Origin of the sequence: Planococcus plakortidis (assembly GCF_001687605.2) — a bacterium.
Classification (GTDB): domain Bacteria; phylum Bacillota; class Bacilli; order Bacillales_A; family Planococcaceae; genus Planococcus; species Planococcus plakortidis.
The window spans coordinates 374710-489002 of sequence record NZ_CP016539.2; the positions used below are offsets into that span (position 1 = coordinate 374710).

115 protein-coding genes, 1 pseudogene, 2 riboswitches and 1 other annotated feature (2 of these 119 only partly in view) are annotated in these 114293 nt (G+C 50.9%); of the genes and pseudogenes, 91 read left to right on the forward strand and 25 right to left on the reverse strand.

Annotated elements, in window-relative coordinates:
• Positions 1–70 carry the 5' end (the start) of a 2-keto-4-pentenoate hydratase gene (locus BBI15_RS01990; protein ID WP_068871775.1) on the reverse strand. It extends 707 nt beyond the left edge of the window, so the window shows 70 of its 777 coding nt (coding positions 1–70); it begins with the start codon at positions 68–70; the stop codon falls past the left edge of the window.
• Positions 71–204: 134 nt separating this feature from the next.
• Between BBI15_RS01990 and BBI15_RS01995 the strand changes: the two genes are divergently transcribed.
• Positions 205–1041 carry an STAS domain-containing protein gene (locus BBI15_RS01995; protein WP_068871784.1) on the forward strand — a complete coding sequence of 279 codons (837 nt, stop codon included), beginning with the start codon at positions 205–207 and terminating at the stop codon, positions 1039–1041.
• Positions 1042–1077: 36 nt separating this feature from the next.
• Here the strand turns inward: BBI15_RS01995 and trhA are convergent, their stop codons facing one another.
• Positions 1078–1725 carry a PAQR family membrane homeostasis protein TrhA gene (gene trhA, locus BBI15_RS02000; protein ID WP_068871786.1) on the reverse strand — a complete coding sequence of 216 codons (648 nt, stop codon included), beginning with the start codon at positions 1723–1725 and terminating at the stop codon, positions 1078–1080.
• A gap of 129 nt (positions 1726–1854) precedes the next feature.
• Here trhA and BBI15_RS02005 point away from each other — a divergent pair, with 129 nt between their 5' ends.
• The 8 genes from BBI15_RS02005 to BBI15_RS02040 all read left to right on the forward strand — a co-directional run bounded on the left by BBI15_RS02005 (position 1855) and on the right by BBI15_RS02040 (position 7592).
• A complete protein-coding gene (locus BBI15_RS02005; RefSeq protein WP_068871788.1) occupies positions 1855–2436 on the forward strand; it encodes a DUF1836 domain-containing protein in 582 nt (193 codons plus the stop codon).
• Positions 2417–2851, forward strand: coding sequence for a YaiI/YqxD family protein (locus tag BBI15_RS02010; protein WP_068871790.1), 435 nt, complete (start codon positions 2417–2419; stop codon positions 2849–2851). Before BBI15_RS02005 ends, BBI15_RS02010 begins: the two co-directional genes overlap by 20 nt.
• Before the next feature lie 123 nt (positions 2852–2974).
• A complete protein-coding gene (locus BBI15_RS02015) occupies positions 2975–3706 on the forward strand; it encodes a type 1 glutamine amidotransferase domain-containing protein (RefSeq protein ID WP_068871792.1) in 732 nt (243 codons plus the stop codon).
• A 90-nt stretch (positions 3707–3796) separates the two neighbouring features.
• Positions 3797–4078: a hypothetical protein gene (locus tag BBI15_RS02020; RefSeq protein WP_068871794.1), complete on the forward strand. Its 282-nt coding sequence runs from the start codon at positions 3797–3799 to the stop codon at positions 4076–4078.
• A gap of 96 nt (positions 4079–4174) precedes the next feature.
• A complete protein-coding gene (locus tag BBI15_RS02025; RefSeq protein ID WP_068871796.1) occupies positions 4175–5254 on the forward strand; it encodes an AI-2E family transporter in 1080 nt (359 codons plus the stop codon).
• A 130-nt stretch (positions 5255–5384) separates the two neighbouring features.
• Complete coding sequence (locus tag BBI15_RS02030) at positions 5385–6167, forward strand: transporter substrate-binding domain-containing protein (RefSeq protein WP_068871798.1); 783 nt, start codon at positions 5385–5387, stop codon at positions 6165–6167.
• Positions 6168–6222: 55 nt separating this feature from the next.
• The gene (locus tag BBI15_RS02035) at positions 6223–6867 is read left to right on the forward strand and encodes an amino acid ABC transporter permease (RefSeq protein ID WP_068871799.1); all 645 of its coding nucleotides are present in this window, start codon (positions 6223–6225) and stop codon (positions 6865–6867) included.
• Entirely contained in the window at positions 6864–7592 is a 729-nt protein-coding gene (locus tag BBI15_RS02040) for an amino acid ABC transporter ATP-binding protein (RefSeq protein WP_068871801.1), read from the forward strand. Before BBI15_RS02035 ends, BBI15_RS02040 begins: the two co-directional genes overlap by 4 nt.
• 706 nt (positions 7593–8298) lie before the next feature.
• Here the strand turns inward: BBI15_RS02040 and BBI15_RS02050 are convergent.
• Both BBI15_RS02050 and BBI15_RS02055 read right to left on the reverse strand, forming a co-directional pair.
• Entirely contained in the window at positions 8299–8739 is a 441-nt protein-coding gene (locus tag BBI15_RS02050) for a peptidylprolyl isomerase (protein WP_068871805.1), read from the reverse strand.
• A gap of 76 nt (positions 8740–8815) precedes the next feature.
• Positions 8816–9607, reverse strand: coding sequence for an SDR family oxidoreductase (locus tag BBI15_RS02055; protein ID WP_068871807.1), 792 nt, complete (start codon positions 9605–9607; stop codon positions 8816–8818).
• Between the two features lie 155 nt (positions 9608–9762).
• On the opposite strand from BBI15_RS02055, the gene BBI15_RS02060 reads away from it, so the two are divergent.
• Positions 9763–10749 (forward strand): NAD(P)/FAD-dependent oxidoreductase, encoded by a 987-nt coding sequence (locus BBI15_RS02060; RefSeq protein WP_068871809.1) that lies wholly within the window; start codon positions 9763–9765, stop codon positions 10747–10749.
• 55 nt (positions 10750–10804) lie between these two features.
• On the opposite strand, the pseudogene BBI15_RS02065 reads toward BBI15_RS02060, so the two are convergent.
• Positions 10805–12309: pseudogene (locus BBI15_RS02065) on the reverse strand (BCCT family transporter).
• 297 nt (positions 12310–12606) lie between these two features.
• On the opposite strand from BBI15_RS02065, the gene BBI15_RS02070 reads away from it, so the two are divergent.
• From BBI15_RS02070 to BBI15_RS02110, 10 genes are all read left to right on the forward strand, one after another.
• Positions 12607–13413: a LysM peptidoglycan-binding domain-containing protein gene (locus BBI15_RS02070; protein ID WP_068871811.1), complete on the forward strand. Its 807-nt coding sequence runs from the start codon at positions 12607–12609 to the stop codon at positions 13411–13413.
• A 207-nt stretch (positions 13414–13620) separates the two neighbouring features.
• Entirely contained in the window at positions 13621–14376 is a 756-nt protein-coding gene (locus BBI15_RS02075) for a gluconate 2-dehydrogenase subunit 3 family protein (protein WP_068871812.1), read from the forward strand.
• 19 nt (positions 14377–14395) lie between these two features.
• Positions 14396–16108, forward strand: coding sequence for a GMC family oxidoreductase (locus tag BBI15_RS02080; protein WP_068871814.1), 1713 nt, complete (start codon positions 14396–14398; stop codon positions 16106–16108).
• A gap of 19 nt (positions 16109–16127) precedes the next feature.
• The gene (tatA, locus tag BBI15_RS02085) at positions 16128–16355 is read left to right on the forward strand and encodes a twin-arginine translocase TatA/TatE family subunit (RefSeq protein ID WP_068871820.1); all 228 of its coding nucleotides are present in this window, start codon (positions 16128–16130) and stop codon (positions 16353–16355) included.
• A 10-nt stretch (positions 16356–16365) separates the two neighbouring features.
• Positions 16366–17253: a twin-arginine translocase subunit TatC gene (gene tatC, locus BBI15_RS02090; RefSeq protein WP_068871822.1), complete on the forward strand. Its 888-nt coding sequence runs from the start codon at positions 16366–16368 to the stop codon at positions 17251–17253.
• A 96-nt stretch (positions 17254–17349) separates the two neighbouring features.
• Entirely contained in the window at positions 17350–17817 is a 468-nt protein-coding gene (locus BBI15_RS02095; protein WP_068871824.1) for a GNAT family N-acetyltransferase, read from the forward strand.
• A gap of 154 nt (positions 17818–17971) precedes the next feature.
• Entirely contained in the window at positions 17972–18478 is a 507-nt protein-coding gene (locus tag BBI15_RS02100; RefSeq protein ID WP_068871825.1) for a GrpB family protein, read from the forward strand.
• Positions 18478–18891 carry an NUDIX hydrolase gene (locus BBI15_RS02105; RefSeq protein ID WP_335645697.1) on the forward strand — a complete coding sequence of 138 codons (414 nt, stop codon included), beginning with the start codon at positions 18478–18480 and terminating at the stop codon, positions 18889–18891. Before BBI15_RS02100 ends, BBI15_RS02105 begins: the two co-directional genes overlap by 1 nt.
• A 69-nt stretch (positions 18892–18960) precedes the next feature.
• Positions 18961–19137, forward strand: coding sequence for a hypothetical protein (locus BBI15_RS16495; protein WP_167358018.1), 177 nt, complete (start codon positions 18961–18963; stop codon positions 19135–19137).
• Between the two features lie 93 nt (positions 19138–19230).
• Positions 19231–20181 (forward strand): magnesium transporter CorA family protein, encoded by a 951-nt coding sequence (locus BBI15_RS02110; protein ID WP_068871827.1) that lies wholly within the window; start codon positions 19231–19233, stop codon positions 20179–20181.
• A 17-nt stretch (positions 20182–20198) separates the two neighbouring features.
• Here the strand turns inward: BBI15_RS02110 and BBI15_RS02115 are convergent, their stop codons facing one another.
• Positions 20199–20510 carry a hypothetical protein gene (locus BBI15_RS02115; protein ID WP_058381919.1) on the reverse strand — a complete coding sequence of 104 codons (312 nt, stop codon included), beginning with the start codon at positions 20508–20510 and terminating at the stop codon, positions 20199–20201.
• Positions 20511–20609: 99 nt separating this feature from the next.
• Positions 20610–20942: a winged helix-turn-helix transcriptional regulator gene (locus tag BBI15_RS02120; RefSeq protein WP_068871829.1), complete on the reverse strand. Its 333-nt coding sequence runs from the start codon at positions 20940–20942 to the stop codon at positions 20610–20612.
• Positions 20943–21065: 123 nt separating this feature from the next.
• Here BBI15_RS02120 and BBI15_RS02125 point away from each other — a divergent pair, with 123 nt between their 5' ends.
• Complete coding sequence (locus BBI15_RS02125; RefSeq protein ID WP_068871831.1) at positions 21066–21914, forward strand: VOC family protein; 849 nt, start codon at positions 21066–21068, stop codon at positions 21912–21914.
• A 40-nt stretch (positions 21915–21954) separates the two neighbouring features.
• On the opposite strand, the gene BBI15_RS02130 is transcribed toward BBI15_RS02125, so the two are convergent.
• On the reverse strand, positions 21955–22200 hold the full coding sequence (locus BBI15_RS02130; protein ID WP_068871838.1) for a hypothetical protein: 246 nt from the start codon (positions 22198–22200) through the stop codon (positions 21955–21957).
• A gap of 126 nt (positions 22201–22326) precedes the next feature.
• Between BBI15_RS02130 and BBI15_RS02135 the strand changes: the two genes are divergently transcribed.
• The 3 genes from BBI15_RS02135 (at position 22327) to BBI15_RS02145 (ending at position 25591) form a co-directional block, all read left to right on the forward strand.
• Complete coding sequence (locus tag BBI15_RS02135; RefSeq protein ID WP_068871840.1) at positions 22327–23397, forward strand: NAD(P)H-dependent flavin oxidoreductase; 1071 nt, start codon at positions 22327–22329, stop codon at positions 23395–23397.
• A gap of 70 nt (positions 23398–23467) precedes the next feature.
• Complete coding sequence (locus BBI15_RS02140) at positions 23468–24313, forward strand: DUF368 domain-containing protein (protein ID WP_068871842.1); 846 nt, start codon at positions 23468–23470, stop codon at positions 24311–24313.
• 144 nt (positions 24314–24457) lie between these two features.
• Entirely contained in the window at positions 24458–25591 is a 1134-nt protein-coding gene (locus BBI15_RS02145; RefSeq protein WP_237150899.1) for a CAP domain-containing protein, read from the forward strand.
• A 44-nt stretch (positions 25592–25635) separates the two neighbouring features.
• Here BBI15_RS02145 and BBI15_RS02150 read toward each other — a convergent pair whose 3' ends face one another.
• Complete coding sequence (locus BBI15_RS02150) at positions 25636–26466, reverse strand: undecaprenyl-diphosphate phosphatase (RefSeq protein ID WP_068871843.1); 831 nt, start codon at positions 26464–26466, stop codon at positions 25636–25638.
• 148 nt (positions 26467–26614) lie between these two features.
• On the opposite strand from BBI15_RS02150, the gene BBI15_RS02155 reads away from it, so the two are divergent.
• The 6 genes from BBI15_RS02155 to BBI15_RS16360 all read left to right on the forward strand — a co-directional run bounded on the left by BBI15_RS02155 (position 26615) and on the right by BBI15_RS16360 (position 33653).
• Positions 26615–27694 (forward strand): AI-2E family transporter, encoded by a 1080-nt coding sequence (locus BBI15_RS02155; protein WP_068871845.1) that lies wholly within the window; start codon positions 26615–26617, stop codon positions 27692–27694.
• A 105-nt stretch (positions 27695–27799) separates the two neighbouring features.
• Positions 27800–28243 (forward strand): MarR family winged helix-turn-helix transcriptional regulator, encoded by a 444-nt coding sequence (locus BBI15_RS02160; protein WP_068871847.1) that lies wholly within the window; start codon positions 27800–27802, stop codon positions 28241–28243.
• Between the two features lie 3 nt (positions 28244–28246).
• On the forward strand, positions 28247–30868 hold the full coding sequence (locus BBI15_RS02165) for an MMPL family transporter (RefSeq protein WP_068871848.1): 2622 nt from the start codon (positions 28247–28249) through the stop codon (positions 30866–30868).
• 112 nt (positions 30869–30980) lie between these two features.
• Entirely contained in the window at positions 30981–31433 is a 453-nt protein-coding gene (locus BBI15_RS02170) for a hypothetical protein (protein WP_068871850.1), read from the forward strand.
• A complete protein-coding gene (locus tag BBI15_RS02175; protein ID WP_068871852.1) occupies positions 31433–31888 on the forward strand; it encodes a GNAT family N-acetyltransferase in 456 nt (151 codons plus the stop codon). The genes BBI15_RS02170 and BBI15_RS02175 overlap by 1 nt, the downstream gene beginning before the upstream one ends.
• A 115-nt stretch (positions 31889–32003) precedes the next feature.
• Positions 32004–33653, forward strand: coding sequence for a serine hydrolase (locus BBI15_RS16360; RefSeq protein WP_157101610.1), 1650 nt, complete (start codon positions 32004–32006; stop codon positions 33651–33653).
• A 916-nt stretch (positions 33654–34569) separates the two neighbouring features.
• Here BBI15_RS16360 and BBI15_RS02185 read toward each other — a convergent pair.
• Positions 34570–34770, reverse strand: a complete 201-nt coding sequence (locus tag BBI15_RS02185; RefSeq protein ID WP_068872668.1) for a cold-shock protein — start codon at positions 34768–34770, stop codon at positions 34570–34572.
• A gap of 214 nt (positions 34771–34984) precedes the next feature.
• On the opposite strand from BBI15_RS02185, the gene BBI15_RS02190 reads away from it, so the two are divergent.
• The 9 genes from BBI15_RS02190 to BBI15_RS02230 all read left to right on the forward strand — a co-directional run bounded on the left by BBI15_RS02190 (position 34985) and on the right by BBI15_RS02230 (position 45129).
• Positions 34985–35506 (forward strand): P-loop NTPase family protein, encoded by a 522-nt coding sequence (locus tag BBI15_RS02190; RefSeq protein WP_068871853.1) that lies wholly within the window; start codon positions 34985–34987, stop codon positions 35504–35506.
• Between the two features lie 152 nt (positions 35507–35658).
• The gene (locus BBI15_RS02195) at positions 35659–36315 is read left to right on the forward strand and encodes a GNAT family protein (protein ID WP_068872669.1); all 657 of its coding nucleotides are present in this window, start codon (positions 35659–35661) and stop codon (positions 36313–36315) included.
• A gap of 103 nt (positions 36316–36418) precedes the next feature.
• On the forward strand, positions 36419–37918 hold the full coding sequence (locus BBI15_RS02200) for a UDP-N-acetylmuramoyl-L-alanyl-D-glutamate--2,6-diaminopimelate ligase (protein WP_068871855.1): 1500 nt from the start codon (positions 36419–36421) through the stop codon (positions 37916–37918).
• Between the two features lie 80 nt (positions 37919–37998).
• Positions 37999–39381, forward strand: coding sequence for a class II fumarate hydratase (gene fumC / locus BBI15_RS02205; protein ID WP_068871856.1), 1383 nt, complete (start codon positions 37999–38001; stop codon positions 39379–39381).
• Positions 39382–39718: 337 nt separating this feature from the next.
• Positions 39719–40381: a Dph6-related ATP pyrophosphatase gene (locus tag BBI15_RS02210; protein WP_068871857.1), complete on the forward strand. Its 663-nt coding sequence runs from the start codon at positions 39719–39721 to the stop codon at positions 40379–40381.
• Between the two features lie 6 nt (positions 40382–40387).
• Positions 40388–41383, forward strand: coding sequence for a GNAT family N-acetyltransferase (locus BBI15_RS02215; RefSeq protein ID WP_068871859.1), 996 nt, complete (start codon positions 40388–40390; stop codon positions 41381–41383).
• A 188-nt stretch (positions 41384–41571) separates the two neighbouring features.
• Complete coding sequence (locus BBI15_RS02220) at positions 41572–43149, forward strand: BCCT family transporter (protein ID WP_068871861.1); 1578 nt, start codon at positions 41572–41574, stop codon at positions 43147–43149.
• Positions 43150–43386: 237 nt separating this feature from the next.
• Complete coding sequence (locus BBI15_RS02225) at positions 43387–43806, forward strand: universal stress protein (protein WP_068871862.1); 420 nt, start codon at positions 43387–43389, stop codon at positions 43804–43806.
• Positions 43807–43863: 57 nt separating this feature from the next.
• Entirely contained in the window at positions 43864–45129 is a 1266-nt protein-coding gene (locus BBI15_RS02230) for an MFS transporter (RefSeq protein ID WP_068871864.1), read from the forward strand.
• Positions 45130–45154: 25 nt separating this feature from the next.
• Here the strand turns inward: BBI15_RS02230 and BBI15_RS02235 are convergent, their stop codons facing one another.
• Positions 45155–45697: a recombinase family protein gene (locus BBI15_RS02235; protein ID WP_068871866.1), complete on the reverse strand. Its 543-nt coding sequence runs from the start codon at positions 45695–45697 to the stop codon at positions 45155–45157.
• A gap of 180 nt (positions 45698–45877) precedes the next feature.
• Between BBI15_RS02235 and BBI15_RS02240 the strand changes: the two genes are divergently transcribed.
• The 4 genes from BBI15_RS02240 (at position 45878) to BBI15_RS02255 (ending at position 52212) form a co-directional block, all read left to right on the forward strand.
• Complete coding sequence (locus BBI15_RS02240) at positions 45878–47338, forward strand: SulP family inorganic anion transporter (RefSeq protein WP_068871868.1); 1461 nt, start codon at positions 45878–45880, stop codon at positions 47336–47338.
• Positions 47339–47522: 184 nt separating this feature from the next.
• On the forward strand, positions 47523–50687 hold the full coding sequence (locus BBI15_RS02245; protein ID WP_068871870.1) for a hypothetical protein: 3165 nt from the start codon (positions 47523–47525) through the stop codon (positions 50685–50687).
• Positions 50688–51002: 315 nt separating this feature from the next.
• A complete protein-coding gene (locus tag BBI15_RS02250) occupies positions 51003–51959 on the forward strand; it encodes a siderophore ABC transporter substrate-binding protein (protein WP_068871872.1) in 957 nt (318 codons plus the stop codon).
• Positions 51960–52014: 55 nt separating this feature from the next.
• On the forward strand, positions 52015–52212 hold the full coding sequence (locus BBI15_RS02255) for a hypothetical protein (protein ID WP_068871874.1): 198 nt from the start codon (positions 52015–52017) through the stop codon (positions 52210–52212).
• Between the two features lie 81 nt (positions 52213–52293).
• Here BBI15_RS02255 and BBI15_RS02260 read toward each other — a convergent pair whose 3' ends face one another.
• Positions 52294–53037, reverse strand: a complete 744-nt coding sequence (locus tag BBI15_RS02260; protein ID WP_068871875.1) for an alpha/beta hydrolase — start codon at positions 53035–53037, stop codon at positions 52294–52296.
• Between the two features lie 121 nt (positions 53038–53158).
• Between BBI15_RS02260 and BBI15_RS02265 the strand changes: the two genes are divergently transcribed.
• The 9 genes from BBI15_RS02265 to BBI15_RS02310 all read left to right on the forward strand — a co-directional run bounded on the left by BBI15_RS02265 (position 53159) and on the right by BBI15_RS02310 (position 61402).
• Positions 53159–53557, forward strand: a complete 399-nt coding sequence (locus tag BBI15_RS02265) for a PaaI family thioesterase (protein WP_084632714.1) — start codon at positions 53159–53161, stop codon at positions 53555–53557.
• 145 nt (positions 53558–53702) lie between these two features.
• On the forward strand, positions 53703–54182 hold the full coding sequence (locus BBI15_RS02270) for a MarR family winged helix-turn-helix transcriptional regulator (RefSeq protein ID WP_068871877.1): 480 nt from the start codon (positions 53703–53705) through the stop codon (positions 54180–54182).
• Positions 54179–55162 (forward strand): ring-cleaving dioxygenase, encoded by a 984-nt coding sequence (locus BBI15_RS02275; protein ID WP_068871879.1) that lies wholly within the window; start codon positions 54179–54181, stop codon positions 55160–55162. Before BBI15_RS02270 ends, BBI15_RS02275 begins: the two co-directional genes overlap by 4 nt.
• A 149-nt stretch (positions 55163–55311) precedes the next feature.
• Positions 55312–55614, forward strand: coding sequence for a TIGR04104 family putative zinc finger protein (locus BBI15_RS02280; protein WP_084632715.1), 303 nt, complete (start codon positions 55312–55314; stop codon positions 55612–55614).
• 113 nt (positions 55615–55727) lie between these two features.
• A riboswitch (FMN riboswitch) is annotated at positions 55728–55858 on the forward strand.
• 110 nt (positions 55859–55968) lie between these two features.
• A riboswitch (FMN riboswitch) is annotated at positions 55969–56099 on the forward strand.
• A gap of 401 nt (positions 56100–56500) precedes the next feature.
• A complete protein-coding gene (gene ribE / locus BBI15_RS02285; RefSeq protein WP_068871884.1) occupies positions 56501–57136 on the forward strand; it encodes a riboflavin synthase in 636 nt (211 codons plus the stop codon).
• Positions 57137–57148: 12 nt separating this feature from the next.
• Positions 57149–58339, forward strand: coding sequence for a bifunctional 3,4-dihydroxy-2-butanone-4-phosphate synthase/GTP cyclohydrolase II (locus BBI15_RS02290; protein WP_068871886.1), 1191 nt, complete (start codon positions 57149–57151; stop codon positions 58337–58339).
• Positions 58340–58351: 12 nt separating this feature from the next.
• Positions 58352–58819: a 6,7-dimethyl-8-ribityllumazine synthase gene (ribH, locus tag BBI15_RS02295; protein WP_068871888.1), complete on the forward strand. Its 468-nt coding sequence runs from the start codon at positions 58352–58354 to the stop codon at positions 58817–58819.
• A gap of 562 nt (positions 58820–59381) precedes the next feature.
• Entirely contained in the window at positions 59382–59660 is a 279-nt protein-coding gene (locus tag BBI15_RS02305) for a DUF4212 domain-containing protein (RefSeq protein ID WP_068871892.1), read from the forward strand.
• 62 nt (positions 59661–59722) lie between these two features.
• Entirely contained in the window at positions 59723–61402 is a 1680-nt protein-coding gene (locus tag BBI15_RS02310; protein WP_068871894.1) for a sodium:solute symporter family protein, read from the forward strand.
• Positions 61403–61464: 62 nt separating this feature from the next.
• Here BBI15_RS02310 and BBI15_RS02315 read toward each other — a convergent pair whose 3' ends face one another.
• Positions 61465–62511 carry a bifunctional glycosyltransferase family 2/GtrA family protein gene (locus BBI15_RS02315; protein WP_068871895.1) on the reverse strand — a complete coding sequence of 349 codons (1047 nt, stop codon included), beginning with the start codon at positions 62509–62511 and terminating at the stop codon, positions 61465–61467.
• A 159-nt stretch (positions 62512–62670) separates the two neighbouring features.
• Positions 62671–63228, reverse strand: a complete 558-nt coding sequence (locus BBI15_RS02320) for a M15 family metallopeptidase (protein ID WP_068871897.1) — start codon at positions 63226–63228, stop codon at positions 62671–62673.
• Between the two features lie 103 nt (positions 63229–63331).
• On the opposite strand from BBI15_RS02320, the gene BBI15_RS02325 reads away from it, so the two are divergent.
• Positions 63332–64063: an NADPH-dependent oxidoreductase gene (locus BBI15_RS02325; protein ID WP_068871899.1), complete on the forward strand. Its 732-nt coding sequence runs from the start codon at positions 63332–63334 to the stop codon at positions 64061–64063.
• A 47-nt stretch (positions 64064–64110) separates the two neighbouring features.
• A complete protein-coding gene (locus BBI15_RS02330) occupies positions 64111–64725 on the forward strand; it encodes an NAD(P)-dependent oxidoreductase (protein ID WP_068871900.1) in 615 nt (204 codons plus the stop codon).
• 49 nt (positions 64726–64774) lie between these two features.
• Here BBI15_RS02330 and BBI15_RS02335 read toward each other — a convergent pair whose 3' ends face one another.
• On the reverse strand, positions 64775–65716 hold the full coding sequence (locus tag BBI15_RS02335) for an ABC transporter permease (protein ID WP_068871901.1): 942 nt from the start codon (positions 65714–65716) through the stop codon (positions 64775–64777).
• A complete protein-coding gene (locus BBI15_RS02340; RefSeq protein WP_068871902.1) occupies positions 65694–66617 on the reverse strand; it encodes an ABC transporter ATP-binding protein in 924 nt (307 codons plus the stop codon). The genes BBI15_RS02335 and BBI15_RS02340 overlap by 23 nt, the downstream gene beginning before the upstream one ends.
• A gap of 146 nt (positions 66618–66763) precedes the next feature.
• On the opposite strand from BBI15_RS02340, the gene BBI15_RS02345 reads away from it, so the two are divergent.
• The gene (locus BBI15_RS02345; RefSeq protein ID WP_068871903.1) at positions 66764–67183 is read left to right on the forward strand and encodes a hypothetical protein; all 420 of its coding nucleotides are present in this window, start codon (positions 66764–66766) and stop codon (positions 67181–67183) included.
• Between the two features lie 841 nt (positions 67184–68024).
• Here BBI15_RS02345 and BBI15_RS02350 read toward each other — a convergent pair.
• Together BBI15_RS02350 and BBI15_RS02355 are read right to left on the reverse strand one after the other, a co-directional pair.
• On the reverse strand, positions 68025–68279 hold the full coding sequence (locus BBI15_RS02350) for a hypothetical protein (RefSeq protein WP_068871904.1): 255 nt from the start codon (positions 68277–68279) through the stop codon (positions 68025–68027).
• Positions 68276–69433, reverse strand: coding sequence for a class I SAM-dependent methyltransferase (locus tag BBI15_RS02355; protein ID WP_068871906.1), 1158 nt, complete (start codon positions 69431–69433; stop codon positions 68276–68278). The genes BBI15_RS02350 and BBI15_RS02355 overlap by 4 nt, the downstream gene beginning before the upstream one ends.
• A gap of 149 nt (positions 69434–69582) precedes the next feature.
• Between BBI15_RS02355 and BBI15_RS02360 the strand changes: the two genes are divergently transcribed.
• The 5 genes from BBI15_RS02360 to cydC all read left to right on the forward strand — a co-directional run bounded on the left by BBI15_RS02360 (position 69583) and on the right by cydC (position 76723).
• A complete protein-coding gene (locus tag BBI15_RS02360) occupies positions 69583–71223 on the forward strand; it encodes an AMP-binding protein (RefSeq protein WP_068871908.1) in 1641 nt (546 codons plus the stop codon).
• A gap of 203 nt (positions 71224–71426) precedes the next feature.
• Entirely contained in the window at positions 71427–72041 is a 615-nt protein-coding gene (gene wrbA / locus BBI15_RS02365) for an NAD(P)H:quinone oxidoreductase (RefSeq protein WP_068871910.1), read from the forward strand.
• A gap of 82 nt (positions 72042–72123) precedes the next feature.
• On the forward strand, positions 72124–72846 hold the full coding sequence (locus tag BBI15_RS02370; RefSeq protein WP_068871911.1) for a ZIP family transporter: 723 nt from the start codon (positions 72124–72126) through the stop codon (positions 72844–72846).
• A 455-nt stretch (positions 72847–73301) separates the two neighbouring features.
• Positions 73302–75032, forward strand: a complete 1731-nt coding sequence (gene cydD / locus BBI15_RS02375; protein ID WP_068871913.1) for a thiol reductant ABC exporter subunit CydD — start codon at positions 73302–73304, stop codon at positions 75030–75032.
• Positions 75020–76723: a thiol reductant ABC exporter subunit CydC gene (gene cydC / locus BBI15_RS02380; protein WP_068871916.1), complete on the forward strand. Its 1704-nt coding sequence runs from the start codon at positions 75020–75022 to the stop codon at positions 76721–76723. Before cydD ends, cydC begins: the two co-directional genes overlap by 13 nt.
• Positions 76724–76755: 32 nt before the next feature.
• Here the strand turns inward: cydC and BBI15_RS02385 are convergent, their stop codons facing one another.
• Entirely contained in the window at positions 76756–77007 is a 252-nt protein-coding gene (locus BBI15_RS02385) for a hypothetical protein (RefSeq protein WP_068871917.1), read from the reverse strand.
• Between the two features lie 208 nt (positions 77008–77215).
• On the opposite strand from BBI15_RS02385, the gene desA reads away from it, so the two are divergent.
• The 3 genes from desA (at position 77216) to BBI15_RS02400 (ending at position 80095) form a co-directional block, all read left to right on the forward strand.
• Positions 77216–78235, forward strand: a complete 1020-nt coding sequence (gene desA / locus BBI15_RS02390) for a Delta(5) desaturase DesA (RefSeq protein WP_068871920.1) — start codon at positions 77216–77218, stop codon at positions 78233–78235.
• A gap of 133 nt (positions 78236–78368) precedes the next feature.
• Entirely contained in the window at positions 78369–79508 is a 1140-nt protein-coding gene (locus tag BBI15_RS02395) for a sensor histidine kinase (protein WP_068871921.1), read from the forward strand.
• Positions 79505–80095 (forward strand): response regulator transcription factor, encoded by a 591-nt coding sequence (locus BBI15_RS02400; protein WP_068871923.1) that lies wholly within the window; start codon positions 79505–79507, stop codon positions 80093–80095. The genes BBI15_RS02395 and BBI15_RS02400 overlap by 4 nt, the downstream gene beginning before the upstream one ends.
• Positions 80096–80153: 58 nt before the next feature.
• On the opposite strand, the gene BBI15_RS02405 is transcribed toward BBI15_RS02400, so the two are convergent.
• Positions 80154–80516, reverse strand: coding sequence for a DUF2188 domain-containing protein (locus tag BBI15_RS02405; RefSeq protein ID WP_068871925.1), 363 nt, complete (start codon positions 80514–80516; stop codon positions 80154–80156).
• Between the two features lie 111 nt (positions 80517–80627).
• On the opposite strand from BBI15_RS02405, the gene putP reads away from it, so the two are divergent.
• Positions 80628–82151: a sodium/proline symporter PutP gene (gene putP, locus BBI15_RS02410; RefSeq protein ID WP_068871927.1), complete on the forward strand. Its 1524-nt coding sequence runs from the start codon at positions 80628–80630 to the stop codon at positions 82149–82151.
• Between the two features lie 82 nt (positions 82152–82233).
• Here the strand turns inward: putP and BBI15_RS02415 are convergent, their stop codons facing one another.
• Together BBI15_RS02415 and BBI15_RS02420 are read right to left on the reverse strand one after the other, a co-directional pair.
• On the reverse strand, positions 82234–82656 hold the full coding sequence (locus BBI15_RS02415; RefSeq protein ID WP_068871929.1) for a VOC family protein: 423 nt from the start codon (positions 82654–82656) through the stop codon (positions 82234–82236).
• 199 nt (positions 82657–82855) lie between these two features.
• Positions 82856–84406 carry a BCCT family transporter gene (locus BBI15_RS02420; protein WP_068871930.1) on the reverse strand — a complete coding sequence of 517 codons (1551 nt, stop codon included), beginning with the start codon at positions 84404–84406 and terminating at the stop codon, positions 82856–82858.
• A gap of 186 nt (positions 84407–84592) precedes the next feature.
• On the opposite strand from BBI15_RS02420, the gene BBI15_RS02425 reads away from it, so the two are divergent.
• The 7 genes from BBI15_RS02425 (at position 84593) to BBI15_RS02460 (ending at position 91789) form a co-directional block, all read left to right on the forward strand.
• Complete coding sequence (locus BBI15_RS02425; RefSeq protein WP_068871932.1) at positions 84593–85312, forward strand: VOC family protein; 720 nt, start codon at positions 84593–84595, stop codon at positions 85310–85312.
• Between the two features lie 103 nt (positions 85313–85415).
• Complete coding sequence (gene hflX / locus BBI15_RS02430) at positions 85416–86687, forward strand: GTPase HflX (protein WP_068871934.1); 1272 nt, start codon at positions 85416–85418, stop codon at positions 86685–86687.
• Positions 86688–86866: 179 nt separating this feature from the next.
• Positions 86867–87742: a DUF6612 family protein gene (locus BBI15_RS02435; protein WP_068871936.1), complete on the forward strand. Its 876-nt coding sequence runs from the start codon at positions 86867–86869 to the stop codon at positions 87740–87742.
• A gap of 617 nt (positions 87743–88359) precedes the next feature.
• Positions 88360–89310, forward strand: a complete 951-nt coding sequence (locus tag BBI15_RS02445; protein WP_068871939.1) for an ABC transporter permease — start codon at positions 88360–88362, stop codon at positions 89308–89310.
• Complete coding sequence (locus tag BBI15_RS02450) at positions 89303–90253, forward strand: iron chelate uptake ABC transporter family permease subunit (RefSeq protein ID WP_068871941.1); 951 nt, start codon at positions 89303–89305, stop codon at positions 90251–90253. Before BBI15_RS02445 ends, BBI15_RS02450 begins: the two co-directional genes overlap by 8 nt.
• Entirely contained in the window at positions 90250–91011 is a 762-nt protein-coding gene (locus tag BBI15_RS02455) for an iron ABC transporter ATP-binding protein (protein WP_068871943.1), read from the forward strand. The genes BBI15_RS02450 and BBI15_RS02455 overlap by 4 nt, the downstream gene beginning before the upstream one ends.
• 130 nt (positions 91012–91141) lie before the next feature.
• Positions 91142–91789 (forward strand): phosphatase PAP2 family protein, encoded by a 648-nt coding sequence (locus BBI15_RS02460; protein WP_068872671.1) that lies wholly within the window; start codon positions 91142–91144, stop codon positions 91787–91789.
• 422 nt (positions 91790–92211) lie between these two features.
• Here BBI15_RS02460 and BBI15_RS02465 read toward each other — a convergent pair whose 3' ends face one another.
• Positions 92212–93495, reverse strand: coding sequence for an ammonium transporter (locus tag BBI15_RS02465; RefSeq protein WP_068871945.1), 1284 nt, complete (start codon positions 93493–93495; stop codon positions 92212–92214).
• 12 nt (positions 93496–93507) lie between these two features.
• Entirely contained in the window at positions 93508–93849 is a 342-nt protein-coding gene (locus tag BBI15_RS02470; protein WP_068871947.1) for a P-II family nitrogen regulator, read from the reverse strand.
• Between the two features lie 192 nt (positions 93850–94041).
• Here BBI15_RS02470 and BBI15_RS02475 point away from each other — a divergent pair, with 192 nt between their 5' ends.
• From BBI15_RS02475 to BBI15_RS02570, 20 genes are all read left to right on the forward strand, one after another.
• Positions 94042–94692: a uracil-DNA glycosylase gene (locus BBI15_RS02475; RefSeq protein WP_068871949.1), complete on the forward strand. Its 651-nt coding sequence runs from the start codon at positions 94042–94044 to the stop codon at positions 94690–94692.
• Between the two features lie 92 nt (positions 94693–94784).
• On the forward strand, positions 94785–95594 hold the full coding sequence (gene zupT, locus BBI15_RS02480) for a zinc transporter ZupT (RefSeq protein ID WP_068871951.1): 810 nt from the start codon (positions 94785–94787) through the stop codon (positions 95592–95594).
• A gap of 53 nt (positions 95595–95647) precedes the next feature.
• Positions 95648–96592, forward strand: coding sequence for a DUF4003 family protein (locus BBI15_RS02485; protein WP_068871953.1), 945 nt, complete (start codon positions 95648–95650; stop codon positions 96590–96592).
• Between the two features lie 99 nt (positions 96593–96691).
• Positions 96692–97909: an MFS transporter gene (locus tag BBI15_RS02490; protein ID WP_068871955.1), complete on the forward strand. Its 1218-nt coding sequence runs from the start codon at positions 96692–96694 to the stop codon at positions 97907–97909.
• 119 nt (positions 97910–98028) lie between these two features.
• Positions 98029–98871, forward strand: coding sequence for a GNAT family N-acetyltransferase (locus BBI15_RS02495; protein WP_068871957.1), 843 nt, complete (start codon positions 98029–98031; stop codon positions 98869–98871).
• A 53-nt stretch (positions 98872–98924) separates the two neighbouring features.
• On the forward strand, positions 98925–99893 hold the full coding sequence (locus BBI15_RS02500) for an ABC transporter ATP-binding protein (RefSeq protein WP_068871959.1): 969 nt from the start codon (positions 98925–98927) through the stop codon (positions 99891–99893).
• The gene (locus tag BBI15_RS02505) at positions 99890–100528 is read left to right on the forward strand and encodes an ABC transporter permease (protein ID WP_068871960.1); all 639 of its coding nucleotides are present in this window, start codon (positions 99890–99892) and stop codon (positions 100526–100528) included. Before BBI15_RS02500 ends, BBI15_RS02505 begins: the two co-directional genes overlap by 4 nt.
• A gap of 77 nt (positions 100529–100605) precedes the next feature.
• A complete protein-coding gene (locus BBI15_RS02510) occupies positions 100606–101499 on the forward strand; it encodes a glycine betaine ABC transporter substrate-binding protein (protein ID WP_068871962.1) in 894 nt (297 codons plus the stop codon).
• A 171-nt stretch (positions 101500–101670) separates the two neighbouring features.
• On the forward strand, positions 101671–102822 hold the full coding sequence (locus BBI15_RS02515) for a thiolase family protein (protein WP_068871964.1): 1152 nt from the start codon (positions 101671–101673) through the stop codon (positions 102820–102822).
• Between the two features lie 34 nt (positions 102823–102856).
• Positions 102857–103627 (forward strand): 3-hydroxyacyl-CoA dehydrogenase, encoded by a 771-nt coding sequence (locus tag BBI15_RS02520; protein WP_068872672.1) that lies wholly within the window; start codon positions 102857–102859, stop codon positions 103625–103627.
• 20 nt (positions 103628–103647) lie between these two features.
• Positions 103648–104796, forward strand: coding sequence for an acyl-CoA dehydrogenase family protein (locus tag BBI15_RS02525; protein ID WP_068871966.1), 1149 nt, complete (start codon positions 103648–103650; stop codon positions 104794–104796).
• Positions 104797–105780 (forward strand): CaiB/BaiF CoA transferase family protein, encoded by a 984-nt coding sequence (locus tag BBI15_RS02530; protein ID WP_068871968.1) that lies wholly within the window; start codon positions 104797–104799, stop codon positions 105778–105780. It abuts the gene before it with no gap.
• Positions 105781–105923: 143 nt separating this feature from the next.
• Positions 105924–106153 (forward strand) — a binding site (T-box leader).
• Between the two features lie 62 nt (positions 106154–106215).
• A complete protein-coding gene (gene trpD / locus BBI15_RS02535) occupies positions 106216–107208 on the forward strand; it encodes an anthranilate phosphoribosyltransferase (RefSeq protein WP_068871970.1) in 993 nt (330 codons plus the stop codon).
• A complete protein-coding gene (gene trpC, locus BBI15_RS02540) occupies positions 107205–107978 on the forward strand; it encodes an indole-3-glycerol phosphate synthase TrpC (RefSeq protein ID WP_068871973.1) in 774 nt (257 codons plus the stop codon). The genes trpD and trpC overlap by 4 nt, the downstream gene beginning before the upstream one ends.
• Positions 107975–109783, forward strand: a complete 1809-nt coding sequence (gene trpB / locus BBI15_RS02545; protein ID WP_084632720.1) for a tryptophan synthase subunit beta — start codon at positions 107975–107977, stop codon at positions 109781–109783. The genes trpC and trpB overlap by 4 nt, the downstream gene beginning before the upstream one ends.
• A complete protein-coding gene (gene trpA, locus BBI15_RS02550) occupies positions 109780–110550 on the forward strand; it encodes a tryptophan synthase subunit alpha (RefSeq protein ID WP_068871975.1) in 771 nt (256 codons plus the stop codon). The genes trpB and trpA overlap by 4 nt, the downstream gene beginning before the upstream one ends.
• Positions 110551–110570: 20 nt before the next feature.
• On the forward strand, positions 110571–111164 hold the full coding sequence (locus tag BBI15_RS02555) for a DNA-3-methyladenine glycosylase (protein ID WP_068871977.1): 594 nt from the start codon (positions 110571–110573) through the stop codon (positions 111162–111164).
• Between the two features lie 70 nt (positions 111165–111234).
• Positions 111235–111753, forward strand: coding sequence for a type 1 glutamine amidotransferase domain-containing protein (locus tag BBI15_RS02560; RefSeq protein ID WP_068871979.1), 519 nt, complete (start codon positions 111235–111237; stop codon positions 111751–111753).
• 134 nt (positions 111754–111887) lie between these two features.
• Positions 111888–112217, forward strand: a complete 330-nt coding sequence (locus BBI15_RS02565) for an ArsR/SmtB family transcription factor (RefSeq protein WP_068871981.1) — start codon at positions 111888–111890, stop codon at positions 112215–112217.
• A gap of 15 nt (positions 112218–112232) precedes the next feature.
• The gene (locus BBI15_RS02570) at positions 112233–113528 is read left to right on the forward strand and encodes an arsenic transporter (protein ID WP_068871983.1); all 1296 of its coding nucleotides are present in this window, start codon (positions 112233–112235) and stop codon (positions 113526–113528) included.
• A gap of 61 nt (positions 113529–113589) precedes the next feature.
• Here the strand turns inward: BBI15_RS02570 and BBI15_RS02575 are convergent, their stop codons facing one another.
• Positions 113590–114293, reverse strand: the 3' portion of a protein-coding gene (locus BBI15_RS02575; RefSeq protein WP_068871984.1) for a GNAT family N-acetyltransferase. The gene runs 97 nt beyond the window's last position; the window shows 704 of its 801 coding nt (coding positions 98–801); its start codon lies off the right edge, out of view; the stop codon is at positions 113590–113592.

Here is a 114293-nt window from a genome sequence, read left to right on the forward strand (position 1 = left end):
CTTGCCGGTTATCATACGCCCTGTACAGGCGTTCTGCGTATTCCTGTTTTTCTGATTCAAATGATGCCATTATTCAGTCTCCTTTCCTTGCACCCATCTTATCATTTAAGGGTGGCCTTGGCACGTGGAGGATGGAAATTTGCTTTTCGATTGTCTTATCTTATAAGATGGGAGGGACAAGTTAGAAAAGGAGCGGCATACATTATGGGAGAAATTAGCAGAGAGCTACATGATTTCATTTTGAACAATAAAGACTCCATGGTTGACGAATGGCTCGCCACGCGCAGCACCCATTCGAATACCGTATACTCCGCAACTGCATCCGAAGAGACCATAGAGAAGCTGAGAAAGGAATCGATTGGCTTTATCGAGGCCGTGACTGCGATTTTTATCCACGACAAAGAAGAATCGCTTGCTTACGTGGAAGACTGGTCTTCGACAATCGCCAAGGAACGTGCCCAGCAATCCGTCCCGCTTTACGAAGTGATGGAGCATCTCGGGCAATTGCGCAGAATATACTGGAATTGCGTCCGCAAGTTTTTCGAGGAATTTGAAAAAGCGAACAGCCGGGATGCGCTGCGCTGGAGCGAAATGTTGAATGATGTGTTCGACTTCATTATCGAGAGCTTCGCTCGCCACCATCACGAGGCACACCAGCGTTTGCTGGCAAGCCAACAGGAAGTGATCGACGAATTGAGCAGCCCGGTCATCCCGATCCGTAAAGGTGTAGGGATTTTGCCTTTGGTCGGCGGAATCGATACATACCGCGCCAAAGTGATTTTGGAGACAGGCCTTGAAGAAAGCGCCAAACAGCAATTGACGACGCTTTACATCGACCTGTCGGCGGTGCCGATTGTCGATACGATGGTTGCCCATCAATTGTTCCAGTTGATGGATTCGTTGAGAATCATCGGCGTGGAATCCGTCCTCTCAGGCATACGCCCTGAAATTGCACAGACCGCGGTCACGCTCGGCATCGATTTCAAGAATATCAAAGTCTATGCCAACTTGATGCAGGCGCTCGATGCACTTGAACATTAAGAAAGAGCCGTTCTCTTTGGGAGCGGCTCTTTTGCGTTACAGCACGTATAAATAGACGGCCAGGAAATGGCTTGTGCTTCCGAGCAGGATGAAAATATGGAAAATCTCGTGAAATCCCAAATAGCGCGAAGAGAGGAAGTCAGGCTTGAGCCAATAGATGACGCCGCCGATCGTGTACAGAAGGCCGCCGGCAACGAGCAGCCATAATCCGGCAGTGGACAGGCTGGAGGCGAGCGGGCCCACTGCGAAGATGATGATCCAGCCCATCAGGATATAGATGGCGGTCGACAGCCAGCGCGGGGAATGGAACCAAATCATCTTGAAAAGGATGCCGCTGATGCCAAGAGCAGCCACTACGGCGAAAATGGACCAGCCGAGCGTACCTTCAAGCGCGATTAAGCAAAACGGCGCATAGGAACCGGCAATCAGCAAGAAAATCATGGAATGGTCCAGTTTACGGAAAAAGGCGATGACCCCCGGGCGCGCTTTTACGGAATGGTAAACCGTCGAAGCCGTGTACAGCAGGATCAAGCTGATGCCAAAAATGACCACCGCAGTGATGTGTGTGGCGGGAGCTTGGGAATAGGCAGCTTTGATGGCCATGGCCAGTAACGCGATGAAAGACAGGACAGCTCCGGTTAAATGCGATAAAGCGTTGAAAGGCTCTCGGATAAATGCGGTCATGGATCTGTACCTCCTGATACGTAGTTATCGAAACTACTTATAATGATATATATATTGATTTCACCGGTCAAGTTTGTCTGCTTTTCCATCATAGGGTAAAATGGAGAAACAGAAGTTGAGGTGAAGCGAATGGAAAGCATCGATCGGCTTATTGGCCAATTGGCTCTCGACAGCCAAATCCGCCCAAGCGATATCCCGAAAATCGATCTATACGTGGACCAAGTCATTCAATTATTCGATACGGCCTTCCACGATACAAAAAGGTATCCGGACGATAAAATTTTGACGAAAACGATGATCAATAATTATGCCAAAGGAAAACTATTCTATCCGGTGCAGCATAAAAAATACACGCCTGACCATATTATGCTCATCAGCTTGATTTACCAGATGAAAAGCACGTTATCCATCAACGACGTAAAAAAAGTGCTGGAGAAAGTGAACGAACAAGCACAGGCGCGGGATTTGGATCTATCCGAATTCTATGAAGCCTACCTGGGGCTCCAGCAGGACAATCACGCCGCGTTCAAAGAAGAGCTCGAACGGCAGGCGAAAGCCGTGGCACATGCGCAAAACGAAGAAAGCGGGGAACTTTCGAAAGTGCTGTTCATCGCATCGCTTGTCCACAAAAGCAATCTGTACAGAAGGGCCGCTGAAAAACTGGCGGATGAATTGGTGAGGGAGGAAGCCGATGGCAAAAATTCTTATTGATGCAGACGGTTGCCCGGTGGTTGATTTGACGATTGCGCTGGCCGAGCGGTTCAATTGGCCGGTGTTGCTCATTTGCGATACGTCCCATGAAATGTACCGTGAAGGGGCGGAGACGCTGACGGTATCGAAGGGAGCCGACGCAGTCGATTTTGTATTAGTGAACCGTGTGCAACCGGGAGATGTCGTCGTCACACAGGACTATGGGCTCGCAGCGATGGTGCTCGCGAAACGGGGCATCCCGATCGACCAGAACGGGCGGGTCTATAATGAGGAAAATATCGGGCAATTGCTCCACGGCCGCCACGTCGCCAAGAAAATCCGCCAAAGCGGCGGGCGCATGAAAGGGCCGAAAAAGCGTCAGCAAGCCGATAACGATAAGTTTCGCGACAGCCTGGCGCATATATTGGGAACTTGAAAGACCTGCAGTCAAGCAGGTCTTTTTTCTTTGGGCCAGGCACGTCATGCCCATCGCTGTGGCGAATAATTTTCAGGCGATAGGGAATATAAACGGATATGAATGGATAGGGAGGAATATGCCATGAAGAAAATAGCGGTTATCGTGACGAATCATAAAAAATTAGGGCATCGTGGCAAAAAGACTGGCTTATGGTTGCGGGAATTGACGGATTTCTATCACGAAGTAAAGGATGACTTCGAAATCGATATCATCAGCCCAAAAGCAGCAAAAGTGCCGATCGACCCGAGGAGCCTTCCGGCAGCAGTGATCAATGGCCGGACCCGCCATTATTACTTGGACAAAAAAATCCAGCGGCAATTGGACCGGCCGTTGACACCAGGCGAAGTGAAAGCTGATGAATATGCCGGCATTTACTTTACCGGCGGGCACGGAACCATGTGGGATTTTCCGGACAATCAGGAATTGCAGCGGATGACTGCAAATATCTACGAAAAAGGCGGCATCGTGGCAGCCGTCTGCCACGGGCCAAGCGGATTATTGAATGTCCGCCTGTCCGACGGGAGCCCTTTGTTATCGGGGCATTTGGCTACAGGGTTTTCGGACCTGGAAGAAAAATTGCTCGGCCTCTATAAAGATATCCCTTTTTCCTTGCAGCATGAAATGAAAGAACGGGGAGCACTTGTCCAAATCGCCCAGTTGCCGCTCGAAACTTGTGTCATTGAGTCGGGACGCCTGATCACCGGGCAAAATCCCGCCTCTGCTTCAGGTGTCGGGGAAAAGATGCGCGAGCAATTGAAAGACATGGACCGCTATGCGTACCAGGCGAGATTAAATGGGCCAAAAGAATCGTGAGTGAAAAAATCGCCTGTTTGCTTAAAATCCAGCATTCAGGGTATACAGAAAAGAAGTGACAGAAAGACGCATTATTTTGGAGGGATTCTGATGAAGAAATCAACGGTGAATACAGTAGTGGGCAGCGCGCTTGCAGCAGCTGCGGGAATTTTCGTCTACAAAGCATATCAAGAGAAAAATACAGTCCGCGTCCAAGAAGACATCGACATGCACAACAGCAAGGAAATCGATGAGCGCGAAAGTGTCTACGCCATCGAAGATTCAAGTGAACAGGGACTCTCGCAATTAGATTCCGCTTACCGGGAGGAATGGCAAGCGAACGCTTTCCCGCAAACCCAGAAGGAATTGCGCGAACTCGAAGAAGACAAATAAATCCCACGAGCGGGCGAAGGCAGAAAAACATCTGCCTTCGCTTTTTCTTCGTGTATCATTTGAATAGAGCGAAAAACTTGAAAGGAGTGTCCGCAAATGTGGATCCGGAAGCCATTTTTTGAATACACGGCAGGCGTATTATTGCTCGCCCTAACCTTATACGTACTCAGCAAGTTGGACTATATTTGGGAACCGATCCGTGTCATCATCGCCACGCTTTTTGCGCCGATTGTCATCGCAGGGATTTTATACTACCTGCTCCGGCCGTTGGTCCGGCTGCTCGCCCGCCGCATGCCGAAAATCGCCGGCATCGGGATTGTCTTTACGGTGATCGTCCTCGTATTTGCGAGCCTCGCCTATTTCTTCGGGCCGACCTTGATGGAGCAAGGGAAAAGCCTAGTGGATTTGGCCCCTGAGAAAATGGAGGAAATGAGTTCGGAATCGAATAACCTCTTGAAGGGATTTGAATTCGGCGGCATTTCCGGACAGGAGATCAGCGACCGCATCTACGGCTATGCCGAGAGCCTCTCGAGCAATTTGTTCGAAAATGTCATCGATATCCTGGGGATGCTGGTGAATGCGGCAATCGTCTTGATTGTCGTGCCGTTCATCTTGTTCTTCCTGTTGAAAGATGACGATAAATTCATCCCGTATTCGGTCAAGCGCCTCCCGGAAGACCATAAGCCGGAGGGGAAGAAGTTATTGAAGGATTTGGACGAAACTTTATCGACCTTTGTGGTCGGCCAGGCGATTGTTGCAGGGGTGATCGGGGTCTTGATGTATATCGGCTATTTGATCATCGGGCTGGAGTACGCATTGACGCTTGCGGTTTTTGCGATGTTCCTCGTGGTTGTGCCGTTTCTCGGGCCGATTATCGGGATCATCCCGGCAATTTTCGTCGCGCTTTTCAACGACGGCTTGTTCATGGCGGTTAAAGTCGTCCTTGTGTTATTGGTGGTCCAGCAGCTTGAAGGCAACCTCGTCACGCCGAACGTCATGGGCAACCGGCTCCATGTCCATCCCTTGACGATCATCTTGCTGTTGATGGTGGCGGGTTCTTTGTATGGCTTTATCGGAATTTTGATCGCCATCCCGACTTATGCAGTCTTGAAGACGCTTGCCCATAATTTCCGTTTGTTTTACAGGCTCCACAAAAAACGCGCCGTCAGCCATTAAGAGTAGTCATTTAGGCGCAAGCCTGCATCCTCTATCCTAGTTAATTTCATTCTAAAGGTTCTGAATTTGCAAATATTGTGATATATTAGTCAGTAGAATGACCATTACCGAATAGAGGGGGATGTATTAAATGAAGAAATGGACATTATTGGCATTATTGCTAGCAGTTCTTACAGTGCTTGCTGCATGTGGCGATTCGGAAGAAGAGTCGGGCGGCGGTGAATCCGGCGGAGGCGAGGGGGATGTCTACCGCGTCGGTATCGACACCACGTACCCACCATTTGAATTTGAAAAAGACGGCGAATACACGGGGATCGATATCGACTTGATCAATGCCATTGCAGAAAACCAAGGCTTTGAAATCGAGTTCAACCCGATGGACTTCGGGGGCATCATCCCAGCGCTTCAAGCGGGGCAATTGGACGTTGCGATTGCGGGGATGAGTATCACGGATGAGCGAAAAGAAATCGTGGATTTCTCGGATCCTTATTTCGATGCGGGCCTTTCCTTGGTTGTAGCGGAAGACAATAGCGACATCACATCACTTGAAGATTTGGAAGGCAAGACAGTTGCCGTGAAGAGCGGTACGACTGGCGCTCAATTCGCGCGCGACAACGAAGCTGAATACGGCTATGAAATTTCCCAGTTCGAAGACAGCCCATCGATGTTCCAGGAAGTATCGAACGGCAATGCCGATGTACTTCTTGAAGATTATCCTGTTATCGCTTACGCTATCGCAGAAAGTGACCTCGCCTTGAAAACTGTCGGCGATCGCTTGACTGGTGACCAATACGGCATCGCTGTATTGAAAGGCGAGAATGCGGAATTGCTTGAACAAATCAATGCAGGGCTGCAGGAATTGCGCGACAGCGGCGAATATGACGAAATCTTAAACAAATACATCGGAGAATAAGATCATGTAGCGCGCATTCGCGCGCTGCATTTTTTTATGCAAGGGGGAACGAAATGTGCAGACAATCATCAATGCTTTTCCGTATTTAATGGAAGGCTTACAAGTGACGCTCTACATTTTCAGCATTGCCATCGTCCTCGGCTTCTTGATCGGGCTGGTCGTCGCGTTGCTGCGCTTGGCGCCGTTCAAAATCCTGAACTGGATTGCCAAGATCTTTGTCGATGCCATCCGGGGGACGCCGTTTATCGTTCAGCTGTTCTTCATTTACTTTGGCTTGAACTCGCTTGGGTTCTTTTCGCTCGACAACACGACAGCCGGGATTGTAACGGTTGCGATCAATGCGGGAGCTTATTTCTCGGAAATCATCCGGGCAGGAATCCAGTCAATCGACAAAGGGCAAACGGAAGCAGCGCGTTCGCTTGGCCTTAATTCTACACAGAACATGCGCTATATCGTTTTGCCACAGGCGTTCCGCCGCATGCTTCCGACAATTACGAACCAGGCGATCATTTCATTGAAGGATACCTCGCTCCTGTCGGTTATCGGAGTGGCGGATTTGACGCAGGAAGGGCGCATCCAGGCCAGTGCCACATTCGATGCGTTTAACGTATACTTGATCCTCGGCATCATTTACTTTGTCGTCATTTACTTGCTCTCGATGCTCGCGAGCTTTGTGGAAAGGAAGTTTGTATTGCGATGAGTATGATCAGAGTGGAAAACCTCAAAAAATCATTCGGAGACCTGGAAGTCATCAAAGACATGAGTACCGTCGTCGAGCCGAAGGAAGTCATCTGCGTCATCGGCCCATCAGGATCGGGTAAAAGTACATTCCTCCGTTGCTTGAACCGGCTGGAAGATATCAGCGGAGGCCATGTATATATAGAAGGAACGGATATCACCGATCCAAAAGTCGATATCAATAAAGTGCGGCAAGATGTCGGGATGGTGTTCCAGCAGTTCAATTTATTCCCGCATAAAACCGTTCTGGAAAACGTCACGCTGGCGCCGGTGAAGTTGAAAAAAGCGGATCAGAAAGCGGCCGAAAAGAAAGCATACGAATTGCTGGATAAGGTCGGGCTTCGTGAAAAGGCGAAGGCGTACCCGGGTGAATTATCCGGTGGGCAGAAACAGCGCGTCGCGATTGCCCGTGCCCTTGCGATGGACCCGAAAATCATGCTGTTCGATGAGCCGACTTCAGCGCTTGACCCGGAAATGGTCGGGGACGTGCTGGATGTTATGAAACAACTTGCGAGAGAAGGGATGACGATGGTCGTCGTAACCCATGAAATGGGCTTTGCGGCGGAAATGGGCGACCGCGTGCTGTTCATCGACGGCGGCTACATCGTCGAAGAGAATGTGCCGAAGGAATTGTTCGGCAATCCGCAACATGAACGGACGAAAGCGTTCTTGAGTAAAGTGTTGTAAAGATGAGTGGAGAAGCGTGCCTATTGGGCGCGCTTTTTTTTGGCCGGAAGCGGGAATTAAATAGCGAAAGTCTGTGTATGGAAATGTTCTTGGGATTGGCTGGAGCATCGTCTTGGCAGTCGCCGCCGTGCTCTTCTTGGCCTCTTGCAATAAGCCAAGAAGAGCACTTGTCTTATTGCATCGGCTCACCCTTGGCGCTCGGCGGCTTGGAGATTTCGTTTCATGTTGCTTGTTTAAATTGATCTGCTTCTATACCTAGTTGCCGGCTAGCGGGGGAATCGCTTCCCGAGACGGGATATCTCATAGATTGATAGTGAAACAGGAAAACTTGTTGTTTTGCGAATGGAGACTCAGAACACTTCAGACCTTGACCTGTTTGAGGCAAGCAATAGAATATGATGCGTTTTAATCTTTTTTAACAAGAGGATTGAAGAAACAGTTTTCCACTCTAAAACTAGTAGACGTAGTGGAAGGGGCCGACTCCGGGAGGATCAGCGAGACAATTGAGACCCTGCAGGAGCGCAGCGACGAAGCGGCTCAATGCGAGCCCTCCGGAAAGCGTGCCCCTGCAACGCAGTCGAAAAGCGGAAGCTTTTCCAATCTCTTAATCATTAATCTCTTACTCATTTAATCTTTTATTGTCAGTCTCCCTAAATGCAACCAAAACAAAAAACGTGCCGCAGGGGGCACGTTTTTTTATAATGGATTATTCAGCGTCAAAGACGTGGACTTTCTCCATTTTGTCGCCGTTTTTCATGGCTTTTGCAGTTTCAAGGCCTTTTGTTACTTGGCCGAAGACTGTGTGCACGCCGTCAAGATGCGGCTGTGAATCGTGGACGATGAAGAATTGGCTAGACCCGGTGTCTTTGCCGGCATGTGCCATAGAAAGGCTGCCTGGCTGGTGCTTATGCGGGTTGCCTTCTGTTTCGCATTTGATCGTTTTGCCGCTGCCGCCCATGCCGGTTCCGGTTGGGTCGCCGCCTTGGGAAACGAAACCTGGGATAACGCGGTGGAATACAACGCCGTTATAGAATCCAGAGTTTGCAAGCTCCTCAAAGTTTGCAACTGTGTTCGGTGCTTCATTCGGGAAAAGATCGAATTCGATTACTTCGCCGTTTTCCATGTGGATGTGGCCTTTTTTCGCCATATATAGACATCTCCTTTTCAATTGGTTCATCCCTTAGTATATCGGCTTTTGGTGCTACTGCCTACTGATAAGGGGCTTATAGTGCTTTCAGGAACGCGCCGTCCACGACGATCGATTGCCCGGTAACATATGAATTGGCAGCAGAAGCCAAGAAGACGACGGTGCGGGCGAATTCGGCGGGGTCGCCTAGGCGGCCGGCTGGAATCTGCGCTTCTGTATTTTTCAATACTTCGTCCGCTGTAATGCCTTGCCGTTTGGCTGCGGCTTCGTTGAGTTCTGCGATGCGGCCGGTGGAAATCTTGCCAGGGCCGACCGTATTGACCATGATGTTGTCAGCGGCCACTTCCCGGGCCAGTGTTTTCGCGAAGCCGACCATGCCGGCGCGCATCGTGTTCGATAGGATCAAGCCATCGATCACTTCTTTTGTTGAAGAAGAGGAAACATTGATGATGCGGCCGAATTGCTGTTCTTTCATAAATGGAAGCACTTCACGGCAAGTACGGATATAGCTGAGTAAGTTTTGGTCGAACGCCGCGTACCAATCGTCATCACCCATGTTGTCGAAGCCGCCTGCTTTTGGCCCGCCGGTATTGTTGATGAGCACGTCGATACGCCCGAACCGCTCGGATACTTGGTGGAATAATTGCTTGATGTCTTCAGCTTTTGACATATCACACGTAAATGCATGGACATGTTCGTTTCCGCTTGTGCCGCGGATTTCTTCGGCAGCCGCGCTTGCTGATTCCTCATTGCGGCTTGAGACGATGACGGTTGCCCCTTCTTTGGCGAATTCCAAGGCGGAGGCTTTGCCGAGCCCTTTACTGGAGGCCATGACGACCACTACTTTTTCTTTTAATCCAAGATCCACATTTATCATCCTTTCCATTTGGTTCCTTGTTTCAGTTTACGATAGAATATAGGGGATGGAAATGCTTGTTTCGGATTTCCGCCATAAGTCCAATGGCGGAGACCCTGTATAGATGTGGTAGGATGGATATATTGATCAGATTAGGAGTGTTGGAAATGGAAGAACGTGAAATCTTCGATATTACAATCATCGGCGGCGGCCCGACCGGCTTGTTCGCTTCGTTTTATGGCGGCATGCGCAAAATGAAAGTGAAAGTGCTGGATAGCCTCCCGCAGCTTGGCGGGCAATTGATGGAATTGTACCCGGATAAATTCATCTATGATATCGGCGGCTTCCCGAAAGTGCTGGCGAAAGATTTGGTGGATAATTTGGTCGAGCAGGCCAAATACGGCGATCCCGAGATTTGCCTGGAAGAAACGGTGGCATCAGTCGAACGGGAAGATGAGCATTTTGTCATTACGACGGACAAAGGCGCCCATTACTCGAAAGCGATCCTGTTGACGGCTGGCGTCGGGGCTTTCCACCCGCGTAAATTGGCGGTTGACGGCGCTGAACAATTTGAAGGCAAGACTTTGCATTATGGCGTAAAAGATTTAACTTTGTTCAGCGATAAAAAAGTCGTGGTCCTCGGTGGGGGCGACTCTGCAGTGGACTGGGCGATGATGCTTGAGAACGTCGCTTCCCAAGTGACGCTGAGCCATCGCCGCGAAAAAATGACGGCTCACGAAGCGAATATCGACACGATGATGCAGTCGACGGTGGAAGTGAAGAAGCCGTTCAACGTCAAGGAACTGGTCGGCGAGAACGGCGAAATCCGCGAGCTCGTACTCGAAGACAAAGAAGGCAACGAAGAGCGCCTGGAAGTCGACCACGTCGTCGTCAACTACGGCAATATCACATCGCTCGGCCCGATCAAGGAATGGGGTCTTGAGATGGAGAAGAACTCGGTCATCGTCAATTCCAAGATGGAGACGAATATACCGGGCATCTATGCTGCGGGCGACATCGCCACATACGAAGGAAAAGTGAAATTGATCGCAGTCGGCTTCGGTGAAGCGCCGACCGCCATCAATAATGCGAAATCTTACTTGGATCCGAAATCCAGAGTACAGCCTTTGCATAGCACGAGCGTATTTAAATAAAGGACGAAAAATTCCCGGCAAGCTCAATGAGCTTGCCGGGAATTTTTATGTTCAATCATAAGGGAGGTTTTTTCTGCTTCACTGCGACGGGATCTTGGCTGGCCGCTTTCAAAAACGCGGCCCCCATCAGCAGGACGACGATCGAGAACGGCAAGGCAGCGATGATCAAGGAATTCTGCAAGCCTTGCGTTCCCCCGCTGTAGACGACGATGGCCGCAACAGCTGACTGGATCAAACCCCATGTGATTTTCACCAAGTTCGGCGGGTTCAGTAAACCGCCGGTCGTCTGCATGCCGAGCACGAATGTCGCGGAGTCGGCAGAAGTGATAAAGAAAATCGCGACCACGAACAAGGTGAGGATAGACATGACCGTGCCAAGCGGATAATGCTGGAGTACGCCGAACGTAGCGGTTTCCAGGCTGTACTCGGAGATCTTATCGATGCCTTTTTGTTCCAAATCCAAAGCCGAAACGCCGAATACAGAGAAGAAGATAAAGCACACGAGCGATGGGACGACGAGCACGCCGAGCATGAATTCACGGACAGTGCGGCCCCGTGAAATACGGGCGATGAAAATCCCGACGAATGGCGCCCAGGATATCCACCATGCCCAGTAAAAGACCGTCCAGCCATCGACCCAGGCGCGGCGATCGCTGTTCAATGGCTCCAGATTAAAGCTCATCGACAGGAAGTTCGCGAAATAGCCCCGAGTGAGTCGGCGAACATGTTCATGATGTAAAGTGTCGGGCCGACAATCAGCAGCAGGCCGAGCAGGACGAATGCCAATACCATATTGATGTTACTCAAATACTTGATGCCCCGCCCGATGCCGGACCAGGCGGAGACGATGAACAATAGCGTAGCGACGGCAAGGATCAATAATTGAAAGGCAAAGGTATTCGGTGTGCCGAACAGGAACGATAGCCCTTCATTGATTTGCGCAGATCCGAAACCAAGCGTAGAAGCGACACCGATGACCGTCGCGAAGACGGCGAGCGTATCGATCAGTTTACCCAGCCATCCGCTCATGCGCTTTTTGCCGAACAGCGGGATGAGTGTCGCACTGATGAGGCCTGGCGAGCCATTATGGAACTTCGCGTAAGCAAGCGATAAAGCGACAAGCCCGTAAATGGCCCAGGCATGGATGCCCCAGTGGAAAAATGAGAATTGCATGGCTTCCTTGACAGCTGCATCAGAACCGGGTTCAGATCGCGGTGCGCTAAGAAAAGCATGTGAAATCGGCTCGGCGGTCGTCCAGAACACGAGCCCCATTCCCATCCCGGCAGAGAACAGCATCGCGAACCAGGAAACCAAGCTGAATTCCGGTTCATCGCCGGCTTTCCCAAGCTTGATGTCGGAAAACCTGGAAAAAATCAAATAAAGGCAAAAGACGAGGATAACAAAAACGGAAGCTAGATAATACCAGCCGAACGTGGATGAAATCCAGGAAGTGAGCGCACCTGTCTGCGCTTGGAAGTTTTCGGGCACGAAAAATCCCCAGGCAACTGCAGCCAGGCAGATGGCAATCGAAATCCAAAAAACGATCGTGACATTTTTCAAATGGGTTCCTCCTAAACAGAAAGCTATGCTTTTTAGATGAATATGGCTGTAACTATTTATTCCCCAACAAAAGAAGGCTAATCCATCCTATCGTTATTAATGGAAGAAAAAAAGGGAGGCAGGCAGAAAAGTTCAATTTCCACAGAGAAGAAAGAATGTTCTGATTTATTACAGCCTGTCATATTTTAAAGATTGACGTAATGTAATTGTTAAGTTTAAACGGTCGTCCTGTCATGTTCTTGCAATGCGGAGATGTTAAGCTGTGTCTTGTGTTAGTGAAAAGGAGGAATTTCAATTATGAAAAAGCAAATCGTTACACTAACGGCAATCGCGGCATTAAGTGTAGGCGCAGCATCTACAGCAAGCGCTAATTCATCGTATACAGTTCAGTCAGGTGACACTCTTTGGGGAATCTCACAAGAAAAGAACGTTTCCGTTCAAAATCTTAAAAACTGGAACGACTTATCATCAGATCTGATTTTCCCGAATGACACGCTTTCTGTTGAAGGAAAAGAACAGGCATCCATGAAATCATCGAACTCATCATCTACCTATACAGTTAAAAGCGGCGACACTTTGTTCAAGATCGCTTCCGCACACGGAATCTCATTGGATCAATTGATGAGCTGGAACAACATCTCCGGCCACATGATCTATCCTGGACAAGAATTCGCAGTTAAAGGTGCAGCAGCGAAAGCGGCAGCGCCAGCAGCAAAAGCTCCAGCTAAAGAAGCGCCAAAATCAACTCAGGCAGCACCAACACCTGCAAGCGCGCCGGCAGCCGCTAAACCAGCAGCAGCTTCTAGCCAAGCAGGCAAAGAAATGACAGTATCCGCAACAGCTTACACAGCTTATTGCGCAGGCTGCTCAGGCATCACGCGTACTGGAATTGACTTGCGTTCGAACCCGAACCAAAAAGTCATCGCAGTTGACCCATCTGTCATCCCACTCGGTTCAAAAGTATGGGTTGAAGGATACGGAACAGCTATCGCTGGCGATACTGGCGGAGCGATCAAAGGAAACAAAATCGACGTTTTCATCCCGACTCAAAGCGAAGCTTTGAAATGGGGACGCAAAAACATCACAATCAAAGTACTAGACTAATATCTTTTAAGCTACAAAGCCGAGGTGACCATTCCCTCGGCCTTTTTTTATGTCTTCCCTTGCATATATGCAGGGGTTTTCTTTTTGTCTTTTGGATGTTTTTTCAAGAATGTCTAGAAAACTATTGAAATCAGCGTTAAGAGGCATATAATGTGGGGTATAGTTACTGAGTATTCATAATTTTCATAATAGAAGGAGGCGCATGAGATGGCAGAGAAGAAAAATGTTTCCAGACGCGATTTCCTGAAAACTTCAGGGATTGCGGCAGGCGCTCTCGTCGGTGGAGGAATTATTGGTGGGGTGATCGGCGCAAACACGGGTCAGAATGGAGCGGCTCCTAGCGGCGGCGAAGCTGGGCAAACCGGCGGCGGGGGGACAACCGAAGCGGTACGCGGCCTGCAATTTTTCAAGAACCAAACAGAGTTTGCGGTATTGCAGCAAGCGACCGAGCGGATCTTCCCGGAAGATGATCTCGGGCCGGGTGCAATCGGGCTGGGTGTTCCATTCTTTATCGATCACCAGCTGGCAGGAAGTTACGGGGAGAACTCACGTGAGTATATGCAGCCGCCATTTCAAGAAGGCGAAGCGACCCAAGGCTACCAAAGCCGCCTGAAGCGCAATGAATTGTTCAGGCAGGGCTTGCAGAAAATGCAGCAGGAAGCGCAAAGCCGATTCGAAGCGAACTTCGTCGACCTGGAAGGGGAGCAGATGGATGAAATCCTGACAGCTTTCCAGGATGGGGAAGTGGAGTTGCAAGGGGCAGATGCCCAATTCTTTTTCCGCCTTCTGCGGCAGGCGACATTGAATGGCGCATATGCCGACCCGATCTACGGGGGCAACCTGAACATGGAAGCTTGGCGCATGAAAGGATTCCCGGGGCACCGTCCTTCCTATATCAATGAAATCGAGAGCGAAGACTTTGTGGAAATGGATCCGCATTCAGTAGGAGACATGCTGAGCTAATTACGAAGGGGGAGTAAGTATGGCGACAACACTGGATAAAGTAGACGTAGTAACGGTAGGGGTCGGATGGACAGGCGGCATCATCGCGGCAGAATGTGCCAAAGAAGGGTTGAAAGTCATCGGCCTGGAGCGTGGCCAGGAACGTTCAACTGCGGATTATTCGATGGTTCACGATGAATACCGCTACGCCGTCCGTTACGAATTGATGCAGGATCTGTCGAAAGAAACGATTACATTCCGCAACTCGCGTAACCAGCGCGCCTTGCCGATGCGCCAGCTGGGCTCATTCCTTCTTGGTGAAGGGCTTGGGGGTGCGGGGACACACTGGAATGGCCAGACTTGGCGGTTTTTGCCATACGACTTTGAAATCAAGTCCATGACCGATGAAAAATACGGCGCAAACAAATTGCCTGCGGAATATACCTTGCAGGACTGGGGCATCACATATGACGAGCTCGAGCCATATTTCGATAAATTCGAGAAGACAGCGGGGATTTCAGGAGAGGATAAAAACCCGTTCTGGGGCACGCGTTCTGCGGAATATCCAACGCCGCCGATGAAAAAGACGCCTTTGCTGTCGAAGTTTGAAACTGCCACCAGCAATTTGGGGTACACGCCGTTCATGCTGCCTTCTGCAAACTTGTCGGAAGCGTATGAAAATCCAGATGGCCAGCAAATCAGCGCTTGCCAATATTGCGGTTTCTGCGAACGCTTCGGCTGTGAATACGGGGCTAAAACTTCGCCGGAAATTACGGTCGTCCCGACAGCGCGTGAAACCGGGAATTATGATATCCGCTTCAACGCCAACGTGGTTGAAGTACTGAAAGAAGGCGACCGCGTGACAGGCGTGCGTTATATCGATACCGTGACTTTTGAAGAATTCATCCAGCCAGCGGAAGTGGTCGTATTGACAAGTTATGTCTTGAACAATGCGAAACTGCTGATGGTGTCCGAAATCGGCCAAATGTATGATCCTGAAACGGGTCGCGGGTCGCTTGGCAAAAATTACGCATACCAAATACTTCCAGGGGCGTCAGGTTTCTTTGATGAACAAATGAACGTATTCATGGGAGCGGGAGCACTTGGCATGAGTATCGATGATTTCAATGGCGATGCTTTTGACCACGGAGACCTTGATTTCATTCACGGCGCGAGCCTTTCGATGACACAAACGGGGTCCCGGCCGATCGCAACCAACCCATTGCCTCCGGACACGCCGGCATGGGGAGCGGAATTCAAGAAAGCGTCTATTGAAAACTATACCCGTACGCTCTCGGTAGGGGGGCAAGGGGCTTCAATGCCGCATCGCGATAATTATATGACCCTCGATGGGACGTATAAAGATATCTATGGGTTGCCTTTGTTGCAGCTGACATACAACTTCACCGACCAGGACCGTGCATTGCATAAATACATCACGGAAAAAGCTGCTGAAATCATGCAGGAAATGGGTGCGAAAACGGTTGTCGGCAGATCGCCGATTTCCGATTACGACATCGTCCCTTACCAGACGACGCATAACACGGGCGGTACCATCATGGGGGCGGATCCTGAAACGAGCGTCGTCAATAATTACTTGCAGCATTGGGATATGGAAAACCTGTTTGTCGTCGGGGCAGGGAATTTTGCGCATAATGGCGGCTATAACCCGACTGGCACAGTCGGCGCGCTGGCATATCGCTGTGCGGAAGGTGTCATCAAGTATAGCCAGGATGGCGGTTCTCTAGTTTAATTCGTGAGGAGGAAAAAATATGGGTGGAATAGCTTCAATCGGCGTACCGGGTTTAATCATCATACTGGTCATCGTGCTGATCATTTTCGGGCCGAAAAAACTTCCGGAAATCGGCGGGGCAGTCGGCAAGACTTTTGCGGAATTCAAACGCTCAACCAAAGGGCTGATGGATGACGATGATGAAGATGAAAAAGACAAGAAAGATAAAAAGGACACAACAGAACCGAATAAAACCGAAAGTTTATGAAGGTGGTTAAATGGATCCGTACGGAGAAAACAAGCTGATCAGTCCCCTGCATAAGAAAAAGGCGAGCGAAGACCTGTCGGGACAGGAAAAGCAGAAGGCCGACTCCGGAACGGGGCACGAAACCGGAGGCGTGCCAAGGGAGCCGAATCCAGGAGGGAAGCAAAAGCCCCCTGAAGATCCTGAAGAAACGGTGGAAACTTTAGTCGATCATTTGGGGGATTTAAGGAAGCAATTGATCAAAAGCTCCATTGTGTTCCTGTTTTTCCTGTTGCTCGTCTTTTCCACGCTGAATTTCTGGTTTCCCTATGTGGTGAAAGGCAATGATTTGGTGATACTCGGGCCTCTGGAAGTCGTGAAATTCTATACATCGATTTCGGCTACGATGGCGCTTGGTTTGTCCCTGCCATTTTTGATCCATTTCATTTGGCAGTTCGTCAAACCTGGGCTTGAAGAAAGCGAAGCCAGGTTTCTCGGGTTGTACTCACCGGTCATGCTGCTATTGTTTCTGTTCGGTGTCGCTTTCGGTTATTTCATTGTCAATCCACTAAGCTATCAGTTCTTGATTGGACTTGGAGCAGCGAATTTCGATGTGATGATCTCGGCGAATGAATATGTCCATTTCTTGATCATGACCACCATCCCGCTCGGATTGTTGTTCGAAATGCCTGTCTTGGCATTATTTCTGTCATCGATCGGCGTCCTGACATCGGTTTCGATGAAAAAAGTGCGAAAGTGGTCGTACCTTGGCTTGGCGATTGTTTCGGCCCTTATCACGCCACCGGATTTTCTCAGCCAGCTGTTGGTTTTGGTGCCGATGGCCGGGCTTTACGAAGCCAGCATCTTTGTGGTGAAAAGAATGGAAGCGCGAAACGAGCGCATGGGAGATACCACTGTCTAATTGAAAGTGAAAGGAAAAAGGGCTGTCCCAAAAGTCGTGATCTGCATTGGGGCGGCCCTTTTCCTGTAATGCCTATTGTAAAAGGAGGATGTGTGTATGCCGATGGAAATCAGAGAAATCGAAGACTTGCGTGAAGTGGATGCCACAAGTCTTATAGAGGAAAGTGAATCGGAAGGATACCGCTTCTTAAGGAGGCTTGTCGATCAATACGAAGATGGAAGCAACCGCTTCGACCGCCAGGGAGAAGTATTGTATGGCGTGTTCGATCCGCATGGCAAATTGGTCGCAATCGGCGGATTGAACAGGGACCCTTATTCCACGAAGGAAGGAATAGGCAGGTTGCGGCGCCTTTATATCGCAGAAGCTGTAAGGAGGGAAGGGATCGGGACGAAACTGCTGCAAGCAATCATCGATTATGCAAAAGGGCAATTCAGTGAGCTTGTGGTACGGACGGATTCCGCATCGGCGGACGCCTTTTACCGTGCAAATGGTTTCTCGGGAGATGTCGGTTTGCCGGATGTCACGCATCGGCTCGTTTTGGAGCAGCACGCCGCAAATAAATAGAACGGATTTCTTGCTTGCTTTGTATTGAAATCATTTTCAAATTGAGTGATCGGCTAAAAACCCGTTCAATGCATCACCTTTTCTTGTACAATGGGAGTCGGAAGGCTGTCCTATCGGAAAAGGTGATTTTTGGGTTGTATTGGAGGGGGAAGGGATGCGCAAAGTGATTGTGGAGCCGTATAATTCGGGTTGGCCCGTTGCGTTCGATAACGCAGCAGCAGAAATCTGCGGCCTGCTTGAAGGCGTATGCCTGGATGTGAAGCATATTGGCAGTACCGCAGTCCCGGGGCTGGCAGCTAAGCCGATTCTCGATTTGCTCGTGATCGTTTCGGATATAGGGGCAGTAGACCGGTTTGAAGAGGCTTTCCTGAAGCTGGGCTATCGGGCGAAAGGCGAAAATGGGTTGCCGAGAAGGCGCTATTTTGAACGCGGCGGCAATGAGCGCACGCATCATGTCCATTGTTACGAACAGGGAGATCCTGAGATTGTGCGCCACCTTGCATTCCGGGACTTCTTGAGGGCGAATCCGCAAATTGCTGGAGCTTACGGCGAATTGAAGATAAGCCTAGCGGAACGGTACCCTTGGGACATCGAACAATACATAAAAGGAAAACAGGCGATGGTGCAGGAAATTGAGAAACGGGCGATGGGAGAGATTTGATGGAAATGGCGAATTGGAAAGGCGCTGCTGGCGTCTGTATAAATGAACGGAATGAAATTTTATTGGTACTGATGAAAGCACCGGAGGAAGACAGTAAATGGTCGGTTCCTGCAAGCGGCCTGGAAACGGGCGAAACGCTCGAACAATGCTGTGAGCGTGAGTTCGAGGAAGTGACGGGGCTGACGGTCAAGGCCGGAGAGATCTTGAAGAAGCGGGACGGCAGTTACGAAAATGCCGCCGTGTCATTCGATTTGCATTATTTTCGGGTGGAAGTGACAGGCGGCGAATTGATCATTCCGAAAGATGATTTTTTGATCGAGGATATCGCCTGGAAATCCATCGAAGAAATCGGAAATTTGGAGCTTGCGTATCCGGATGACTTGGAGCTTTTCAAATCACTTATTGCAGCTTGAGCCCAGCAGGATTCAAAAAATGCGGCTGGGGTAAAGAAGAACTAACAAAGTTTTCGGGAGGGCGATCGCATGGGCAAGGAACGGAAAAGCAAGGAAGGCGAGAAATTGCTGCCGGATATGGAACCGGGCCGCCATCAGCTGCCAGATAAGGAGGGGAATCCCATGCCGGATAGGGAATTGGAATACAAAGAAAACTCCAATGAAAAATACCGGGACCAGACACCGGATGACGACAAAAAGGACTAGATTGAATGGCCGCTTGCAATAAAGCGGCATTTTTCATGTGGTGGATGCAGGGGAGGCTTCGAAGCCTGTTCGACAACGAAAAGGGGGAGGCTTATGACGCGACATCAGTTTAAGAATGCCGTATGGCAAGAGGAAAATGCGATGGAGTCAGCGGATTTCCGGCAATTGCTCTCAGCGAATCCAAAGTTGCAGCAATGGATCGATCAATCGGAAAACCTGACCGTCAATATTCTCCACGCCGATACTTCCCGGATCGGCAAGGAGGTTTTGTGGGGTTCGCTGATTTATAAACAAAGCCGCCATGCCCGGGATGCGCAGGACGTCTTTCATTTTTATGTATCTCCGGAGTTGTTGGTGACGAGCACGCTTGATTTCGAGGAAGATATGGATATGCCAAGGCATTTGATGATCCAGCAGATGGAGGATGCGGAATCGCCGGTCGAGGTGATGATGATTCTACTCGGCGGGATGGTCGGTTCGGTGTTGCATAAAATCGATGGTTTTGAAGAACGTCTCCATCAATTGCTGTGGAATATTAAAGAACACAATAATCGCCAAACTTTGGAAAGCATCGAAGAAGTGCGCCATGAAATCCTGTTATGGAAACATTTGATCATGGGGTTTCGGGAAATCGCCATGGCAGTCGAAGAGACCTTCGGCGAAGCGGTCCGTGGGCAGAGGGAATACGAGCGGACGTCCAAGCGGATCGACCGGTGCGTCATGCTCGTTGAATCGTATGAAGATGAAATCAGGAATATGGTCGATATGGAAAATGTCGTGGCCAATTACCGGGGAAATGAAATCGTCAAGACACTGACCGTCTTGACGACCTTGTTTACGCCGGTCATGGCCTGGGGTGCTTTATGGGGGATGAATTTCCGCGTCATGCCAGAACTCGATTTAAGGTACGGTTATGTGATGTCGATTGCCGTCATCTTAGTTTCCACGTTCTTGCTGTATTTGTATTTCAGGCAAAAAGGCTGGACGGGCGATATTCTGCGGTCGATTGACAATAAGGGCAAGCCAAAGCAAAAGCAGGACTGAGCGCAGTCCTGCTTTTGTCATTTCGGCTTGTCTTTTTTCAGTTCCTCGAGCAGTTCGGTATAGCGATGCAGGTCACGGTCGTCGTATTTGCCGATATAATTGATCAGCATTTCCTCGACGTCCCGCCGTTGCCGTTCGGCAGCAATGAGCTTTTCCTTCATCGACTTCTGCTTCCACAAAATCGTGTCTTCCACATCTTCCATTTTGTTCAGCATATCGATTTCTGCGAGCAATACCAATGCTGCGTTCTTTTTCTCTTCATACTTTTTCAGCGCTTTGTCAATCTTCCGGGTATCGTTCTCATAGGTCATATTGGAATACATCGACATTTGCATGCCCCTCCTCCGCCATTTATATATTTACAGTAACAGATATTAGAATATTCTGTCTATAATAACGGGTAAAATATTAGCGGAAACCGACCTTCATCATGAAGTGCTTTCCGCCTTTGCAGGTTCTATCCAGTTTTGCGACCAGTGTTCGATTTCTTTCATGACCGGCTGAAGCGAAGCGCCTTTTTCGGTCAGCGAATATTCAATCCGAACCGGGGTTTCGGGATGGACGGTGCGTTCGACTAAACCGTCTCCTTCCAAAGCCTTCAGCCGTTCGGACAAGAGGCGGCCGCTGATCCCGATTTCTTCGGTCAATTGGCCGAAGCGTTTCGGCTCGTCCATTAATTGATGAATGATCAAGCCTGTCCAACGCTGGCCCAATAAAGAAATGGCGGCTTCGAACCGCGGGCAAATTTCAGGACTTTTCATATTCACCGCTCCTTTTTCTTCATAATAGCATATCTGTTTGTGAATTAAAAAACAGATGACTTGACGTAACTTGGTTATTAAAATAAAATTAGTTACAAATAGTAAGTAAGTGGAGGGATTAGTGTGAATTTTCATCAACAGCCTGTCAGTTATGTAGAAAGTTTGACATTGAAAGTATTGGATTTGCCTCGGATGAGTCGTTTTTATACGGATATATTGGGGTTTGAAACGATTGAGGAAAAGGAAAATGAAACAATCCTTGGGGCGGGAGGGAAAGAGATCCTGACCCTTCAGCATGCCCTGGAGCTTAAACCGAAAGCGGGCCGCTATGCCGGCTTGTATCATTTTGCGGTGCTGCTGCCGGACCGGAAAGAGCTCGGGAAAGTATTGCTGCATCTCCATGAGCAACGGATCCCGCTTGGTTCTTCGGATCATCAAGTGAGTGAAGCGCTGTACCTATCGGATCCGGAGGGCAACGGCATTGAAATCTATCGTGACCGTGAGCCCGGGGAATGGGAATGGCGCGGAGACCAGGTGCACATGACCGTTGACCCGTTGGACGTGCAGGAAGTCGCGCAAGCATCGGAGGGCGAGAAGTGGGGCGGTATGCCAGCGGGCACTGTACTGGGTCACATCCACCTCCATGTTTCGGATCTCCAGGCTGCGCGCAATTTCTATACCGATGCGATAGGTTTCGGGGCAGTTGCGAATCTGGGCAACCAGGCGCTATTCGTGTCGGATGCAAAGTATCATCATCACATCGGATTGAACATCTGGAACGGCACGGGCATTCCGGCATTGCCTGAAAATGAAGCCGGATTGGCTCATTATGTTATCCGTGTCGCGGATGGTCAAGCACAACAGGCCATGCGTGACCGCCTGCAGCAATACGGTGCTGAGATCCGGATGGACGGGACGGTATTGGAAACTGCTGATCCATCCGGCAATCGCATCCGCGTATTGCCAGCGTAAGGAAATCCCCGGGACTTCAAGGTCTCGGGGATTTTTTGCATTAAGGTGCCGGGCACGAAGCGGATGCATCCGCATATAGTAAGGTTTGTGTGGAGCGCCGAGTCGCTGTGGCTTGCTGGACATTGCCCGCTTGCTCAGGCATCAGGTTATCCCGTGTTTCTGTATAGGCTTGGAGCCGCTCCTGGTTTTGCCAGTCTTCAAAAGGTTCATTGTAAAAGCCTAAGAGGATCAATCCGCAAAATGCGGCAATCAAGGTGATGCCAAGTAACGAAAGGAAACCTTTCATGATTCAATCCCGCCTTCTCATAGATGCTGATATTAAGAACGCAGGGCGCTTGTGAAAGGTTCCCGGTTGAAGAAATCCGAAAGACTGGGATACTAATAAGTAAGCATACAAAGGGGAGGGCAAACCATGATCTCATTGAATACAGGCATTTGCCGCATGCTCGGCATCGAGTATCCGGTCATCCAGGCAGGAATGGCGGGCGGCCCGACGACCGCGGAACTCGTGGCGGAAGTTTCAGCGGCAGGAGGGTTAGGGACGCTCGGCGCTGCTTATTTGACGCCTGGAAAGTTGCGGGAGGATATTGTGGAAATACGGAAACGGACGGATAAGCCATTTGCCGTCAATTTGTTCGCGCCAGTGCCGAAAGATGACTTCTCGCGCCTCGATGAAGTGAAACGAGCGCTGCAGCCGATCTGCCAGGAACTTGCGATTGAAGGTCAAAGCGCTGAATACCGCTCGCCCGATCACGGAGAAGAGCTGTTCCGTGTCTGCCTGGAAATGGGGGTGCCGATCATCAGTACGGCATTCGGTTCACTTCCGCCAGAGCATATGCGGGAAGCGAAAGCGCAAAGCATTAAAATCATCGCCATGGCGACGACGGTCAATGAAGCAATGGAAGCGCAAGCGGCAGGGGCTGACGCCATCGTGGCACAAGGCAGCGAAGCCGGAGGGCACCGCGGCAGCTTTTCATTCGAGCGCCATCCGATGGGTGCCCAGGTCGGCTTGATGGCGCTGCTTCCCCAAGTCGCAGATGCGGTGGACGTGCCGGTGGTCGCAGCCGGTGGCATTATGGACGGGCGCGGGCTGGTAGCGGCGCTTGCACTCGGTGCGCAAGCCGTCCAAGTCGGGACGCGGTTTGTCGGAGCGAAGGAATCGGGAGCGCATCAGGCATACAAGCAAGCGATCTTTGACAGCGATGAAGAAAGCACCGTCGTGACGAGAAGTTTTTCAGGACGGCCAGCGCGCGGCATTAATAATTCTTTCATCGAACGATTCGAATCATCGGGAACCAAACCGTTGCCATTTCCGTCCCAGAATACAGTAACGAGAGAAATCAGGGCAGCTGCGGCTAAAGCCGGAAACCCCGAATTCATGTCGTTATGGGCAGGGCAGGCAACAAGAAACTTAAGGCAGGAAGAAGGCGCGGCGGAAATCGTCTCTTCCATGATGGAACAGGCTGGCGCGCTCTTGCGGTGATACGGCTCGAGTTTCCTGTTTCTGCATGCTATACTGTTTAAAGTGATTTTGAAACGAGGAGATTGAACGAATGGAATGGAAAAATATATATCGCGGTATTTTAATGGGCATCAGCGATTTGATCCCTGGGGTCAGTGGAGGGACGATTGCCTTCATCCTCGGCATCTATGACCGCTTGCTTGAATCGATCAGCGGCTTTTTCAGCCGGGATTGGAAAAAGCAGCTCGGCTTTCTTGTCCCTCTTGGCATGGGGATTGTTATCACCTTATTGTTGTTCAGCCGCTTCATTGAGTTTTTATTGGACAACCATTACGAAGCGACGCAATTTTTCTTCATGGGCCTGATACTCGGGGTCTTGCCTTATATCATGAAGCAGGCGGACGTGAAGAAGAATTTCACTGCTCGCCATTTGATCATCTTGCTGGTCATCGGGGCGGCGCTTGCTTCCATGGCGTTTATCCAGACCGATGAGAATGTCGCGCCGATTACGGAATTGAGTGTGCCGACTTTCTTCCTGCTGTTTTTCTCGGGATGGATCGCGAGCATGGCGATGCTGTTGCCTGGCATCAGCGGCTCGTTCATCCTGCTATTGATCGGGGTTTATTCGACAGCGATTAACGCTCTGTCGACCTTGAACTTGCCGGTCGTCATGGCCATCGGTGCCGGCGTCATTGTCGGTTTTATCGTCTCGAGCAAAGCCATCAGCTATTTGCTGGAACATTTCACCTACGTGACGTATGCGGCAATCATTGGCTTGATCCTGGGATCGCTATTTGTCGTATTCCCTGGCTTTTCGGCCGATCCGATGACATTGGCGACCAGCCTGGTGACGTTCATGGTGGGCCTATTGTTCACGCTATGGTTCAGTTCGCCGAAGAAAACCGATATTACAAGCGAACACAATGTTGAGGCTTAGGGAATACAAAATGCAAAGCGGACAGCGAAAAGGGCCCCCTTTTCCTGTCCGCTTTTGGTATTTATTTAAGGGGGAAAGTAAAAAAGGCTTTTTACTTCCCGGATTCCGGTTTTGCGATTACACTGAAATGAAGAGAAAGAGGTGATGCGTGTGCGGAAATTATTTGGCATCCTGTTGCTCATGGTCTTATTGTTTTTCACCCGCCCGATCTGGGAAGCGCCTGTCGAAAAATATGTCGACCTCAGTTTCTTGGACTCAGTGGATGAAGTGATCGGAAATGTAACGGCGGATACAGATGTGTCCAAAGCGCTCGATGAAGCCAAATACTTCACGACGCGCATCAGCCATCAATTGCAGGCGATGGTGAAGGAAAGCTCGGCTGCCTTGCCCGAAGCGGTCGCAAAACCAGAGCTCTCCGATACCGAGTCCATGGTGGCGGTCCACAATGTCACGCTGGGGATGAGCAAGGAAGAAGCCCAGCAAAAGCTCGGCTTGCCATTGCGTTTGATGGAGAATGAGTACGGAACCGAATGGCATAGCTATCATCAGGATTACCAGAACTATGTATTGCTGTCATACGATAAAAATGGCGAGGTCAATGGCATGTTCACCAATCAGGACCTCATTTCTTCCGCGAAAGGTCTCTCGATGGATTCCACAAAAGCCCAAGTCCGCGAATTGTTCGGGACACCGCTGAGCAACCTGCAAAAAGGGCGTGTGCAATACATCCTGGATTCACGCGATGAGTATGATTTGTTTGAAACGGCTGATTCCTACACAACGGTTTTTTACGATATTCATGAAGGGGACACAGTCACGGCGGTCCAGGTCATCGATAAGGGCTTGGAAGAGCAAAGGGGCGGGATTTATGCGGAGCCTGGCCCTGAAGTGAAGGAAGGCTATGAGTTTTTGTTGTTCGAACTGACCAATTCAGCGAGAATTCAACGGGAGCTGCCGCTCTTGAAATGGGATAGTGAAACGATGGAAACGGCTAGGGACCATAGCCAGGAAATGGCGGATGAGCGTTATTTCAGCCATACCAACCCCGATGGCCAATCGCCTTTTGACCGCATGAAAGAAGATGGCATCACATTCTTTATCGCCGGTGAAAACTTAGCCTATGGGCAGTACAGCGCTGTCTTCGCCCACGAGGGGCTGATGAACTCGATGGGCCATAGGGAAAACATCGTCAAGCCCGACTTCGGCTATCTCGGTGTTGGCGTTGCATTCAATTCAGACAAGCAGCCTTACTTTACGGCTAACTTCTTTAATCGCTAAGCAAAAATCCCTCTATTGCATTTGTGCAATAGAGGGATTTTTAATTAGTTCAACAAGAACCAGGCGAGCACGACGAGCGGGCCGACGACAAAGCAGTAGATCGCGAAATACTTCAGCTGGCCTTTTGCCATGATGTTCATGAACCATTTCAGAGAGAAGTACGACGCAACCAGTGAACCCACAAACGCCATGATGTACGGCAGGGCCATCGTCGAGAGATTATCATCATTGACGATGTCGGTGATGCTCAGTACAGCCCCGCCCAAGCTGATCGGGATGAACAACAGGAACGAGAAGCGCAATGCCGTCTCTTGGTTGATGCCCCGTGCCATGGCGGCAACGATCGTGGCGCCGCTTCGGCTGATGCCGGGGATCAATGCGACGGCTTGTGCGCCGCCGATGATCAAGGCGTCTTTCATTGTCATATTGCCGTCTTTACGCTGTCCGCGCATATTGCGGATCAGCCACAAAGCGAGGCCGGTGACAATCAGCGTAACCCCGACGGTGACGACCGTCGACAGGTAATCATCGATCGTATCTTGGAACAACACGCCGATGATGCCCGCCGGAATGGTCGCAACGACCAAATAAACGACAAACATGAAATCGCGCCGCGTTTCCGGCGTTTTTTCTTTGAAGAATTTCAAGCCGTTGATCACCAGCCGTTGGATGTCTTCGCGGTAAATGATCAAGACGGCGAGCAGGGACGCGCTATTGACGAGCAGCGCGAAAGTCGAAGTGCTTCCCTCGATTTCAACATCGAGAAAGTATTGTGCAATCAGCAAATGGCCGCTTGAAGAAATCGGGATCGGTTCGGTGAGCCCCTGGAATAGCCCGAGCAGCAAGAACTTGATTGTAAGCCATAATTGTTCCATCTGTATGTATCCTCCAAATTCTATTCATTCTCATATCCACAATCATAAGACGTGCATTGCTTGAAAAAGTTCACGCTATACAAAAACATATAATACCATATAATCATGATAAACTGGGTATACACATGGAAGAAAGGAAGTGTAAGAGGTGACAAATAAATTATGGTTCCAGGCGGGCGTCGGCATTATCCTCACCTTGGTCATCATTCGCCTATTCATCGAAGTCCAGGGGATATTCGACCCGCTGTTCATCATTGCGGGAACGATTTTCGTGCCGCTGCTGTTGGGAGGCGTCTTGTTCTATCTGACGCGGCCGTTGCTGTACTTTTTGGAGAAACGTAAATTCCCGAAATGGTCGGCCATCCTGATCATTGTCCTTATGATTATCCTGGTCTTTTATCTATTGTTCGCAATGGTTGGGCCAATGGTGACCAAGCAAGTCAATTCGCTTGTCGACAATGCGCCGGGCATTATCAATGACGTAGAGGAGTATACACAGTATTTGCTTGCCCAGCGTGAACGCTTGCCGGATTCGTTGGAAGAGCAAATTAACGATATGAGCGGGCAAATCGGTGACCGCATCGGCGATATCGGCGGATGGGTCGTGTCGTTCCTCACGAGCTTCATCTCAGGCGTCATCACGCTCGTGCTCGTGCCTTTCTTCTTGATTTACCTATTGATCGACCACCGGAAATTCGTGCCGTTCATCTCCGGCTTCTTCAGCGGGCAGCGCAAGCTATGGGTCATCAAGACCTTGAAAGATATTGACCATACCTTGCGCTCATACATCCAGGGCCAGCTTTTTGTCAGCTTCTTGGTCGGGGTGATGTTGTTGATCGGTTATTTGATCATCGACTTGGATTATGCGCTATTGTTGGCGTTGATCGGCATGGCGACGAATGTCATCCCGTTCCTCGGACCATATATCGCCGTCATCCCGGCAATGCTGATCGCATTAGTGCAGGATCCGATCATGGCGGTTTACGTCGCCATCATCATGCTGGTCGCCCAGCAGATCGAAAGCAATTTCATCACCCCGAACGTCATGGGCAATGCGCTCGACGTCCACCCGCTGACTGTCATCACACTGATCCTGGCAGCCGGGAATATTGCGGGCATCTGGGGCATCATCCTGGCGATTCCGTTCTATGCGGTCGTGAAGACCATCGTCAAGAATATTTACGCAAGGCGCCAGGAAATCCGCTCGACTGCTACACGCGATGTATAAAATGGAACCCGCAGCTTCGGTTGCGGGTTTTTTTCTTGCTAATTACTTGACGTAAAATGGTTGACCCCCTAAACTATTGGTATTAGTTGAGGGGGTCAACCATTTATGGATATGCGCATTAAAGAAGCGGTCGAATTATTTCAGGAAGTCCTGTTCTACGGGACGGAGCGGGTCATCCGTTCAGTGGACAACCCGTTATGGGAAGAGTTTTCCCCTGAACAGATCCAGGCGCTGAAACTGATCGGCAAGGAAGGGCGAATTACATCGGCGAGGCTCGCCGTACTGCAAGGCGTCCATAAGAGTGCGGTCTCGAACCGCACGAAAAAACTGATGCAAAAAGAATTGATCCGAGTGGTCCAGACAGCGGACCGGCGTGAAAAACTGCTTGAATTGACCGATGCCGGAAAAGCGGTCCTCGATGAGTCGGATAGGATACTCGCGGAGTATGTGGAAAAGCTGATGTCGGAACAAGTCAATGACCGGGAAATCGAACAATTCCTGGCGATTTTCAGGAAACTGAGCACAATCATGAAAACGGATGGGGTGTAAGGGATGCAGACAGTATTGAAATTAAGATGGCCAATCATGATCGGGATCATAGCACTGACCGCGGCCTTGTTTCTATTGGCGCCGAATTTAACGGAACAGGCCGAAGAAGCAGGGTCGTTCCAATTATCCGAACAAGCGGATTCGCAGCGTGCAGCGACGATCCTGGAATCGGCGGATGTTTCAGGGCAGACGATTTCACTGGTCATTGAACTGGAATCGGAACTGGATGAAGCGGGCAGACAACGGATCGCAGACTTAAGAACGGAAATCGAAGCGCTCGGCGATCCGGTAACTGCGGTATTGGATCCATTCGAAAGTGAAGAATTGGAAGAACAATTGGTTGCAGAAGACCGTCGGACGGTCTTGCTGCCGGTATCGGTCGAAGGCAATGATGAGGAAGTCGTGGCGCTCGCCGATGAAATCCGTGAAACGATCGTGCCGGATGATTTGACGGTGTACTTGACGGGAGAAGCCATCATCAACCAAGACGTCAACACGAGCGCGCAGGAAGGCCTGAAGAAAACCGAGATCATCACGGTAGTGTTGATTTTCGGCTTGCTGCTGGCGGTGTTCCGTTCGTTTATCACGCCGATCATCCCGCTCGTGGCGGTAGGGCTCAGCTATTTGCTCAGTCAATCGCTCGTGGCGTTTTTCATCGATTGGTTCGGCTTCCCGGTATCGAATTATACGCAGATTTTCCTGGTGGCGATTCTGTTCGGTCTCGGGACCGATTACTGCATCTTGCTGCTCAGCCGTTATAAAGAAGAACTGACAGAAGGAAAAGATGTGCAAGAAGCGATTCTGAATACGTACCGGACGGCAGGGAAGACTTTGTTCATCAGTGGATTCTCCGGTTTTATCGCATTTGCGGCTATCGGCTTTGCGGAATTCCCGATTTTCAAATCGGCCGTTGCTGTCGCAGTCGGCATCGCCGTCCTCCTTGTCGTGCTGTTTACCGTCATGCCGTTTTTTATGGCGGTGCTAAAAGACAAGCTGTTCTGGCCAAGCAAGGGCTCAGCTTCACATAAAGACAGCAAATTGTGGATTTGGATCGGCAAATTGTCCGTTAACCGTCCACTTTGGTCGATGCTGCTTGTGGCGGCTATCACCGTTCCTTTGTTGTTCTCCTATAATAATGACCTTTCATTTAATACAGTAGACGAAATCAGTTCGGATTATGAATCGGTGAAAGGCCTCGATGCCATTGAATCGGCATTCGGTGCAGGCAATACGATGCCGGTGCAAGTCGTCATCAAAGGCGAAGAAAACCTGACGGCAGAAGAAACGATCCCGTATCTGGATGCTTTGGCGCAGGATATGGAAAAAGTTGAAGGTGTCGACATGGTTCGTGCCATTACACGCCCTACCGGTTCGGTGATTGATGAATTTTTCGTCGATCATCAGCTGGGCCTTATTGCAGAAGGGCTTGAAGAAGCGAATGCCGGAATTGGCGAAGTCCAGTCCGGCCTTGGTGAAATTGAAACGAACCTGGAAACGATCAGTGGACAGGCAGGAGGCGCTGGCCTTCGCGAGGCAGCTGCAGGCTTGTCGCAAGTGAACGGGCAGCTTGAACAGATTTCAGGCGGCCTCCAGCAGACCGGCAATATTGAACAGACGGTCGGTGCGCTCGCGCAAGTGAATGCCGGGCTTTCAGAAATCGAACAAGGCTTGAACGGCGGCGCTGGCCAGTACGATGAATTAGCTGCTGGCCTCGGGGAACTTGCGCAAGGCGTCGGCGCTTCCGCGGAAGGCCTTACAGAAATCAGTGATGGCTTGACGGAAATTGCCGGGACGCTCACAGGCATCAGCGATAGCGAAGCTGTGCGCGGCACAGGCATTTATCTTCCTGAAGGCGCGTTGCAAGAAGAAGAGTTCGAACCGTTGCTTGAACAGTATGCGTTTGCGGATGGGGAAGGCATATTAATGGAAATCGTGCTCGAAGAAGACCCGTATTCCCCGGAAGCGATCGACATCGTCACGAACTTGAAAGAAGCGGCCGAAAGAAGCATCAACGGCACACCTCTTGAAGACGTGGACATCGCATACGGCGGCGTGCCGAGCATCAATAGCGACTTGAAGGATATTTCGGAAAGCGACTTTACACGTACGGTGAGCATCATGCTCGTCAGTTTGTTTATCGTCTTGGCGGTGCTGCTGCGTTCCTTCATTATGCCGCTCTATATGATTGCGTCACTTCTATTGACTTATTACAGCTCGATCGCCATCACCGAATTGATCTTCGTCGGATGGCTCGGCTATGATGGCATCACGTGGGCCGTGCCGTTCTTCGGCTTCGTCATGCTCGTCTCACTCGGCATCGATTACTCGATCTTCCTGCTTGACCGGTACCGGGAAGAAGCCTTGACGGCTGAAGACTTCTCGAAAGCGATGCACCGGTCGATGGCCAAGATGGGAACCGTCATCATTACGGCCGCCATCTTGCTCGCCGGGACATTCGGTGCGATGCTGCCATCGGGAGTCCTCAGCCTGATGCAGATCGCTGCCATCGTCATCACCGGGTTGCTGCTTTACGGCTTGATCGTCTTGCCGCTGCTTGTGCCGGCGGTTACCGTCTCGTTTGCGGGCGGCGCTTGGTGGCCATTCGGTTTGAAAAAGAAAAAATGAGTTTTGGGCTGCCTTAAGGGCGGCCCTTTTTCTATTATTTCGCAAACGGCGAAGCATGCCCTATGCGTGTTATACTGAAGCCAGAAATCCAAAGAAGAAATGGGGATGTCCAGTGCTGACATTTGAACAAAAACTAGAAGTGATCGAAGCGTTTCCGGAACTGACACGCAAGGAAGTATCGATGAAACGCGTCAATTTCCAATTTGAAGAAAGCCTCTACGATAAGAAGAACGTCGTCTATCATCTTCACCCGAACGGCAATGGCTTTGTCTTTGTCGGTGATTTGCCGCAATACGAAGCCGACAGCCGCGGCTTGGTCAATATCCGCGATTTTTCAGCGAGCCAGCTGCGCAGCATCATCGCCGACTCGATCGATTATTTGGGCCGGGAACCGGAACCGCCTTATGACAAGCGGTGGACCAATAGAGAAGGCGAGAAACTCGACCTTGTCTACGAGGAACCGTTCTGGAATATCTACACAGGAAAAAACCTTGAAGAAAGCTTCGGCACGTTCGACGATGCAGAAGATTATTTGCTCGATCAAGGATTCAAAGAGCGGAACTAATGAACATCCGGAAATTGGGAGCTCGTGAGGAATTGCCGATCGGCCTGTTGCTGGAAGCGGATCCGTCTGAGCAACTGGTCCGTGGCTATTGTGCGGATGGCCATTGCTTTATCGCAGAACGGCAAGGCGCTGTCATAGGGGTGTTTGTCCTGGTTGCGCTGGATCCGGATACCACTGAAATCAAAAACATTGCACTCGCTGAGCCAGAGCGCGGCAAAGGGCTTGGCAAGCGCTTGGTGTTTGCGGCGCTCGAAGAGGCGAAAAATCTCGGATTTTCGGTTGCTGAAATCGGCACCGGAAATTCAAGTTTGGCACAATTGGCGCTCTACCAGAAATGCGGGTTCCGCATGAAATCGATCGACCGGGATTTTTTTACCCGCCATTACGAAGAACCGATTTTCGAAAACGGGCTTCAATGCCGCGACATGGTCCGTCTCGATTGTCGATTGCGATAAGCGGATGCACTTGCTGCATTCGCTTTTTCCTTTTGGTCAAGAAGTCGCCTTTGGACGCGGTGAAAAAGAGGAAAATTCTGTGCATTTTCGGTATGCTGAATGTAGAGGTGAGGACATGTTCAAGAAAGTGACACTGTACACAAACCGTTTGGATGAAATGAAAGGCTTCTACGAGTATCAGCTAGGCTTCCGTATTGTCGAGGAAGACGAAACAAGCTTTGCGCTTTCGATCGGCACGTCTGTTTTGGAATTCCGCCAGTCGGATCGTTCGTCTTTTTATCATTATGCAATCAATATTCCGGGCAACCAGTTCAGTTTGGCAAAATTCTGGGCCCGTGCACGCGTCGAATTGAACCGCCAGGAAGGCATGGACGAAATTTATTACGCGAATTTCAATTCCGATGCGTTCTATTTCCAGGATCCTGCCGGCAACATCGTCGAGTTCATCGGGCGCCGGCACGTCGACATCATGGATGACTTCACGATCGATTCGCTGCTTGATATCAGCGAAGTCGGCATCGTCACGCCACACGTCAAGGAAATTGGGGAAGCGCTGGAATCGATGGAGATCCCGGTGCGCGGCAATAAAGGCATCGACCCGGCAACACTGAATTTCCTCGGGAAAGATCCTCATTTTTTTGTGCTGGTGCCGCCGAAGCGGACATGGTTCTTCTCCAAACTGAAAAGCGAAACCCATCCGATCGCAATTGAACTTATGGACGGGCGGATGATCCAAATCGATGGGGAAGGGCATATGGTCCAGAAACAAGCAGACAATCCGGTTTCCGATTCAATGGAATCCACTGCCTTTTCAGGCACTGCCCATATGGCCGGCAATGAAAACTGGGCACTTGCCAAAGGGTTTGCGAATCGGGCAGACGAACGGCCGATTGCCGTCGACAGCCGCTTCGGCATCGCGTCCGGCAGCAAGATCTTTACGGCCGTAGCGGTGTTGCAATTGGTGGCGCAAGGCAAGCTCGAGCTATCCGCCAAGCTGTCAGAGCTTTTGCCGAAGACTTTCCCGAATTTCAACGCCACGGTTCATCAATTGCTTTGCCATACGTCGGGCCTTCCTGATTACTTCGATGAGGAAACGATGGGGGATTACGAACAATTGTGGCAGGAAATCCCGATGTACCGAATGCAGACGCCGGCAGACTTTGTGCCGTTGTTCCGCGATTTGCCGCCTGTCGAGGAACCGGGTGTGCGTTTCCGCTACAATAATGCAGGCTATATTGCACTCGGCCTGGTCATCGAGCAAGTGACAGGTGAAGAGTTCGCCGATTACGTCGAGCGGGAAGTGCTGGCGAAAGCGGATATGTCGGACTCCGGTTATTTCCGCCTGGACCGTCTGCCGAAAAACACGGCTTATGGATATATCGATGAAGGGAATTCATGGCGCACGAATCAATACTCGATTCCTGTTCGCGGGGGAGCGGACGGCGGGGCATTCGTCACGGCAGGGGATATGGCGAAGTTCTGGAACCGGCTGATGGACGGGGCTTTATTGCCTGAAGACATGAAAAACCGCCTGCTGACGGTCCATGCGGAAGAAGGGGAAGATGCGTACGGTTATGGTGTATGGATTGACCGGGAAGGCGGGAACGTGGTGAAGTATCACGTAATGGGATACGATCCCGGTGTCAGTTTCCACTCCGGTTATTACCCGCAGCAAAAAACGATCGCAACTGTATTGTCAAATACCGGTGAAGGCGCGTATGATATAGTGAAAGCCATTGAACGCGAGAAAAAACTGAGAGGGTGAGTCGATGGACGGAAAAAAACTGGCCATGAGCGTAGTGGTCGGAACGCTCCTTCTGGTCGCGATCATTTTCCTAGTCTTCCAATTGTATTTCATCATGAATTAAAAAAAGCTGCCATTGGGCAGCTTTTTTCTTTGTAACTGATAAAATACGGAAGGGAAGTGAGTGGAGAAAGCTTGTACTATTCGACTGCGTTGCAGGGGCACGCTTTCCGGAGGGCTAAACCCTTGTGCTCCCACATCTGCATGCAGATGCGTCGCAAATGAATGGACTCGGTCCACCTCGCTCATTCATTCATTGAGCCGCTTCGTCGCTTCGCAAAAACCCGCCTGCTCAACTCTCACGATGTTCGAGCTTCGCAAACGAATATGCTCAATACCTTTGGCAGATTCGCTTGCAGGGTCTCAATTGTCTCGCTGATCCTCCCGGAGTCGGCCCCTTCCACTCCGTCTCTAATTTTAGAGTAGTGGATAATTTCTTCAACCATAGAATATAAAATGTGAAAGAGCTTGAGGCTTGATAGCTCATGGCTCTTCTAATCTACCAACAATAATTCTTTACTTAAACACTTCATGATCAGATGCCTCATCTCGGGAAGCGATTTCCCCGCTAGGCGGCAACTAGTTACAGAAGCAGAACTGACTAAACGCACTCGAATCAATGGAATCTCACAGCCGCCGAGCGTAAGGGGGTGAGCCGACGCACTAAGACAGGTGCTTTTCCTGGCTTGTTGCCAAAGGCCAACCCAAAGCCGGGCGGCGAATGTTAAAGCGACTCATAAATCAATACGCCGGAACATTTCCAAGCACAAACACTCACTATCTCCACCTTAAGAATCCGCTCCAGTGCATCTATATATTTTTAGACAATAAAAAATGGGCCCTTCCGAAGAAGGGCCCATTGAAAGTTTAAGGTTAATTAAGCTTTTACTACGTTAGTAGCTTGAAGACCGCGTTGGCCTTGCTCGATGTCAAAAGTAACTTCTTGACCTTCGTCAAGAGTTTTGAATCCTTCGCTTTGGATAGCTGAGAAGTGTACGAATACGTCGTCTCCGCCTTCGCGCTCGATGAAGCCGAATCCTTTTTCTGAGTTAAACCATTTTACTTTACCTTGTTCCATGTGTGTTTCCTCCTCGTATGCTGATGCATACATTGTATTACTATCCTTGCTCAAATCCTTCAGATAAAATCTGATACTTAATGAAAAGCCATCGAACAAAAATAATTCTTCCTTAGAATAGCACGGTACTCTCCCGAATGCAAGGATTAAGTTTGGGTGGCTCTTTCTAAGGGCATTCGGTATGGTTGATTGAAGAGGGAGGGGAGAGGAATCCATGCAACGGATTATGGTCATTGGTGTATCGGCAGGAGCGGGCAAATCAAGGTTTGCAAGACGTTTAGGGGAAACGCTGGAGTTGCCTGTGCATCATTTGGATGCGTATTATTGGACGCCGGGATGGGTTGAAAGAGATAAAAAAGAATTTCGCTGCATGCAGCAGGAGCTCGCGAATGAGCCGTGTTGGATCATCGAGGGGAACTATAATAGCACCATCGATATCCGCTTGCCGTCTTGCGATACGTTGATCCAATTGCAGCTGCCGCTTTGGCGCTGTTTATGGCGTGTGTTGAAAAGGCGTATTCAATATCATAAAAAGACAAGGCCGGACATGGCACCGGAATGCCCTGAAAAGCTGGATTATGAATTCTTGAAGTTTATAGTGACGACTTATCACGACCGGCAAAAATTTCAACATCATTTAATAGAAGAATTTATGATGAAGTATCCTGAAAAACAGGTGTATATCCTCCGTACACCAAAGGAAATCGAGGCTTTTTTGGCACGGGTCGGTAAATAGTTTCAATTTTACAGTTAATTGAAAAAACTTAAAGACGGTGGATAGCGAACATGGTATCCTGATAGTAGAAAAGAGATGAGGGGGAATGGGCTTTGAAAGACCATCTATATGAAGGTACACTGACCAATGTGCGCGTGCACAAGCAGGTGCCAATGTATATGAAGCGCCTGTACCTAGAGGATTTGCCTGAGATCGAACGTGTTCAGCAAACGGTCATCGACTCGCTGCCAGAGAAAAATACATTGCAGCCGTTGTCGACCGAAGAATTCTTGTTTATTTTGAACCATAACGGGTTGATTGTCGGAGCTTTCGCGGAAGGGGAGCTGGTGGCTTTTAGGGCGTTACTCGTCCCTGAAATTGATGAAGAGCATCTCGGGCGCGATATCGGGCTCTCGGAAGGTGAACTCGGCAATATGATCTACCAGGAAATTTCGGCGGTAGCTCCCGATTACCGGGGAAACCGCCTTCAGCAAAAATTGGCCCAAGTGGTCATGGAGGAATTGAAGAAGCTGGAGAAGAAATTCCGTTATGTGGCCTGTACAGTGGCGCCGATGAATATTCCGAGCTTGAAAGATAAATTTACGCAGCAGATGTATATCGCTGCGCTGAAAACAAAGTACGATGGATTGGAACGTTATATCCTGGTGAAAGATCTTGAGCAGCCGAATCCGGATTACGGCAATCAAATCACGGCACCGATCGACGATCTGCAAAAACAGAAAGAGCTGCTAAAAGAAGGGTACGTTGGGATCGGTTTCCAAATGGTCAAAGGCTTCCATGCATTGCAATTTGCCAAACCTCTTAGTTGAGTGGTAATTTTTAAAAAAGCGTCTCGAACTGTGGAACAATAAAGCGCTTTCCTGTAAAATTATCAGAAATTCACATAAATTTATCTTCAAGAGGAGTTACGATATGAAGTTGCACTTTGCACGAATCCCTGGGATACGCATATTGAAAACCTTTGGGTCAGAGTCTGTCGACATCGAGTCGATTGTCTACAATTCCTCGGCTGCACGGGACGGTTCGGCATTCTTTTGCGTCATCGGGGAGAATACGGACGGACATTTATACATAGAGCCTGCCATCGGAAACGGTGCGCGGGCAATCATCGGCTCCAACGAAGAGATTCTGTCACAGCAAGCAAAGCGCCATCCGGCTGTCAGCTTTGTGCTCGTGGGGGATGTGCGCAATGCCCTTGCGCATATGGCGGATTTCTTTTTCGGTTCGCCGCAGAAAGAGCTATTTAAAATCGGCGTGACGGGAACGAACGGCAAGACCACGACTGCGACCTATGCCCGAAATTTATTTAACCTGCTCGGCACACCATGTGGATTTATCGGCACGACAGGCGTCGAAACGGCTGAAGGCAAAGTGCCTTTTGAGAAAAGCACGCCGACAACGCCGATCGCCTCAGACATCCACCAGATTTTCTCTCTGCTGGTCGATGCCGGCACGAAGGCAGTGGCCATGGAAGTGTCCTCGACCGCACTGGATCAGCAGCGGGTGGGAGGGATCGTTTTCGATGTAGCCATCCATACGAATCTATCCGAGGAACATCTGGAATATCATAAGACTTTCGAACATTACCGGGAGTCCAAACTGAAATTGTTCGAGCGCGCGAAATCGGCAGTCGTCAATCTGGACGATCCCGGATTAAGTGAGGGCATATTGGCGGTGGCGGATTATCCGGTATTGAGCTATAGCCAGGACCCATCGAGCGGGGCTGACCTCATTTGGGGGAATTACAGCGCCTCTGCACAGGGGATGCGTTTTGAATTGAATTATAGAGGCGATGCCCGGATCATCGAAGCACCGTTGTTCGGCGATTACAATGCTGCGAATTTGACTGCAGCGATTGGGGCGGCATTGCACGCAGGGCATTCGATAGACCGCATCATCGAGGCTCTGCCGAAGATGCCCCAAGTGGAAGGGCGCTTCCAAGTGATCAAGGGGCCTGAGGAAAGGACCATTATCCTTGATTATGCGCATACTCCAGTCGCCATCGATGCGGTATTGACCGAAGCCCGTAAATTGCCCCATCGCCGTTTGATCGCACTCATCGCCGGAATCGGCATCCGGGATTTCGCGAAGATGCCGAAAATGGCGAAAGCGTCTGAAGGAAAAGCGGATGTCTTGGTCGTGACAGTCGACCATCCGGGGTACAACGATCCAGAAGAAGTGGTTTCGGAAGTGATCAAAGGCTTCAGCGTTCCGTATATGCAAAAAGTGCTGAAGGCGCCGACGCGCAAGCAGGCAGTGGAAAAAGCGCTCGAAGAAAGCGGCCCCGAAGACATTATCCTGTTGTCGAGCGGTTGCATAAACGGCGCGCAGATCATCAAAGGGGAACATATCCCGCATTCGGATGAAGCGATCATCGAAGCGTTCTTCTCGAGCAAACCTGGGGAATTTTAGCGGTGAGGGTCGCTTTTTCCGGGTGGAATGTGTTTAATAGAAGAGAAGCTAGTTAAAGACTAAGAATTGGAGTGAATGGAATGCAGTATCGTACAGAAAAAGACACGATCGGTGAAATTCAAGTTGAAGCTGACAAAATGTGGGGCGCGCAAACCCAGCGCAGTGTCCAAAACTTTGCCATCGGCACGGAACGTATGCCCCATGAAGTGGTCATGGCATTTGCTCAATTGAAAAAAGCGACAGCGAAAGCGAACCACAAGCTCGGCAAGATGTCCGATGCGAAAATGCGCGCTATCGAAACAGCTGCGAACGAAGTGATCGAAGGCAAATGGAACGACCATTTCCCGCTCGTCGTTTGGCAGACAGGAAGCGGCACGCAATCCAATATGAACATGAACGAAGTATTGGCACGCCGCGGTAATGAAATCCTGGCGGAACAAGGTTCGGACGAAAAGCTTCACCCGAACGATGATGTCAATATGTCCCAAAGCTCAAATGATACATATCCGACAGCGATGCACGTTGCCGGCGTTTTGGCTGTGACGGAGCAATTGATCCCTGCGGTCCAGAAATTGAAAGCGACTTTGGATGAAAAAGCGAAGAAATTCGACGAGGTCATCAAAATCGGGCGTACGCATTTGCAAGATGCTACACCGCTTACGCTCGGCCAAGAAATCAGCGGCTGGCGCCATATGCTGGAGAAGAGCGAACGCATGATCAAGGAAAGCGTTGAGCATATGCGTGAACTTGCGATCGGCGGGACAGCGGTCGGAACGGGCATCAACGCAGACCCGAAATTCGGCGGCTATGTTGCGGAATTCATCTCAGAAGCGGTCGGTACGGAATTCACTTCAGCGGAAAACAAATTCCATGCACTGACAAGCCATGATGAAATGGTCTATACACACGGGGCGGTCAAAGCGCTTGCGGCAGATGCAATGAAAATCGCGAACGACGTGCGCTGGCTCGCGAGCGGGCCACGCAGCGGCATCGGCGAGATCACGATTCCGGCAAACGAGCCAGGCAGCTCGATCATGCCAGGGAAAGTCAACCCGACACAAAGCGAAGCCTTGACGATGGTAGCGGCTCAGGTCATGGGCAACGACGCAGCGATCGGATTTGCAGCGAGCCAAGGAAACTTTGAATTGAACGTCTTCAAGCCGGTCATTGCGTACAACTTCCTGCAATCGGTGCGCCTGATGACGGATTCACTCGTTTCCTTCAACGATAACTGCGCAATCGGCATCGAAGCGAATTTGGACGTCATCGAAAACCACGTGAAGAATTCCTTGATGCTTGTCACGTCTCTCAACCCGCATATCGGTTACGAAAAAGCGGCAGCGATTGCCAAGCAAGCACATAACGAAGGCACGACGCTGAAAGAATCAGCAGTCAAGAGCGGCCATTTGACGGCGGAGCAATTCGACGAATGGGTGCGCCCGGAGAATATGGTAGGAAAATAATGCAAGCAGCCGGGAGTTTCCCGGCTGTTTTTTTGTGGAACAAGGAGTTTTACGGCAGGAAATAGAAGTAGAGGGAACGAGAGTGATTAAATCGCTCCAGGCGGACGCTTTCGGGCCCACAGGATGTGGGTCATGCAGCTGGCGCGACAGGACGTCGCGCTGCCAGCTGCCAGGGCATGGCTTGAGCCTCCTCGGTCGCTATGCTCCCTGTGGGGTCTCAAGACTCATGTCGCTCCGTCGCTGTGCTCCGTCACTGCTCCCGCAGGAGTCGCCGCCTTCTACTCTTTCATTAAGACTATTAATAGCAAGACACAAGAAATCACAGAAGAGGTGCAGTATGCAGAAATCGTTTATTACATCATGGAGCGGCGGCAAGGACTCCGCTTTGGCCTATTACCGTGCCGTTCAGCAAGGGCATGTGCCCGCCGCATTGTTTACCATGTTTGAAGAGGACGGGGAACGTTCGAAATCTCACGGACTGAAAAAACAGGTCTTGGAAGCGCAAGCGGAACGGATGGGCTTGCCGTTGGTGATCGGCCAGGCCGACTGGTCAGGCTACGAAGAGGAATTCATCCGTCATTTGCAGAATTTCAAAGAACAAGGCATCGAAATGGGCGTTTACGGTGATATTGACCTGCAGGACCATCTGGATTGGGTCGTGAAAGTCAGCGGAAAGGCAGGGCTTGATGTCTTGCATCCGCTGTGGCAAGAAGCCCGGCGGTCACTGTTGGAAGAGCTGGTCGAAGAAGAGTTCAAAGCCGTCATTACAGTGGTTGATACTGCGCGTGTCGGGGAGGAATTTCTTGGGCGTGTTTTCACCCGCGAGCTGATTGAAGAACTGGAGTCGCTCGGCATCGATGCCTGCGGAGAGGAAGGGGAATTCCATACCACATTGGTGGACGGCCCGATTTTTGTTGAACCGCTGCCCGTAGAGTTCGGCGACACTGTTCGCAACGGTCAGTATTCGATGCTTGAGGTGAAACTTCAAACAAGGGAGTGATGGAATGTGATCCAAATCATCAGTGTAGAAGAAAAGCATATCCGCCAAATGGCTGCCTTGCTTTCGAAACGCCAGGCAAGGGAGCGGAAGATTTTTCCGTATCTGCCGGATAAGTTCGAGGAGATCGATGAGGCGGAGGTTGTCATCCGCAAATTGCTCGAGCGCCCTTATGTCAGCGGAGTGGTCGCTGTCCGCGGCATTGATGTGATCGGATACCTGATTTATGAATTCAAGGAAGAAGCCCATCGCGGCCGTTATGTGTGGATGGATTATGAATCGATTGCCATCAGCGAGCATGAACATCCGCGCTTGCTGCGCTTATTATATGCGGATGCCGGAGCGGAATGGGTCAAGCATGGCTATTTCCACCACGTGCTGATGGCACCGCTCGGAGATGAAATGGTGTTCGAGCAATGGCTCGATCAAGGATTCGCTTTCGAGCAGAAATACGCCATCCTGTCGTTGGATGATTACGAACCGAAAAACGGTTCGCTGCCGGAACTCGAATTCCGCCGCGGTGCTAAAGCGGATGCACCGCTTCTGAGGAAAATGGCGGTATGGAACAGCATCCATCAGGCAGCTGCCCCGTCATGGCATCCAATTACCAGGGAAACCATGGAGAATGTCCAGAAAAGCTATGTGGCATTGACGGAAGACGAAGAAGCCTATCTATGGCTCGCTATCCAAGGCGAACAGCCCGCAGGTTTCCATGTGTATTTCCGCAAGGAGGACCCTTTCAGTTTGGTGACTCCCGAAAATTGCGTGGAGCTGCCGGCTGCTTCGACCAACCCGGATATGCGAGGCCGAGGCATCGGCCGCGCATTGGCAAACCATTGCTTCTCCGAATTGAAGAAAGAAGGCTATGATTACATTTTTGCCGACTGGCATACGCCAAACCAAATGGCTTCCTATTTCTGGCCGCGGATGGGTTTTCAGCCCGTCATGGTCCGGATGTCGCGCCAGATCGACCCGCGCATTTCATGGGCCCACGGGCATGATTGAGAGGACTGGCCTGCTACACTTGTGTGCCAAAAAAAGCTTCGTTATACTGGGTGTTGATTGGGTAATTGTAATTTTCTTGCCTTTTGCTGAAAAAACTACATTTCTTTGTAGTTTTTTCTTTTTTTATGCTTAACAACTGGGGTTGCAGGGAAGGCAAGAAAAGGACTAAATTTATTGAGGGGGATTTGATGAACAAGAAAGGCTTGATCGATTACCGGATTTTTCTTCCGGCTTTGATCATCATCATCGCCATCAGCGTTCCGCTCGCGCTTTATGAAAGCCGTTCACTGGAATTGCTAAATGGAATTTTTACGACAATCGTGGAAGTGTTCAGCTGGGGTTATCTCTGGTATGGCATTATCCTGGTTGGGGCAGCACTGTATTTCTCGTATTCCAAATACGGTGACATCGTTCTCGGGGACCCGGCGGAAAAGCCGCGGCTGACATTGTTCGAATATGCATCCATTTTAATCGCCATGGGGCTCGGTTCCACGATCATGCGCACTGGGATGTTGCAATGGACATCGGTGGCGAACAATCCGCCGGCCGGCATGGAGGCAGGCTCACCGGAATCGATTTTAATGGGCAATGCCTACAGCATGTTCTTATGGGGCTTCCAAGTATTCGCGATTTTCGTCATGATCGCCCCCGCAATGGCTTATACGCTGCACGTCAAGAAAAAACCGATGATGCGCATGAGTGAAGCCGCACGGCCGGTTTTTGGCGATAAATTAACAGATGGCTGGGCAGGGCGCTTATTGGATATCCTGTTCCTGCTCAGCATCCTGACAGGTGCTGCCGTGACGCTGGGATTAGGCGCACCGATCATCACATACAATCTTTCTGCATTGCTGAACATAGACGTGACGTTCGGATTGACGCTCATTGTCACGATCGTATGGGTCGCGCTGTTTTCCGTCAGTGCATATCTTGGCGTAGAGAAGGGCATCAAACGGCTCAGTACATTCAATATCTACTTGGCTGGCGCCTTCACGCTATTCATCCTGTTGGCAGGGCCTGGTGTCTTCATCTTGAATTATTTTTCGGACAGCATCGCTTCGCTGTTCACGAATTACTTGAGTTTTTCTCTTAATACAGATTCAGTTTACCAAGGCGCGGCGTCGCATGTGCAAAACAATACGGTGTTCTGGTTTGCATACAGCGCTACTTGGGCGATGCTGCATTCGGTCTTTGCGGCCCGCATCTCTAGAGGGCGTACCATCCGCGAGATGATCATGACCTATCTATTGGCGCCGACCCTATTGTCATGGATCGCGACAGGCGTCCTCGGAGGGCTTGGCGTCCACCGTTATTTGACAGGGGAACTGCCGATCTTGGACATGGTGAAGGAAAATCGCATGGCAGCCATTCCGGAAATCCTGTCGACCTTGCCGCTTGGAGGCTTGGCGATCGTGATTTTCATCATCGTTGCGCTTATTTTCCTGACAACGACACTCGATTCGACGACGTATACAATTGCGGCTTATACGAGCACGCTGGACATGAGCAAAAATGAACCGCCGAAAGTTTTGCGCATTCTCGTTGCCGGCATCATCACCGCCATTTCACTGGTGCTCATGAGAATCGGTGGCTTGGCGCCGCTTGAAGTGATTTCAGGATTGATGGGCTTGCCGATCATTTTCATCACTTTTCTGATGATTTATTCAGCAAAGAAAATGATGGACCAAGACCGGGCTTGGCTCACGAATGTAAGGGACAAGGAAACACCGGTCAAACGGTCGAGACAGAAAACGAAAAGCGAATAACGTATGGAATTATTGGATTAACCCGGCTTTCATCAGATGGAAGCCGGGTTAATTTTATGTAGCATCACGATAAAGCAAGAAAATTCTGGACAAATTCGATTTTAGCGTGGAAGATAAAGGTATTGTCCTCGAGACATCCCAATCCGGAATGATTCGGGGAAGGGGCCGTAGAGCGTGCATCTTGAAATTTGGGGAGAAACGCCAAATTACCGATTCGTCAAAGGGGGGTGCTAAGAAATGTACAAGAAAATCCTACTCGCTGTGGATGGTTCCGACCATTCACTCCGTGCAGCTAAGGAAGCTGTGAAAATAGCCAAAGGATCCGGCGATTCGCAGATCACGATCGTGTTTGTGGCGGATCATGACAATGCGAAAAATGATGTGCTGCACAGCGGCAGTTCCGCGGAGCTTGATTTCCAGCGCCGCAAGAAATTACAGCCAGTCGAAGAAGCGATTGCATCGGAAAGCATCAAATACCGCGTGGAGATCCTTCACGGGACACCAGGCCCGACAATTGTCGATTTTGCCAATAAAGAAGCGTTCGACATGCTCGTGATCGGCAGCCGGGGCTTGAATTCCCTGCAGGAAATGGTGCTCGGCAGCGTCAGCCATAAAGTGGTCAAACGCGCGAACTGCCCGGTATTGATCGTAAAATAAGAAAAAGGGCTCCCGGGTGGAGCCCTTTTTGCTGTAGCAGGCAGGAAGGAGAACAAAATGAAACAGGCTGCGCCAATACATACGCCGTTTTATTACGGCTGGGTGATCGTCGCGATTTCGGCGTTGTCGTATTTCTTTTCGGGACCCGGCCAAACCTTTTCCAATGCCATTTTCATCGATTACTACATCGAAGAGTTCGGATGGAGCCGCTCGACCGTGTCGGGGATTTACTCTGCCGCTACATTGCTCGCAGGGTTCCTGATCTTTATGGTCGGCAGGCTGTTCGATAGCCAGGGAGCGCGCAAGATGGCGGCCCTCATCTCCAGTTTGCTGGGGCTCGCCTGTTTGTTTAACGGTTTAATCGCCAATACCTTCATGCTATTCGTCGGCTTTTTCTTCATCCGCCTGCTCGGGCAAGGTTCGATGTCGCTCACGCCGAAGTCGCTCGTGCCGCAATGGTTCATCGCCAAAAGGGGGCGCGCGCTCAGCCTCGCAGCACTCGGGGCGATGGTCGGCTCTGCTGTTTTTCCATTGCTTAATGTATGGCTGATCGAGACCTTCGGGTGGCGCATGGCGTGGCTGCTGCTTGGCGCGTCCGTGCTGGTCATTTTCACGCCGCTCGCGTTGTTGCTGATCCGCAACAGGCCGGAAGATATCGGCTTGCGTCCTGATGGGGAAGTGGTTCGCGCGGGGGAGACCGCAGGGAAGAGCTTATCGGCAGATATTAGCTGGACCGTGAAAGAAGCGCAGAAAACACGTGCCTTTTGGCTGTTGCTGTTTTGCGTGGCGACGCCTGCCTTGGTAAACACGGGCATCACTTTCCATTTGGTGTCGATTTTCTCACAACAATCGCTGACGCCTGAAGCTGCAGCGACCGTGCTCAGCTTGATGGCGGTCGTCGGTTTCCCGGTCACGTTTTTAGCCGGCTATTTGCTGGATAAAATCGAAGTGCGCTGGATGCTGGTGGCCTTGTTTGCAGGGGAGATCATTTTCATATTGCTGCTCCAGCAAGCGACGGTGCTGTCGCTTGCGATCCTGTTCGGCGTCGTCTGGGGAATCGTGTCGGGGATCGAACGGGTCACATTAAGCATTGTCTGGCCCAATTATTATGGGCGCCGTTATATCGGCAGCATCAATGGCATCGCCATGGCGGTCATGGTCATCGGTTCTGCCTTAGGGCCTTTGCCGTTCGGCTTGTTTTACGATTTCCTTGGCGGGTACGATGAAGCATTAAACTTCCTGCTCATCATCCCGGCTTTAGCGATCGCCGCCTCCATCCTGGCCAAACCGCCCATGAAAGAAGAATTGAGAGTGGGACAATAGAAAAAGAGCGCCTCGGCGCTCTTTTTTAATTCTCCAAATAACGATACAGAGTGGATTTGCTGATGCCAGTCTGTTCCTTGATCTCGGCCAAGCTATAGGATTTGCTTTTATACATCTCGATCGCTTTTTTGACGTTGGCATCGGGCTTGCGCGGGCGACCGGCGTGCACGCCTTTTTGCTTGGCTTCCGATAAGCCTGCTTTGGTCTTCGCGCTGATGGAATCGCTCTGGAATTCAGCGATGGATTTCGCGATTTCCAAAAATGAAAACGACGTGCCTTTCGCGGTATCGATGTTTTCTTTAACGGCATGGAGGAAAGCGGTCTTTTCTTCGAGCGCCTCAACCAGGTCCACCAATTGGCGGGTTGAATCGGCAAGGACGTGGAGGTTCATTACGATGATGCGGTCTCCAGGCCCCACGGCTTCGATCATCCGCTCGAGCTCCTGCCGTTGTTTCGGGGAACTATGGGGTTCTATATGGATTACATCGCAGCCGAACTCTTCAAAGAGGGTCCGCTGTTTTTGGCACTCTATATCTTCTTCAATAGCTCTCGCGTAACCGATTCGCACATAAAAAACTCCTCGCTGTACAAAGTGAATATATTATAACATATTAATATTTTTGTAAAAAAAGTTCCAAAAAGGTTCCATTATTGGATGGTGGGTGCTAAACTGTTTTCATTGTGAAAAAATAAGGTTTCCGGTAATCACGAAGAAACTTTCAAATAAAGAATAGAGGAGCACGACCACGTGAAACAAAGTCTTAAAACCCAATGGTTCGGGAATATCCGCGGTGATATTTTGTCGGGGATTCTCGTCGCCATTGCGCTTATTCCGGAAGCCATCGCCTTCTCCATCATTGCAGGAGTCGATCCGATGGTCGGCCTGTACGCTTCCTTCAGCATCGCGGTCATCATCGCTTTCGTCGGCGGCCGTCCCGGCATGATTTCAGCCGCTACCGGCGCTATGGCGCTATTGATGGTGCCGCTTGTCCGTGATCATGGGCTGGAATATTTGCTTGCCGCGACGATTTTGACCGGGGTCATCCAGATCCTGTTCGGCGTCTTCAAAGTCGCTAGAGTCATGAAATTTATCCCGCGTGCGGTCATGATCGGCTTTGTCAATGCACTGGCCATCCTGATTTTCATGGCACAGGTGCCGCATTTTCTAGGCATCAACACGATGACTTATGTGTTTGTGGCCGTCACGTTGGCCATCATCTATATCGTCCCGCGCTTTTTCAAAGCCATTCCGTCACCGCTCATTGCGCTGGTGGTATTGACTGCCGTCACAATCTATTCCGGTTTCGATTTGCGCACTGTAGGGGACCTTGGCATAATCAGCCAGACGCTCCCAAGGTTCCTGTTGCCGGATGTGCCATTTAATTTAGAAACATTGGCCATCATCTTCCCGTACTCACTTGCACTGGCGATTGTCGGCTTGCTTGAATCGCTCCTGACGGCCAATATCGTCGATGACATGACCGACACGACAAGCGACAAGAACAAAGAAGCCAGAGGGCAGGGGATTGCCAACTTCGTCACCGGTTTCTTCGGCGGCATGGCGGGGTGTGCGATGATCGGCCAATCGGTCATCAATGTCAAATCAGGTGGCCGCGGCCGCTTGTCGGCACTTGTTGCCGGCACTTTCCTGATGTTCTTGATCATCGTTCTTGGCAATGTTGTCGTGCAGATCCCGATGCCGGTACTGGTCGGCATCATGATCATGGTATCGATCGGCACATTCGATTGGGCTTCATTCACTTATTTGAAAAAAGCACCGAAAACCGATTCGATCGTTATGCTGGCGACTGTCGCAATCGTTGTCTATACGCACGATTTATCGATTGGTGTATTGGCCGGTGTCCTGCTAAGTGCGATCTTCTTCGTCTCGAAGATTTCCAAGATCAAAGTGGAAAAACGTTTGCTCGATGCGAGGCAATACCGCGTCGAAGGCCAATTGTTCTTCGCGTCGGTCGAGGATTTCCTGGAGAAATTCGATTTCGATGTCGAACGTGAGAAAGTGATCATCGATTTCACGGATGCCCATATTTGGGACGATTCCGGCGTCGGCGCCGTCGACCGGGTCGTGCTGAAGTTCCGCGAGAACGCCAATGAAGTGGAAGTGACCGGCCTGGATGCCGGAAGCCAGAAACTGATCGATCAATTGGCGATCTTCAGAAGCTCGAATGCAAAATTGCCGACCCATTGATTAAGCTTAAAAAAGCCTGTCCTTCAAAAAAAAGGGCGGGCTTTTTCTGTCCAGGTCCCTTGTTGGATTCATCCGATAGAAAAATTCTCAAAGCGTTCATGGTTTGGGGAGATTTTCTATATAAACTAAAATTTAATATTATATAATAGCCGTAAATGGGTTTTATAGGAAAAGAGGAATCATTTTGAAAAAATCATTTATCGGCTTAGCGCTTGTTTTATCACTGCTGTTATTGCCGGTCGGTTTATGGTGGTTGCAGGGAAGCGAACCTTTGAATGTGGCCATTATCGATAAAACCGTCCCCGCGGAAAATTACCGCGAACATAAAGGGCTGACCTGGGTACTGAACCATAACCGTTATGTCAAAGAGGACGAGTCGGACTACCGCGCAGATGCGGATTATTTCGGTTTTATGCCGGATGAAGCCGGGGAGAGTTATGGCATTCGCGGCATCGAAGAACTCGGGGCGGGCTATGATTTGATTTATTTGGCTGACGCATACGGGGTATATGAAGACGATCTCCCGTGGCAAGAAGTAAAAGGTGAACGTTCTGAGCTCATCTATGGCGGCTTGGAGGTGGTTGAATGGCAGGCGATCAAGCAGCAAGTGTTGGACGCGGGCAGCGATTTAGTCGTTGAATTCAATACATTCGCCTCCCCGACAGATTCTGCCGTCAGCGCAGACATGGAAGAATTTCTTGGCATCAAATGGAGTGGCTGGAGCGGCCGTTATTTCCCGGACTTGGCAGCGGGAGCCGAAGTGCCGAAATGGATTGTCCAGAACTATGAAAAGGATGCGGAAGACTGGCAGTTCACGGGCGGAGGGTTTGTGCTCGTCGAAGACACCAGTGGCAAGATTGTCGTATTGTCCGAGGAGCGGGGCGACATCGAAAGTGCTGGGTTGCACGTGAAATTCACAGAGCCTGGCCAAGCGGCTTTCGGCTTAACGGACAGTCCATCATTCGATTACTGGTTTGATATCAATGAAGCACAAGGGCAGACAGAAGTACTTGCCGAATACGAATGGAACCTGGCAGGACAAGGACAGGCCATGCTCTTGGAACAGGGGATCCCGGAGAATTTCCCGGCCGTTATGCATAGAACTGCGGATGGGGGCGATGTCTACTATTTCGCGGGTGATTTCGTTGATGTGGAAGATGTGCCTTCTTTCCATCAATATGGCGGATGGGCTAAAATCCGCCAGTACCTGCCATTTGGAGGCAGCGGCAATTTTTACTGGAAGACTTACGTGCCGATGATGGAAAAAATCCTTGCAGACAGTGCTGGAAATCAAGAGGAAACACCGTCACAAGTGTCATCGTCGGCTGAAAAAGACGGAGTTTCCTATCCATCGCGCGTGAACGGCGAGCAGTTTGAGGTGTTTGAAGACGGCGAGTGGAAGGAATTCACCGTCAAAGGCGTCAATATGGGCATGGCAAAACCGGGTGCTTTCCCTGGTGAGGCAGCGATTTCACGTGAGGAATATGACCGCTGGTTCAAGGCGATCGGCGAGATGAACGCCAACGCGATCCGTGTCTATACGCTCCACCCGCCTGCTTTTTATGAAGCATTGGCGCAGTATAACAAAACGGCTCAAACGCCGCTCTATGTATACCACGGCGTGTGGATCGACGAAGGGCCGCTCGAAGAAACTTTGGATGCCTTCACGCCTGAAATCACGGAGCGCTTTCAGCAGGAAATGAAAAAAGTCGCCGATGCGATTCATGGCGAGGCCAAAGTGGAAACAGAGCCTGGTCATGCTTCCGGCACGTATACGGCAGATATTTCCGATTACGTCATCGGCTGGATGATCGGCATTGAATGGTATCCGTATACCGTTGATGAAATGGAGCGAAAATATCCGGATCTCGGGGAGTTTTCGGGCACATTTGTTAAAACACAAGATGCCAACCCGATGGAGCATTGGATTGCGGAGCAGCTGGACGTTTTGGCGGTCTATGAATACGAAACTTACAACAGCATGCGCCCGCTCAGCTTCACGAATTGGGTGACGACCGATAACATCGATCAACCAGCGGAGCCGAGTGAGCAGGAAGATGTGGCGACCGTCGACCCGAACCATATCCGCACCACGGGCGAATTGGAGGAAGTGGGCATGTTCGCTTCCTATCACGTCTATCCGTATTATCCCGATTTCCTTAACTTGGAGGAAAAGTACACGGAATTTATTGACCACCGGGGCGAACGCAATAATTATGCGGGGTATTTGCGTGATTTGAATGAATCGCACGAGATGCCATTATTGATTGCGGAATTCGGTGTGCCGGCTTCAAGAGGAATGACCCATAAAAATCCGTTCGGCTGGAATCAGGGCTTCATTTCCGAGAATGAGCAAGGGGGCATCGTAAGCCGTCTGTATGAAGATATCCTCGAAGAAGGCATGCTTGGCGGTTTGGTGTTCACTTGGCAGGATGAATGGTTCAAACGTACATGGAATACGATGGATTATGACAATCCGGATGAGCGGCCATTCTGGTCCAACGCCCAAACGAATGAGCAGCAATTCGGTTTGCTGAGTTTCGACCGCCATAAAGTGAAAGTCGACGGCGAAGATGATTGGCAGGACGAATCATCGCTGTATGAAAAAGAGCAAGGGGCCTTGCGTTCGTTGTCGATGGATTCCGATGAGCGCTATGTGTATGTCAAAGCGCAGTTCGATCCTGAACAAAAATGGTGGAATGAAGACCGCTTGCGCCTCTTCTTCAGTGTGCGGGAAAACCAGGGAATCGAAGTGGCAGACAGCTTCCTTGCTGACTTCGAACTTTCCATCGATGGGGAAGAGGCCGCGATTAAAGTGGCCGGCGATTACGACACGTTCTATTACGATTACTACGAGCGGCTGGAGATGATTCCGCAAGAGCCGGACATCGAAAACAACTTCCATTCGATTCGCCTGGCGTTGAATAAGGAATTCACGCGGCCGGATACAGGAGAAGTGTATCCTTTCGAGTATTATGAAACAGGAAAACTTCGCTTTGGCATAGCCGATCCTGAAGACGAACAATACGATTCCTTAAACGACTATTACTATTCAGAAGAAAGCGGGATTTTGGAAATCCGGATTCCGTGGATGCTGCTGAATGCCAAAGACCCGGCAAAAAAGGAATTCACGGGCGATTTGCAAAAAGACGGCATCGAGGCGAGCATGACGGTTGAAGGCATAAAAGCCGCAGCGGTCCTTGAGAATTCCGATGGAAAAGAGCTCGAATCGGTAGGCCTGGACAACAGCAAGTTTTATTCATGGGAACCATGGGAGCTTCCGCAAACACAGGAACGCTTGAAAGAATCCTATTACATTTTGCAAGAAACGTTCAAAGACACTGAGTGAAGAAAAGACCCATTATCGGGCTGCAACGGAAGCGTTAGGAACAACTGACGGCTTAGAGGCAGTTCGTGCGGGGTCTTTTTTTAATGTAAACAGCTTCAGCTATTTCATTTGAGAAAAACAAATGAAAATAATTCTCATTTAGTGGTTGAAAGTGTTTTTTATTCTGCTATACTAATAAATGTAGTTGAGTGATAATGATTATCAGTATCATCCGGCGGACGAGAGGAGAGATTTCTCAAATATCATTCAGGAACCATTACATAATGCAAGGGATGTCCACCATCCAACAAATTCAAAAGTAGAGGAGACGGAAAAATGAAGAAATGGATAACGGCAATTTTAGTGTTGATGATGTTTGCGGTTCTTGCAGCATGCGGTGCAGAGGAAGAGGCGACAGATAGCCAAACGGCAGATGCGCAAACGACGGAGGCGGAAACGATGACCGTGACGCACGAACTCGGCGAGACGGAAGTGCCGAAAAACCCGGAAAAAGTCGTGGTGTTCGATTTTGGGATCTTGGATACACTGGATCAATTGGGCGTAGAGTCTGTTGCAGGCGTGGCACAAGGGAATATTCCTACATACTTGGAACAATATGAAGATACGGAGAAATATGAAAACATCGGCACATTGAAAGAAGCGGATTTTGAAGCGATCCACGCCATGGACCCGGACTTGATCATCATTTCCGGCCGCCAAGCGGAAATGTATAACGAGTTCAGCGATATTGCACCGACAATCCACTTAGGCGTGGACACAACGGATTACATGAATTCGTTCACGACAAATATGGAAACGGTCGGGGAGATTTTCGGCAAACAAGCGGAAGTTGAAGAAGAGCTTGCAGCCATCAACGAGCAAATCGAAGGCATCAAAGAGAAAACAGCAAGTTCCGATGAAAAAGGCTTGATCGTCCTGGCCAATGAAGGAAAAGTCAGCGCATACGGAGCCGCTTCGCGCTTCGGCATCATCCACGATGTGTTCGGCGTGAAACAGGCGGACGAAGGTATTGAAGCTTCGACTCACGGCCAAAGCATCACGTATGAATACATCCTTGATACGAACCCGGACATAATGTTCGTCGTCGACCGCAATGCAGCAGTAGGCAATGATGCAAGCGCGAAAGATTCGTTGGAAAACGAATTGGTCCAGAAAACGAACGCTTACCAAAATGATAAGATCATTTACTTGGATCCGGACTATTGGTACTTGTCTGGCGGCGGGCTGCAGTCTGTCAGCGAAATGGTCAATGCCATCGAATCGGCACTTTAATGACGAAACCCCCGGCTCAGCCGGGGGTTTTTCTCAATTAAAGGGAGGAACCAGCATGGAGGAAACCGATTCTTATATCAATAAAGTGTTTATTGAGCGGGCTGATGTACTGGAAGGGGTGCTCGCCGTCATCGGCGAAAAAGGCATGCAGCCGATCTTAATATCGCCAGCGTCCAGGAAACGGCTGCCGATGACGGAAGCGGAACGCGCGTTGGAAATCGATGGCTTGCTCGTCTCAAAAGTGAAAAAATGACAAATTGGCAAAAGGACAAAAGGACAAAAGGACGGAAGGCGCGAGAGCCTTCCGTCCTTTGCTATATAACTAGAGCAGCGTTTATTCGTGTTTGCGGAAAAAGGCAAGCGTGCCCTCGATGATCCGTTGTTGGTCATGGTCGAGCGTCGCCACGTGATAGCTGTCCGGCATTTCAATGAGGTCTTTTTCCACAGACGAAATATGATCGAAAATGAATTTTGAATTGGCCGGCGGAACGACATGGTCTTCCGGCGAGACGAACAGCAAGGCCGGGCAATGGATGGCCGAAAGGTTTTTGCGGACCAGCTCCATGAAAGATAGGATCTCCTTTACGGAAGCGACCGGTGTCTTCTCATAGGCAAGCTCGGTGATGCCGGGCTTTTTGATATCGGATCCGATGGCGTCCAAAAAGCGCACATCCTGCAATTCTTTGACGCCTTCCATGTCCGGGACTTCGACGGCGGCATTGATCAAGGAAATCGCGCGGATCTCCGGATGGTTTTCTGCCATATAAAGCGCGAGTGTGCCGCCCATCGATAAGCCGGCGACAAATATCTTGTCGCAGCGCTCCGACAGCCAAGCGTAAGCTTCCTCGACAGAAGCGATCCAATCCTGATACGTGCTCATCTCCATATCTTCATAATGTGTGCCATGCCCTTTAAGACGCGGGGCATAGACGCTATAGCCTTCGTTCGCGAAAGCCTCGGCAAGCGGGCGCATGCTCTGTGTAGTGCCGGTAAATCCATGCGAGATAAGGATTCCCGTTTTTTCGCCTTCTGAAATGTACGGTTCTGCGCCGGGAAGCACATCGAAATCATTTGCCATCCAAAAACCTCCTTTTGGTAGTCCTTAAGTATTCGTTGCTTTTCATGAAAATCCTGCAGGCTCATTTCCCTCAAAAAGGAATGCTATAATAACGGAAGAATAATCAACTGGGGGAGATCGCGTGCAAAAAGTACAGGAATATACGCAATTGATCGAGCAGTTCGAGGACGGCCCTTATTTCCAGCTGCTCGGTTTTGAAATCGATGGGGTGGAGTACGGCAAGGCATCCATGCGCTTGAAGAAAAAAACCGAAAATGACAATATGCAAAATATGCTGCACGGCGGTGCCATCATGTCGGGGATCGATATTGTCATGGGCCTTGCTTCGCGCTCACTTGGGAGCGATGCGGTTTCAACGATTCAAATGGAAGTCCGCTTCATCAAAAGCTTGGCGGAGGGAACGGCCATTTTCCGCGCCGAACTGCTGCATCAGACAAACAGTACGGCGATCCTGACAGGGCGGGTCATCAGCGACCGGGATGAATTATTGGCTTATAGCACGGGCACGTTCAAATTATAAATTTCAACAGCTCCTTTTCGCATATAGCGAAAAGGAGTTTTTAATTGGCTGCAATTGGAATCCGTTCTCTTGACCCATCATCTGCTGCTTGTTATAATTACTTTTAATTAAAGATATTTTAATTCGAAATAAAGAGGTGAGATGAATGGAGTTCTCCAACCAGAACCTGAAAGCTGTGACGGTTTTGATTCGCGCCGCAGATGCTGTGCATGATGCCATCAAACGCGACGTGGCGGGATACGGGTTGAATGCGACGGAATTCTCGGTGCTCGAATTGCTCTATCACCAAGGCCGGCAGCCGATACAGGCGATTGGCAAGCGGGTGTTGATTGCGAGCAGCAGCATTACCTATGTTGTCGATAAGCTGGAGCAAAAAGGCTATGTCGAACGGGAGGCGTGCAAAGAAGACCGGCGTGTGACGTATGCGCTTTTGACGGACAGTGGCCAGGAATTGATGAAGCGGATTTTCCCCGAGCATGAACAGCAGATGGACAAAGTGTTTGCCCGGCTTGAACAACAGGAAGTAATGGAATTGATTGAGAAGTTGAAGAAAGTCGGTTACGAAGCGCAAGACAGCAATAAAGCAGAAGATAAAATACTTAAGGACAAGGAGCGGTATGCATGAATGAATTGAAAGGGATCCACCACGTAACGGCGATCACGAGCAGCGCCGAAAAAAACTATGAATTTTTCACGTATGTATTGGGCATGAGGCTGGTCAAGAAGACGGTGAACCAAGACGATATCCAAACCTATCACTTGTTTTTCGCAGACGATAAAGGTTCAGCCGGGACGGATATGACGTTCTTCGATTTCCCGGGCATCCCGAAAGGAACACACGGCACGAATGAAATTTACAAAACGGCTTTCCGCGTGCCATCGGACGAAGCGCTCAGCTACTGGGAAAAACGCTTTGATAAATATGAAGTGCAGCATGATGCGATTACCGAACAATTCGGCGTCAAGACTTTGTCGTTCGCGGATTTCGATGACCAGCAGTATATGCTTGTATCGGATGAGAACAATAAAGGCGTCCAAGCCGGCACGCCATGGCAGGATGGGCCGGTCCCGCTTGAATTTGCCATCACCGGGCTTGGCCCTATCCACATCCGTATCGGCCAATTCGATTACTTGAAAGAAGTCCTCGAAAAAGCGATGCATATGCGCGAGATCGCCGATGAAGGGTCGCTTCACCTATTCGAGATGGGCGAAGGCGGCAACGGGGCGCAAGTGATCGTCGAGCACAATAGTGATTTGCCGTCCGGCCAACAAGGATTCGGCACAGTGCATCATGCTGCATTCCGTGTGGCGGATCGCGATGCATTGAATGAGTGGATCGGCCATATGCAGGAAATCGGATTCTCGACTTCGGGCTATGTCGACCGCTTCTTCTTCGAATCGCTATATGCACGGGTGGCACCTGGCCTATTGTTCGAATGGGCGACGGATGGCCCGGGCTTCATGGGCGACGAGCCGTATGAAACCTTGGGCGAGAAACTTTCCTTGCCCCCATTTTTGGAACCGAAGCGTGAACAGATCGAAAGCATGGTGCGGCCGATCGATACAGTTCGCAGCACGAAGAAAATCGAAAAAGAATACCTATAGGAAACAGTGAGGCATTGCTCGCAACTGGGCAGTGCTTTTTTGCTGTCCATGACAGGAAGAACCCAAAGAATATGAAATAATGGGACGATTTTGGGAACTTATTTCCATTGAGTGCGTAAGTATAGGTAACATAAGGAAAGGGGAGAAGGATGATGCCGAAATGCGAAAATTGCGGTGTGTTGTGGACGTGGGCGCAGACCGTATGCAGGCTATGCACACTCGGGGAGGGGATGAAGTGCCCCTCATGCCGCGAGGAACAATTCGTCACGATGGAATCCAGGAAAAAAACCAGTTTATTTGTCTTCGCAGCCCCTCTTCTCATGTTCATCTCGGTCGCTTTCGGCATCAATCCGTTTGCTTCCCTCGCCTTATTCCTGGCATCCTTTCTCATCATTTTAGGCATTTATCCGTTCGTGATCGAATTGACGGATGAACGCGGGCCGATGTGGTGAATGATGAAAATCCGGTTTTTGTCCGCCGGATCAGGCTAGCTGCGGCAAAGAATTGAAGATTCTATTCTGGACAGCTGCTTAAGCTTGCGCTAAACTTACAGGTAATCATCTATAGCGTTCTTCGGGGTCGGGTGAAATTCCCAATCGACGGTAACGGAGCAATCCGAAGCCCGTGAGCCTTTCGGGGCAGGATTTGGTGCAAGTCCAAAGCCGACAGTTAAAGTCTGGATGGGAGAAGAACAGTCAAGCAGCCTGAAAGCAATCGCTTAGGTTTCTTTGATATGCATTTTTCAAGGCCCCTTTCTTTTTTTGGAAGGGGCCTTTTTTGCATACTGTGGATGAATCAATTGAATCGTATTCCTTCGGGGTCGGGTGAAATTCCCAATCGACGGTAACGGAGCAATCCGAAGCCCGTGAGCCTTTCGGGGCAGGATTTGGTGCAAGTCCAAAGCCGACAGTTAAAGTCTGGATGGGAGAAGGAAGAACACGGAAATTATAGAGCAATCTATAGTTCTATTTCCTATTGTCTTCTAACCCATCGGCTAATCGATGGGTTTTATTTTGTTCTGAAAAATGTAATCGAGTGGACAGCCAGCAAATGACAAAGCGAGTGCTAGAGTTGGCGAGAAGCTGCCAGGGAAACTTCCCGGAGCAACCGGCGTGCGCTGTCGTGGAGCGCTTCTGCGCATCCCGGGAAGGCCAGGCCATCCAAGTACCTGATGCCCCTGCTTGGATTATCGCTGGTTCGCAACAGCTTGCGGAACCTTCCGGCATTCGGCAGCTTACACACTGGTTTCGCTATGCAAGGCATGTGCTTGAAAGCGCGATATGTGGAACAGGCCAGGGCAGATGTCCAAGCCGTTTCCGCGTTAAAGGAGGGACACGAATGTTTACAGGGATTATCGAAGAAACCGGAGAGCTCGCAGGCATTAAGCGTGGGGCGTCCAGCATGGAACTGGCGATACGCGCAAAGGTCGTCCTTGAAGAAACGAAAATCGGCGACAGCATTTCCGTGGAAGGCGTATGCCTGACGGTCACTTCATTAGCGAGCGACCGTTTCACGGTGGATGTCATGCCGGAAACATTTCGCGGCACGACCCTTTCTTCTTTAGGCCCAGCGAGTCCCGTGAATCTCGAGCGGGCGATGGCAGCGAATGGCCGCTTCGGCGGGCATCTCGTCGCTGGCCATATCGATGGGGTCGGCAAGATCCTGCGCAAGCGTCCCCAGGAAAATGCGCTATATATCGATATAGCAGCCCCTCCTGAATTGCTTGCGCAGTCGATCGTCAAAGGATCCGTCGCGATCGACGGCATCAGCTTGACGATCTTTGAACTCAGCGAAAACCATTTGACCGTTTCACTCATCCCGCATACGGCCGGAGAAACGACTTTAGGCGGTAAAAAGATGGGTGATTCGGTCAATCTCGAAACCGATATGTTCGGTAAGTATGTACAGCGTTTCATGGAGCATGCGCCAAAACAACCGATGAACGCCGATTACTTGCGGCGCAACGGATTTTAAAGGAGCAAACCGATGCTAAACACAATCGAAGAAGCAGTAAAGGATTTGCAGGCAGGAAAAGTCATTATTCTGGTAGACGATGAATCAAGGGAAAACGAAGGCGACTTTGTGTGCCTTGCAGAACATGCAACGCCTGAAAATATCAATTTCATGGCCACGCATGGCAGGGGGCTCATCTGCACGCCGGTCTCGCCGGATATCGCCTTGCGCCTGAAACTCGACCAAATGGTCAGCCACAATACCGATCATCACGAAACGGCATTTACCGTCAGCATCGACCATAAAGATGCCAAGACCGGCATCAGCGCTTTTGAACGGTCGGACACCATTTTGCAGATGCTTAATACGAAAGCCGTACCGCAGGATTTCAAAAGGCCTGGTCATGTCTTCCCGCTGGTCGCAAAATCAGGGGGCGTCTTCCAACGCCAAGGCCATACGGAGGCGTCAGTTGATTTGGCGCGTCTCAGCGGAAGCGAACCCGCAGCGGTCATTTGTGAAATCATGAATCCGGACGGCTCGATGTCGCGCATGCCCGAATTGGAGAAGCTGGCGGATGATTTCGATTTGAAACTCATTACGATCGAAGATCTGTATGCATATCGGGCGGAGAAAGACCCGCTGATCAATCGCGAGTCGAGCGTCCACATGCCGACTGATTTCGGCGAGTTCCGCATGGTCGGCTATTCCAACCGGCTCGACACGGAAGAGCATGTCGCCATCGTCAAAGGCGACCCCGCAGCGGAAGAAGCGCCGATTGTGCGTATCCACTCGGAATGCTTGACCGGCGATATCTTCCACTCGCGCCGCTGTGATTGCGGGGCGCAGCTTACGAAATCGCTCGAATTGATCGAACAGGCAGGTGCGGGCATCGTCCTTTATATGAGGCAGGAAGGGCGCGGCATCGGCTTATTGAACAAGCTGAAAGCCTATGAGCTGCAGGAACAGGGCTTGGATACCGTCGAAGCCAATGAGCAGCTGGGCTTCCCGGCGGAAATGCGCGATTATACATTATGCGCATTGATGCTGAAAGATTTGGGCGTGTCGCGCGTCAGGCTGCTGACGAACAACCCAGCCAAGACAGACGCGCTGATCGAATACGGCATTGAAGTGGAAGAACGGCTTGCGCTCGTCATCCCGCCGACGGAAGACAATACACAATACATGAAAACGAAAAAACAGCGGATGCATCACCTAATCGACTAAGGAGTGGTTAAAATGGAAACAGTTTACGAAGCGAATTTAATCGGATCGGATTTAAAAATCGGGATCGTCACAGGCAGGTTCAATGACTTCATCACATCGCGCCTATTGGACGGCGCAGTGGATGGTCTGGTGCGCCATGGCGTAAATAAGGAAAACATCGACACTGCTTGGGTGCCGGGGGCATTCGAATTGCCGCTGGTCGCGAAGAAAATGGCAGAAACGAAAAAATACGACGCGGTCATTGCGCTCGGCACTGTCATCCGCGGCTCCACGACCCATTATGATTATGTCTGCAACGAAGCGGCAAAAGGCATCGCGCAAGCCGGCATGTCGACGGGCGTCCCGGTCATCTTCGGCGTGCTGACGACGGAAACGATCGAACAAGCCATTGAACGCGCTGGCACAAAAGCTGGAAACAAAGGCTTCGAAGCGGCGGTCTCCGCTGTGGAAATGGGCAATTTGATGAAGGCATTCGACTGATCGAATAAAGCTGGAATACGATTTCGTGAAAAGCTGAATACATGAGCCTGCATTCTTTCCTGAGTGCAGGCTCATTTTTTCGCAATATTTCCCTTGCTGTAACGACATGCTGATGGAATTTAAGCGAGGAATGATTCGGGTGCAATCAATCTTTTATTTTAATCTTATGGCAATAATGCATTGACAATTAACAGAAGTTTTAGAATAATGAAAAAAGAAAACACCTATTATCCTTTAAATGGAAACGGAGGGGGAAAGCCGAATCATACACTGTTTATGCCTTACGTAGGCAAAATTGTTAGCGTTTTCAAAAAAGGAGTGAGTCGATGATCTGGGTTCTTATCTTGAGCCTTATTACCATCGTGTCCGTCGTGGCAGGTTTGAGAAAGCGGAAGGCTGTTTATTTCCTCCTTCCATTTGCATCGGTTTTTGCATTTATGCTCGTCAAAATCATTATGGTACCGCTGCCTTTCCTGGATACTGTCCGTTTCATTTTCCAGTTGAGGGGGTGAGCTTCGCAATAGAAAACCTCGGCTTATAAACCGATAAAGGGGTGGGTATTTTGAGGAAGATCGATAAAAAACAAGCGGATGCGTATTTCCGGACCCGGACCACGTTGGTCACCATCTATTTATTGATCGGCTTTTCGGCATCTTTCGGCGTTGTCATGTTCGCGGAGGAATTGTCGGGATTCAGCGTCAATGGCATGCCTTTCCATTATTTCATGGGGGCGCAAGGGGCGGTATTGACCTTCATCATCCTGCTATTCATTAACGCCATCATCAATGACCGGATCGACAAGAAATTTGGCTTGGACCAGGACCAGCGGGATAAGGAATAGCGCAAGCTTCCAGGCTGGCAATAGCGATGGCAAAAAAGAGTAATTGACAAGGGGGAGAAGCAGTGGATTCACAATTTCTCGTATCACTTGTATTGATCCTGGCAACGTTCGGTTTGTATATCGGCATTGCGGTCTACAATATGGCTAGGCAAACATCGGACTTTTATGTAGCCGGGCGCAATGTTCCAGCGGTATTCAACGGGATGGCCATCGGTGCCGACTGGATGAGCGCCGCGTCGTTCATCGGGATGGCCGGGACGGTCATGCTGCTCGGATATGATGGCCTTGCCTATATCATGGGCTGGACAGGCGGTTATTTATTGCTGACCTTCCTATTGGCGCCACAGCTGCGGAAATCGGGGCGCTACACGGTGCCGGAATTTATCGGCGACCGCTATAGCAGCAGCACCGCACGTTTGATTGCGGCAGTTGCGACCATCATCATCAGTTTTACATATTCCATCGGCCAATTGTCGGGCTCTGGGGTCGTCATCGGGCGCCTCTTGGAAGTGCCGACAGCTGTCGGGACGATCATCGGGGTCGTCTTGATCGCGTTCTATTCTGCGCTTGGGGGAATGAAGGGAATCACGTGGACGCAGGTGGCGCAATACCTGGTCTTGATCATCGCATACCTCATCCCTGTCATTTTCATGTCACTCCAATTGACGAGCAATCCGCTTCCATGGCTGTCATACGGGCAGATTGTAGGCGAACTCCAGCAGCTTGACCAGCAGCTCGGCGTTTCGGAATACGTCGTGCCGTTTACGGAAGCGACTAAATGGCAATTCCTTGCACTTATGTTTACGTTAATGGCCGGGACAGCCGGATTGCCTCACGTTATCGTGCGTTTCTATACGGTATCTACCATGAAAGCGGCGCGTTGGAGCGGGGCTTGGGCATTGCTGTTCATCGGATTGCTATATTTGTCAGCGCCAGCGTATGCGGCGTTCTCCCGTTTTATTCTCATGACCCAAGTGGCCGGCTCTTCGATTGCCGATTTACCGGCTTGGACAACGTCTTGGGTCAACACGGGATCCTTATCGGTGGCCGATACAAACGGCGACGGCATCCTGCAATGGGAAGAAATCGTCATCAGTAACGATATCGTGGTCATGGCGACCCCGGAAATCGCCAATCTGGGTGTCTTCGTCATCGGGCTGATGGCTGCAGGAGCCATGGCTGCAGCACTTTCGACAGCGGGCGGGCTGATGATTGCCATTTCAGCGGCTTTGTCACAGGATATCTATTATCGTTCGATTAACCCGAAAGCGACAGAAAACCAGCGGCTTCTCGTTGGCCGTGCGTCGATCATCATCGCGACAGTCGCAGCCGGAATTGTGGCATTGGATCCTCCAGGCGCAATTACGCAAATCGTGGCGTGGGCCTTTGCCCTCGCATCCGGGACCTTCTTCCCTGCGCTGATTCTCGGCGTATGGTGGAGACGTGCGAACGGGCCGGGTGTCATTGCCGGGATGCTGGTCGGATTGACGGTGACCTTGACGTATATTTTCGCCGCTAAATTCGGCGGGTTCACGATTCTTGGCATCATCGATACAGGCGCCGGCGTATTCGGTGCCACGGCTGCGATCCTGACGATCATCATCGTTTCATTGGCGACGAAGCCGCCGTCCAAAGAAACGCAGGAAGAAGTTCTGGACTTGCGCTATCCGGAAGGCATGACGTATAAAGACGGTGAAGTATGGCGCACCGATCCAGTCAAGGCGAAACGCCCGGAACATTAAGAAAAGAGCGGAAGCTAAGGCTTCCGCTCTTTTTTGTATTCGTCGAATATATGTGACAGGATTTATTCTTTGCGGAAAACCCAGGCGCGTTGTGCGACAAAGCCGAAGATGAACAACACCGTATCAACCATCACTTTCAAGATGACTTCCCCGCGGCCAAGCCATTCCGCGTACAGGAATTGGACCGAGGCAGCCGATGCGCCCATGATGAAGGCCGCCAAAATATAATAGCGCAGCAAGGACTTTTTGGAGCCTTGCTTAAAGACTTTGTTGCGGTTGACGTAATAATTGAAAAGTGAAGACAGGATGCGTGCCGCGATCGTTGCGATGATGATGAACGCTTCCGGTGATTCATCGCGCAATAGCTGGATGAATACCCAGAACAAGGCGATATCGAGCCCGAAAGAGGCAGCGCCTGATAACCCGTAGAACAGAAAGATTTTGTAGATATGGTAGGAGTCGCGCAGCGGATGGAAATGGGACGATTTATTATCGTCCAAATAAACGGTTTCAATCGTCAATTCCGTTACCGGGATGTAGTTTTTCTTCAAAGCCGCGAGCATATTCATTTCGTATTCAAAACGTTCGCCGAGCACGTCAAGAAGCCTTGGCAAAAATTTCACCGGGATGCCGCGCAGGCCGGTCTGTGTATCGGTCAGGTCCGCGCCGGTGGATAGACGGAACAATAGGCGCGTGAACCGGTTGCCGAAGCGGCTGCGGAAGGGGATGCCGGGTTTGCTGAAATCCCGCGCACCGAGAACGACGTGGTTCGGTGAAGCTTCCATTTCATCGGCCATCTTGACCATATCCGACACCAGATGCTGGCCGTCCGCATCGGCTGTAATGATGGCCTCGATCGGCAGTTGATGATTGAGGATGTAATGGAAGGCGGTTTTCAGTGCCCGCCCTTTTCCTTGGTTGACCGCGTGGTGCAACAGCGTTACTTGGGGCAGCTTTTCCAGCTCGCCGAACAAGCCTTCAAACGCGGGGCCGCTGCCGTCATTCACGACGATGACCCGCGAAAAGCCAGCTGATAGCGCTTCTTCAATTATACGTTTACATGGCTCATCCGGTTTATAAGCCGGAATGACGATGGCGAATTGTTCCACAGGCAACCTCTTTCCATTTCTGGCATCCAGAAATAAAATACTGGCATAAGTTTCTATCTTTATATAATGATACTACCCGAATTCCGGTTCTTTAGTCTTGTTCTCTTGGATTTCCTTCGCGACTTTCGGCAAGAAACGATTCCAGCTCTTGCGTAGAGCCTAGTCGGCAACTACATCTTCAGGGCGGTAGCCATCTTGCAGCTGGCGAATCGATAAGCCGAAATCCATTTGAAGATGGGGGTAGTCCTTGAAGCGTGCCCAATCGCCGCCCCATTCAAAGCCAAGCTCTTTGGCGAGGTCCGCTACTTCAAACCAGTCGGGACGGCCATTCCCGTTGCCATCGCGCTCGATGTCCCAAACGACTGACCCATCCGAAAGGCGCAGCGCAAAATCGATGGCCAGTCCGTAATTATGATAGGATTCGCCACCTTCAGCGTAGGTGACGACGTTGCCGCCCCGGGTGCGCCCTTGGGCATGGATGTCATTTTGCTCTTCGACGGAGCGGAAGCCATCGGTGATGAGGATCTCGATGCCGATCTCTTCGGCTTGCGCGATCAGCTGGTCGCGTTTGGATTCAACGATCGGGTGCAGGCCGGTCGGCAGCGGCCGCCCAGCGCGCTCGTTGCGCTCTTCGATTTCCCGTTCGATCCAAATGAACAAAAAGGCGCCCAGGATAAAAAGGAACAACAATGAAAAGGCGGTGCGGAAAGTTTTCAAGTAGTTTCACCTCGTGTATTGATTGTAGCAAAAAACCTTAAGCAAGTATCCGGTAGGAGTTTTTGGTACGATAGGGGAAAGAGAATTTTTGGAGGGATACATAATGGTTATCGAATTAATGAAATCACATGCATCGGTCCGCGATTATAAAGACCGGCAATTGACACGCGCAGAAGTCCATGAATTGGTCGAAGCGGCACAGCATGCTGCAACTTCCCACTTCGTACAAGCGTATTCAATCGTTTGGGTGACAGATGAAGACAAGCGCAAACGCCTCGGCGAGCTGTCCAAGAACCCGAAACAGATGGAAGGGGCAGGAGCCGTGTTCTTGATGTGCGCCGACTATAACCGCTTAGGCCATGCCGCGAAACTGCAAGGCGAAGACATTGTCTTCGACCAGGCCGAGAACTTGCTGGTCGCGGTCACGGATGTCGGATTGCTCGCACAGAACTTGGCGCTTGCCGCTGAATCCAAAGGCTATGGCATCTGCTATATCGGCGGAGTGCGCAATAATATGGAAGAGATCAGCAAACTTGCCGGTTTGCCTGAAGGTGTTTTCCCGGTTTACGGCTTGACCATCGGTGTGCCGAATGAAGCCAATGAAGTGAAGCCGCGCCTTCCTGTAGAAGCGGTGCTTCATGAAAATGAATATGACGAAGCGAAATATGCAGAGATTTTGCCGGCATACGATGAGACGATCATGCATTATTATTCGGCACGCTCGAATAACCAAAAAACCGCCAAATGGAGCGAACAAATGGCGACATTCCTGAAAAAGCCACACCGCCCCGACCTGAAGGAAGTATTGGCTAAACGTGGTTATCTATTCAAATAAAAGATGTATGTACGGCTTGCTGTAATTATCGAGGAGGGTGATAAACGATGAAAATCGCGTTATTTGGAGCCACGGGAAGAGTCGGCAGATACGTCTTGAAAATGGCGCTTCGCGACGGCCATGAAGTGAAAGCGCTTGTCCGGAGAGCGGACCTTGAATCCCATCCGAATCTTGATCTGATTGTCGGGAATGTGCGCAACGCAGAGGATATCCGACGGACGCTCGAAGGGGCGGATGCCGTCATCAGCGCAATCGGTACCGACCGCACAACCACCTTGTCGGATGCGACCCCGTTGATCGTGAAAGCGATGGAAGAAGAAGGCATACGGCGCATCATCACCATCGGGACCGCCGGTATTCTGAACAGCCGCTTGAGCCCAGGGCTGCTGCGCTATCAAGGCGGTGATTCGAAGCGCCAATTGACCTTTGCCGCGGAAGAACATGAAAAAGCCTATAAATCTTTGGAACAGAGTGATCTGGACTGGACCATCGTGTGCCCGACCTATTTGCCTGACGGCGAACCGAAAGGCTATTTCCGCTTTGAAGAAAATTACTTGCCGGAAGACGGAAAAGAAATCACGGCCGGCGATACGGCATTATTTGCTTACGAGCAATTGGATTCGGATGATTTCCTGAAAAGCCGGGTCGGCATTGCCTATTGAATGACAAAACCCCTTGAACTTTGAAGAGTTCAAGGGGTTTTTGCATCCATTAAGCAGTCACGTCACGTTTTGAGAAGGTCCAATAACTGATCAGCATGAAGATCAGGAAATAGACAGTCAAGACGATAAGCGACATGGCCATCGTGATGTCCGGGATTGGCATGAAGCCCGTATAGAATTGCGTCAAATCGGTGTGCGTGAACAAATAGTATTTGACGATTTCAAAGCGCTGCAACAAGAAGACAAGTTGCACGCCGACGAACATGAGGAAAATCGACACCCCGATCGCAAGCGAACTCGAGCGGAAAACGGTCCCGAGCATGAATGCAAAGGTCCCGATCATCCAGGTGCTCGCCAAGCTGAGAGCGGATAGTTTCAATGCTTCAGCCCAGTAAGAGCCTTCCACAACTTCCGATCCGTTCCATACCAGGAATGCGCCGTCTCCGACTCCGAAGAAAATCCAGCTGAACAAGGCGATCGATGCGAAAGTGAGAACGGCAAATAACAAGGCAAATAACATCGTAGTGATGTATTTGGATGTAAGTATTTTCCACCTTTTGACAGGCCGTGTCAATAACATCTTGATCGTCCCTTGGGAAAACTCGGAAGCGACGATTCCAGCGCCGACGATGACCGTGAACAGCGTCACGAGTGACAGCATCATATGGCCGTCGAGCACTTGTTGCTGCAAGGATTCGACTTTGAACGGTTCGGCGTCATTGGCCAACCGGTATTCGGCGATCGCGGCCTGGCCTTCGTAATAGTCTTGTTGGGCAGGGCCGATGTCCGGATTTTGCAGTTGATCTTGGGCTGACATTAAGTTCATTTCTTCCATTTCCTGCCACCCCATCTCCGGTGCAGGGGAAGTGGATTCGATCCATTTGGTGATGCCGGCATTTGCCAATAAGATGACGATCAGCAGGATCGCCATGATCCATGTTGCTTTTTTACTCCATAATTTCATCCATTCATTTTGTATGAGCTTGAGCAATTTCGCCGCCTCCAGTCATTTCAAGGAATTGATCTTCTAAGGTCGTGCGATGCGGCTGGACAGCGTACAAATCTACGCCCGCAGCAGTGAGCAGCTTGATGGCGCCCGGGATGTGCTCCGGTTCTGTATCGATTAAATAGCCGTTTTCATGAGGGTGTACCGTAAAGCCGATCTCTTCGAGCACTTGTTTCGCCTGGTCAGCAGGCTTGGCTTCTATGTAATAGCGGGATTGTTGGTGTTCGTTAACATTTTTGATGTCGATCAACTCGCCGTTCTGGATGATGGCGATGCGGTCGCACAATAATTCGATCTCCGATAATAGATGGCTGGAGACGAAAATAGCAACATCGTTCTCGCGTGCCACTTTGCGCAAATACATGCGGAATTCGCGGATGCCGGCAGGGTCCAAGCCATTTGTCGGCTCATCCAAAATCAAGAATTCCGGATTGTTGAGCAGTGCCTGTGCAAGGCCAAGGCGCTGGCGCATGCCGAGTGAATACGAACCAACTTTTTCTTTAATGCGGTTTTGCATCCCTACTTGCTGAATCACTTCGTCGATGCGGGCTTTTGTCACGCCTTTATGCATGCGCGCGAAGTGCACCAGGTTTTTATAGCCGGACATAAATTTGTACATCTCCGGATTTTCCACAATGACGCCGACTTTTTCGATGCTTCCCTCAAAATCGGTGCGGATCGATTTGCCGCCGATCAGGATATCGCCTTGCGTGGGCTTCATCAACCCGACCATCATGCGGATTGTTGTCGTTTTCCCCGCCCCGTTAGGCCCAAGAAACCCGGTAATTTCCCCTTTATGGAGATCCAAGTTCAAGTTTTTGATGATCTGCTTTTTGCCGATCGTCTTTGAGAGCTTGCGAATCTCAACAATTTTTTCATTGCTCATATGAGCCACCTCTTTCCGTTTTGCTTCCTTCAGTACTAACGATTCATTTCCCAGAAAGTTTCAGTTTTCTGGAAATCGGACAGGCTTAACTATCCCCTCAAAGGGAATAAACCAACTAACAACGAATATATGGAGGGTTTAGCCTTATGAATGAATTGCAGGACAAAGAACAAGTGCTCATGGCGTATTATGTCCAGTATTATAAAGGCGCGTCTTTGGACGACATCCAAGAGCTCAACCGCCGCTTGTCAGAAGGCATCGGGGAAGAAAAGTATAAAGAGGCGATGGACGAATTGAAAGAACAAGGCTTGATCCATGGCCTGGAGACGGTCGAGGAAAGAAATCAAGACGGCGTCGATTCCCCGATGGCGACAAATGAAGGCATGCTCTATATCAATGACGTCCTCAATCTCCAGTCGGATGCGGTGGAAGACCACCAGCTCGATTATTTGGCGAAGCATCTGGAGACCAGCCATCTGGAACTGACGCTCGAGCCGGTGAAGAGCTATATTGAGTCAGTCGTCAAAGAACAGGCGGATGAAAAGCCGAACGACAACACACCTTGAATAGCGGGAAGCCGCTTCTTGAAAAAGAAGCGGCTTTTTGTGTGGAAAATAGTTGGCAATAATAACTGCGCGATGGGACAAGATTCGGGTCAGTAGAGCGGAAAGTTTCCGTTTTTCGACTGCGTTGCAGGGGGCTGCTTGGGGCTCGCAGGATGCGAGTCATGCAGCTGATGCGACAGGACGTCGCGCTTTCAGCTGCCCGGGGATGGGGCGGGTGCCCGTCCAAGGTGCCGAATTCTCTGTGTTTGAGCATCGCTTGATACGCGTTGCTTCCACATCTGCTCAACCCTCACTATGTTCGGGCATCGCAAAAAAATATTTGCTGCGCAGATTCGTCGCAAATGAATGGACTCGGCTTCCCCTCGCCATCCATTCACCCCTTCCACTCCGTCTCTAGCTTTAAAGTAGAAGGGAATTTCTTCTGTTCACTCGATAGAAAATGTAAAAATGCTTCATGTTTTGTAGCTCATATCATTAGGATCAAAGAAAGCGTGATTTTCAGTCCTCATCTTCCAACAAGATATTCAATTCAAATACGCATTGGTCAGATGCAGCATCTCAGGAAGCGATTTCCCCACTAGCCGGCAATTGCATATTGAAGCAGATCTGATTAAACAGACCCGAATCAACGAGATCTCCAAGCCGCCGAGCGTAAAGGGGTGAGCCGACACAGTAAGACAAGTGTTCTTCTTGGCTTACAGTGAGAGGCCAACCCAAAGCCCGGCGGCGACTGTCAACATGAAGCACAAATCAACCCCAGCAACAATTCCACAAGCAAACTTATTCTCAACAAAAAAAGAAACCAATGCCGAACATTGATTCCTTCCGCAAATACCTGAAGTTAAAGCCCCAGCACGAAGAATGCCAGGAAGATCGTGACGATGACCAAGGTGTTGGTGATCAGCGATGTCCGTTTGCTGACGGGTTCGTCAAGCGCCGGGAAGCGTTCGACGAGGCGGATCCCCCCGTAAATCAGCACCATCAATAATGCCAACGTCAAGACGAGCGGCATATCGTAGATGCGGACATCGATAAAGCGGATGAAAATGACCGAGAAGGCAAGAATCATGCCATTGACTAAATTTTTTCGTTTCATAAGAGCTCCTTCAATTCGTTTTCAAGAAACGGCGTGGCGTTCAACAGTTGTGTGAATTCCCGGTAGCGCTCCAATTGGCCCGGTGCGGGTTTTTTATTCGTTCGGTAAGCGCGGATCAGGATGTTTTTCGGTGTATGCTCCATGTCGATGAACTCCATCAATTGAGTTTCATAGCCGACCAGGGATAATAGTTCCGCACGGATCGAATCGGTCGCAAGTGCGCTGAACCGTTCCTTGACCAAGCCATGCTGGAGCATGACATCGAGTGGAGAGGACTGGATCTGGCTATTGAGTTCGTGCTGGCAGCACGGCACGCTCAAGATGACGCCGGCGTTCCATTTGACGGCGCGGGCAAGCGCCATATCGGTCGCGACATCGCATGCATGAAGCGTGACGACCATATCGACCGCGGTATCTTTATCGTAATCGTTGATGTCGCCGACAAGGAATTCAAGCTGCTGATAGTCGAGGTCGCGTGCAATGTTTTGGCATTCCTCGATGACGCTCTTTTTTAAATCGAGCCCTGTGACGCGCAGGTCAAGCCCTTTTTCGATGCGCAAATAATGATACAGCGCGAAGGTTAGGTAAGACTTGCCGGAGCCGAAATCGAGTATGCGGATCGGCCGGCCTTTCGGCAAATGCTCGAGTGCGTCGTCGATGAATTCGATGAAGCGGTTGATCTGGCGGAATTTATCGTATTTCTGTTTTTTGACTTTGCCGTCCGGCGATTGGACGCCGAGCCGGACGAGAAATGGGTAAGGGATGCCGTCCTGCAGCAAATAGTCTTTCTTGCGGTTATGCGATAAATCCGCAGCGGGGCGAATCTCGGCTTCGGATTTATAGCTGACTTTGGATTTCTTGCTCAATTGGACCTGGACTTTTTCATCGGTGAACTGGAACAAGCCTTGGCGAAACTCAGTGAACAACCGCTCGAGTTCAGTAATGGCTTGGTCGATGGGCAAATTCTGGTGCTTCAATATCTGTTCATATTGATATTCGAACTGGATGCGGTAGCCTTCTCTCAGTTCGACCGGTTTTAGTTTGATGCGTTTCAAGTCATTCGATTTCTGGCGAGGCTGGCTGATGGTGGCATTGACAAGCGTATGGTTATACAGTTTTTCTGCAAGCTGTGCGTGCATAATTTCGAGTTCCATGGAAAATCCCTTCCGTCTTCATGATAGACCCATTTTAGCATGGCTTTGGATGCGCGGCGACTCCGTGGGTGTGAAATGGCGCTTTCCTTTTATTTGGAATTTTGCGATAATAATGTAGTGAAAACGTTTTCAACAAGGGGGATAAGGAAATGGCAATTCTCGATCAGACAGTAGGGGAAATCGTCCGGGAGCAAGCAAGGCAGTATCCGGAGACGGAAGCATATGTCTATCCGGAAAGAAGCATCCGTAAAACGTATGCGGAATTTGACCGCGAGACCGATGCGCTGGCGAAAGCGTTCATGGGGCTGGGGGTCGAAAAAGGCGAGCACATCGCCATCTGGTCCGACAATAAACGCGAATGGCTGCTCAGCCAATACGCCACGGGCAAGATGGGCGGCGTGCTGGTCACCGTCAACACCAGCTATCAGGCGAATGAGCTGGAGTATTTATTGAAGCAATCGGATTCCACGACTTTAATTCTTGGGGAGGAATTCAAAGGAACGGATTATATTGAAGTATTGAATCAAGTGTGTCCGGAGCTGGCCGAATCAGAAAAGGGGAAACTTGATTCACCCAAGCTGCCACATCTGAAACGCGTCATTGTCATGAGTGAAAACAGCTATCCGGGCATCTATACATGGAGTGAATTCGAGGATTTTGCGAAGGGAATTTCGGATGAACAGCTCGAACAGCGATTCCATTCGATGGCGCCCGACGATGTCATCAATATCCAATACACATCCGGGACGACGGGTTTCCCGAAAGGGGTCATGCTGACGCATCGCAACGTCGTCAATAACGGGCGCCTCGTCGGTGATATGATGAATTTGGATGAAACCGACCGCCTGTGCATCCCGGTGCCGTTTTTCCATTGCTTTGGCTGCGTGCTCGGGACTTTGGCGGCGGTAACGCATGGGACGACGATGGTCATCGCGGAACAATTCGAGCCGAAGCGTGTGCTGCAGATGGTACAGGACGAGAAATGCACGGCGCTTCACGGCGTGCCGACGATGTTCATCGCGGAACTCAACCATCCCGAATTCGAATCATTCGATACGTCGACTTTGCGAACCGGCATCATGGCTGGTTCGACATGCCCGATCGAAGTGATGAAGAAAGTCATCAGCGATATGGGCGCGAGTGAAATCACCATCGCTTACGGCCAGACGGAATCATCGCCGGTCATCACCCAGACCGGAAAAGACGACGCCATCGAGAAGCGCGTCGCCACCGTTGGCAAGCCGCATGACGATGTGGAAGTGAAGATCATCGACCCGATAAGCGGCGAAGAAGTCGTTAAAGGCATACCGGGCGAATTGTGCACGAGAGGCTATTTGATCATGAAAGGCTATTACAAAAATGAAGAAGCGACAAAAGAAGCGATCGATCCCGAAGGTTGGCTGCATACCGGCGACATCGCGGTAGAAGATGAAGATGGTTATATCTCGATCACGGGGCGCATCAAGGACATGGTCATCCGCGGTGGGGAAAATATCTATCCGCGCGAAATCGAAGAATTCCTCTATCAGCATCCATCCGTCCAGGACGTCCAGGTCGTTGGCGTACCGGATCCGAAATATGGGGAAGAATTGATGGCGTGGGTCATCCTGAAAGACGGCGAGACGCTCGATGCGGAAGAATTACGCGCGTATTGCAAAGGGAAGATCGCCCATCATAAGATCCCGCGTTATATTGAATTCATCGACGAATACCCGATGACCGCTTCCGGGAAAATCCAGAAGTTCAAGTTGCGGGAGATGTCGGAAGAAATCGCTGAAAAAGTGAATTAAACAGACAATGGCCAGATGAAAGAGTTCTTTCATCTGGCTTTTTGCCGTCTATGGATCCACCTTATTCTTTTGTTCATAGTCGCCCATATCCAGAAAAAAGTTTAATGTCTTTCGGATTAGGGCACACTAGTAAAAGAAGTTATCTTGAACATAGGATATTTTCCTGAAGCCACGGAGCAAATCGATAAAGGAGAGGGTATGGAATGGGCAACGTAAACTTAGCGATCATTTATTACAGCTCGACAGGAACCAATTATCAGATGGCGCAATGGGCAGAATCAGCCGCAAAACAAGCGGGTGCGGAAGTGAAAGTGGCAAAAGTGAAAGAGAATGCCCCGATGGCAGCGATCGAATCGAATCCGGCATGGAAAGAGCATTATGAAGCAACGCAGGATGTACCGGAAGCGGACAATGACTTGCTTGAATGGGCGGACGCGATCATCTTCAGCGTACCGACGCGCTTTGGCCATGTCCCTTCGCAGGTACAGCAGTTCTTCGATACAACCGGCGGCTTATGGGCGCAAGGCAAATTGGCCAATAAAGTGGTAAGCGCCATGTCTTCCGCGCAAAACCCTCACGGCGGACAGGAAGCGACCGTCTTGGCTGTCTATACGACGATGCATCATTGGGGAGCGATCATCGCGGCGCCTGGCTATACAGACGAAGTGCTGTTCAAAGCGGGCGGGAACCCTTACGGCACAAGCGTGAGTGTCGATCAAGACAATAATATGGTCGAGGATGTGCAAGGGGCGGTCGAGCACCAGGCAAAGCGTACCGTACAAGTTGCGGGTTGGGTTAAAAACGGTTTGAACGGGTAATTGAAAATCATACGCCACTAAGGCGAATGCTGGCAGACGGGCGAATGCGCCTGTCTGCCTTTTTTAGTCGAGGAGGGATATCTTGGAATGGCTTAGCTTGTTGTTTGTCGCCGGGTTCGTCTTCATCCACCTATTTTCGAAAAACATGAATTTCCTGAAAGCCGTTCCGCGCAGCCGGTTTCTGTCGATTGCCGGCGGCATTTCCGTTGCCTATGTATTTCTGCACTTATTGCCTGAATTGGGTGAATTCCAGGAAGAGGTGCATGAAGAGTTCGGGGGCGCCGGGGAAGGATTCCTGAGCAATCATATCTATCTGGTGGCCATGGCCGGCCTGGTCCTTTTCTACGGTTTGGAACAAATGGTGAAAAATTCAAAGCGCCGGACAGCGGAAGGCAAATCCTCATCGGGCGTTTTCTGGATCCATATCGGTTCCTTCGCCATGTATAACGGCGTCATTGGCTATTTGATGATGCGTGAGGAGTATGAAGGCGTGGTCGGCATGGCCCTGTTTTTCATTGCGCTCGGCGTTCATTTCATCACCAATGACAAGGGTCTTAGGGAAGCGCACAAAGGTGAATATGACCGTTATGGCAGATGGCTTCTCGCTGCAGCGATCGTGGCAGGCTGGGGAATCGGCTGGATGACGGAAGTCCATGAACTGGTCATTGCATTCCTCATGGCCTTGATCGCGGGAGGGGTCATTTTGAACGTCTTGAAAGAAGAGCTGCCGGAAGAGCGGGAAAGCAGTTTAAGTGCTTTTGTAATAGGGATGTCCATCTATTCGGTGCTGCTCTTATCCATTTAGGTAAAAAAATGATGTCGTTTATCAAAAGAAGGGAGTAATGCGTGGGATAACGGGTACAGGTTTAGGTATAGAATCACACGCGTAATCCTCGCGCTAGTGTCGGAAGGTGATGTTTATGCCATGATCATGAAAGAGGAAATAGCGGTTTTTGAACATGAACTCAAGAAATTGAAGGCAGAGTATAAAGTATGCCTGGATGCCCCATTGAAAAGGAAGATCCAAAAAGATGCCAAGTGGTTACATGCTGTCATTCTCCAGGCTTCCGGGAAAAAAGCTTAATAGATGTGATTGAATCGCTATGTCAGCCATGCAGCCTTGCTGTGTGGCTTTTCTTTATGAAATGTGAACCGTTTTGTAACAATTTCCCGGGAAATGGCTGTCGGGGCGGGCGTCCCCAAAGGAATCTCATTGAAGCTCCTTTATAATGAAAGTAAGTGAAAGAAAGGGCGATGGTAATGGGAAGCTTAAAGCAGATGGCTTACAGCCAGCACAACCGCATACGCTTGTTGTATCTAGCCTCATTGGCAAAGGGGCTTGCGATGATCGGGCAGGCTTTATTCTTTGTCTGGGTGGCTGATGCCGTATTCCTCAAAGCCGCCTCGTTTGAGGAAGTGCTGCCTGTCCTTGGCGCTTTGCTCGGGGTCATTTTGCTGCGGGCTGGCGCAAGTTATGCGATCGGCCGGACCGGCGTCGCATTGTCTATAGAAGCAAGGCGCAACTTGCGGCGTGAATTGATCGCTGCGTATCAAGAAAATCCCCTGCAAGGGTCGATTGCCGGGCAGTCGGGGAGGAAAGTCGGATTGCTGCTCGAGGCGGTCGATGACACAGATGGCTATTTCAGCAAGTATATGCCGCAGATGATCCAAAGTTATACCATCCCGCTCATGCTGCTCGGGGTGATTTTCTACTTGAACTGGACGACCGGGTTGATCATCCTCATCACGGCGCCGTTCATCCCGCTGTTCATGGCAATTGTCGGAAAGAGGACGAAACAGAAAGCCGACGAAAAAGTGGAGCAATTGGCCGGTTTTTCAGGCACATTCCTCGATGTCCTGCAAGGATTGGCGACTTTGCGCTTATTCGGCCAGGCGAAGCGGCAGAGCGAGACGATCCGCGACAACAGCCTGAAATTCCGCGATTCAACGATGGAAGTCTTGAAATCAGCGTTCCTGTCATCCTTGACACTCGAATACATTTCCATGCTAAGCATCGGGATTGTCGCGCTCGAAATCGGCTTGCGCCTCGTCGTCTTCGACAGCATCACGTTTTTCCCGGCGTTTCTCGTCATGCTGCTTGTTCCGGATTTCTTTAATTTATTGAAAGAGTTCGGCAGTGCCTTTCACACAGCGAGAGGAAGTGCGGCTTCTGCTGAATTGTTGTCGGAAGAATTGGCGAAAAACCATCGGCCCGTCGTATGGGGCGAATCCCCAGTCGATGCACCGGTTGAGTTGGCTTTGGAACAAGTGAGTTTTCAGTACGGGGAAGGATTTCAACTGGAGCCGGTAAAGTTCAAACTCGAAGCGGGAACGTCCACCGCACTGGTCGGAGCGAGCGGCTCCGGCAAAAGCACCTTGATGAATGTCATTGCCGGGTTGTTGCCCGCAGCGAGCGGACGGTTGCTGATCAATGGCCTGCCGCAAGAACAAGTAAGTGAAGACGAATGGTTCGGGCAAGTGAGCTATATTACGCAAGACCCTTATTTATTTGCAGGAACCATTAAAGAAAATATCGAACTCGGGGCGAAACAGCCCGTGGCGAAAGAACGATTGATGGAGGCAGCACAGAAAGCGGGTGTCCTGGAATTGGTCGAATCGCTTCCTTTAGGCTTCGACACGATGATTGGTGAAGCAGGGCGCGGGTTGTCCGGCGGTGAAAAGCAGCGGATTGTGCTCGCGCGGGCATTCCTAAAAAGGCCGGCAGTGCTATTTTTCGATGAGCCGACAGCAGGGCTCGACCTGCACACGGAGCAAGTGCTGCAAGAAGCGATTGAAGAGCTGTCAAAAGAAGCGACAGTCGTCACGATTGCACATCGCCTGCATACGATCCGGAACGCATCACACATTCTCGTCATGGATGGAGGAAGGGTAGAAGCCATCGGCACGCATGAACAGTTGATGGGCAGCTTCAGCCCTTATCGGCACATGATCGAGGCGCAACAAGGAGGTACACGGGCATGGGTGAACTGAAGACGGTTTTTTTACTGACGCTGAAGGAAAAACGGGACGTCGCCCTTGCCGTGATATTCGGTTTTTTGGCAGGGCTTGCGGGTGTTGCCCTTCTTGGGGCGAGCGGTTATTTGATATCCAAGGCGGCCTTGACTGCGCAAATGACGACCTTGGTGGTCATGGCAGCATCGCTTAAATTATTCGGATTTGCTGCAGCCATTACCCGCTATGCGGAACGGCTGTTTTCACACCGCGCGACGTTCACGATGCTCGGCCATTTGCGCGGCAATTTCTTTGAGCGCCTGGCACCGCTCGCGCCGGGCATTTTCCAGCGCCACCAGAGCGGTGATTTGCTGTCGCGCATCGTGGGCGATGTGGAAAGTTTGCAAAATTTCTTGCTGCGCGTGTTATATCCACCGATCGTCGTCGGCATGGTATTAGTGGCGACCGTGTTCTTCACTTCGTTTTATTCGCTGCCCATGGCATTGGCCGTCTTGGGGGGCGCCATTTTTGTGGTCGTTCTTCTGCCCGCGTTCTTCGCGCTCCGGAGACGGAAGAAAACGCATGCGACCGGAGAAACCCGCGGGGCCTTTGCGGCTGCATCGGCGGAATTTCTTTACGGGTTCAAGGATTTGAAAATCCATTTGGCGCTCGATCAAAAAAGCGTGGAGTTACAGGAAGTGGCACACCGTTATGAACAAGCCCAGAAAAATGAAGGGCTTGAAGAAAACCGTGTCCAGTCGGTGAATGCACTGGTCGCTTTCCTGGCTTCATTTCTTGTGTTGGCGATCGGGGCGTATTTCGTGTCCACCGGGGAATTGTCCGGCCTGTATTTAGCGATGCTTGTCATGGTGTCGCTCGGGGCATTTGAGAATGTCGGCCCGCTTGCGGCACTTCCGGCGTATTACGAGGAAAGCCGGATTGCTGCGCGCAGGCTTGAAGAAGTGGTGGATGAAGAACCGGATAACAGTGTGGGAGAGATGCCGGAGGGTTCAGTGGATATTCAGGTTGACCGTTTAAGCTACCGCTATCCGGATGATAGCCGCTTGTCGCTCGATGACGTCAGCTTCCAGTTGGCTCAAGGATCGAAAACGGCGATTGTCGGGCCAAGCGGTTCGGGCAAGTCGACCTTATTGCAGCTATTGTTGAAAGTGGCAGTGCCGGAGAGCGGCGACATCCGCTTCGGAAATGAAACGCTTAGCGGCATGCGGCCGGAAAACGTATGGGAACGCATGAACGTGGTGCTTCAGGAGAACCATTTCTTTTCAGGGACCATCGAAAGCAATTTGCGCATTGCGAATGAGCAGGCGGATGCGGAACAATTGCGTGAAGCGCTCGAACTTGTACACTTGAGTCATTTGGAGCTGGCTGCGCCAGTTTATGAAAAGGGCCGGAATTTATCGGGCGGCGAAAAGCAGCGCCTGGCGATGGCGCGGGCGTTCCTGAAAGGCGAGAGGCTATGGCTATTGGACGAACCGTTTTCATCGGTTGACGGTGTTACCGCCAAGTCCATTTACAGCGAGCTGTTCACCCGACATCCACAGGACACGTTCGTTATCATCAGCCATGATTTATCGGGACTTGAAAGCATGGACCACATCCTGGTGCTGGAGGATGGCCGCTTGATCGAACAAGGCAACTACCAGGAATTGATGACCCGTCGCGGTTATTTCTACGGCTTGAAGAAAATAGAAGAGCAAGTTTTCGTTTAAGTGTCTCGGAAGCTGTGCAGAAAAAGACGCGTCTATGCAGACGCGTCTTTTTGCCGTTCGGCTATGAGCGGTTGATTGTTCAGGGCATCGTCGAGCTTCATCTGCTCGAGTTCCAAGCGCATTTTCTGGGTTTCGATGACGTAATTGTCGTGCTTGAGCTTTTCGAGTTCCACTTCCGTTTCCAAGGCGCGCTGATGCATTTTCCTCTTGGATGTTAAATAGTCTGTCCAGATGCCAACAAGTGGGATGGAAAAGACCATGATGACGGTTACCAGTCCTGTCATAAGTGTTCACCTCTATTCAGATTATTCTGCATATATGTAAGTATACACGTTTTCCTTGCTTTTAGAAAGTTATGGAAAAAGCAAAAACCATGACAGGTGTCATGCCCATAAACAGGCGTTTATGTCTTATGCATGATGGCCGATCGGCGTAATATGATGAGTAACAAGTATATTGATGGGCATGCCCATTCTAGGAGGAAGACAAGACATGAGCAAGGAAAAGACAGCACAATTACGCAAATTTGTCGCCCCTTTTGAAAAGGCGGATGTTAAAGCAAGCGTCCGGCAAATGATGAATACCATCCCCCCATTTTTCATTCTTTGGTTTTTAGCATATCTCGCACTGGATGTATCCGTTTGGCTGACAGTGGGAATTTCCATCATCGCGGCAGGCTTTGTCGTCCGCATGTTCATCATTTTCCATGACTGCACACACGGGTCATTCTTCAAAAGCAAAAAAGCGAATGCGGTCGTCGGCACGATTACCGGTATATTGACGCTTTTCGCATACGAAAAGTGGAAACGCGAGCATGCTATCCACCACGCATCGAGCGGCAATCTCGACAAACGGGGAGTCGGCGATATCTGGGTCATGACGATCGATGAGTATTTGGAGGCTTCCAAGTGGGAACGCTTCAAGTACCGCATGTACCGCAACCCTCTCGTAATGTTCGGGTTGGGGCCGTTATTCCTGGTGTTGATCTCGAGCCGTTTCAACCGCAAAGATGCGCGCAAAAAAGAGCGCAACAATACGTATTTCATCAATGCTGCACTGGTCGTCCTTTACACCGTCATGATCTTGGCGATCGGCTGGCAGGCATTCCTGCTGATCCAGGGAACGATCATGTTCACGGCTGGCGTGCTTGGCATTTGGTTGTTCTACATCCAGCATACGTTCGAAGATTCCTATTTTGAAGATGAAAGCGAATGGGATTATGTGAAAGCGGCCATCGAAGGCAGCTCGTACTACGAATTGCCGAAAGTGCTGCAGTGGGTGACTGGAAACATCGGATTCCACCACGTGCATCACTTGAGCCCGCGCGTCCCGAACTACAATTTGGAAAAAGCGCATGTTTCCACTCCGCCGCTTCAAAAAGCGACGACCATCAATTTAAAGACAAGCTTGAAATCCTTGAAGTACAAAGTGTACGACGAAGAAAACAAGACCTTCGTAACATTCGGCGACATCAAGCATTTGCTTGGCAACTCTGAAACAGCACAGCAGTAAAACGGAACTGTCCTTGCCTCATCCTAGAGGGAAGGGCAGTTCTTTCTTTTGGAAACCGGGGTTATGACCACAGATTTTCTCTTTGTCCGTGAGCTTTGGTATGATGAAAGGAAAGAAACCTTAGGAGGCAGTTATGCAAAACTGGTATCAAATTTTTCCCCGCAACACATGGTTAAGTATCTATGCATGGACAATCTTTTGCATTTTGCCATTCTTTTTCATTTTTCGTTCATCATCTCCACCTGAAATTGCGGCAGGCATCATCTTATTGGTGGCGTTTTTCATCGCTTATCGTCTGTCGTTCAGTTCCCATTCGTTTCTTGTGTATTTATGGGTAAGCGTCGAGATGGTCATCAACATCGCGATGATCTTCTTATTCGGCTATGTTTACTTGGCGATTTTCCTGGCATTTTTCATAGGCAATATCCGCAGCAAAGTCGGTTTTTTCATTATTTATGGGCTGCATATCGGGGCGACGATCGCTGCGATCATCTACGGATTGCTTGTCGACTTCAACTTGTACATGACGCAATTGCCGTTCATCATCCTGAGTGTACTCGGCGTTATCTTATTGCCGTTCAATACCTACAACCGGCATAAACGTGAAAAGCTTGAAGGGGCACTGGAAGACGCCAATAAGCGGATTTCACAGCTTGTGCTGATCGAGGAGCGCGAACGGATCGCGCGCGATCTCCACGATACGCTCGGCCAAAAATTATCATTGATCGGCTTGAAAAGTGATTTAGCCGGGAAACTACTTAATAAAGACCCGCAACGCGCAGCTGCTGAGATCCAGGATGTCCGCCAGACTGCACGCACTGCCTTGAAGGAAGTGCGGGAACTGGTGACGGATATGCGCGGGACGAAACTTGAAGACGAGCTGTTGCGCATCCAGCAAATCCTGAAGGCCGCGGATATCGATTTCGTTTTCTACGGCAGCGCTAAGCTCAACAATACGCCACTGTTGATGGAGCATGTGCTGAGCATGTGCTTGAAGGAAGCGGTCACCAATATCGTCAAACACAGTGAAGCTTCCCGCTGCACCGTGTTGATCAAGCAGACGCCGAATGAAATCCTTGTGCAAGTGCAGGATGATGGCGTCGGGTTCCCGGAAGGCAATCCCCTACTTCAAGGGAATGGGCTTGCGGGAATGCGCGAACGATTGGACTTCGTCAATGGGCAAGTCGATATTGAAGTCATGGACGGCACGACTTTGAACATCCGCGTACCGAATGTCATTCTTTATCAAGATATGGAGGCGAGAAATACATGATTCGAATTGTACTGGCGGAAGACCAGCGCATGATGCTCGGGGCACTTGGTTCCTTATTGGATCTGGAAGACGATTTGGAAGTGGTGGGGATGGCATCGAATGGGGAAGAAGCGATCAACTTGGTTGAGGAGCTGAACCCGGACGTCTGCATCATGGACATCGAAATGCCGGTCAAGAGCGGCCTGGATGCGGCGGAAGCCTTGAAAGACCACCCGTGTAAAACCATCATCCTGACGACGTTCGCCCGGGCAGGTTATTTCGAGCGGGCGCGGAAAGCGGGGGTCAGCGGATATCTCCTGAAAGACAGCCCGAGCGAAGAGCTGGGGGCCTCGATCCGCACCATCATGGACGGACGCCGGATCTATGCGCCGGAACTTGTCGACCTCGCTTATGCTGGCAGCAATCCACTGACTGAACGCGAGCGGCAAGTGATGGAATTGATCACTGAAGGACGCAGCACGAAAGAAATCGCCAAAGAGCTATTCATTACGACAGGCACTGTGCGCAATTACATTTCCACGATTCTTGATAAACTTGAAGCGAGCAACCGGATCGAAGCCATTGCGCGTTACCGTGAAAAAAGCTGAACGAAAAACAGCAGGACAAGGAAAGCGGCCGCTTTTCCTGTCCTGCTGTTTTGATTGGTCAATCGTATAATTTTTCCTGCAGCGAGCCATCTTCTGCGTAAATATGAAGTTCCCCGTTATTGCGGTTGACGTAACGCTTCGCTTCATCCATCAAGTCATCCTTCGTTTCCTCGATGAGGATGGCTTTTTTGCTGTCTTTCTTCTTCAGTTGCCAGCCTTCTGAGTGTTTGCGGATTTCATACACCGGGGCTTCGCTGTCTCCTTGGACGGTATCGCGTGCCTGGTCCAAAGCAATCGGGATGGCACGCCCTTCCTCATAACCGTCACGCAAGAGCGCATTGGCAATCTCGATGGCTTTGTTGCGGACATTTTCATCCAAATTTTTGAAGGAATCTGGGTAATCATTCTTATTCCACGGCATATTTATCGCCTCCTTGCCTTTCTATCCCCATTTAAATAGGAAATAAAACGCAATCGCCCCCTTTTCATCTAAGCTCAGTATGTTAAAGTGTTTAATAAAGGAGGAGATGTCATGACAGATACAACTTATCAAATCATAGCCTTACTCGTGTACCTCGCGGCTATGCTGTTCATCGGCTGGTATGCGTATAAGAAGACAGCCGACTTATCCGATTACATGCTCGGGGGAAGGGGTCTCGGACCATCCGTAGCGGCTCTCAGCGCCGGCGCATCCGATATGTCCGGATGGCTCTTGCTCGGATTGCCCGGAGCGATTTACGTCGGAGGTCTCGTGGAAGTCTGGATCGCCATCGGGTTAACGATCGGTGCTTTCCTGAACTGGTTCTTTGTTGCGCCTCGTCTGCGGATCTACTCATTTGTCACCAGTGATTCCATCACCATTCCAAGCTTCCTAGAAAATCGCCTGAAAGACCGTTCGCGCCTCTTGCGGATTGTTTCAGGTATTATCATTTTGATTTTCTTCACATTCTACGTTTCATCCGGCATGGTAGCTTCTGGATTGTTCTTCCAGAGCTCATTCGGAATGGATTATCACCTCGGCCTCATCGTGGGTTCTGTGGTAGTTGTCGCTTATACTTTGTTCGGCGGGTTCCTCGCCGTCAGTTACACGGATTTTGTGCAAGGGATCATGATGTTCCTGTCGCTTATTGCAGTGCCGGTCGTCGGGATTTTCGTTACGGGCGGATTCGGTGAAACGGCAGCGAGCATCCGGGAAGTCGACCCGAATATGTTGAGCCTGGTTTCAGGGGCTTCCACCATCGGCGTCATTTCTGCCGTAGCGTGGGGCCTTGGGTACTTCGGGCAGCCGCATATCATCGTCCGTTTTATGGCCATTAAAACGTTGAAGGAAGTCCGGACCGCCCGCCGCATCGGCATGGGCTGGATGATTCTGAGCCTCTTTGGCGCCACGGGCACAGCATTGATCGGGATTGCGTATTTCCAGCAAAACCCAAATGCGACCCTGGTTGACCCGGAAGCGGTATTCCTGGACATGAGCCAGGTATTGTTCCATCCGTTGGTTGCAGGTTTCGTCCTGGCGGCGGTTTTGGCAGCGATCATGAGTACGATTTCGTCTCAATTGCTCGTCAGCTCGTCTGCATTGATTGAAGACTTGTATAAAATCGCCTTCAAGAAAGAGTCCAGTGATAAAGGCTATGTCACGCTCGGCCGAATCGCCGTAGCTGTCATCGCTGTCATCGCCGCAGCACTCGCATGGGAGCAGAACAATACCATTCTTGGATTGGTCGCTTATGCATGGGCAGGGTTCGGTGCCGCTTTCGGCCCGATCATTTTGCTCGCCCTGTTCTGGCGCAAGCTTACTTCTAAAGGTGCGCTCGCCGGCATGATCGTGGGTGCCATCACGGTCATCATCTGGGATCTTGTGGGAACTGTCCCTGAAGATGCAGGTGCCACTGACCTGACGAACTTCATCGGCAGCGTGTATGAAATCATTCCAGGCTTTTTCCTCAGCTGGTTGGTTGCATGGGCTGTCAGCTTGATGACTTACAAGCATGACGCTGAAATCGAAGCGGAATTCGATGAAACCGAGCGTTTGATCCAAGAAGATAAGAAATGACCTAGTAAAAGCAGGCTATCCTCTCACGGGAGGGAAGCCTGTTTTTTTGCTTTGTATCCAACTTGCATTTTACTGAGCCCGGTCATTGCCGGCCGTCATCGTGGCTGAACATCCAGACGATGCCATATTTATCCTCCACTATGCCATAGCCGAGGCTCCAAAACGTCTCCTGCAGCGCCATTTGAACTTTCCCGTCCTGCGCCAGCTGGTTGAATTCCTCTGTCATTTTGTGCAAGTCATCCGATATGACTGCCACATTGATGTTCTTGCCGGTTTCAACCGGGGCGTCTGACATGCCATCTGAAAACATGACGGTGCTTCCGTGGATGTGCAAGCTCGCATGCATGATCCGGCTTTTCATTTCTTCGGGCATTTCCTGTCCGGGCCCGGAAGGCATGTCCCCGAAACGGGAAAGCTCAGCTGGTTCTGTACCGAACACGGTTCCATAGTATGCCACTGCTTCTTCGCAATTGCCATTGAAAATCATATAGACATTGACGGTCATTGGAAACACTCCTTTCTATGAGTATATGTAAACAGCGAACAAACATTCCCTTTTTTCGTTATAGCTCCAAGGCGAAAAAAGCAAAGGGTTATTGACGCAGTAATCAGTTTTTTTGCGGGGGCGGCATCTATAATCTTCACTAAAAAACTGCCTTGAAAGCTCAAGATTTAGAGCTTTCAAGGCAGCAAGGGGTTTGTGCTTACTTATTCTGTTGTTTTCTCGCTTCTCTTTCCAAGCGCCGGAAGCGGCGCAATTCCGATTTGCGGATCGGCGGCGATTCCCCGCGGATGATTTTGGTGAATGACCAAAGCATCAGGAGCAACAGCACCGTAAACGGCAAGGCCGATATGAGCGAGGCGGTCTGCAAGGCGCTAAGCCCGCCAGCGTAAAGAAGGACGGCTGCGATTGCTGACATCAAGACGCCCCAGATGACTTTGAACAATGTCGGCGGGTTCAAGCTGCCGAAGCTGGTCATTGTCGCCAGGATGTATGTAGCGGAGTCAGCTGAGGTCACAAGGAATGTGAAGATCAGTAAAATCGCCAATACGGACATGATGGTCGACAACGGAAGAACATCGAAAGTCTGGAACAAGGCAGAAGTCAGGTCGACGTTGACCGCTTCCGCAATGCCTGCTTGTTCGTTCAAGTCATACCACAAAGCTGTACCGCCAAAGACGGCGATCCAGACACAAGCGATCGCTGGCGGAATGACCAATACGCCGAAGACGAACTCGCGGATCGTGCGCCCGCGTGAAACCCGTGCAACGAACGCCCCGACAAATGGAGACCAGGCCGTTGCCCAGGCCCAGTAGAAGATGGTCCATCCAAGCACCCATTCCCCACCGGTATACGGCTCCATGCGCAAGCTGTACTGTACGAAATTGGTGATGTAATCACCGATTGCGAGCGTGAATGTGTCCATGATGAACACTGTCGGGCCCGCTAAGAAGACGAACACCATCAGTACGAGTGCCAAGCCTAAGTTCAAATTACTTAAGTAGGCAATTCCTTTATGAAGCCCTGTAGAAGAAGATAGGGTATAGGCAGCGAACATGACGCCGATGATCGCCAATTGGATCGGGAAGGCGTTGTCGATGCCGAAGACGGCATTCAAGCCGCCGTTCATCTGCAAGACCCCGAGGCCGAGTGAAGTCGCGATTCCCATGACGGTTGCGATGACCGCAAGAGAATCGATGGTGTGCTTGATGACGGGTTTCGAACCCATCACTGGTTCGAGTGCAGTCGAGACCAGGCCGGGCTTTTTGCGTCTGAACTGCAAGAAGCCGATGACCAGGCCGACGATGGCGAAGACGGACCATTGGCTGATGCCCCAGTGGAAGAAGGAGTAGCCCATCGCAATGCGCGCAGCTTCTTCCGTCTGTCCTTCCGTGCCGAACGGCGTCGTGAAGAAATGGCTCATCGGTTCAGCGACTCCCCAGAAAACGAGGCCTGCACCGAAGCCTGCAGAGAACAGCATGCCGATCCAGGTGAAGAACGGGAACTCCGGGCGGTCGGAGTCGGCTCCGAGCCGGATGCTGCCATATTTGGTGATGGCGATGATGATCAGGAAAAGGGTGATGATGAAGACAGCTAGCAAGTAGAACCAACCGAAGTTAAGCGTGGTGAAGTTAAATAAGGTGCCGGCGATTTCACCGAAACGGATCGGCATAAATGCCCCAGCAACTACCAACAGCAGGATCACGGCTGTCGATATGATAAACACGGGGTTTTTCAATGATTTTCTATCCATGATGACCTCCTTTGAAATATGGTAATTATCTTTTCCTATACCCTAGCGTATCGAAAATGATGCCTAAAAACCACCCATTTCCCGGAAAAATCAGAATTGACAGGGAAAAGTGACCATATACACAGCAATTCCACTGCCTCAGAGGTTATGATATTTATATATGGAAAGAGAAAGGAGTGTCTGAAAATGCAATTGGATCATATCGTTCATTTTACCCGGACCAGCCCGGAAGCAAGCAGCGGGTTTTGGAACGATGCGGGTTTTCATGCAGTTACGGGAGGCAGCCATAAGAACTGGGGGACGCAAAACGCCCTCATGTATGGGCCGGATTACTACATCGAATGGCTGGCAATTGAAGATAGAGCCACAGCGGAAGCCAGTGAACATCCGCTTATCCAACAGCTGCGCCATGATGGAAGGGGCTTCGGCACCATCTGTTTGCGTTCTCATGATCTCGATCAATTAGCGAAACAAATCGAAGACCGTGGGTTCCGGACGGTCGGGCCGATGGATGCGGAACGGCTGACTGGCTCAGGCGAAACCATCCGCTGGCGCTTGCTGTTTATCGATCAGCCGATTTCTTCGGCATTGCCATTGCCGTTTTTCATTGAGTGGGAAGAAACGGACGAGGCGCGTATTGCCGGCTTGAAGCAAAAAGGCGCCATCACGGATTTCAATGAAAGCTTGCGCTTGGATGCACTCGTATTCTCGGTGGAAGATCCGGCGCAAAGGGAAGCGGAATGGAAAAGCTTATTGGGAGGATCTGCTTCACTTGAAAATTGCAGTCTTGTGTTTGAGCAAGGCGATGGAAAAGCAAAAGAAAGATTGCGTGAAGTGCGCTTTGAATCGGCCGGACAGGAAATCGTTTTTGAACAAGGGAGCTATCAGGTGCCGCGTTTCGGGTAAAGGCAGGCGTGGTACTGTGATAGGATAGAAGGAAACTTCAAATTGATGGAGTCATTACTGTACCAGGCGGAGTCGAAGCTCTGCCGATAGGAGGCAACAAGGGATGGAAGCATTCATTGAAAAAGCGATTATTGTGGGTGTCCAATTGCAGAAAGACACCCATTTCGAATACAGCATGGAAGAGTTGCGGAATTTAGCGGAAGCATTGGGCGTCGAAGTCGTGGGTGAATTGCACCAGAACTTGGACCGTGTGAATCCCGCCCATTACATCGGCGCCGGAAAAGTCGATGAAGCGAAAGCATTGTACGAAGAAGCCGATGCCAACTTGATCATCTTTAACGATGAACTGTCGCCGTCCCAGATCCGCAATCTGGAGGAAGACTTGGAATGCAAGGTGATTGACCGGACGATGCTTATCCTGGACATCTTTTCAAGGCGCGCTCGCACGCGCGAAGCCCAAGTGCAAGTGGAATTGGCGCAACTCCAGTATATGTTGCCGCGTCTTGTCGGCTTGCGCGCATCGCTCGGCCGCCAGGGCGGTGCGAGCAGCGGGGGGCTTGCCAACCGCGGTGCCGGGGAGACCAAATTGGAGCTCGACCGACGGAAAATCGAGGACCAGATCACCAAGCTCAGGCGGGAACTCGACCAAGTGAAAGAACAACGCGTCACCCAGCGCAAACAGCGGCTGAAAAAAGGCATGCCGGTCGTATCGCTCGTCGGCTATACCAACGCCGGCAAGTCGACGATCATGAACAGCTTGCTGTCGAAGACGGGACAGAATGTCGACAAGCGGGTGTTCGAGAAAGACATGTTGTTCGCGACTTTGGATACGTCTATCCGCCAAATCCGGCTTGAAGACAATAAAACCTTTTTGTTGTCCGATACTGTCGGGTTTGTCAGCCGCTTGCCTCACCACTTGGTCAAGGCATTCCGCTCGACGCTCGAAGAAGCGCGCAATGCGGATTTGCTGCTCCATGTGGTCGATGTCTCGAATGATGAGCATGATTACATGATGGAAGTGACCGATGCGACGCTGCAGGAGGTGGGCGTGGAAAACGTCCCGACTTTATATGTCTATAATAAATCGGACCTCGCTGGTGTCGCATACCCAAGAAAGAGTGCCGATGCCGTCTGGATATCAGCCAAAGAAGGAGCGGGGCTCGATGAGCTGATCGAAAGCATACGTGAGCGGCTCTTTGCGAACCACGTCATGTGCCGGATGGAAATTCCGTTCGGGCGCGGGGACGTCGTTGCGTATTTGAACGACCATGCAAGTATCAAGGAAACCGAATACGGCGAAGAGGGCACATTGATCACCGTGGAATTGAGCCGTGCGGATTATGAGCGCTACGAACAATTCGTCGTCGGCAAATAGCCGGCCTTTATGGAGATGAATGAAACGCGGAAAAGCTGGGGGGATCTCTCCAGCTTTTTCTTATGGGAAATCTATATTCTTCAAGACCCGCAATTAACCGCCTGTAAATTGGGTAAACTGTGAGTAAGGGTAGAATGCTGTATAATGGACGACAAGTCTTTATAAGGAGAGTGAACGCCATGAGGAAATGGATGGCAGTCATAGGAACGGGCGCTGCTGTTATCAGCCTTGGCGCATGCAGCAATGCTGAGGCGCCGACGACTGAAGAGGAAAGCGAGACCCCTGCACAAGAAGCTCCTGAAGAAACGCAGAGCGCTTCGGAAGTTTATGCGGAAGCGGTAGAGGCTTCGCAGCAAGTGGAAAGCTTGCGCGCCCGGTCGAACACCGAACAACAGATGAAGATGCAGCCGGACGGCATGGAAATCGACATGACGGTGGACTCGGAAATGGAAATGACCTATGAGCCCTTGGCCTTTCATCAAACAGGCGAGACCAGCATTGTATCGGAAGACATCGACAACACCAACCCGATGCTTACGGAAATGTATATGACGGAAGAGGGCTTATATATGCATGAGACCTCTGTCGATATGTGGCTGAAAATGCCGGAGGAAATGCACGAAAACATGAAATCGATTGCCGGACAGCAATCGGCTGACCCAGCGCGCCAATTGGATGAACTCGGTAATTTCGAAGAGGATTTCGTGCTCGAGGAAACGGATGAAGCCTATGTCCTGACGCTCGACGCCTCTGGAGAAGAGTTCCAGGAACTGACCGATGAACAATTGGAGAAAACACTCGGCCAGATGGAAATCGAAGCCCCGCTCTCCCCGGAAGACATGGAAGTGCATTCCGTCAATTATGTCATCATGCTCGATAAGGAAACTTATTTAGCTGATCGCATGGAGATCGATATGGAACTCGAGGTGGACGTACGCGGTGAAATGATGGCGATCGAATCGCAGATGCAAGTGGATTACAGCGACTACAATGCCATCGAACCGATCGAAATCCCATCGGAAGTATTGGAACAAGCCCAGGAACTCGAATATTAATAACCGAAAGCAGAGGGAATTTCCCTCTGCTTTTTTATATTGAAACAAACCCGTGCAAAGCGGTGACCCACAAACCGCGGCCGATCCCTTGCGCACACCACCCCCAACCCAAAGCAGGGCGGCGACTCCATAAGCGACGCCCGACCAAATTAACAGTTTGCATAGCCAAATTCCAACCCAAGAAGCGATTCCCCCGCTAGCCGGGAACAGTTTAAAAAAGCGGATCCGGCTAAACACACTCCGATCAGTGAAATCTCACAGCCAAACTGCGCCAAGGGTGAGCCGATGAACCAAGACAGGCGCTTTTCCTGGCTTGGTGCAGGAGGCCAACCCAAAGCAGGGTGGCAGCTCCATAAGCGACGCCCGGCCAAGCTAACAGTTTGCATAGCCAAATTCTCAACCCAAGAAGCGATTCCCAAAGAGCTGCCCGGGTCACGCAAGCGGGTTATAAATTTGAAAAACAAGTGAACATTCCAACGCATCGACATTCTTAGTGAAAAGAGTTCTCAATTATCCCTTGACGTCATTTTTTATACTGCTATACTAAAATACAGTTAATCAATGATAATCATTATCATTCTCAATTGGTAGTGGAAGTAGATAGGGAGCGGCAACACATGAAAAAACGTATTCTAATACCCATATTGATCATTCTCTCTTTCGTCTCCCTGTTTGTCGGAGTCAGCAGCATCACCCCGCTGGATCTTCTCGATTTTCAATCGGAAGAAACGCAGATTTTTCTCATCAGCCGCTTTCCGCGCCTGGTCGCGATTTTACTGGCGGGAGCGGGCATGAGCATGGCTGGGCTCATCATGCAGCAATTGAGCCGCAATAAATTCGTCTCGCCAACCACTGCGGGGACGCTCGATGCGACGCGCCTCGGGATTCTCGTTTCGATGCTGTTGTTCGCAAATGCCTCCATGCTCGAGAAAATGGGCGTGGCGTTCTTGTTTGCTCTCGGCGGCACGTTCTTGTTCATGCAAATTCTCAACCGCATCAAGTTCAAGGATGCGATCTTCATTCCGCTGATCGGCTTGATGTTCGGCAATATCCTGTCGTCGATCACCACATTTTTCGCCTACCGGGCAGATGTCATCCAGAACATGTCGGCTTGGCTGCAGGGCGATTTTTCGATGGTCATGAAAGGCAGCTATGAACTTCTCTACATAAGTGTACCGGTCTTCATCATCGCCTATATGTACGCCAACCGTTTTACGGTCGCGGGAATGGGCGAGGATTTCTCGAAGAACCTCGGCCTCAAATACCGCAGTGTCGTCAATATCGGCTTGACCTTGGTCGCGCTCATCACGGCAACCGTGGTCTTGACAGTCGGCATGATCCCGTTCCTTGGCTTGATCATCCCGAACATCGTATCCATCTTCAAAGGAGACCACCTCCAGAAAACCTTGCCGCATACGGCGATGCTCGGGGCCATCTTCCTGTTGGTCTGCGACATTCTCGGGCGTGTCTTGATTTATCCGTATGAGATCACGATCAGCCTGATGGTCGGCGTTATCGGAAGCTTTATCTTCCTGATCATGTTGTTTAGGAGGAAAGCGTATGCGTGATGTACATAAACTATGGATTTTGATCGGGCTCGCCGCTGCGGCATGCGGTTTGTATTTATTCGATAACTTGAATGGCAGCTTCGATTATGCGCTGCCGAGAAGAGGCGTGAAAGTCTTCGCGATGGTGCTGACGGGCGTGGCGATCGCTTATGCGACAGTAGTGTTCCAGACGATCACCCATAACCGCATTTTGACGCCAAGCATCATGGGCTTGGATTCCTTGTATATGCTCCTGCAGACCTTGCTGATTTTCTTCTTGGGCTCCGGGCATATCACGATCATCAACAAGCAAGTGAATTTCCTGTTATCGATCGCTGTCATGGTCGTCTTTGCGCTATTGTTCTATAAATTCCTGTTCAAGAAGGACAATCAGCCGATTTACTTCCTGCTATTGATCGGCATCATTCTCGGCACGTTCTTCGGCAGTGTCTCGACCTTCCTGCAAGTGCTGATCGACCCGAATGAATTCCAGATTGTCCAGGACCGCATGTTTGCGAGTTTCAATAACGTCAATGCGGACTTGGTCTGGACATCGTTATTGTTCATTGTCGTCTTGATTGGCTTTGCTTGGCGCAATAATCCGTCGCTCGACGTGTTGTCTTTGGGCCGGGATACGGCAGTGAACCTTGGTGTCGGCTACGACGCGCTCGTCAAAAAGATGCTTGTGCTGTCCGCTGTGTTGATTGCCATTTCCACAGCGCTGGTCGGGCCGATCACGTTCTTCGGCCTGATTGTCGCCAACTTGTCGTACCAGTTCTTCAAATCCTATAAACATTCGATTGTGATTGCCGGCGCGAGCATCATCAGTATCATCGCCCTGGTCGGCGGGCAATGGGTCGTCGAGCATGTCTTTACGTTCAATACGACGCTCAGCGTCATCATCAATTTCATCGGCGGTGTCTATTTCATCTATCTGCTATTAAAGGAGAGTCGGTCTAAATGATCCAAGTCCGTGAACTGACAAAATTATATGGTAAGAAACAAGTCGTGGAAAACGTATCGGTCGACATACGGCGGGGGCAGATCACGTCGTTCATCGGCCCGAACGGAGCGGGGAAATCGACCTTGTTGTCGATGGTCAGCCGCCTGTTGGACGCGGATACCGGCGAAGTGTTGATCGACAAGACCAATACAAAGCAGATGAAGTCCAATGAATTCTCGAAACGCGTCTCCATTCTGAAGCAATCGAATTTCATGAATGTGCGCTTGACGATCCGCGAGTTGGTGTCGTTCGGCCGTTTCCCGTATTCGAAAGGCCGCCTGAACGGGGAAGATGAAAAAATGGTCGACCAGGCGATCGATTATATGGATCTTGAAGACATGCAGCATTCGTATTTGGATGAATTGTCCGGTGGCCAGCGCCAGCGCGCATTCATCGCCATGGTCATCGCCCAGGATACCGAGTATGTCCTGCTTGACGAACCCCTCAATAACCTGGATATGAAGCATTCGGTGCAAATCATGAAGATCCTGCGCCGCTTGGTCGATGAGCTCGGCAAGACCGTCATCATCGTCCTTCACGACATCAATTTCGCCTCGGTCTATTCCGACCGCATCGTCGCCTTAAAGAACGGCCGTGTCGTGAAAGACGGCCCTACGGAAGAGATCATCCAATCAGAGGCATTGAAGGAGATCTACGATATGGATATCCCGATCCAACAAATGAACAATTGCCGGATTTGCGTGTATTTCAATTCCTGACCAGGGAAGTTGCCAAATGCAAACAAGGAAATACGGAACCTGTGTGGAAGTGTATTCCATGCAGGTTTTTTATAGTTACGGGAGAATGCATAACATGCCTTACGGAAGTGGCAGGAAAGAAGGTGCAAGCATGAAGCGGATCTTTTATCCATTGGCGATGGCAACACTGCTTGGGTTTTTCGGCATTCTGTATTATTACCAACGGGAACCGGTGCGGGAAATCGATGAGCGTGCTGCTTCCATATTCAACGGAATGTGGTGGCTTGAGGCCATGGCGTTCATCGGGGAACAGTGGATGATTTTTGCGGCCAGTTTCCTGTTGCTCGTGTTTCTTTGGGCGTTCCGCCACGATTATCGGGGAATGCTCTTCGTCTTCTTGACAGTCGGTGCGGGAAATGCGCTGAATCAATTACTACAGCAATGGTTTGCCCGCCCGATGCCCGGATTTCCTGAGAAAATGGCCGCTTATAGCTTTCCGTCCGATCATGCGATGGTCGGCCTGTTGTACTTGTTCACGCTGGCGTATTTTCTTGGCGAAAGGGCTGGCACAAAAACGATACGCCTGTCGATCTGGTTGGCCGCTGCTTTGCTGACGATGCTCACGGCCTTGTCGCAAGTGGCGAGCGGTGCGCATTACCTGTCGGATGTCTTGGCGGGGCTATGCCTGGGTTATACTCTATTCGTCCTGGTGGCCATCTGGTATGAAATGAGGGAGCGGCATTTCCGCAAGCGCACATCCGTGCGTTCTGCCGAGCGGGAAGATATAGTGGAGCGTTAAATTGGCGCAATAAAAAACGAACGGAGGATTTTACTCCGTTCGTTTTTTAGAGTGTTGAAGAACTCTGATAGACAGATATTAAATTGAAAGCTGACGATCTTTTCGACATTCAAAAATCAATGACTTATTCAAGTATTTGGAGAAGCGTTTGCTCGACTCCTGTGGGACTAGCGGGTTTGAGAGACCCCGCAGGCAATGAATGAGCGAAGCTGTGCTGAGCACATTCATTTGCGATGCTCGAACGCAGTGAGAGTTGAGCAACGCTTTAGTGACGAGGAGGCTCGATTCCCGCCCCACGGAAAGCGAGCAATAAGCTTCGGAAAATACAACTACTTTACTTTCTCGACAACCTGAAAAACGAACGGAGAATTTTACTCCGTTCGTTTTTCTATTGAGGCCCCCAAAGTTTTCTCTCTCTGTCTTTATGCTTTGCCAGAAACCGGCCGTTCTTCGCCGAGCTGGTTCAGGCGGTCTGCGAAATTATCCGCTCTGCCGGATGAACCGCGCAGCACGTCTTGCATTGAATAGGCTTGCGATCCGTGTTCTGCAAAGTCCAAGCCGGTTTCTTCCTCTTCGGCTGTCACGCGCAGCGGTGTCACAAGGCTGATCAAGAGAAGGACAGCGCCCGTAGCCAAGGATGCCCAAGCGATGACGGCCAGTACGCCGACAGCCTGGATGCCGAGGATTTCGGCTCCTCCCCCATACAGCAATCCGCCGTTCACATCGAAGAAGCCGATCGCGAGCGTTCCCCAAACCCCTGCGATTCCGTGAACCGATACAGCCCCCACCGGATCGTCCACACGGATTTTCGTATCCAATAGATGGACAGCTTCTGTCATGATGATTCCGGCGGCAAGGCCGATCAAGATGGCGCCAAGGAATGATACGTTGGCAGCACCGGCAGTGATGCCGACAAGACCCGCAAGCGCGCCGTTCATCGTCAAGGTGCCGTCAATTTGGCCGTAGCGGAAGCGAGTGTAAAGTGCCGTAGCCAACACACCGGCAGATGCTGCGAGCAAAGTGTTGGCGATGACAGGCGGCACGAGCGCGGGATCTGCCGCGAGTGTGCTACCCCCGTTAAAGCCGAACCAGCCAAGCCATAGGATGAATACGCCAAGCGCGCCAAGCGGCAAGCTATGACCTGGAATCGTATTGACGGTTTTACCGGAATACTTGCCGAGACGAGGGCCGATTTTCCAAGCCGCGATAAAGGCGGCGACAGCTCCTGTCAAGTGGACGACTGTGGAGCCGGCAAAGTCGATAAAGCCGATTTCAGCAAGCCATCCGCCTCCCCATACCCAGTGGCCGACAATCGGATAGATAATGGCTGTCATGGCAATAGTCAGCAAGATATAAGCGGTCAAGTGCATGCGTTCTGCGACAGCTCCTGAAATGATCGTCGCGCATGTGGCGGCAAAGACTGCCTGGAAGACGAAAAATCCGATATCCGTGACCCCTGATAATGCGAATCCTTCCGTGCCGATCAAGCCAAACGACGACGGCCCGAACATCAGCGCATAGCCGACGATGAAATAAAGAATGGAACCAAGTGAAATGGTGATCATGTTTTTCATCAAAATATTAAGGGTATTTTTAGAGCGGGTGAATCCTGTTTCAACCATGGCGAAGCCGGCGTGCATGAAAAAGACGAGCATGGCACCGAGCATGACCCACAACATATCGACTGAACTTTGTACAGCTTCCATAATGATCTCCCCTTATCCTATCGCGACAGTGCCGCGTTCTTTTGTTCTGATTCGAATGGCTTCTTCTACTGGAAGGATGAAGATTTTCCCGTCGCCGACTTCACCTGTAGAGGCGTAGTCGAGGAGTGCCTGGATAATGTCTTCGACTTTTTCATCTTCCACGACCATTTCCAATTTCAATTTCGGGGAAAATTCCATTCGGTAGGCATTCCCGCGGAACAAGCCGACGCGCCCTTCCTGTTTGCCGATTCCGGCGATTTCAGTTACGGTCAACCCATCGATTCCTTCAAGAGCTAATGCTTGCCGGACGTCGGCGAAAACAGAAGGGCGAATGATAGTCTCGATTTTTTTCATGCTTCTTCCTCCTCGTGTTAGGTTTTCTAACATTTATATTGTGTTAGGTTTGTTAACATATTAATCAATATTTTCTGACAATGCAAGGGTTATTTTTATTTCATGTTAGGTTTTATTACATGAAAACGATTGCAAATGGCGGTATTTAGCGAAAATGTAAATTTTTATTTCCGGAAAGAAAAGGTGATGTGAATGTACAGAATTTCTCAAGAACTGGCTGAATGGGGCAAAAAACGCATTGCGGAGTTTTCGGTTGAAGGCTTTGTTTGGGGGAGCGGACCGGAATCGCCGGCTTTGATGCTGGTCGGGGAAGCGCCGGGAGAGAACGAAGTGGAAACCGGGATTCCGTTTACGGGGCGTGCCGGCAAGGAGCTGATGGCTTCCTTGGAGGGGATCGGGCTTGAGCGGGAAGACGTCTATATCACCAGTGCCGTCAGAAGCCGCCCGTATAAATGGGGAGAAAAACGTACCCGGAGCGGCGAAGTGGTGAAGCGAAAATACAACCGGGCGCCGAATAAGAAAGAAATCATCGCCCATGCCCCGATCCTTGATGAAGAAATCCGTGCGGTAAAGCCTCCATTGATTGTGACACTTGGCAATGTCGGCTTGCAACGGCTCGTCGGGCGTGAGGCGAAGATCATGCAATTGCATGGGACCTTGATGGAGACGCCGATCCTGTATTGGGATGAAGAAAACGGGATCTTCGCGGAAACGGAAGAGAGTTATCACATCTTTCCGACCTTCCATCCGGCGAGCGTTTTCTACAACCCGGCAGTCCGCGAACATAAAGATGCGGATTGGGAGAAACTCGGGCGTTTATTGCGTAATGAAGTGAACGAATAATGGGAAATCTTTCTTAGTTAAAAAAAGTTGCACGAAGGAAACTTCTGGAGTAGAATAGGCTTATTCATTACTACTGGAAGGAAGTTGGCCTTATGGACAGTACGGTTTTATTCGCGCTTGGCTTGACGCTTTTTGCGGGTCTTGCCACCGGGATCGGCAGTTTGATTGCATTCTTTGCTTCGCGCACCAATACGAAATTCCTGTCCGTGTCACTCGGTTTCTCGGCTGGCGTCATGATTTATGTCTCGATGATCGAGATTTTCTTCAAGGCGAAAGATTCGCTGACAGCTGCACAAGGAGAGACGGCAGGATACTGGCTGACGCTCGCCGGCTTCTTTGGCGGCATGGTCTTCATGGCGGTGCTTGACCGGATCCTGCCGCAGATGGGGAATCCCCATGAAGTGCGAACGGTAGAAGACATGGACGATGAACCGAGCAACGACGAATACGCACGCCTCCGCAAGATGGGGATCTTTACGGCGCTGGCTATCGCGATCCACAATTTTCCCGAAGGCATCGCGACGTTCATGTCGGCAATACAGGATCCCGCGCTCGGCATTGCCATTGCCATTGCAGTCGCTATCCACAACATTCCCGAAGGCATTGCGGTGTCTGTCCCGATTTATTACGCGACCGGCAGCCGCAAGAAAGCATTCCAATACAGCTTTCTCTCAGGGATATCCGAACCGGTCGGGGCCATTGCCGCTTGGCTGTTCCTGATGCCTTTTTTGAGCGACACATTGTTCGGCATCATCTTCGCGGGTGTTGCGGGGATCATGGTGTTCATCTCGTTGGATGAATTACTGCCAGCAGCGAAGCGCTATGATGAAGCCCATCTGTCGATTTATGGATTGGTTGCGGGAATGGCGGTCATGGCGCTCAGCCTCGTCCTTCTTGCGTAACCTGAAACCTCACGCCTCCTTGACCGTATAAATGGCCAAGGAGGCGTTTTTCAATGGAAACTACAAAAATTGAAGAAACTTACGGCCAAGTCTCAAAAGCGCTCGGCTGGGCAGTGGACAAGCAAGTGTCGCTTGCCGTCACGATGATTTATTTAAGCCGGGGGCGTGAATTCGATGTGGATGCCCATAATGAAGTCTCCCGGCTGATCAAAAAGAAAGAAGGGTTCACGTCGCCGTTGCGCGCGCATCTTCACCATATCGTGACGGCATATCTTGTGCTCGGCGATGAAACGGCGGAAGAGGGGCTGGCCAAGCTCAACGCCAATCAACAAGCGCTGAACGACGTCAAGTTCTGGAAGAGCTCCTATACATATCTTGCAGCCTTGATGATGAAATCGCCTGGCGAAGCGGAACGTGCAAGGGGATTATATGATGCGATGAAAGCTCATCACCCATTCCTGACATCAAGTGAAGATATTCCCTACGTCGTGTTGCTGTCAAATCGCGAAGGGGATATTCGGGAACGTGCAGAAACGATGAACCGTTATTATAAAGAATTGCGGACGCAAGGATTTTCAGCGGGCAATCATCTACAATGGCTGAGCCAGGCCATGACCTTCGATACGCCTGTCTTTCAACCCGAGGTGGCGGGGCGCATCGTGGCGATACGCGATTTCCTGAAAGCGGAAAAGATAAAAGTGCGCGGCGAACATTATCCGGTGCTGGGCTTCTTGGCCATCGCAAAAGCGGACGGCGAAGCACTGCGCGCCATCGTGGAAATGGCACGCGAGCTGGAAGCATCGAAATTATTCCGATGGTACGGCACTTGGATCCTTCCTTCCGCTGTCCAATTGACAATGGCGGAATCGGTGGAACTTCGGGAAAGTGAAGCGGCGGTATTTGCAGCTTCCGTGGAAATGCTTATGCAAGCGCAGCAGGCAGCGATGATGCTCAGCGTAAGCGCAGTAATCGCTTCTTCGAATAATCCGGGGAGTTAAACGTGAAGCTGCGGAGGCATCCCTTGTCACTTCGAGCCTGTAGCGGTATAGTTAGGGTGTAAAAAATATCAGACAAGTGTCAAGACAAGGGGAAAGAATATGGCAACTGCGAGAGAAAAAAATACACAAGCTATCTCACAACGAAAACTATTGGGCGTAGCAGGGCTCGGCTGGCTCTTCGATGCGATGGACGTCGGGATCCTGGCATTCATCATTGCGGCGCTTCACGAAGATTGGGGCCTCACTTCCCAGGAAATGGGCTGGATCGGAGGAATCAACTCCATCGGGATGGCGGTCGGGGCATTCGTGTTCGGGATTTATGCCGACCGTGTCGGCCGCAAGAAAATCTTCATCATCACCCTATTGCTGTTCTCTTTGGCCAGCGGCTTTTCGGCCTTCACTACGACGCTTGCGGCTTTTCTGGTCTTGCGTTTCTTCGTCGGGATGGGGCTTGGCGGGGAATTGCCGGTCGCCTCGACATTAGTGTCGGAAAGCGTCCCGGCAAAAGACCGCGGGCGAGTGGTCGTGCTGCTCGAGAGTTTCTGGGCGGCCGGCTGGTTGGTCGCTGCGGTCATTTCGTACTTCATCATCCCTGAGTATGGTTGGCGGATTGCGCTATTGCTGACGGCATTGCCAGCATTTTACGCCCTGTACCTGCGCATCAATTTGCCGGACTCGCCTCAATTCACGGCGAAAAAGGATGTACTGCGCTCCGTTTCGGCCAATATCCGTGACGTGTGGTCGAAAACCTATCGGCGCCCGACGTTGATGCTATGGATCGTCTGGTTTACGGTGGTCTTCTCGTATTACGGGATGTTCCTATGGTTGCCGAGTGTCATGGTGATGAAAGGATTCCCGCTCATCCAAAGTTTCCAGTATGTGTTGATCATGACGCTCGCGCAATTGCCGGGGTATTTCTCGGCAGCTTGGCTCATCGAACGCGCTGGGCGGAAGTTCGTGCTGGTGACGTATTTGATCGGGACGGCTGCCTCCGCTTTGGCATTCGGGAATGCGGACACCGTCACGATGCTGTTGATATCGGGTGCCTTCCTGTCGTTCTTCAATCTCGGTGCCTGGGGAGCGCTCTACGCCTACTCACCTGAGCAGTATCCGACCGTCATCCGTGCGACGGGCACCGGGATGGCCGCGTCATTCGGCCGGATCGGCGGCATTCTTGGCCCAATTCTGGTCGGTTCGATGCTGACGGCAGGATTCGGCATCAATGTCATATTTGCGATCTTCTGCGGATCGATTTTAATCGGCGCATTGGCGGTCGCTTTCCTTGGGACTGAGACGAAACAAATGGAATTGGAATGATGGAACGCGGGCCGGATAAGGTCCGCGTTTTCGCTTTCCTTAAAGTGAAAAGAGGGAATGGGCCTCAAACGGCTAATAAGTAAGGAAGAAACGAATTTAATGGAAATGAGTGTGGGGATATGGAATGGAAGTGGTATCAGGAGATTGGCGGGTATATGGAAAAAGCGCAGCCGCTGCTTGAAAAAAGGGAAGACCTATACAGTTTATTCCTTGGTGTACTGGACCAAATCGCGCAAGGGCGTTACGAAACCTTCTTTTTGGGGATTGCGGAAGACGCCCAAGGAATTGCGGGCTTAGCTTTGATGACGCCTCCGCATCCTTTGCAATTGATCGTCTTGCGGGGATCGCCAGGCGTGGAATCGTTGGCCGCAAAGGAATTCCGGGATGCAGGGATCACCGTTCCGGGCGTCATCGGGGATAAAGGAACTGCTGAAAAATTCGCGAAAGCGTGGGGAGAACTCTCGGAAATTGCCATGGACCAAGGCTTATACCGGATTGACGCCGTGCGGAGGAACCTTCCGAAAAGCCCTGGCAGCTGGCGTGTAGCGAACCGGCTGGATACACCGCTGCTTGTCGAATGGTATCGGTTGTTTGCTGAAGATACCGGTATCGGCGATCCGTCGCAAGGGGAAGCGGAAGAAAAAATTGCCGACTTCATTTCACGCAAAGAAGTTTTTCTTTGGGAAGATGGTGGGCGTGCCGTCTCCTGCGTGAAGAAAGCGCGGCCATCCAAGCATGGCATCACGGTGTCATTCGTTTTTACGCCCAAAGAGCTGCGGAAAAATGGCTATGCACGGACACTTGTGGCAGAAGTTACGGAAGAACTGCTCACTGAATATGATTTCGCCATGCTCTATACGGACCTGGCGAACGGCACTTCCAATAAGATTTACCAAGAGATCGGCTATGAGCAAATTTCGAATCCGGTGCACATGCAATTTGGGCGGCTGAAACAGGAGTAAAGCCCTGTGTATAAGGGTATGGAAAAATGACCAATGGAAAGGGGGCGAAGCGAATGATCCGCTTTGACAAGGTCACTAAACGATTTCCGGACGGGACGGAAGCGTTAAAAGACATTTCGCTCGATCTGCCCGCACGACAGCTGACCGCTATCATCGGCCCGAGCGGTTGCGGAAAAACGACCTTGATGAAAATGGTGAACAAGCTGGAAAACCCGACAGCAGGAAATATATACATAGACGATGAGCCGATCACCGGCATGGACGAGGTGAAGTTGAGGCGGTCGATCGGCTATGTAATCCAACGAATCGGCCTGTTTCCGCACATGACGATCGCCGATAATGTCTCGCTTGTGCCGAAACTGCTGAACTGGCCGGCCGATAAAACAGATGCCCGCTCGAAAGAATTGCTTCAATTGGTTGGGTTGGACCCGGCTGTCTTCATGGAACGCTATCCGCTGGAATTGAGCGGTGGCCAGCAGCAACGTGTCGGTGTCGTACGGGCGCTCGCGGGTGACCCGAATATCGTGCTGATGGATGAGCCGTTTTCCGCGCTCGACCCAATCAGCCGTGAACAATTGCAGGACGAACTGCGCCATTTGCAGCAGGAAATCCACAAGACGATCATTTTCGTCACACACGATATGGATGAGGCGCTGAAAATCGCCGATACCATCGTGGTGATGAAGGATGGGAAAGTCGAACAAGTCGGCACGCCGCAACAGCTGATCGATGAACCGGCCAATGAATTCGTTCGCAGTTTTATCGGCACTGAACGCATCAACCAAAAACGTTCATTCGGGGATCGGCGGTTAAAGGAATTCGCGTTTCTCTTCGGCAAAGACTGGGCGGGGGAAGCGGAGCAAGCAGCTGCCGACTTGCCGGTCAGCGAGGCACACCGATTATTGGAGGAAAGCGGCAAGCCGCGCCTGGCTGTAATGGATGAAGGCCGATTGATCGGCTTTGCAGGAGAGCGTGAATTACTGAGGGCTGCGCTCCATGATGAGAAGGGGGCGACTGCATGAACGCATTTTTCGATACGCTAGTGAGCCGCCAGGACATGATCCAAGATGCCTTTATCGAACATATATATTTATCATTTGTCGCTGTGGCGATCGGCATCGCAATCGCCTTACCTACTGGCGTGATGATCGCACGCTACCGGCGTTTTGCCGAGCCGATCATCGGGGTTACCGCTGTATTCCAAACGATACCAAGTTTAGCTTTGTTTGGGTTTTTGGTGCCGATACTCGGCATCGGTTCACCGACAGCTTTGATTGCGTTGATTATCTATGCGCTGCTGCCGATTTTGCGCAATACTTATGCCGGCATTGTCGGGGTCGATGGATCCACCATTGAAGCAGGGCGCGGGATGGGCATGACAAGAACGCAAATCCTGCGCCAGATTGAACTGCCTTTGGCGCTGCCCTTCATCATGGCCGGCATCCGCACCGCCACCGTATTGACGGTCGGTATCGCGACGCTCGCGACTTTTGTCGGGGCTGGCGGGCTTGGCGATATCATCTACAGGGGCTTACAATCGTATAATAATTCGCTGGTACTCGCAGGTGCATTGCCGGTTGCCTTGTTGGCGATCGGATTTGATTTGATCTTGAAGTGGATCGAAAAACGCGCGACGCCGAAAGGCTTGAAAACGTAAAGGATCCATGATGGAACGGTGAAGAAAGGCAAGTTCGCGAATAGGCTCGGAAAAGGGCCAAAAAGGGGGAAACATCCATGAAAAAAACAGCATTCGGAGTATTGTTCGGCGCATCCGCGGTGCTCGCTGCCTGCAGCGGCGGTGCAGAATCGGAACCGATCGTCATCGGGGGCAAGCCTTGGACAGAGCAGTATATCCTGCCGCATATTCTCGGGCAGTATATCGAGGCGAATTCGGATTATAGCGTGGAATATGAAGAAGGGCTTGGGGAAGTGTCGATCTTGACGCCGGCACTCGAGCAAGGCGATATCGACCTGTACGTCGAGTATACGGGCACCGGCCTGAAAGATGTGTTGAAGCGGGAGTCGACGCCAGGGCAATCTTCGGAAGAAGTATTGGAAGAAGTCCGGGCGGGATATGAAGAAGAGCTCGGTGCTACATGGCTTGAGCCGCTTGGATTTGAAAATGGCTATACCTTGGCTTATGCCAAAGACTATGATGCGGAAACCTATTCCGACCTGGCAGAAATCTCACAATCGGAAGACATGACTTTCGGGGCGCCACACCCATTCTATGAGCGCCAAGGAGACGGTTACGATGACATGGTCACCACGTATCCATTTGAGTTTTCAGCGACGGAAAGCTTTGATCCGGCGATTATGTACGAAGCGGTCCAGAACGGTGATGTCGATGTCATCCCGGCATTTACCACCGATAGCCGCATCGATTTATTCGACTTGAAGACGACGGAAGACGACAAGTCGTTCTTCCCAAAATATGACGCTGCCCCGGTCGTCCGGATGGAAACGCTCGAAGAATATCCTGAACTTAAGGATCTATTGAATGAGTTGGCCGGACAGATTACCGAAGAAGAGATGCTTGCGATGAACTCGCGTGTCGATGTGGACCAGGAAATCCCGAGTGATGTAGCCCGTGAATTCCTGATAGAAAAAGGCTTGATCGAAGAATAATGGTGAAACGCCCTGCAACTGCATGTTGCGGGGTTTTTTATTGCCTGAAATGGGTCTGGCCGCTTTTTCATGTAGTAATCAGAAAGGGATTCTTGTACAATGAAACGAGATGAGTGAATAGTCATTCAATTCAGTTTAATGAAAATGAAGCCAATATAGGGGGAATCAAGAATGAGGGAAGTAGTCATCGTTGAAGGCGTCCGGTCACCTGTCGGCAGGCGCAAAGGGAAATTCCAGGAGATGCGCCCGGATGAACTCGCAGCTATCGTACTAGAAGAATTAATGGAGCGCGCGAGTGTCGAAAAAGGCGCTGTGGAAGACGTCATTCTCGGATGTGTATCGCAATCGGGTGAGCAAGGCGGCAATATCGCCAGGACCGCGGCATTGATTGCCGGGTTCCCAGACTTTGTGCCGGGCGTCACCATCGACCGCCAATGCGGTTCGAGCCAGCAAGCTGTCCACTTCGGCGCGCAGGCGATTCTGTCGGGCGATATGGATATTGTCGTCGCGGGCGGCGTAGAGAGCATGACGCGCGTGCCGATGTTTTCCAATATGCAAGGAGTGAAACCGAGTAAAAAACTGACCGATCGATACGAAATCATCAACCAAGGCCTATCTGCAGAACGCATAGCTGAAAAATGGGGATTTTCCCGCCGGCAATTGGATGCGTATGCGGTGAAGAGCCATGAACGTGCACTGAACGCAATCGGGTCAGGTGTATACGATAAGGAAATCGTCTCCGTGGATGTACCGGATGAGCGAGGCGATTTGCAGAAAGTCACAAAAGATGAAGGGCCGAGGCCTGATACGACTGAAGAAGTGCTCGCGGGTTTGAAACCTGCATTTGATGAACAAGGCGTCATCACGGCAGGCAACGCCAGCCAAATGAGCGACGGTGCGTCCGCGGTTTTATTGATGTCAAAAGAAAAAGCGCAGGAACTTGGCTTGAAACCGAAAGCGCGCATCGTTGCGCGCGCAGTTGTCGGCTCGGATCCCACCTTGATGCTGACGGGGCCGATCGCCGCGACAAAAAAAGTGTTGGAAAAAGCGGGCCTCGCGATCGGTGATATGGACCGCTACGAGGTGAATGAGGCGTTTGCGCCGGTTCCGCTCGCGTGGCTTAAGGATATCGGGGGAGATCCGGACAAGCTCAATGTCAACGGCGGCGCCATTGCGCTCGGGCATCCATTGGGTGCGACCGGCACCAAATTATTGGTGTCGCTTGTGCATGAACTGGAACGCTCAGGCAGCCGCTACGGCTTGCTCGCGATTTGCGAAGGCATGGGAATGGCGAATGCAACAATCATCGAGCGGCTTACTTGAAGAAGTCGGGCTGATAGTCAAAGGGGAGATGGAGATGGATTTTTCAAAAGTGAGAGCTATTGTCACCGGGGGCGCTTCCGGTTTAGGTGAGGCGACCGTGCGCCATATTGCGCAAAATGGCGGGCGTGCGGTGATTTTTGATTTGAACGAGTCACGTGCACGCAGTGTGATGGGCGATTTCGGGGAAAGGCAAGTGGAATATTTCGAAACCGATGTAACAAATGCTTTGCAAGTAGAAGAGAATGTGGAAAAAGCGGTCGAGAAGCTCGGCGCTATCAACCTGCTGGTCAATTGCGCAGGCATCGGCACACCTGGAAAAGTCGTGTCGAAAGGAAAGCCGCTTGCGCTCGACCGATTTGAAAAAGTCATTCAAGTGAATTTGGTCGGCAGTTTCAACGTATTGCGCGCCGTTGCAGCAGCCATGCAAACCAACGAGCCGAATGAGAATGGCGAGCGCGGCGTCATCATTTCGACCGCATCCGTCGCGGCATTTGAAGGCCAGATTGGGCAAGCGGCCTATAGTGCCTCAAAAGGCGGCATTGTCTCGATGACTTTGCCGATTGCGCGTGAATTGGCGCGTGACGGCATCCGCGTCATGGCCATTGCGCCGGGCCTCATGAAAACGCCGATGTTTGACGGCTTGCCGGAATCTGCAATCGCATCTCTTTCTGCGGCAGTGCCGTTTCCGGCGCGCCTTGGCCGCCCTGCGGAATACGCAAAATTGGTCGAAAGCATTTTTGAAAACCCGTTATTGAACGGGGAAGTGATTCGTTTGGATGGCGCAATCCGCATGCAGCCGAAATAAAGGATAGGGGGATGGGAGCAATGGCAAGGTATCGTTTTGAAGAAGAGGAGCATACGATGTTCCGCAAATCGTTGCGCAAGTTTTTGGAAAAGGAAGCGGTGCCCCAATATGATCAATGGGAAAAAGACCGCCTGATTCCGAAGTCGTTTTGGCGAAAGCTTGGCGAGATGGGCTTTTTATGCCCGCAAGTGGAAGAACAGTATGGCGGGCTGGGACTTGATTTCCGCTATGGCGTCATTATCGGGGAGGAAATGGAGCGCGTTGGGGCGAGCTTGACGGGCGTCGGGCTGCACAATGACATTACCGTGCCATATATTGAAGCATATGGGACAGATCGGCAAAAGCAGGAATGGCTGCCGGGGTGCATCAGCGGTGAGTATATCACCGCCATTGCGATGACGGAACCAGGCGCTGGGTCGGACCTCGCCAATATTTCCACAACGGCCGTAAAAGACGGCGACCATTACATCGTCAATGGGCAGAAAACTTTTATCACCAACGGCATCAATTCGACCCACGTGCTAGTGGTCGTCAAGACCGACCCGAAAGCGGAGCCGAAGCATAAAGGCATCTCGCTCTTGATGGTCGAAGAAGGGACGCCTGGGTTTACGAAAGGGCGCAAGCTCGACAAAGTCGGGCTCCATGCACAGGATACGTCCGAGCTGTATTTTGAAGATTGCAAAGTGCCGGCTGCCAACCTGGTCGGCGAAGAAAACAAAGGCTTTACCTACTTGATGGAAAAACTACAGCAAGAGCGGCTCGTCGTTGCGCTTGCCGCACAAATCGCATCGGAAGACATGCTCGAGATGACGGTCGATTACGTGAAATCCCGTAAAGCGTTCGGCAAGCCGGTCAGCGCTTTCCAGAACACCCAGTTCAAGCTGGTCGAAATGGCAACCGAAATCGAACTCGGCAAAGCGTTCCTTGAATCTTTGATCGAAGAGCACATGGCCGGAAAAGACGTCGTCTCGAAAGTGTCGATGGCGAAATACTGGCTGACGGAAACCGCGAAGAAAATCTCGGGAGAATGCATGCAATTGCACGGCGGCTACGGCTATATGGAAGAATACAAGATCGCCCGGCGCTACCGGGACATTCCGGTGGCGGCAATTTATGCCGGTTCGAATGAAATCATGAAAACCATCATCGCCAAGCGGATGGGGCTCTAAATGGAGAAGGCATTGTCTGGCGTCCGTGTGCTGGATGTGACGTATTACGTTCCCGGGCCATTTGCCGGCATGCGGCTTGCCGAAATCGGCGCGGAAGTCATCAAAATCGAACCGCCCGCCGGCGACCCGTCGCGCAGGATGGGCGGCGGCCTTGTGCACCGTGCGCATAACGCCGGTAAACAAATCGTCCATCTGGACCTGAAATCCGAAAGCGGCAAACGCGAGATGCTCGAGCTCGTGCGTTCTGCTGACGCCCTCATCGAAACCTTCCGGCCAGGAGTCATGAAGAAGCTGGGGCTGGATTATGAAAGCGTCAAAGAGCATAAAGGCGATATCGTCTATTGCTCACTATCAGGTTATGGGCAAACAGGTGAGCTTGCGCATCTCGGCAGCCATGACCTGAATTACTTGGCGCTTTCGGGTGCCTTGGAGCAACTCCGCGACAACGTCGGCCGGCCGGTGCATCCGACCAATACGCTCGCCGATTATACCGGGGGCTTGCTTGCATCTGAACAAATCCTCGCGGCGCTGATCCGAAAGTTCCGGACAGGTGCGGGAACTTACTTGGACATTGCGCTTGCAGAAGTGATGGCGGAGTTTCTGCCGAATCACGATGCTTACGCGGAATCGGGCTTATCGGATCACGGCGTGCCGGAAATTGGCGGCAGCCGCATCAGCTACGCAATTTACGAAACGAAAGACGGCCGCTTCGTGACGCTCGGGGCTTTGGAAGAGAAGTTCTGGCACAATTTCTGCGAACTGGCGAAACGTCCCGATTGGCTGTCTTGGGCGGAGTGTGCACCGGACACGCCGGAGCACGGGCAAGTCGAGGCGTTTTTCAAATCGAAAAGCTGGCAAGAGTGGTATGGGCTGTCGCTCGTCCACGATTGCTGCTTGGCACCGGTCTTGACGGCGGATGAGCGCCATCGTCATCCTTTTTTCCTTGGGCGGGCGACAGGCGTGAAAACAAGCAGAATGCGTTAAACGGAAGCGGTCGGTCTGTGCATACAGAGAAATTGAAGTTTGTCACTTGACAGAATATACAAAACCTTTTAGTATGAAGGACAACTTGTTGGTAGCGGCAAGTCTATTCGAGAGCAGAGTGAGCAGAGAAGAGAACAGAAGAGTGTAAATCGAGGAATGAGACGAGTAGGCAGTGGCCTCTATTTAGAGAGTCAGCGGGTGGTGAAAGCTGATTAGAAGCGCTGTGCGAATGGACTTATGAGAGCCAGCCGGAAAGCGGAAGCGAGTATGGCGGACGTATCCCTGCGTTAAAGGGGAAGGCTTAAGAAGCCTGTTTGAGTGAGTGCAAAATGCATTAATGCGTGGTGGTACCGCGGTTAAAACCGTCCCCGCAACCGGAATAGACCCCGGTTGCGGGGATTTTTGCATTTAAAAACGAGACGAGGAGAGATTGAGATGAGCAGAGCAGGAAATATGAATGAACATACAATGAAACAGCGAGCGCTGGAATTATTGGAAGGGCGCATGGACCGGCAGCAGATGAAAAATTTCTTGAATGAATTGCACGAAAAAGGCGAGACGGCCGATGAATTGGTCGGCATGGTCCTGGCGATGCGTGAGAAAGCAGTGAAGCTTCCTAAAGTGGCAGGCGAACTGGTGGACGTTTGCGGCACCGGCGGCGATAAATCCTTTAGCTTCAACATCAGTACATTGACGGCTTTTGTCTTGGCGGGATGCGGCATGAGCGTCGCGAAGCACGGCAACCGCAGCGTTTCCAGTAAAACCGGCAGTTCTGATTTATTGGAAGAGATCGGCATATCCACTCAATTGGCTATAGCGGAAATGCCGGCACTCGTCGAACAGACAGGCATCGCCTTCTTGTTCGCGCCGGCGATCCATCCGGCACTCGGTGGCTTGCGCGAAGTGCGCAAGGAAATCGGCACGCCGACCATCTTCAATTTGGTCGGGCCGCTAGCCAATCCTTTGCCGATCACCATCCAAATGAGCGGGGTCTACCGTCCGGATATGATGGAACCGATGGCGGATGCCTTGATGCGCCTCGGCAGAAAGCGTGGGGCGATTGTCCACGGGGCAGGTGGGCTGGATGAATTATCTCTTGCCGGAACCAACCAGTTGATCGTCTTTGACGAACAAGGCAAGCGCAGCATGACGGTCCATCCTCACGATGTCGGGCTTGAAACCGCACCGATTGAGGCGATTCGCGGAGGCGATTCGAAGCGCAATGCCGAGATTTTCATGCAAGTAATCGGCGGGACGCCGAGCGCGTACTTGGACACGGTAGCGCTGAATGCGGGAACGGTGCTTTACGTGAGCGGCCGTGCTGCAAGCATTGCGGAAGGCGTGCATCAGGCAAGAAAATCAATCATTTCAGGCGAAACGGCGCGTGTGTATGAACTGCACCGCCTGGCATCGGGGGTGCTCGTATGACCATATTGGACAAAATCATGGAAACCAAACGGCAGGAAATCACTGCCTATGAAAAACATTATCCCAAAACCGAGCGATATCCGGACAAACCGAAGCTCATCGATACCTTGCGGAAAAGCCGCGGAGTCATTTCGGAGATCAAGCGCGCATCACCGTCAAAAGGCGCCATCCGCATGGAAGTGGACGTCGTTGAACAGGCCCGCCAATACGAAGGGGCCGGTGCAGCCGCCATTTCCGTATTGACGGATGAGCAATATTTTAAAGGGTCCATCGACGATTTGAAGAAAGTGGCGCGCGCGGTTTCGGTTCCCGTGTTGTGCAAAGATTTCATGGTCAGCGAAATCCAAATCGAACGGGCGAAAGCGGCCGGGGCAACGATCATTCTATTGATCGTCGCAGCGCTTTCGAATGAAGAATTAGAACGGTTATTCCGCTATGCAGAGTCGCTCGGTTTGGAAATCCTGGTGGAAGTGCACGATGCAGCAGAGCTGAAAAAAGCTGTAGCGCTCGGCGCACAATTGATCGGCGTCAATAACCGCAATTTAAAAACCTTTGAAGTGTCATTGGAGCGGACGGCAGAACTGGCCGAGAAATTTGCGTTTGACAGCGGTTCGGTGCTGATCAGCGAAAGCGGCATGAATGATGCAGCAGATGCGCACCGCGCCTACGAACTCGGCGCACAAGGCGTACTGGTCGGGGAAGCGTTGATGCGTTCGGAAAATCCGGCAGCCTGGATTCGCCAGGCAACAGGACAGGAGGCAGCACAATGACGCATGTAAAGATCTGTGGGTTGATGGAAGAACAGCACGTTAAAGCCGCATCGCAAGCGGATGCAATCGGCTTCGTCTTCGCCCCTAGCAAACGGCGTGTATCGATCGAACGGGCGCAGGAATTAGCGCGTCTCGCAACTAATGACATGCAGCGGATTGGCGTATTCGTCAACGCCTCCTACGAAGAAATCGATGAAGCCGTCAAGACGGTGCCGCTGACGATGGTGCAATTGCACGGCGATGAACCGGACGAGTTGATCCGGCGCATCGAAGTGCCGGTCATCCAAGCGTTCTCGATCCGTACGCCGGACGATGTAGAAAAACTGAACAAATCGATTGCGGATTATATATTGGTCGATGCGCCAGGCACCGACTACCGGGGAGGCAGCGGGCATGTATTCGATTGGAGCCTTCTGGAAAATGTAGACTTGGATCATAGCCGCCTCATTTTAGCGGGTGGATTGAATAGAGACAACGTGCAAGCGGCCATCAGCCAAACCGCTCCGTTCATGGTCGATGTGTCGAGTGGCGTGGAAACCGATGGCCGAAAAGACGAAGCGAAAATCCAGCAATTCATACTACAGGCAAAGGGTGATTCGATGGAGAGAACGCAAGAAAAGACAATAGACCCGGTAGGATTTTTTGGTCGCTACGGCGGCCAGTTCGTTCCGGAAACTTTGATGAAAGCAGTCAAAGAACTCGAGGCCGCGTATGAAGAAGCGAAGAATGACCCTGGATTCCAAGAGGAATATCAACATTATTTGAGTGAATACGTCGGCCGCGAGCAGCCGCTCACCTTCGCTGCCCGCATGACGGAAGCGTGGGGCGGTCCTAAAATTTACTTGAAGCGTGAAGATTTGAATCATACGGGTGCCCATAAAGTGAACAACGCAATCGGCCAGGCGCTGCTCGCACAGCGCATGGGCAAACGTAAAATCGTCGCTGAAACCGGAGCCGGCCAGCACGGCGTGGCAACAGCTACCATCTGTGCCTTGTTCGATTTGGACTGTGTCGTCTTCATGGGCGAAGAAGACATCAAACGCCAGCAGCTTAATGTGTTCCGCATGAAATTATTGGGCGCGCGCGTCGAGAGTGTGACAAAAGGCAGCGGCACGCTCAAGGACGCAGTAAACGAAGCGCTGCGCTACTGGGTCACCAATGTCGAAGACACACATTATTTGATCGGATCGGCACTAGGGCCGCACCCGTTCCCGACGATGGTGCGTGATTTCCAGAGTGTGATCGGGCTCGAGACAAAGCGCCAGATTCTCGATAAGGAAGGGCGCCTGCCGGATGCGATCGTCGCATGTGTCGGCGGGGGATCCAACGCCATCGGCATGTTCCATCCGTTCGTAGGCGATGAAAAAGTCCGCTTGATCGGAGCTGAAGCAGCGGGCGAAGGGGTCGATACCGAACGCCATGCTGCCACTTTGACGAAAGGGTCGGAAGGCGTGCTGCACGGGGCGATGATGAAGATCTTGCAAGACGATGCCGGGCAAGTGCAGGAAGCACATTCGATTTCGGCAGGCCTTGATTACCCGGGTATCGGGCCGGAACATGCGCACCTGGCGGATAGCGGCCGCGTCACTTATCAGGCCATCACGGATGATGAAGCGCTCGCATCGGTCATTGAAATGTCGCGCTTAGAGGGCATCATTCCGGCTTTGGAGTCTGCCCATGCGGTAGCGGAAGCGAAAAAACAAGCGCAGTCGATGACAGCGGATGAATTGCTCGTCATTTGCGTGTCCGGCAGAGGCGATAAGGATATGGCGACATACGCCGAGAAATTGGAGGGGCTGTCATGAAACGATTAGCAGAACTGAAACGAGCAGGGCATAAAGCTTTTGTCGCCTATATCATGGCAGGCGACGGCGGCATTGAAAAACTGGGTGAACAGATCCAATATCTGCAAGAGCGCGGAGTGACGGCGATTGAAGTCGGGATTCCGTTTTCGGATCCGGTCGCTGACGGGCCGACGATCGAAGCGGCAGGAAACCGGGCGCTTGATGAAGGCATTACTTTGGAAAAAGTGCTCGATGCGATGCAGCGCTTCGATTTCGAAGTGAAAGTGCCGCTCATCATCATGACCTATTTGAATCCGGTCATCCGTTTCGGGGCTGAACGTTTTACACAGGAAGCGAAAAAGGCGGGGGCATCCGGCGTCATCATCCCGGATTTGCCGTTCGAGCACCGGCAATTGATCGAGCCGTTCGCGAAACAACAGGAACTTGCGCTGATCCAGCTCGTCACATTGACGACGATCGACAGCCGCTTGGAAGAGATTTTGAAAGAAGCTCAAGGTTTCGTCTATGCGGTCACCGTGACCGGCATTACGGGAAGCCGTGACGAATTGGCGGAAGAAGTCGGCGCCTTCACGCGCAAGGTGAGGGAATTGAGCCCGGTGCCAGTCTATGCGGGATTTGGGATCTCGAAAGAAAGCCACGTCGATATGTTGCGTGACGATGTCGATGGATTCATTGTCGGCAGCGCGATCGTCCAGGCGTTCCATGAAGGCCGGATTGAAGGTGTCGAACCCTTGATCGATGCAGTGACCGCCCCTCATTCGGTATAATGCCGAAAGGAGGGATCAACATGTTCGAGCCAATGGATGATAAGTTTTTTGAAGCCCCGACGCTTGAGTTGTCGCGGGATTTACTTGGGAAAATACTGGTCCATGAACTCCCGGGCGGCATCGTCGCTGGGAGGATCGTCGAGACTGAAGCCTATATGGGGGCGGAAGACCGGGCTGCACATAGCTTCGGCAACCGCCGCACGAAACGCACTGAAGTGATGTTTGGCAGATCCGGACTTGTTTATACGTACCAAATGCATACCCATACGCTGGTGAATGTTGTCAGCGGACCGGAAGAAACGCCGCGCGCCATCTTGATTCGTGCGGTCGAACCGGTCGAAGGCGTCGAATTTATGGCGGAGCGCAGAGGGCAGCACATGCCGATGAAGCAATGGACGAGCGGGCCCGGCAAGCTGACGAAAGCGATGGGCATCACAATGGACTATAATGGCCATCACTTCACTGAGCGGCCGCTTTATATTGCTGAGGGCGACGCAGTGCACGCTGTGTCGACAGGGCCGCGCGTCGGCATCGGGAATTCACAGGAAGCGGTCCATTATCCATACCGTTTCTGGGAATCAGACAATCCGTTCGTCTCGAAATTCCGCCCGTAATCCGGATGTTTAAGCTTTCCAATTCGTGGAATACTGAGAGGGAGCACATAAACAGAAGGAGTGAAGGAAAATGGCAAAAATTGCAACGTTAATTACAGATATGTTCGAAGACGTGGAGTATACAGAACCGGCAAAAGCGTTTAACGAAGCGGGCCATGAACTGATCAATATCGAAAAGGAAGCGGGCAAGAAAGTGACCGGCAAGCAAGGCGAAGCCGTCGTCACGATCGATAAAGGCATCGATGACGTAAACCCGGATGACTTCGATGCGCTGCTATTGCCGGGCGGGTTCTCGCCGGACCAATTGCGCGCAGATGATCGTTTCGTGACATTCACGAAAGCATTCATGGATTCGAAAAAACCGGTTTTCGCAATCTGCCACGGGCCGCAGCTATTGATTACGGCGAAAGCTTTGGAAGGCCGCAAAGCGACAGGATTCAAATCGATCCAAGTTGATATGGAATACGCTGGCGCAACTGTGGTGGACGAAGAAGTGGCTGTTTGCCAAGATCAATTGGTAACAAGCCGCCAGCCGGATGATATCCCGGCATTCAACCGCGAGTCACTGAAATTGCTTGAAAACAAATAAGGAACTATCCAAACCGCTCCCGTCATTGGGGGCGGTTTTTTCGTGATGAAAATTATTAGGGAATCGAAATGCCCTCTTGCACACATAAGTGATTGCTTATATAATAAACCCATTGCCAAAAAGAGGTGACTGAAATGGACTATAAACAAATGGAACAGAGCTTGAAAGCGCTAAGTGACGAAACACGCATGCTGATCTTGAAATACTTATCAAAAGAAGCGTTGTGCATCTGCGAGTTCACGGAGCTGCTTGATATGTCGCAGCCGGCCATCAGCCAGCATATGCGCAAACTCAAGCAGGCGGGGTGGATCTGTGAAGAAAAGCGCGGGCGCTGGACGATCTGGTCGCTCAATGAACGGCATGGGCTTTTTGGGGTGCTGACAACATTGCTTGCGATATTGCCGGAACCTGAACGCACGGTAGAAACGCTCATAGCGGAAGGCAAGAAAGTGGATTGCAATTAAGGAGTTGGAAGTGAAATGGATGTTTGGTTAGCGATAATTATTTTTCTGGTGACATTGCTATTTGTCATCTGGCAGCCGCGCGGCTTATCGATCGGCTGGTCGGCGATTGCGGGGGCCGTGGTCGCCTTGGTGTTCGGCGTCGTCGATTTCGGCGATGTGTGGGATGTGACGGGGATTGTATGGAATGCGACATTGACCTTTGTTGCCTTGATCATCATTTCCTTGATTTTGGACGAAATAGGCTTTTTCGAATGGGCCGCCTTACATATGGCGCGTTTTGCCAAAGGCAGCGGCTTGCGCATGTTCTTCCTCGTTACGCTTCTTGGGGCGTTTGTCGCGGCACTTTTTGCCAATGACGGCGCGGCGCTAATTCTGACGCCGATCGTTCTGGCGATGGTGAGGGCGTTGAAATTCCGCGATACGATGATTTTGCCGTTTATCATGGCATCCGGCTTTATTGCCGATACGGCTTCCCTGCCGTTTGTCATCAGTAACTTGGTCAATATCGTCTCGGCGGATTTCTTCGGCATCGGCTTTACGGAGTACGCCTTGCATATGGTTGTTCCGAACTTGTTCAGTATCGTGGCGAGCATGCTTGTCCTGTATCTGTTCTTTAAGAAAGATATTCCGGGCCGTTTCGATCCGGGCGTGTTGAAAAAACCGGATACCGCGATCAAAGATATCCGTATTTTCCGCCTGTCTTGGGTCGTTCTTGCGATCTTGCTGATCGGCTACTTCATGAGCGAATCGCTGGAGATTCCGGTTTCCTTGATCGCCGGCTCCATCGCGATCATTTTCCTGGCGATTGCGCGCAACAGCAAGCACGTCGAAACGATGACGGTGCTAAAAGGCGCACCGTGGGCGATCGTTTTCTTCTCGATCGGCATGTACGTCGTTGTCTACGGTTTGCGCAATGTCGGCTTGACCTCGGTTCTTGCCCAGGCGATCGAATGGACAGCGGGGCATGGCCTCTATGCGGCGACGGTCGGCATGGGCTTTATCGCAGCGATCCTATCATCCGGCATGAACAATATGCCGACGGTGATGATCAATGCTTTGGCCATCGCCGAGGCGAATACGAACGGCGTCATGCGCGACGCCTTGATTTATGCCAATGTCATCGGATCCGACCTCGGCCCGAAAATCACGCCGATCGGTTCGCTTGCGACACTTTTATGGCTGCATGTCTTGAAGACGAAAGGTGTCGAAATCAGCTGGGGCTATTATTTCAAAGTCGGCATCATCCTTACCGTCCCGACTTTGTTCATCACTTTGACCGGGCTGTATCTATGGTTAACGGTATTGAATTGATCCGCACAATGAAAAATGCCCGCCATTCACATTTGAATGGCGGGCATTTTTTGAAGTTGGCTTAATCCAAAAATTTGGCTAAATAGATTTCGTCGTGCTCTTTGCCGTCGATGATGAGTGACCGGTGGCGGGTGCCTTCGGCTTCGAAGCCGGCTTTTTCATACAGTTTGCGGGCACGCTCATTGTCTTCGATGACGGTCAACTCCAGGCGTGTGATGCCTTTTTGCTTGGCCCAGTCTTCCGCTTTTTCAAGAAGGGATTTGGCGATGCCTTTGCCCTGTGCTTCCTTCAGAAGGCCGAGGACCAATGCAGCCCGGTGTTGTGCCCGTTTGGCTTCATTGCCGATGACCATCAAATAGCCGACGTGCTGGCCGTTCAAGATGGCGATGATGATCGCGGAATGGCCGCTTTGCTTCCACTCGATGATCTGTTTGCGGACGCGTTGCGTAGAAAGCGAGCGTTCGTCCTTGCCGTAAAGCATGAAATTGGATTCCGCTTCCACGGCTTTTTGGAGCAAGGCCAGCGACCGCGCATCCCCGTGTTCGGCGGTGCGGATCAACAATATGTCCTTATCTTCTTCGTCTGTGCCGGCGGCCGTGTTCTTGGCATCCGCTTTTTCAAAGACGACGTAGCGGTCGGGCTCGACTTCTGTCACGCGATAGCCCGCGTCCATCCAGGCATGGAAATGTTTTGCGGGGGGTTTCGATTTTTTCCACCAGCTTTTGTTCAAATAAGCGGCATTGGGCAAGTTCTGCCCCATGATCT

What these genes read in the sequence shown, in the direction of transcription:
- BBI15_RS02325 (WP_068871899.1), top strand. Translation starts at nt 63,332, where the DNA reads ATGGTTATCGAATTAATGAAATCACATGCATCGGTCCGCGATTATAAA.
- BBI15_RS02475 (WP_068871949.1), top strand. Translation starts at nt 94,042, where the DNA reads ATGTACAGAATTTCTCAAGAACTGGCTGAATGGGGCAAAAAACGCATT.
- trpC (WP_068871973.1), top strand. Translation starts at nt 107,205, where the DNA reads ATGACCATATTGGACAAAATCATGGAAACCAAACGGCAGGAAATCACT.
- desA (WP_068871920.1), top strand. Translation starts at nt 77,216, where the DNA reads ATGAGCAAGGAAAAGACAGCACAATTACGCAAATTTGTCGCCCCTTTT.
- BBI15_RS02005 (WP_068871788.1), top strand. Translation starts at nt 1,855, where the DNA reads ATGGAAAGCATCGATCGGCTTATTGGCCAATTGGCTCTCGACAGCCAA.
- BBI15_RS02505 (WP_068871960.1), top strand. Translation starts at nt 99,890, where the DNA reads ATGAACGCATTTTTCGATACGCTAGTGAGCCGCCAGGACATGATCCAA.
- BBI15_RS02075 (WP_068871812.1), top strand. Translation starts at nt 13,621, where the DNA reads ATGGCAGAGAAGAAAAATGTTTCCAGACGCGATTTCCTGAAAACTTCA.
- BBI15_RS02040 (WP_068871801.1), top strand. Translation starts at nt 6,864, where the DNA reads ATGAGTATGATCAGAGTGGAAAACCTCAAAAAATCATTCGGAGACCTG.
- BBI15_RS02460 (WP_068872671.1), top strand. Translation starts at nt 91,142, where the DNA reads ATGAAGCGGATCTTTTATCCATTGGCGATGGCAACACTGCTTGGGTTT.
- BBI15_RS02115 (WP_058381919.1), bottom strand. Translation starts at nt 20,510, where the DNA reads ATGTCGATGTATTCCAATATGACCTATGAGAACGATACCCGGAAGATT.
- BBI15_RS02160 (WP_068871847.1), top strand. Translation starts at nt 27,800, where the DNA reads ATGGATATGCGCATTAAAGAAGCGGTCGAATTATTTCAGGAAGTCCTG.
- BBI15_RS02525 (WP_068871966.1), top strand. Translation starts at nt 103,648, where the DNA reads ATGGCAAGGTATCGTTTTGAAGAAGAGGAGCATACGATGTTCCGCAAA.
- BBI15_RS02100 (WP_068871825.1), top strand. Translation starts at nt 17,972, where the DNA reads ATGCGCAAAGTGATTGTGGAGCCGTATAATTCGGGTTGGCCCGTTGCG.
- BBI15_RS16360 (WP_157101610.1), top strand. Translation starts at nt 32,004, where the DNA reads ATGTTCAAGAAAGTGACACTGTACACAAACCGTTTGGATGAAATGAAA.
- BBI15_RS02260 (WP_068871875.1), bottom strand. Translation starts at nt 53,037, where the DNA reads ATGGCAAATGATTTCGATGTGCTTCCCGGCGCAGAACCGTACATTTCA.
- tatC (WP_068871822.1), top strand. Translation starts at nt 16,366, where the DNA reads ATGGATCCGTACGGAGAAAACAAGCTGATCAGTCCCCTGCATAAGAAA.
- trpA (WP_068871975.1), top strand. Translation starts at nt 109,780, where the DNA reads ATGAAACGATTAGCAGAACTGAAACGAGCAGGGCATAAAGCTTTTGTC.
- BBI15_RS02080 (WP_068871814.1), top strand. Translation starts at nt 14,396, where the DNA reads ATGGCGACAACACTGGATAAAGTAGACGTAGTAACGGTAGGGGTCGGA.
- BBI15_RS02495 (WP_068871957.1), top strand. Translation starts at nt 98,029, where the DNA reads ATGGAATGGAAGTGGTATCAGGAGATTGGCGGGTATATGGAAAAAGCG.
- ribE (WP_068871884.1), top strand. Translation starts at nt 56,501, where the DNA reads ATGTTTACAGGGATTATCGAAGAAACCGGAGAGCTCGCAGGCATTAAG.
- BBI15_RS02355 (WP_068871906.1), bottom strand. Translation starts at nt 69,433, where the DNA reads ATGGAACTCGAAATTATGCACGCACAGCTTGCAGAAAAACTGTATAAC.
- BBI15_RS02445 (WP_068871939.1), top strand. Translation starts at nt 88,360, where the DNA reads ATGAAAAAACGTATTCTAATACCCATATTGATCATTCTCTCTTTCGTC.
- BBI15_RS02165 (WP_068871848.1), top strand. Translation starts at nt 28,247, where the DNA reads ATGCAGACAGTATTGAAATTAAGATGGCCAATCATGATCGGGATCATA.
- BBI15_RS02150 (WP_068871843.1), bottom strand. Translation starts at nt 26,466, where the DNA reads ATGGAACAATTATGGCTTACAATCAAGTTCTTGCTGCTCGGGCTATTC.
- BBI15_RS02020 (WP_068871794.1), top strand. Translation starts at nt 3,797, where the DNA reads ATGAAGAAATCAACGGTGAATACAGTAGTGGGCAGCGCGCTTGCAGCA.
- BBI15_RS02050 (WP_068871805.1), bottom strand. Translation starts at nt 8,739, where the DNA reads ATGGCGAAAAAAGGCCACATCCACATGGAAAACGGCGAAGTAATCGAA.
- tatA (WP_068871820.1), top strand. Translation starts at nt 16,128, where the DNA reads ATGGGTGGAATAGCTTCAATCGGCGTACCGGGTTTAATCATCATACTG.
- BBI15_RS02465 (WP_068871945.1), bottom strand. Translation starts at nt 93,495, where the DNA reads ATGGAAGCTGTACAAAGTTCAGTCGATATGTTGTGGGTCATGCTCGGT.
- BBI15_RS02250 (WP_068871872.1), top strand. Translation starts at nt 51,003, where the DNA reads ATGAAGAAATGGATAACGGCAATTTTAGTGTTGATGATGTTTGCGGTT.
- cydC (WP_068871916.1), top strand. Translation starts at nt 75,020, where the DNA reads ATGGGTGAACTGAAGACGGTTTTTTTACTGACGCTGAAGGAAAAACGG.
- BBI15_RS02030 (WP_068871798.1), top strand. Translation starts at nt 5,385, where the DNA reads ATGAAGAAATGGACATTATTGGCATTATTGCTAGCAGTTCTTACAGTG.
- BBI15_RS02220 (WP_068871861.1), top strand. Translation starts at nt 41,572, where the DNA reads ATGAACAAGAAAGGCTTGATCGATTACCGGATTTTTCTTCCGGCTTTG.
- BBI15_RS02255 (WP_068871874.1), top strand. Translation starts at nt 52,015, where the DNA reads ATGGAGGAAACCGATTCTTATATCAATAAAGTGTTTATTGAGCGGGCT.
- BBI15_RS02190 (WP_068871853.1), top strand. Translation starts at nt 34,985, where the DNA reads ATGCAACGGATTATGGTCATTGGTGTATCGGCAGGAGCGGGCAAATCA.
- BBI15_RS02060 (WP_068871809.1), top strand. Translation starts at nt 9,763, where the DNA reads ATGGAAGAACGTGAAATCTTCGATATTACAATCATCGGCGGCGGCCCG.
- BBI15_RS02120 (WP_068871829.1), bottom strand. Translation starts at nt 20,942, where the DNA reads ATGAAAAGTCCTGAAATTTGCCCGCGGTTCGAAGCCGCCATTTCTTTA.
- trhA (WP_068871786.1), bottom strand. Translation starts at nt 1,725, where the DNA reads ATGACCGCATTTATCCGAGAGCCTTTCAACGCTTTATCGCATTTAACC.
- BBI15_RS02530 (WP_068871968.1), top strand. Translation starts at nt 104,797, where the DNA reads ATGGAGAAGGCATTGTCTGGCGTCCGTGTGCTGGATGTGACGTATTAC.
- BBI15_RS16495 (WP_167358018.1), top strand. Translation starts at nt 18,961, where the DNA reads ATGGGCAAGGAACGGAAAAGCAAGGAAGGCGAGAAATTGCTGCCGGAT.
- BBI15_RS02140 (WP_068871842.1), top strand. Translation starts at nt 23,468, where the DNA reads ATGGAATGGAAAAATATATATCGCGGTATTTTAATGGGCATCAGCGAT.
- BBI15_RS02145 (WP_237150899.1), top strand. Translation starts at nt 24,458, where the DNA reads ATGCGTGTGCGGAAATTATTTGGCATCCTGTTGCTCATGGTCTTATTG.
- zupT (WP_068871951.1), top strand. Translation starts at nt 94,785, where the DNA reads ATGGACAGTACGGTTTTATTCGCGCTTGGCTTGACGCTTTTTGCGGGT.
- BBI15_RS02185 (WP_068872668.1), bottom strand. Translation starts at nt 34,770, where the DNA reads ATGGAACAAGGTAAAGTAAAATGGTTTAACTCAGAAAAAGGATTCGGC.
- BBI15_RS02500 (WP_068871959.1), top strand. Translation starts at nt 98,925, where the DNA reads ATGATCCGCTTTGACAAGGTCACTAAACGATTTCCGGACGGGACGGAA.
- BBI15_RS02330 (WP_068871900.1), top strand. Translation starts at nt 64,111, where the DNA reads ATGAAAATCGCGTTATTTGGAGCCACGGGAAGAGTCGGCAGATACGTC.
- BBI15_RS01995 (WP_068871784.1), top strand. Translation starts at nt 205, where the DNA reads ATGGGAGAAATTAGCAGAGAGCTACATGATTTCATTTTGAACAATAAA.
- BBI15_RS02565 (WP_068871981.1), top strand. Translation starts at nt 111,888, where the DNA reads ATGGACTATAAACAAATGGAACAGAGCTTGAAAGCGCTAAGTGACGAA.
- BBI15_RS02510 (WP_068871962.1), top strand. Translation starts at nt 100,606, where the DNA reads ATGAAAAAAACAGCATTCGGAGTATTGTTCGGCGCATCCGCGGTGCTC.
- BBI15_RS02135 (WP_068871840.1), top strand. Translation starts at nt 22,327, where the DNA reads ATGATCTCATTGAATACAGGCATTTGCCGCATGCTCGGCATCGAGTAT.
- BBI15_RS02210 (WP_068871857.1), top strand. Translation starts at nt 39,719, where the DNA reads ATGCAGAAATCGTTTATTACATCATGGAGCGGCGGCAAGGACTCCGCT.
- BBI15_RS02485 (WP_068871953.1), top strand. Translation starts at nt 95,648, where the DNA reads ATGGAAACTACAAAAATTGAAGAAACTTACGGCCAAGTCTCAAAAGCG.
- BBI15_RS02275 (WP_068871879.1), top strand. Translation starts at nt 54,179, where the DNA reads ATGAATGAATTGAAAGGGATCCACCACGTAACGGCGATCACGAGCAGC.
- BBI15_RS02345 (WP_068871903.1), top strand. Translation starts at nt 66,764, where the DNA reads ATGAATGAATTGCAGGACAAAGAACAAGTGCTCATGGCGTATTATGTC.
- BBI15_RS02290 (WP_068871886.1), top strand. Translation starts at nt 57,149, where the DNA reads ATGCTAAACACAATCGAAGAAGCAGTAAAGGATTTGCAGGCAGGAAAA.
- BBI15_RS02230 (WP_068871864.1), top strand. Translation starts at nt 43,864, where the DNA reads ATGAAACAGGCTGCGCCAATACATACGCCGTTTTATTACGGCTGGGTG.
- BBI15_RS02280 (WP_084632715.1), top strand. Translation starts at nt 55,312, where the DNA reads ATGATGCCGAAATGCGAAAATTGCGGTGTGTTGTGGACGTGGGCGCAG.
- BBI15_RS02105 (WP_335645697.1), top strand. Translation starts at nt 18,478, where the DNA reads ATGGAAATGGCGAATTGGAAAGGCGCTGCTGGCGTCTGTATAAATGAA.
- BBI15_RS02225 (WP_068871862.1), top strand. Translation starts at nt 43,387, where the DNA reads ATGTACAAGAAAATCCTACTCGCTGTGGATGGTTCCGACCATTCACTC.
- BBI15_RS02555 (WP_068871977.1), top strand. Translation starts at nt 110,571, where the DNA reads ATGTTCGAGCCAATGGATGATAAGTTTTTTGAAGCCCCGACGCTTGAG.
- BBI15_RS02360 (WP_068871908.1), top strand. Translation starts at nt 69,583, where the DNA reads ATGGCAATTCTCGATCAGACAGTAGGGGAAATCGTCCGGGAGCAAGCA.
- BBI15_RS02110 (WP_068871827.1), top strand. Translation starts at nt 19,231, where the DNA reads ATGACGCGACATCAGTTTAAGAATGCCGTATGGCAAGAGGAAAATGCG.
- BBI15_RS02070 (WP_068871811.1), top strand. Translation starts at nt 12,607, where the DNA reads ATGAAAAAGCAAATCGTTACACTAACGGCAATCGCGGCATTAAGTGTA.
- BBI15_RS02400 (WP_068871923.1), top strand. Translation starts at nt 79,505, where the DNA reads ATGATTCGAATTGTACTGGCGGAAGACCAGCGCATGATGCTCGGGGCA.
- BBI15_RS02450 (WP_068871941.1), top strand. Translation starts at nt 89,303, where the DNA reads ATGCGTGATGTACATAAACTATGGATTTTGATCGGGCTCGCCGCTGCG.
- BBI15_RS02395 (WP_068871921.1), top strand. Translation starts at nt 78,369, where the DNA reads ATGCAAAACTGGTATCAAATTTTTCCCCGCAACACATGGTTAAGTATC.
- BBI15_RS02025 (WP_068871796.1), top strand. Translation starts at nt 4,175, where the DNA reads ATGTGGATCCGGAAGCCATTTTTTGAATACACGGCAGGCGTATTATTG.
- BBI15_RS02200 (WP_068871855.1), top strand. Translation starts at nt 36,419, where the DNA reads ATGAAGTTGCACTTTGCACGAATCCCTGGGATACGCATATTGAAAACC.
- BBI15_RS02425 (WP_068871932.1), top strand. Translation starts at nt 84,593, where the DNA reads ATGCAATTGGATCATATCGTTCATTTTACCCGGACCAGCCCGGAAGCA.
- BBI15_RS02520 (WP_068872672.1), top strand. Translation starts at nt 102,857, where the DNA reads ATGGATTTTTCAAAAGTGAGAGCTATTGTCACCGGGGGCGCTTCCGGT.
- BBI15_RS02015 (WP_068871792.1), top strand. Translation starts at nt 2,975, where the DNA reads ATGAAGAAAATAGCGGTTATCGTGACGAATCATAAAAAATTAGGGCAT.
- BBI15_RS02195 (WP_068872669.1), top strand. Translation starts at nt 35,659, where the DNA reads ATGTATATGAAGCGCCTGTACCTAGAGGATTTGCCTGAGATCGAACGT.
- wrbA (WP_068871910.1), top strand. Translation starts at nt 71,427, where the DNA reads ATGGGCAACGTAAACTTAGCGATCATTTATTACAGCTCGACAGGAACC.
- BBI15_RS02515 (WP_068871964.1), top strand. Translation starts at nt 101,671, where the DNA reads ATGAGGGAAGTAGTCATCGTTGAAGGCGTCCGGTCACCTGTCGGCAGG.
- ribH (WP_068871888.1), top strand. Translation starts at nt 58,352, where the DNA reads ATGGAAACAGTTTACGAAGCGAATTTAATCGGATCGGATTTAAAAATC.
- BBI15_RS02435 (WP_068871936.1), top strand. Translation starts at nt 86,867, where the DNA reads ATGAGGAAATGGATGGCAGTCATAGGAACGGGCGCTGCTGTTATCAGC.
- BBI15_RS02560 (WP_068871979.1), top strand. Translation starts at nt 111,235, where the DNA reads ATGGCAAAAATTGCAACGTTAATTACAGATATGTTCGAAGACGTGGAG.
- trpB (WP_084632720.1), top strand. Translation starts at nt 107,975, where the DNA reads ATGACGCATGTAAAGATCTGTGGGTTGATGGAAGAACAGCACGTTAAA.
- BBI15_RS02455 (WP_068871943.1), top strand. Translation starts at nt 90,250, where the DNA reads ATGATCCAAGTCCGTGAACTGACAAAATTATATGGTAAGAAACAAGTC.
- BBI15_RS02420 (WP_068871930.1), bottom strand. Translation starts at nt 84,406, where the DNA reads ATGGATAGAAAATCATTGAAAAACCCCGTGTTTATCATATCGACAGCC.
- BBI15_RS02570 (WP_068871983.1), top strand. Translation starts at nt 112,233, where the DNA reads ATGGATGTTTGGTTAGCGATAATTATTTTTCTGGTGACATTGCTATTT.
- BBI15_RS02270 (WP_068871877.1), top strand. Translation starts at nt 53,703, where the DNA reads ATGGAGTTCTCCAACCAGAACCTGAAAGCTGTGACGGTTTTGATTCGC.
- BBI15_RS02010 (WP_068871790.1), top strand. Translation starts at nt 2,417, where the DNA reads ATGGCAAAAATTCTTATTGATGCAGACGGTTGCCCGGTGGTTGATTTG.
- putP (WP_068871927.1), top strand. Translation starts at nt 80,628, where the DNA reads ATGACAGATACAACTTATCAAATCATAGCCTTACTCGTGTACCTCGCG.
- fumC (WP_068871856.1), top strand. Translation starts at nt 37,999, where the DNA reads ATGCAGTATCGTACAGAAAAAGACACGATCGGTGAAATTCAAGTTGAA.
- trpD (WP_068871970.1), top strand. Translation starts at nt 106,216, where the DNA reads ATGAGCAGAGCAGGAAATATGAATGAACATACAATGAAACAGCGAGCG.
- cydD (WP_068871913.1), top strand. Translation starts at nt 73,302, where the DNA reads ATGGGAAGCTTAAAGCAGATGGCTTACAGCCAGCACAACCGCATACGC.
- BBI15_RS02490 (WP_068871955.1), top strand. Translation starts at nt 96,692, where the DNA reads ATGGCAACTGCGAGAGAAAAAAATACACAAGCTATCTCACAACGAAAA.
- BBI15_RS02350 (WP_068871904.1), bottom strand. Translation starts at nt 68,279, where the DNA reads ATGAAACGAAAAAATTTAGTCAATGGCATGATTCTTGCCTTCTCGGTC.
- BBI15_RS02130 (WP_068871838.1), bottom strand. Translation starts at nt 22,200, where the DNA reads ATGAAAGGTTTCCTTTCGTTACTTGGCATCACCTTGATTGCCGCATTT.
- hflX (WP_068871934.1), top strand. Translation starts at nt 85,416, where the DNA reads ATGGAAGCATTCATTGAAAAAGCGATTATTGTGGGTGTCCAATTGCAG.
- BBI15_RS02385 (WP_068871917.1), bottom strand. Translation starts at nt 77,007, where the DNA reads ATGACAGGACTGGTAACCGTCATCATGGTCTTTTCCATCCCACTTGTT.
- BBI15_RS02415 (WP_068871929.1), bottom strand. Translation starts at nt 82,656, where the DNA reads ATGACCGTCAATGTCTATATGATTTTCAATGGCAATTGCGAAGAAGCA.
- BBI15_RS02405 (WP_068871925.1), bottom strand. Translation starts at nt 80,516, where the DNA reads ATGCCGTGGAATAAGAATGATTACCCAGATTCCTTCAAAAATTTGGAT.
- BBI15_RS02340 (WP_068871902.1), bottom strand. Translation starts at nt 66,617, where the DNA reads ATGAGCAATGAAAAAATTGTTGAGATTCGCAAGCTCTCAAAGACGATC.
- BBI15_RS02175 (WP_068871852.1), top strand. Translation starts at nt 31,433, where the DNA reads ATGAACATCCGGAAATTGGGAGCTCGTGAGGAATTGCCGATCGGCCTG.
- BBI15_RS02470 (WP_068871947.1), bottom strand. Translation starts at nt 93,849, where the DNA reads ATGAAAAAAATCGAGACTATCATTCGCCCTTCTGTTTTCGCCGACGTC.
- BBI15_RS02095 (WP_068871824.1), top strand. Translation starts at nt 17,350, where the DNA reads ATGCCGATGGAAATCAGAGAAATCGAAGACTTGCGTGAAGTGGATGCC.